Source organism: Pseudomonas sp. PARCl1 (assembly GCF_947311875.1).
Classification (GTDB): domain Bacteria; phylum Pseudomonadota; class Gammaproteobacteria; order Pseudomonadales; family Pseudomonadaceae; genus Aquipseudomonas; species Aquipseudomonas juntendi.
In genome coordinates this window covers 1-105261 of the sequence record NZ_CAMZMX010000018.1, presented here as the reverse complement: position 1 = coordinate 105261, position 105261 = coordinate 1, and the positions used below count along the sequence as shown (strand labels likewise).

The 105261-nt window shown below is 62.4% G+C and carries 95 protein-coding genes, 2 tRNA genes, 1 pseudogene and 1 riboswitch; of the genes and pseudogenes, 48 read left to right on the top strand and 50 right to left on the bottom strand.

Going from position 1 to position 105261, the window contains the following annotated elements; all coding sequences use genetic code 11:
- Nucleotides 1-294: 294 nt before the first annotated feature.
- Nucleotides 295-1224, bottom strand: coding sequence for a hypothetical protein (locus tag QME24_RS12670; protein ID WP_280091825.1), 930 nt, complete (start codon nucleotides 1222-1224; stop codon nucleotides 295-297).
- 268 nt (nucleotides 1225-1492) lie between these two features.
- Between QME24_RS12670 and QME24_RS12665 the strand changes: the two genes are divergently transcribed.
- The 3 genes from QME24_RS12665 to QME24_RS12655 all read left to right on the top strand — a co-directional run bounded on the left by QME24_RS12665 (nucleotide 1493) and on the right by QME24_RS12655 (nucleotide 5066).
- Nucleotides 1493-3145: a Shedu anti-phage system protein SduA domain-containing protein gene (locus tag QME24_RS12665; protein WP_280091824.1), complete on the top strand. Its 1653-nt coding sequence runs from the start codon at nucleotides 1493-1495 to the stop codon at nucleotides 3143-3145.
- A 993-nt stretch (nucleotides 3146-4138) separates the two neighbouring features.
- A complete protein-coding gene (locus QME24_RS12660; RefSeq protein ID WP_192441643.1) occupies nucleotides 4139-4498 on the top strand; it encodes a hypothetical protein in 360 nt (119 codons plus the stop codon).
- A gap of 112 nt (nucleotides 4499-4610) precedes the next feature.
- Nucleotides 4611-5066, top strand: coding sequence for a GFA family protein (locus QME24_RS12655; RefSeq protein ID WP_280091823.1), 456 nt, complete (start codon nucleotides 4611-4613; stop codon nucleotides 5064-5066).
- Between the two features lie 294 nt (nucleotides 5067-5360).
- Here the strand turns inward: QME24_RS12655 and QME24_RS12650 are convergent, their stop codons facing one another.
- The gene (locus QME24_RS12650) at nucleotides 5361-6746 is read right to left on the bottom strand and encodes a gluconate:H+ symporter (RefSeq protein ID WP_280091822.1); all 1386 of its coding nucleotides are present in this window, start codon (nucleotides 6744-6746) and stop codon (nucleotides 5361-5363) included.
- A 238-nt stretch (nucleotides 6747-6984) separates the two neighbouring features.
- A complete protein-coding gene (locus QME24_RS12645; protein WP_280091821.1) occupies nucleotides 6985-8460 on the bottom strand; it encodes a PAS domain S-box protein in 1476 nt (491 codons plus the stop codon).
- Nucleotides 8461-8664: 204 nt separating this feature from the next.
- Between QME24_RS12645 and QME24_RS12640 the strand changes: the two genes are divergently transcribed.
- Together QME24_RS12640 and QME24_RS12635 are read left to right on the top strand one after the other, a co-directional pair.
- Nucleotides 8665-9651: a hypothetical protein gene (locus tag QME24_RS12640; protein ID WP_009686079.1), complete on the top strand. Its 987-nt coding sequence runs from the start codon at nucleotides 8665-8667 to the stop codon at nucleotides 9649-9651.
- Between the two features lie 76 nt (nucleotides 9652-9727).
- Complete coding sequence (locus tag QME24_RS12635) at nucleotides 9728-9907, top strand: CsbD family protein (protein ID WP_029884902.1); 180 nt, start codon at nucleotides 9728-9730, stop codon at nucleotides 9905-9907.
- Nucleotides 9908-9983: 76 nt separating this feature from the next.
- Here QME24_RS12635 and QME24_RS12630 read toward each other — a convergent pair whose 3' ends face one another.
- Together QME24_RS12630 and QME24_RS12625 are read right to left on the bottom strand one after the other, a co-directional pair.
- On the bottom strand, nucleotides 9984-10805 hold the full coding sequence (locus QME24_RS12630) for an amino acid ABC transporter permease (RefSeq protein ID WP_029884901.1): 822 nt from the start codon (nucleotides 10803-10805) through the stop codon (nucleotides 9984-9986).
- Nucleotides 10802-11623, bottom strand: coding sequence for an ABC transporter substrate-binding protein (locus tag QME24_RS12625; RefSeq protein WP_054903899.1), 822 nt, complete (start codon nucleotides 11621-11623; stop codon nucleotides 10802-10804). Before QME24_RS12625 ends, QME24_RS12630 begins: the two co-directional genes overlap by 4 nt.
- Before the next feature lie 118 nt (nucleotides 11624-11741).
- On the opposite strand from QME24_RS12625, the gene QME24_RS12620 reads away from it, so the two are divergent.
- Nucleotides 11742-12626 (top strand): homocysteine S-methyltransferase family protein, encoded by an 885-nt coding sequence (locus tag QME24_RS12620; protein WP_232892572.1) that lies wholly within the window; start codon nucleotides 11742-11744, stop codon nucleotides 12624-12626.
- A gap of 164 nt (nucleotides 12627-12790) precedes the next feature.
- Nucleotides 12791-14764, top strand: a complete 1974-nt coding sequence (gene betT / locus QME24_RS12615; RefSeq protein ID WP_280091820.1) for a choline BCCT transporter BetT — start codon at nucleotides 12791-12793, stop codon at nucleotides 14762-14764.
- Nucleotides 14765-14770: 6 nt separating this feature from the next.
- On the opposite strand, the gene QME24_RS12610 is transcribed toward betT, so the two are convergent.
- The 3 genes from QME24_RS12610 to QME24_RS12600 form a co-directional block, all read right to left on the bottom strand.
- Nucleotides 14771-15727 carry a bile acid:sodium symporter gene (locus QME24_RS12610; RefSeq protein ID WP_280091819.1) on the bottom strand — a complete coding sequence of 319 codons (957 nt, stop codon included), beginning with the start codon at nucleotides 15725-15727 and terminating at the stop codon, nucleotides 14771-14773.
- A gap of 321 nt (nucleotides 15728-16048) precedes the next feature.
- On the bottom strand, nucleotides 16049-17302 hold the full coding sequence (gene glyA / locus QME24_RS12605) for a serine hydroxymethyltransferase (protein WP_280091237.1): 1254 nt from the start codon (nucleotides 17300-17302) through the stop codon (nucleotides 16049-16051).
- Between the two features lie 368 nt (nucleotides 17303-17670).
- Nucleotides 17671-21501 (bottom strand): bifunctional diguanylate cyclase/phosphodiesterase, encoded by a 3831-nt coding sequence (locus QME24_RS12600; protein ID WP_192441652.1) that lies wholly within the window; start codon nucleotides 21499-21501, stop codon nucleotides 17671-17673.
- A 248-nt stretch (nucleotides 21502-21749) separates the two neighbouring features.
- Between QME24_RS12600 and QME24_RS12595 the strand changes: the two genes are divergently transcribed.
- The 3 genes from QME24_RS12595 to gdhA all read left to right on the top strand — a co-directional run bounded on the left by QME24_RS12595 (nucleotide 21750) and on the right by gdhA (nucleotide 25624).
- Nucleotides 21750-22148 (top strand): hypothetical protein, encoded by a 399-nt coding sequence (locus tag QME24_RS12595; RefSeq protein WP_029884888.1) that lies wholly within the window; start codon nucleotides 21750-21752, stop codon nucleotides 22146-22148.
- 237 nt (nucleotides 22149-22385) lie between these two features.
- Nucleotides 22386-24053 carry an energy-dependent translational throttle protein EttA gene (gene ettA / locus QME24_RS12590; protein ID WP_009686092.1) on the top strand — a complete coding sequence of 556 codons (1668 nt, stop codon included), beginning with the start codon at nucleotides 22386-22388 and terminating at the stop codon, nucleotides 24051-24053.
- 230 nt (nucleotides 24054-24283) lie between these two features.
- Nucleotides 24284-25624, top strand: coding sequence for an NADP-specific glutamate dehydrogenase (gene gdhA / locus QME24_RS12585; RefSeq protein WP_232892561.1), 1341 nt, complete (start codon nucleotides 24284-24286; stop codon nucleotides 25622-25624).
- A 49-nt stretch (nucleotides 25625-25673) separates the two neighbouring features.
- Here gdhA and QME24_RS12580 read toward each other — a convergent pair whose 3' ends face one another.
- The 4 genes from QME24_RS12580 to QME24_RS12565 form a co-directional block, all read right to left on the bottom strand.
- Nucleotides 25674-26171 (bottom strand): GreA/GreB family elongation factor, encoded by a 498-nt coding sequence (locus QME24_RS12580; RefSeq protein WP_029884886.1) that lies wholly within the window; start codon nucleotides 26169-26171, stop codon nucleotides 25674-25676.
- Between the two features lie 68 nt (nucleotides 26172-26239).
- Complete coding sequence (locus QME24_RS12575) at nucleotides 26240-26596, bottom strand: hypothetical protein (RefSeq protein ID WP_009686095.1); 357 nt, start codon at nucleotides 26594-26596, stop codon at nucleotides 26240-26242.
- 121 nt (nucleotides 26597-26717) lie between these two features.
- Complete coding sequence (locus QME24_RS12570; RefSeq protein WP_280091235.1) at nucleotides 26718-28571, bottom strand: DUF4105 domain-containing protein; 1854 nt, start codon at nucleotides 28569-28571, stop codon at nucleotides 26718-26720.
- 69 nt (nucleotides 28572-28640) lie between these two features.
- Nucleotides 28641-29129 (bottom strand): DUF3015 domain-containing protein, encoded by a 489-nt coding sequence (locus QME24_RS12565; RefSeq protein WP_009686097.1) that lies wholly within the window; start codon nucleotides 29127-29129, stop codon nucleotides 28641-28643.
- A 260-nt stretch (nucleotides 29130-29389) separates the two neighbouring features.
- Here QME24_RS12565 and QME24_RS12560 point away from each other — a divergent pair, with 260 nt between their 5' ends.
- The 4 genes from QME24_RS12560 to QME24_RS12545 all read left to right on the top strand — a co-directional run bounded on the left by QME24_RS12560 (nucleotide 29390) and on the right by QME24_RS12545 (nucleotide 33710).
- Complete coding sequence (locus QME24_RS12560) at nucleotides 29390-31828, top strand: ATP-binding protein (RefSeq protein ID WP_154211140.1); 2439 nt, start codon at nucleotides 29390-29392, stop codon at nucleotides 31826-31828.
- 162 nt (nucleotides 31829-31990) lie between these two features.
- Nucleotides 31991-32329, top strand: coding sequence for a hypothetical protein (locus tag QME24_RS12555; RefSeq protein ID WP_009686099.1), 339 nt, complete (start codon nucleotides 31991-31993; stop codon nucleotides 32327-32329).
- A gap of 147 nt (nucleotides 32330-32476) precedes the next feature.
- Nucleotides 32477-32965 carry a TIGR00645 family protein gene (locus QME24_RS12550; protein WP_003247486.1) on the top strand — a complete coding sequence of 163 codons (489 nt, stop codon included), beginning with the start codon at nucleotides 32477-32479 and terminating at the stop codon, nucleotides 32963-32965.
- A 127-nt stretch (nucleotides 32966-33092) separates the two neighbouring features.
- Nucleotides 33093-33710 carry an FKBP-type peptidyl-prolyl cis-trans isomerase gene (locus tag QME24_RS12545; protein WP_009686101.1) on the top strand — a complete coding sequence of 206 codons (618 nt, stop codon included), beginning with the start codon at nucleotides 33093-33095 and terminating at the stop codon, nucleotides 33708-33710.
- Between the two features lie 113 nt (nucleotides 33711-33823).
- On the opposite strand, the gene QME24_RS12540 is transcribed toward QME24_RS12545, so the two are convergent.
- The 3 genes from QME24_RS12540 to QME24_RS12530 all read right to left on the bottom strand — a co-directional run bounded on the left by QME24_RS12540 (nucleotide 33824) and on the right by QME24_RS12530 (nucleotide 35630).
- The gene (locus QME24_RS12540; protein ID WP_054903906.1) at nucleotides 33824-34069 is read right to left on the bottom strand and encodes a hypothetical protein; all 246 of its coding nucleotides are present in this window, start codon (nucleotides 34067-34069) and stop codon (nucleotides 33824-33826) included.
- A gap of 83 nt (nucleotides 34070-34152) precedes the next feature.
- Nucleotides 34153-34494 (bottom strand): zinc ribbon domain-containing protein YjdM, encoded by a 342-nt coding sequence (locus QME24_RS12535; RefSeq protein WP_009686103.1) that lies wholly within the window; start codon nucleotides 34492-34494, stop codon nucleotides 34153-34155.
- A gap of 167 nt (nucleotides 34495-34661) precedes the next feature.
- The gene (locus QME24_RS12530) at nucleotides 34662-35630 is read right to left on the bottom strand and encodes a polyprenyl synthetase family protein (RefSeq protein ID WP_029884883.1); all 969 of its coding nucleotides are present in this window, start codon (nucleotides 35628-35630) and stop codon (nucleotides 34662-34664) included.
- Between the two features lie 244 nt (nucleotides 35631-35874).
- Between QME24_RS12530 and rplU the strand changes: the two genes are divergently transcribed.
- From rplU to QME24_RS12505, 5 genes are all read left to right on the top strand, one after another.
- Nucleotides 35875-36189 (top strand): 50S ribosomal protein L21, encoded by a 315-nt coding sequence (rplU, locus tag QME24_RS12525; RefSeq protein WP_003247466.1) that lies wholly within the window; start codon nucleotides 35875-35877, stop codon nucleotides 36187-36189.
- A gap of 38 nt (nucleotides 36190-36227) precedes the next feature.
- Nucleotides 36228-36485: a 50S ribosomal protein L27 gene (gene rpmA / locus QME24_RS12520; RefSeq protein ID WP_003247464.1), complete on the top strand. Its 258-nt coding sequence runs from the start codon at nucleotides 36228-36230 to the stop codon at nucleotides 36483-36485.
- A gap of 188 nt (nucleotides 36486-36673) precedes the next feature.
- Nucleotides 36674-37900: an Obg family GTPase CgtA gene (gene cgtA, locus QME24_RS12515; protein ID WP_029884881.1), complete on the top strand. Its 1227-nt coding sequence runs from the start codon at nucleotides 36674-36676 to the stop codon at nucleotides 37898-37900.
- Nucleotides 37901-37985: 85 nt separating this feature from the next.
- Nucleotides 37986-39104 carry a glutamate 5-kinase gene (gene proB / locus QME24_RS12510; protein ID WP_009686107.1) on the top strand — a complete coding sequence of 373 codons (1119 nt, stop codon included), beginning with the start codon at nucleotides 37986-37988 and terminating at the stop codon, nucleotides 39102-39104.
- 22 nt (nucleotides 39105-39126) lie between these two features.
- Complete coding sequence (locus tag QME24_RS12505; protein ID WP_161892746.1) at nucleotides 39127-39570, top strand: CreA family protein; 444 nt, start codon at nucleotides 39127-39129, stop codon at nucleotides 39568-39570.
- A 134-nt stretch (nucleotides 39571-39704) separates the two neighbouring features.
- Here the strand turns inward: QME24_RS12505 and mksF are convergent, their stop codons facing one another.
- The 3 genes from mksF to mksB are packed head-to-tail and all read right to left on the bottom strand — an operon-like array spanning nucleotide 39705 to nucleotide 44519.
- Nucleotides 39705-42536: an Mks condensin complex protein MksF gene (gene mksF, locus QME24_RS12500; RefSeq protein ID WP_235768474.1), complete on the bottom strand. Its 2832-nt coding sequence runs from the start codon at nucleotides 42534-42536 to the stop codon at nucleotides 39705-39707.
- Complete coding sequence (gene mksE / locus QME24_RS12495; protein ID WP_280091234.1) at nucleotides 42533-43240, bottom strand: Mks condensin complex protein MksE; 708 nt, start codon at nucleotides 43238-43240, stop codon at nucleotides 42533-42535. The genes mksF and mksE overlap by 4 nt, the downstream gene beginning before the upstream one ends.
- Nucleotides 43230-44519 carry an Mks condensin complex protein MksB gene (mksB, locus tag QME24_RS12490; RefSeq protein WP_009686111.1) on the bottom strand — a complete coding sequence of 430 codons (1290 nt, stop codon included), beginning with the start codon at nucleotides 44517-44519 and terminating at the stop codon, nucleotides 43230-43232. Before mksB ends, mksE begins: the two co-directional genes overlap by 11 nt.
- Nucleotides 44520-44976: 457 nt before the next feature.
- Between mksB and QME24_RS12485 the strand changes: the two genes are divergently transcribed.
- Both QME24_RS12485 and rimI read left to right on the top strand, forming a co-directional pair.
- Nucleotides 44977-45762 (top strand): energy transducer TonB, encoded by a 786-nt coding sequence (locus tag QME24_RS12485; protein WP_280091233.1) that lies wholly within the window; start codon nucleotides 44977-44979, stop codon nucleotides 45760-45762.
- The gene (rimI, locus tag QME24_RS12480) at nucleotides 45759-46214 is read left to right on the top strand and encodes a ribosomal protein S18-alanine N-acetyltransferase (protein ID WP_029887538.1); all 456 of its coding nucleotides are present in this window, start codon (nucleotides 45759-45761) and stop codon (nucleotides 46212-46214) included. The genes QME24_RS12485 and rimI overlap by 4 nt, the downstream gene beginning before the upstream one ends.
- 27 nt (nucleotides 46215-46241) lie before the next feature.
- Here rimI and QME24_RS12475 read toward each other — a convergent pair whose 3' ends face one another.
- Nucleotides 46242-47159 carry a LysR substrate-binding domain-containing protein gene (locus tag QME24_RS12475; protein ID WP_281690856.1) on the bottom strand — a complete coding sequence of 306 codons (918 nt, stop codon included), beginning with the start codon at nucleotides 47157-47159 and terminating at the stop codon, nucleotides 46242-46244.
- A gap of 187 nt (nucleotides 47160-47346) precedes the next feature.
- On the opposite strand from QME24_RS12475, the gene QME24_RS12470 reads away from it, so the two are divergent.
- Complete coding sequence (locus QME24_RS12470) at nucleotides 47347-47961, top strand: LysE family transporter (RefSeq protein ID WP_110679461.1); 615 nt, start codon at nucleotides 47347-47349, stop codon at nucleotides 47959-47961.
- A 106-nt stretch (nucleotides 47962-48067) separates the two neighbouring features.
- On the opposite strand, the gene QME24_RS12465 is transcribed toward QME24_RS12470, so the two are convergent.
- Both QME24_RS12465 and QME24_RS12460 read right to left on the bottom strand, forming a co-directional pair.
- Nucleotides 48068-48144 (bottom strand) — tRNA-Met (locus QME24_RS12465).
- Nucleotides 48145-48239: 95 nt separating this feature from the next.
- Nucleotides 48240-49163 carry a FecR domain-containing protein gene (locus QME24_RS12460; RefSeq protein WP_280091238.1) on the bottom strand — a complete coding sequence of 308 codons (924 nt, stop codon included), beginning with the start codon at nucleotides 49161-49163 and terminating at the stop codon, nucleotides 48240-48242.
- 191 nt (nucleotides 49164-49354) lie between these two features.
- On the opposite strand from QME24_RS12460, the gene QME24_RS12455 reads away from it, so the two are divergent.
- From QME24_RS12455 to QME24_RS12445, 3 genes are all read left to right on the top strand, one after another.
- Nucleotides 49355-50569 (top strand): MFS transporter, encoded by a 1215-nt coding sequence (locus tag QME24_RS12455; RefSeq protein ID WP_235768480.1) that lies wholly within the window; start codon nucleotides 49355-49357, stop codon nucleotides 50567-50569.
- A 106-nt stretch (nucleotides 50570-50675) separates the two neighbouring features.
- Complete coding sequence (locus QME24_RS12450) at nucleotides 50676-50813, top strand: hypothetical protein (protein WP_165944152.1); 138 nt, start codon at nucleotides 50676-50678, stop codon at nucleotides 50811-50813.
- An 83-nt stretch (nucleotides 50814-50896) separates the two neighbouring features.
- Entirely contained in the window at nucleotides 50897-52054 is a 1158-nt protein-coding gene (locus QME24_RS12445) for an MFS transporter (protein WP_235768481.1), read from the top strand.
- Between the two features lie 73 nt (nucleotides 52055-52127).
- Here QME24_RS12445 and QME24_RS12440 read toward each other — a convergent pair whose 3' ends face one another.
- Nucleotides 52128-53078, bottom strand: a complete 951-nt coding sequence (locus QME24_RS12440) for a FecR family protein (RefSeq protein ID WP_235768482.1) — start codon at nucleotides 53076-53078, stop codon at nucleotides 52128-52130.
- Nucleotides 53071-53586, bottom strand: coding sequence for a sigma-70 family RNA polymerase sigma factor (locus tag QME24_RS12435; protein WP_225786174.1), 516 nt, complete (start codon nucleotides 53584-53586; stop codon nucleotides 53071-53073). The genes QME24_RS12440 and QME24_RS12435 overlap by 8 nt, the downstream gene beginning before the upstream one ends.
- Before the next feature lie 170 nt (nucleotides 53587-53756).
- Between QME24_RS12435 and QME24_RS12430 the strand changes: the two genes are divergently transcribed.
- From QME24_RS12430 to QME24_RS12420, 3 genes are read left to right on the top strand one after another with little or no spacing between them, the layout of a single operon-like run.
- Complete coding sequence (locus QME24_RS12430) at nucleotides 53757-54383, top strand: DNA-3-methyladenine glycosylase (RefSeq protein WP_235768483.1); 627 nt, start codon at nucleotides 53757-53759, stop codon at nucleotides 54381-54383.
- Nucleotides 54384-54437: 54 nt separating this feature from the next.
- Entirely contained in the window at nucleotides 54438-55496 is a 1059-nt protein-coding gene (gene ada / locus QME24_RS12425) for a bifunctional DNA-binding transcriptional regulator/O6-methylguanine-DNA methyltransferase Ada (RefSeq protein ID WP_235768484.1), read from the top strand.
- A 56-nt stretch (nucleotides 55497-55552) separates the two neighbouring features.
- Nucleotides 55553-57964 carry a DUF3772 domain-containing protein gene (locus tag QME24_RS12420; RefSeq protein ID WP_054903918.1) on the top strand — a complete coding sequence of 804 codons (2412 nt, stop codon included), beginning with the start codon at nucleotides 55553-55555 and terminating at the stop codon, nucleotides 57962-57964.
- 78 nt (nucleotides 57965-58042) lie between these two features.
- Here the strand turns inward: QME24_RS12420 and QME24_RS12415 are convergent, their stop codons facing one another.
- The 14 genes and pseudogenes from QME24_RS12415 to QME24_RS12350 form a co-directional block, all read right to left on the bottom strand.
- Complete coding sequence (locus QME24_RS12415) at nucleotides 58043-59473, bottom strand: aldehyde dehydrogenase family protein (RefSeq protein ID WP_281690855.1); 1431 nt, start codon at nucleotides 59471-59473, stop codon at nucleotides 58043-58045.
- Between the two features lie 12 nt (nucleotides 59474-59485).
- On the bottom strand, nucleotides 59486-60985 hold the full coding sequence (locus QME24_RS12410) for a cytosine permease (protein WP_009686127.1): 1500 nt from the start codon (nucleotides 60983-60985) through the stop codon (nucleotides 59486-59488).
- A 92-nt stretch (nucleotides 60986-61077) separates the two neighbouring features.
- Nucleotides 61078-61467 carry a nuclear transport factor 2 family protein gene (locus tag QME24_RS12405; RefSeq protein ID WP_029887927.1) on the bottom strand — a complete coding sequence of 130 codons (390 nt, stop codon included), beginning with the start codon at nucleotides 61465-61467 and terminating at the stop codon, nucleotides 61078-61080.
- A gap of 491 nt (nucleotides 61468-61958) precedes the next feature.
- A complete protein-coding gene (gene ychF / locus QME24_RS12400; RefSeq protein WP_009686182.1) occupies nucleotides 61959-63059 on the bottom strand; it encodes a redox-regulated ATPase YchF in 1101 nt (366 codons plus the stop codon).
- Nucleotides 63060-63083: 24 nt separating this feature from the next.
- A complete protein-coding gene (pth, locus tag QME24_RS12395; RefSeq protein ID WP_009686183.1) occupies nucleotides 63084-63668 on the bottom strand; it encodes an aminoacyl-tRNA hydrolase in 585 nt (194 codons plus the stop codon).
- Nucleotides 63669-63747: 79 nt separating this feature from the next.
- Nucleotides 63748-64347, bottom strand: coding sequence for a 50S ribosomal protein L25/general stress protein Ctc (locus QME24_RS12390; RefSeq protein WP_009686184.1), 600 nt, complete (start codon nucleotides 64345-64347; stop codon nucleotides 63748-63750).
- A 120-nt stretch (nucleotides 64348-64467) separates the two neighbouring features.
- Nucleotides 64468-65409: a ribose-phosphate pyrophosphokinase gene (locus QME24_RS12385; protein WP_003247410.1), complete on the bottom strand. Its 942-nt coding sequence runs from the start codon at nucleotides 65407-65409 to the stop codon at nucleotides 64468-64470.
- Nucleotides 65410-65457: 48 nt separating this feature from the next.
- Nucleotides 65458-65532: transfer RNA gene (locus QME24_RS12380), tRNA-Gln, on the bottom strand.
- 21 nt (nucleotides 65533-65553) lie between these two features.
- Nucleotides 65554-66414 carry a 4-(cytidine 5'-diphospho)-2-C-methyl-D-erythritol kinase gene (gene ispE, locus QME24_RS12375; protein ID WP_182337334.1) on the bottom strand — a complete coding sequence of 287 codons (861 nt, stop codon included), beginning with the start codon at nucleotides 66412-66414 and terminating at the stop codon, nucleotides 65554-65556.
- A 4-nt stretch (nucleotides 66415-66418) separates the two neighbouring features.
- Nucleotides 66419-67036: a lipoprotein insertase outer membrane protein LolB gene (lolB, locus tag QME24_RS12370; RefSeq protein ID WP_047149785.1), complete on the bottom strand. Its 618-nt coding sequence runs from the start codon at nucleotides 67034-67036 to the stop codon at nucleotides 66419-66421.
- Nucleotides 67037-67040: 4 nt separating this feature from the next.
- Complete coding sequence (locus QME24_RS12365; protein ID WP_054903921.1) at nucleotides 67041-68762, bottom strand: tetratricopeptide repeat protein; 1722 nt, start codon at nucleotides 68760-68762, stop codon at nucleotides 67041-67043.
- A 1080-nt stretch (nucleotides 68763-69842) separates the two neighbouring features.
- Nucleotides 69843-70142, bottom strand: coding sequence for a hypothetical protein (locus QME24_RS12360; RefSeq protein ID WP_281690854.1), 300 nt, complete (start codon nucleotides 70140-70142; stop codon nucleotides 69843-69845).
- Nucleotides 70143-70905: 763 nt separating this feature from the next.
- A complete protein-coding gene (locus QME24_RS12355; RefSeq protein ID WP_054903922.1) occupies nucleotides 70906-71883 on the bottom strand; it encodes a hypothetical protein in 978 nt (325 codons plus the stop codon).
- Between the two features lie 10 nt (nucleotides 71884-71893).
- A pseudogene (locus QME24_RS12350) lies at nucleotides 71894-72382 on the bottom strand (type VI secretion system tube protein Hcp).
- Between the two features lie 787 nt (nucleotides 72383-73169).
- Here QME24_RS12350 and hemA point away from each other — a divergent pair.
- The 6 genes from hemA to QME24_RS12320 all read left to right on the top strand — a co-directional run bounded on the left by hemA (nucleotide 73170) and on the right by QME24_RS12320 (nucleotide 78518).
- Nucleotides 73170-74447: a glutamyl-tRNA reductase gene (gene hemA / locus QME24_RS12345; protein WP_009682968.1), complete on the top strand. Its 1278-nt coding sequence runs from the start codon at nucleotides 73170-73172 to the stop codon at nucleotides 74445-74447.
- Complete coding sequence (gene prfA, locus QME24_RS12340) at nucleotides 74444-75526, top strand: peptide chain release factor 1 (protein WP_192441668.1); 1083 nt, start codon at nucleotides 74444-74446, stop codon at nucleotides 75524-75526. The genes hemA and prfA overlap by 4 nt, the downstream gene beginning before the upstream one ends.
- Nucleotides 75526-76356 (top strand): peptide chain release factor N(5)-glutamine methyltransferase, encoded by an 831-nt coding sequence (gene prmC / locus QME24_RS12335; RefSeq protein ID WP_054903924.1) that lies wholly within the window; start codon nucleotides 75526-75528, stop codon nucleotides 76354-76356. Before prfA ends, prmC begins: the two co-directional genes overlap by 1 nt.
- On the top strand, nucleotides 76350-77105 hold the full coding sequence (locus QME24_RS12330) for a molybdopterin-synthase adenylyltransferase MoeB (protein ID WP_029886863.1): 756 nt from the start codon (nucleotides 76350-76352) through the stop codon (nucleotides 77103-77105). The genes prmC and QME24_RS12330 overlap by 7 nt, the downstream gene beginning before the upstream one ends.
- Nucleotides 77098-77895 (top strand): glutamate racemase, encoded by a 798-nt coding sequence (gene murI, locus QME24_RS12325; protein WP_029886862.1) that lies wholly within the window; start codon nucleotides 77098-77100, stop codon nucleotides 77893-77895. Before QME24_RS12330 ends, murI begins: the two co-directional genes overlap by 8 nt.
- 104 nt (nucleotides 77896-77999) lie before the next feature.
- A complete protein-coding gene (locus QME24_RS12320; RefSeq protein ID WP_033744719.1) occupies nucleotides 78000-78518 on the top strand; it encodes an acyloxyacyl hydrolase in 519 nt (172 codons plus the stop codon).
- Between the two features lie 65 nt (nucleotides 78519-78583).
- On the opposite strand, the gene QME24_RS12315 is transcribed toward QME24_RS12320, so the two are convergent.
- From QME24_RS12315 to QME24_RS12295, 5 genes are all read right to left on the bottom strand, one after another.
- Entirely contained in the window at nucleotides 78584-79285 is a 702-nt protein-coding gene (locus QME24_RS12315; RefSeq protein WP_281690853.1) for an SDR family NAD(P)-dependent oxidoreductase, read from the bottom strand.
- Between the two features lie 19 nt (nucleotides 79286-79304).
- Nucleotides 79305-80726: a deoxyribodipyrimidine photo-lyase gene (gene phrB, locus QME24_RS12310; RefSeq protein WP_281690852.1), complete on the bottom strand. Its 1422-nt coding sequence runs from the start codon at nucleotides 80724-80726 to the stop codon at nucleotides 79305-79307.
- Nucleotides 80717-81616 (bottom strand): MerR family transcriptional regulator, encoded by a 900-nt coding sequence (locus tag QME24_RS12305; protein ID WP_281690851.1) that lies wholly within the window; start codon nucleotides 81614-81616, stop codon nucleotides 80717-80719. The genes phrB and QME24_RS12305 overlap by 10 nt, the downstream gene beginning before the upstream one ends.
- Nucleotides 81606-82574 carry a DUF523 and DUF1722 domain-containing protein gene (locus tag QME24_RS12300; protein ID WP_281690850.1) on the bottom strand — a complete coding sequence of 323 codons (969 nt, stop codon included), beginning with the start codon at nucleotides 82572-82574 and terminating at the stop codon, nucleotides 81606-81608. The genes QME24_RS12305 and QME24_RS12300 overlap by 11 nt, the downstream gene beginning before the upstream one ends.
- Before the next feature lie 99 nt (nucleotides 82575-82673).
- Complete coding sequence (locus tag QME24_RS12295; RefSeq protein WP_009682957.1) at nucleotides 82674-83660, bottom strand: NAD(P)/FAD-dependent oxidoreductase; 987 nt, start codon at nucleotides 83658-83660, stop codon at nucleotides 82674-82676.
- Between the two features lie 187 nt (nucleotides 83661-83847).
- Here QME24_RS12295 and QME24_RS12290 point away from each other — a divergent pair, with 187 nt between their 5' ends.
- Nucleotides 83848-84753, top strand: a complete 906-nt coding sequence (locus tag QME24_RS12290) for a TIGR01777 family oxidoreductase (protein WP_192441674.1) — start codon at nucleotides 83848-83850, stop codon at nucleotides 84751-84753.
- A 13-nt stretch (nucleotides 84754-84766) separates the two neighbouring features.
- Entirely contained in the window at nucleotides 84767-85789 is a 1023-nt protein-coding gene (hemH, locus tag QME24_RS12285; RefSeq protein ID WP_009682955.1) for a ferrochelatase, read from the top strand.
- Between the two features lie 78 nt (nucleotides 85790-85867).
- On the opposite strand, the gene QME24_RS12280 is transcribed toward hemH, so the two are convergent.
- Nucleotides 85868-87142, bottom strand: a complete 1275-nt coding sequence (locus tag QME24_RS12280; protein ID WP_009682954.1) for a uracil-xanthine permease family protein — start codon at nucleotides 87140-87142, stop codon at nucleotides 85868-85870.
- 2 nt (nucleotides 87143-87144) lie between these two features.
- Nucleotides 87145-87783 carry a uracil phosphoribosyltransferase gene (upp, locus tag QME24_RS12275; protein WP_009682953.1) on the bottom strand — a complete coding sequence of 213 codons (639 nt, stop codon included), beginning with the start codon at nucleotides 87781-87783 and terminating at the stop codon, nucleotides 87145-87147.
- A 158-nt stretch (nucleotides 87784-87941) separates the two neighbouring features.
- Here upp and QME24_RS12270 point away from each other — a divergent pair, with 158 nt between their 5' ends.
- The 3 genes from QME24_RS12270 to QME24_RS12260 all read left to right on the top strand — a co-directional run bounded on the left by QME24_RS12270 (nucleotide 87942) and on the right by QME24_RS12260 (nucleotide 89373).
- Nucleotides 87942-88499, top strand: a complete 558-nt coding sequence (locus QME24_RS12270; protein WP_009682952.1) for a hypoxanthine-guanine phosphoribosyltransferase — start codon at nucleotides 87942-87944, stop codon at nucleotides 88497-88499.
- A 44-nt stretch (nucleotides 88500-88543) separates the two neighbouring features.
- Nucleotides 88544-89014, top strand: coding sequence for a hypothetical protein (locus QME24_RS12265; RefSeq protein WP_054903932.1), 471 nt, complete (start codon nucleotides 88544-88546; stop codon nucleotides 89012-89014).
- A gap of 68 nt (nucleotides 89015-89082) precedes the next feature.
- Nucleotides 89083-89373, top strand: a complete 291-nt coding sequence (locus QME24_RS12260; RefSeq protein ID WP_009682950.1) for a PA4642 family protein — start codon at nucleotides 89083-89085, stop codon at nucleotides 89371-89373.
- Nucleotides 89374-89642: 269 nt separating this feature from the next.
- Here the strand turns inward: QME24_RS12260 and mqo are convergent, their stop codons facing one another.
- Nucleotides 89643-91151: a malate dehydrogenase (quinone) gene (gene mqo / locus QME24_RS12255; protein ID WP_064314333.1), complete on the bottom strand. Its 1509-nt coding sequence runs from the start codon at nucleotides 91149-91151 to the stop codon at nucleotides 89643-89645.
- Between the two features lie 765 nt (nucleotides 91152-91916).
- Here mqo and QME24_RS12250 point away from each other — a divergent pair.
- The gene (locus tag QME24_RS12250) at nucleotides 91917-92501 is read left to right on the top strand and encodes a YajG family lipoprotein (protein WP_029886852.1); all 585 of its coding nucleotides are present in this window, start codon (nucleotides 91917-91919) and stop codon (nucleotides 92499-92501) included.
- A gap of 95 nt (nucleotides 92502-92596) precedes the next feature.
- Here QME24_RS12250 and QME24_RS12245 read toward each other — a convergent pair whose 3' ends face one another.
- On the bottom strand, nucleotides 92597-92803 hold the full coding sequence (locus QME24_RS12245; RefSeq protein WP_009682946.1) for a hypothetical protein: 207 nt from the start codon (nucleotides 92801-92803) through the stop codon (nucleotides 92597-92599).
- A 160-nt stretch (nucleotides 92804-92963) separates the two neighbouring features.
- Here QME24_RS12245 and QME24_RS12240 point away from each other — a divergent pair, with 160 nt between their 5' ends.
- On the top strand, nucleotides 92964-93224 hold the full coding sequence (locus QME24_RS12240; RefSeq protein WP_054903934.1) for a hypothetical protein: 261 nt from the start codon (nucleotides 92964-92966) through the stop codon (nucleotides 93222-93224).
- Between the two features lie 33 nt (nucleotides 93225-93257).
- Here QME24_RS12240 and QME24_RS12235 read toward each other — a convergent pair whose 3' ends face one another.
- Nucleotides 93258-94424 (bottom strand): 1-acyl-sn-glycerol-3-phosphate acyltransferase, encoded by a 1167-nt coding sequence (locus QME24_RS12235; protein WP_232892991.1) that lies wholly within the window; start codon nucleotides 94422-94424, stop codon nucleotides 93258-93260.
- Nucleotides 94425-94548: 124 nt separating this feature from the next.
- On the opposite strand from QME24_RS12235, the gene QME24_RS12230 reads away from it, so the two are divergent.
- The 4 genes from QME24_RS12230 (at nucleotide 94549) to QME24_RS12215 (ending at nucleotide 96545) form a co-directional block, all read left to right on the top strand.
- Nucleotides 94549-94731, top strand: a complete 183-nt coding sequence (locus QME24_RS12230) for a CPXCG motif-containing cysteine-rich protein (protein ID WP_281690849.1) — start codon at nucleotides 94549-94551, stop codon at nucleotides 94729-94731.
- Nucleotides 94731-94991 (top strand): DUF2007 domain-containing protein, encoded by a 261-nt coding sequence (locus QME24_RS12225; protein WP_054903940.1) that lies wholly within the window; start codon nucleotides 94731-94733, stop codon nucleotides 94989-94991. The genes QME24_RS12230 and QME24_RS12225 overlap by 1 nt, the downstream gene beginning before the upstream one ends.
- 15 nt (nucleotides 94992-95006) lie before the next feature.
- Nucleotides 95007-95627, top strand: coding sequence for an SOS response-associated peptidase (locus QME24_RS12220; RefSeq protein ID WP_054903936.1), 621 nt, complete (start codon nucleotides 95007-95009; stop codon nucleotides 95625-95627).
- Between the two features lie 99 nt (nucleotides 95628-95726).
- Entirely contained in the window at nucleotides 95727-96545 is an 819-nt protein-coding gene (locus tag QME24_RS12215) for a M48 family metallopeptidase (protein WP_054903937.1), read from the top strand.
- Between the two features lie 43 nt (nucleotides 96546-96588).
- On the opposite strand, the gene QME24_RS12210 is transcribed toward QME24_RS12215, so the two are convergent.
- The 3 genes from QME24_RS12210 to QME24_RS12200 form a co-directional block, all read right to left on the bottom strand.
- Complete coding sequence (locus QME24_RS12210; RefSeq protein WP_009682938.1) at nucleotides 96589-97173, bottom strand: TMEM165/GDT1 family protein; 585 nt, start codon at nucleotides 97171-97173, stop codon at nucleotides 96589-96591.
- Between the two features lie 89 nt (nucleotides 97174-97262).
- Nucleotides 97263-97401: riboswitch (yybP-ykoY riboswitch) on the bottom strand.
- A gap of 39 nt (nucleotides 97402-97440) precedes the next feature.
- A complete protein-coding gene (locus QME24_RS12205) occupies nucleotides 97441-98439 on the bottom strand; it encodes a class I SAM-dependent methyltransferase (RefSeq protein WP_009682937.1) in 999 nt (332 codons plus the stop codon).
- 54 nt (nucleotides 98440-98493) lie between these two features.
- Nucleotides 98494-99459 carry a 2-hydroxyacid dehydrogenase gene (locus tag QME24_RS12200; protein ID WP_029887160.1) on the bottom strand — a complete coding sequence of 322 codons (966 nt, stop codon included), beginning with the start codon at nucleotides 99457-99459 and terminating at the stop codon, nucleotides 98494-98496.
- Nucleotides 99460-99669: 210 nt separating this feature from the next.
- On the opposite strand from QME24_RS12200, the gene QME24_RS12195 reads away from it, so the two are divergent.
- From QME24_RS12195 to QME24_RS12185, 3 genes are all read left to right on the top strand, one after another.
- On the top strand, nucleotides 99670-101352 hold the full coding sequence (locus QME24_RS12195; RefSeq protein ID WP_054881703.1) for a fatty acid--CoA ligase: 1683 nt from the start codon (nucleotides 99670-99672) through the stop codon (nucleotides 101350-101352).
- 331 nt (nucleotides 101353-101683) lie between these two features.
- On the top strand, nucleotides 101684-103570 hold the full coding sequence (locus tag QME24_RS12190; RefSeq protein WP_009682933.1) for a DUF1302 domain-containing protein: 1887 nt from the start codon (nucleotides 101684-101686) through the stop codon (nucleotides 103568-103570).
- A 25-nt stretch (nucleotides 103571-103595) separates the two neighbouring features.
- Nucleotides 103596-104960, top strand: coding sequence for a DUF1329 domain-containing protein (locus tag QME24_RS12185; RefSeq protein WP_054881702.1), 1365 nt, complete (start codon nucleotides 103596-103598; stop codon nucleotides 104958-104960).
- The last annotated feature ends 301 nt before the right edge of the window (nucleotides 104961-105261 follow it).

Below are 105261 nucleotides of genomic sequence, written 5' to 3'. Positions count from 1 at the left end.
CTGACGACTCATGGCACCTCCTATTTGGGCCTCATTATGAGGCTTGGAGGTGTCTACGAAACCAGGGGCGATTCAAAGAGAAGAGAAAGGTGCGGATCATTCAGTTATAGTCAAAAATCCAAAAAGGGGACTGATTTATTTTTCAGAAGATAAATCAGTCCCCTTTCCCACTCATCATTAGCGGGTGGAGAAGATGCACGTTAGGAGATGTATTCATCTGCGGGTGCTACGCTGCCTTAAGAGTAAAAAGGGAAGAATTAGTTACTGATAGATCTTTCCTTTTTGCCGCCAATTTTATACAGTCCCTAGCAGAAAATCCAATGAGCGATCTCTTGGCGGGATGCCGGGAATGCTTCTAATCAATGTGTCCATGGGGTTGTCCGGGTGCTCGTAACTCAGATGCTCATTGCGGGTAAATGCATCAATGAGTTTGGGCCGCTCTGATCGGTAGAACAGCGCCCTCTTCGAATAAACCTGAATCGCATGGTTACAGGCATCCACCTCATCGTCCGACAAAACTATGGTAGAGAGTCGAGGTTCGACCGTAAAGGAAGTAGGTTTGCTGATTATTACGCTGATCATTGGGGTGATAGGGGCAATAATTTTAGGGCTATGTGGAGGGTTTACGGTACCCGTTATATTATTGAAAAGGCCATCTCCATATATGAACTCCTTTCCCGATGAGAGCAGAACAGAAAATTTGGCGCCTGCCCCGATGTTATCCGAAATCATTCGCTGCGAATTCCGAATGTTTAAGCCAATTAGCGCATTTCTTTCAGGGGTTGGCAGTTCTCCCCTCAGATATTCTGCCACAGAAACAGCTGCCTCCCTGCTCTTGGGACTTCGGATAACTAGGGATACCACGCACTCAGTCAGAATCTTAAGCTGATCATCAGTGCATGGTTGGGGTAGAAAACGATCCCGTAACTGAAGATTGAGTAGTTTTTGACTTGTGAGAGTATTTAGCCAGGCAATTACCGATGGAAAATTGCCATCCGCTAGGTCAAATTCACGCTCGAAGCTCATATCCCAAGGTGAGCTATCTGCCGGGTTCCGACTGAGTTTTATGTGGTGTCCATTTCCAATCATAGCGAGTTGCGCAGGGGGGACACGCTTGCATGTCCCATCCGGAGTGATCCAATGCGCAAAGCCTTCAGTATCCGCCCAGTGTTTGGATACGCATCGCGGCCACCAGTGGTGACGCTCGGATTTCAATGTTTTCATTTGGATTCCACTGCTATCTTGATTTCACAGCCAGAAGTTACGCTTTCTATTAGAGTGTCCACTTCGCGTTAATGCTATGCCTTCATAGTCATAAAGAATTTCAGATTCCGTCAGTTTTGCATCTTCTGAGGGCATCCGTGTATTAATTATTTTGACTAGTTTTTGATAGTGATTATTTCTGGCTGGCGTACGTTGTACTTGATCCTTTTGGTACTGGTTGATACGTTAAGTGCTTAGTGCCGTGTGTTTAACATCTAAGGAACCCCGGATGCAAGAGCTGGAAGCACATTACATGGACTGTTCGTCAGCAACGGAAGCCCGGCTATCGCTGAGCGAGAACGAACTCCCACCTGGTACCGAGCCCATGCTACAGCACGTCCGCCAGGGTACCCTGCGTGAGATCGTGCAGGGCGAACAGCGTACACCAAGTAGCGATGAGGTCGTCAGCTGGGTGCGCAACTGTTATCGCGAGAATCCCCTTGTCGGCGACATTGCCCGTGCGATGTTCGTGATCAACGAAGACCTAGTGGTGGCCGACACCGAGTTGCCTATCCCCGACGAAGTACGGCTCGATCTTCAACGCCTGACGAAATTGAAGTTGGACCGCGATTTCTTTGTTTCCTCCACCTTCGAGGGGCAACCCTGTGGCGTACTCTTTAGGGGCTCGGAAATGGAAGAGGGCGGTGTTCTGTTTGAAATCACGGTTTTTGGGCGAGAAGGGCTAGCTGGTGAGGTGTGGCATTTGAACCTGCAGCTATCTAGTACTCGACCAGAACCCTTCATTTCCGTGTGTACGGGAGAGGGATGGATCCATTTTGAGCGAGAGAGCGCCCTGCAGGAGGCGCGTATCATGTTCCTGCTTCAATGTCTGTACCAGTACAAAAAATACCTATACCCAGTGCTGCCGGTGAAGTCGATAGTTGATGCCCGTAGTGACCGCCCCCGTGACAACTCGTATCTGGTGAAGCTCATCACCGAGGCGTACCGTGGGCAGGTCGCCTGTACGCGGGTACGGGTAGACCTGGCCTTGATGCATCCCAGGGACATCGATTACGCGCTACGTACCCCGGATGAGGAGATCAGCCGGTTCATCACCCATGCTAGAACCACCGACATCCTCTTGTACGAAGAGGACGGCGTGCTCGTCATGGATGACGACTATCTGGTCTACATGGCGTGCAGGACGCTCGGCCTCACGCGGGTGAACGCGGTGATCGTCGGCGCCTTTGATCAGCCCCTTGTCGAAGTACTAGAGGTAGGAGGGCGTGAGCTGATCCCGCCCGTGGGAGTCACGCGCCAGCAATATCGATCGCGCCGGGGCAGTGTTGACAAGCAGCACCTGCTGCAACGCAAGGTATCGGCGCTGCGCCCGAAGCTCTCTCAGTCGGCCAGGTTTCAGCGCAATTTCATTGAGCTGTGCCATCTACTGGGACGGGTCGGCACGCGTGAAAGAGATCTGCACAACTTTCTTAAGCGGCACACCCAAGTCCTGGATTCTCATGTGGCAGCGGTCCACAGCGAAGTTCGAATCGGCAAATATCGCGCGGACCTCGTGCTGAAATACCACCAGTCGGACAAGCGTGTGGTGCTGGTTGAACTCGAACCCCATAGCGCTCAGATCTTCACCAAGCGCAATAGCCTAAGGCACAAGGTGACCCACGCCGTGCAGCAGGTGCAGGACTGGATTAGGGAAATCCATAACAACGCAAGCAATCTACCTAAGTGGCTGGAGGGCAACTACACCGCGGAAGGGATGGTGGTGATCGGGCGGTCCAAGGACCTGACGCAGGAACAGAAAGATACCTTGATGATCCACAACGCCAAGTCCGACATCAAGATTCTCACCTACGACGACCTTCTGGAGCGTTTCCTGCGCTTGATCGAAGTGCTCGACAAACAGAGGGGTACAGCTTGTGAGTAAGTTTCCTAACCTCCCTACTGAGGCGCCGATCTAAAAAACTAAAAGCGACCATTTATAGCGGCAGCTACGGAGCGGTTGCTGCCGTTTTCGAATGGACAATCGGGAAAGGATAATCACTGTGCAGACTGCCCTCACAAAATTCCAGCTCATCAGGACCAGCCAAGCTTTCAGGGACAGATTCCAGATTCGATTCCATTGAAAGCCATAACTAGCTGATTTATTTATAGACACCTTATGAGGTACGGCAAAAAATCCACCAAATTCCAGCCCCTCGTGAACCGAAGCTTCACGGCGAAATACCGTCTGTCTGTCTCCGCACCACATCCAGCTCCACTGCATTGCGCTGAATGCTTTGGAAGCCCTCTAAACCGGCCTTATGGCTAATGCCAGTCAGTTAAGTAATTTGGGGCCGCTTTGCGACCCTTCGCGGGCACGCCCGCTGCCACAGGGATCGCGCATTTCTTGCGTTCACCGCCAAACGTGTGGGAGCGGGCGTGCCCGCGAAGGGCTGCAAAGCAGCCCCAGTAATTCTTAACTGACGGGCATTACCCTCCTGGCCGGTTTTTCGTCTCCAAGACCCTCCGTCGGGAACCAACTAAATCCCCAATAACCGGGGGTGTTTTTAGGGTTACAGCGTCTTTCCTGAATGGAGAGCGTACCCCAATGCCACGCCTAGCCACTCCGCTCAGCGACCTCAAATGCCGCACGGCCAAACCGAGTGATCGCGCCTACATTCAAAACCCGGCGCTCGATCTGGCCGGCTCGATTCAAGCGCCGCGCACCTTGCACCGTCCTGCACTCTCGCTGACCCGCCTTCCTGGGAGGTATGGCAGGGACCGGTATCTGTGCCTTTGTTCTGGGCGTCAGTACAGGCGGCCCTGGTGCGCTGGCTTGTGCTGTCGTCGGAGGCGCAGTGGGCGGTAAAGTCCTCGGAGATGGAGGGGGCAAGGCGGGCGAAATGTTTGGTGACTTTTTGTACGGCGAGGTATCGGAGTGAATGAAATTGAGCCTAGACTCATTGCGATTCTGATTCTTGCACCCATGATGCTTGCGATGGTCGTGCAGTGTTTCATCGCACATAAATACACTGAATACTACGAGTCGTTGCTAACGCGCTGTAGCTTCGTGACCGGTAATAAGACTACGTTTCAACATGCAGGTCTTTTGGGCAAGGTTATGCGTACGGGTTTGATCTCCATGGTGCTGGCCATACCTAGCATCTTCCTGCGCAGGGGGTTGATTGACTTCGATGAAGTCAAACGTTTCCCCTCAAGCATGAGGCGATTGTTGGTGAGCCTTTTGGTGATTCACATCCTCTTGGCCACCGCGCTGATTATTTTCACTTACACCTAGCCTGACCGCTTCTGCATGGGGCGCGGTACTGGCCAGCCCGATAGCGGTAGCCCCTGTGTTCGGGCATCTGCGGCCAGTCCGGCAAGCTGGCCTTTCAAACGGGAGAAACGCCATGACGAATAAAAACAACGATAACCGCCCTGTCTACCAAGCAGCGTGCCATTGCGGCACCGTGCGTTTCTCACTGCGGTTGACCGATGGCCTGGGCACGGCACGCAGGTGCAACTGCTCGCTGTGCCGTATGCGCGGGGCGGTAGCGGTGTCGGTGAATCTGGGCGATATCACGGTCACCCAAGGTGAAGAGGCGCTGACGCTCTATCAGTTCCACACCCGGGAAGCCAAGCACTACTTCTGCTCGAAATGCGGCATCTACACCTTCCACCAGCGGCGTTCCTCGCCAGACCAGTATGGGGTGAACGTTGCGTGTATCGAAGGGATGAGCCCGTTCGATTTTGCAGAGGTGGCGGTCAGTGAAGGGCGTGTTCATCCCAAGGATCGGGTGGGGGGTGGCGCGGAGGTTGCGGGGTGGGTGCGGTATGCAGCTAACCCGGCGTGTGATCAGGGCTGAGGGCATCGCCCATGTTCGCGTGGGTCTTCGGGATCTGGCTTTCGCCAACGGGGTAGGTGTAGGCCTTAAACCGCCACAGCCCAGCCCGTGCAGGCCAGCTCGAAAGGCACCAGACTGACGCCATAGCGGGTAATGAACGGCGAGTCCGAGGCTGGCAGTGGGGCCGCTTTGCGGCCCATCGCGGTGGCCAGATCTACTACCCGCCCTTGGCAGAAAAGCTGAGGGAGCGCGGCTACTGACGCCAGGGCATGTGAGCCAGGATAACTGGCTCACCCGCTCACCCGCTCACCCGGCTCAGCCCACCGCAACCGCCGCATTCAGCACCAACACCACGATCAACCCCACCACCGCCACGATCGACTGCACCACCGAGATGGTCTTGGTCGCTTCCCCCATGGTCATGCCAAACGACTCTTTCACCATCCAGAAACCGGCATGGTTGGCATAGTTGAAGAACAGCGAACCACAGCCGATGGACAGGGCCAGCAAGGGCAGGTTCAGGCTGGGGTCGGCACCTGCCAAGGGGGCCAGCAGGCCGGCAGCGCCGACGATGCCAACGGTGGCCGAGCCGGTCGACACCGACAGCAGCATGGCGATCAGCCACCCCAGAATCAACGGCGGGAATGCCGATTGCTGGGTCAGGTGCACGATGGCATCGCCAACCTTGGCGCTGGTCAGCATCTCCTGGAAAGCGCCGCCGCCGGCAATGATCATGATGATCGAGGCAATCGGCTTCAGGCTTTTGCCCAGCGCATCGCGCAACTGCTCGGCGTTGCCACCGCGCGCCAGTACCAGGCTGAAGCCTGCGAACAGCACGCCCAGCAGCATGGCGATCAGTGGGTTGCCAAGGAAGCTGGCCAATTCCAGCAGCGCATTGCCCTTGGGCAGCAGCATTTCGGCAACGGCATGCACCAGCATCAGGATCGCCGGCAGCAGCGCGGCCAGCATGCCGATCAATACACCGGGGCGGGGTTGGCCGTCGGCCTGCTCAGCCAGGGTGAACTGGTCCAGCAGTGCCTGATCGGGGCGGTTGCTCATGCGCCGGGAAATGAACATGCCGTACAACGGGCCGCCCAGGATCATGGCAGGGATCGCGGCAAGGAAGCCGTAAAGCATGGTCGGCCCAACCGAGGTCTTGAGCACGGCAATGGCGGTCAGTGGGCCAGGGTGCGGAGGGACCATGCCATGCATGGCCGCCAAGGCGGAAATCACTGGCACTCCCACGTACACATAGGCAGAGCCCTTGAAGCGCGCCTTGCCCTCCAGCTTGCGTGCCACGCTGAAAATCAACGGCAGCATGATCACCAGGCCCACCTCGAAGAACATCGGGATGCCGATGACGAAGGCCACCATCATCATCGCCCAGGGGATCAGCCGGTCGGGGGTGCGTTTGAGGATCACATCGGCGACCTGTTCGGTAACGCCAGCATCCGCCAGGATCTTGCCCAGCATGGCGCCAAGGGCAATCACCACCCCGACCGCACCCAGTGTCTTGCCAGCACCGGTGAGCAGGTGCGAAACGATACTGCCGGGTTGCATATGGGTCGCGAAGCCCACGCCAATGGACACCACCAGCAGGGCCAGAAGCGGGTGCATCTTCAGGCGCGATACGATCAGCGCCACCAGCACCAGAACACTGACCAGGGCGGTCAGCAACAGCTGAATATCTAAGGGAGTCATGCAAGGAGTCTCGGTTGGGCAGGCGCGTCAGCGGCAAACAGAAGGTGCAGGCAGGGCAATCAAATGTGCGGGCTGGCCAGCATGCAAAGGCATCGGGACGAGGAGTGCGATCATGGAACGATTCACCTTGTTATTTGGTCATCTATATGAATCTGGCCAGAGTATTTGCGGTCAACCGGGATACTGTCAAGGGTAGGCCCTGGCAGCGGCAGCGCCAGGCCCAGCCGCGAACAACCCATCAGGTACTGAACAAACGCCGTTCCCGCGCCCACACGATCGCTTCACTGCGGCTGTGCACATCGAGTTTGGAATAAACCGTTGCCACGTGGTTGCGCACCGTGTTCAGCGCCAGGTTCAGGCGCGCCGCAATCTCCTTGTCGGCCAGCCCTTCGCAGATAAGCGCCAGCACATCCCGCTCGCGGCGGGTAAGGTCGGTGAACGAGGCGTCGGGCAACCGGCCGGTGTTGATACGTTTGGCATTGGCCAGCTTCTCGATCAAGGTCTGGCTGAACCACGATGCATCCTGCATGACGGTCTCGATCGCCTCGACCAGTTCCAGCTCCGAGCGCTTGCGCTCGGTGATGTCCATCAGCACCAGCAGGTAGCACGGGGTGTCCAGCAGGCTCACGGTGTCGGCTTGCAGCATGCAGTCGAGCGGGTCGTCACCTTTCTTGCGCAGCTTCACATCCAGCGCCTCGATACGCCCGCTCTTTTCCAGCGCATCGAACACCTGCGCTGCCACCGCGCGGTCGGCAAAGAAGTCGATTTCGGCCACGGTTTTCCCGATCAGCTCCTGGGCGGTGTAGCCCAGGCTGTCGAGGAACGCTTCGTTGGCATCGATCAGTTGCTGCTTGTCGGCGCTGCACAGCAAGGTCGGCACCGGGCTCAGGCGAAACGCCTTGGCAAAGCGCTCTTCGCTCTGGCGCAGGGCGTTCTCCGCCTTGCGCCGGGGCTCCAGGTCGGTGAACGAAAACAGCATGCAATCCTCTTCGTGCATGTCCAGCGGCTGCCCGGCCACGATCACCAGCTTGGTGCCACCTTCTGGCAAGCGCAGCTCGGCCTGCATCTGCGGGATGGTCGCGCCTTCTATCAGGCGCTCGATCGCCAGCTCCTTGCGCTCGGCGTTTTCCAGCACGTCCACTTCATACACCGAGCGGCCAATGACGTTTTCCCGCACATGCCCGGTCATTTCCAGAAAGCCCTGGTTCACCTTGATGAAGCGCAAGTCGCTGAGGCGGCAGATAACGGCGGGGGCAGGGTTGGCGTTGAAGGTTTTTTCAAAGCGCTGCTCTGCGCTGGCCCACTCGGTAGCGTCGGCCAGTATCAGCACCAACGACTCGGCCTCGCCCTTGCTGTCTTCCAGCACCATGCTGCGCACCCGGTGTACCCGGCTGCGCGCCTCCTCATCGCCAACCGGCGAAACCTCGACCACGACATCGCTGAACACCTGCCCCGCCGCCACGCGGGCAATGGGGTACTGGTCGGCTTCCAGTGGATGGTTGTTGCGGTAGCGCAGGGCAAAGCGCTGGCGATAACCCTCGGCGTCACCGCCCAGCTGTTCCAGGCTGTCGACCCCGTGCATGCGCAGGGCGGCTTCGTTCGCCCAGATGATCGTCTGGTCCACTTCCAGCAGCATCACGCCATCCGAAAGCCCGGCAATTATCTGCTGCAGCTGGCGGCGGTTGGTTTCACGGGCAAGCACGGCGTCGCTCATGGGCGTCCCCCGGTCGGTAATGGCTGGTGTGGTGACTGGCGTTGAGCATAAACGCAGCAGGCACCGGCAGATTGGTGCCAATGCACTAGTGCGGGTGGGGCAGATGCATCAATACACCCTTGCATGGGACCCGCAAACTGGCCATGACGTTGCATCAGGCACCCGTGGCCGGTGCAGCCAGTTCCCATTGACGAGGATGCATAGATGACTGAAGCCTATGTAAGCACCCCGGCAAATGCCGTGAGCCCGCTGCGGGTGTCGTGGAGTGCAGTTTTCGCCGGGGGGGCCATTGCCTTGGCTACCTACCTGGTACTCAGTGTGCTGGGCACCGCCATCGGGGCCGGGGCCGTTGACGCGATGGCCGATGGCAACCCGCTGCGTGGTTTTGGCACCGGTGCGGGGGTGTGGTTGTTCGTCAGCACCCTGGTTTCGGTCGCCGCCGGTGCCTGGGTTGCCGGCCGCACGGCGCCGGGCCGCGGTGGCCTGCATGGCCTGTTGAGCTGGACGGTGACCACATTGCTGGCGACCTGGCTGCTGGCTTCGCTGGCCGGGGGCGTGGTCGGCACTGCCGGCAATATTGCCGGTAAAGGCCTGTCGCTTGCCGCGGATGGTGTGGCTGCCGCCGCACCGGCAGTCGGCCAAGGCATCAAAGAGCGCCTGGGTAAGCAGGGCATTTCGCTCGACTGGGACAGCCTGGAAGCGGAGCTGAACAAGACCCTGCAGCAGTCCGGCAAGGCCGAACTGAACCCGTCGAACCTGGAGCAGCAGGCCGATCAGGCGCAGGCGCAGGGTGAGTCGGCGGGCCGTATTGCCGCCGAGGACCCGACCCAGGCCGTTGACCAGCTCAAGCAATGGTTCGACCGGGTACGCAAGGCCGGTGAGCCTGCGCTGAGCGCGGCAGACAAGCAGGCCCTGGTCAACATCGTGGCGGCGCGCACGGGCAAGAGCCAGCAGGAGGCCCAGCAGATCGTGGATAACTATGCCCGTGCCTACCAGCAAGCCGCCGAGCAGGTGCAAGTGCTGAAAGACCAGGCAGAGCAACAGGCGCGTGAAGCTGCCCAGGTAGCGGCCAGCAACGTGTCCAAAGCCGCCTGGGGCACGCTGGTAACCCTGCTGCTTGGCGCTGCCTTGAGCGTTGTGGCAGGCCGCTTCGCCCTGTCGTCACGCAAGACCCGGGTCGTGAATGTGTGATCACCCGCCCAGGTCTGCCCGTTTCACTGGTGTAACCCCAACCCACATGTACGGATGTCGTTGAAGGAGAAAAACCATGAGCAGCACGTCTGACAAAGTCAAAGGCATGGCCAACGAAGTGGTTGGCAAGGTCAAGCAAGCCGTCGGTAAAGCGACTGGCAATACCGAGCTGGAGGTAAAGGGCAAGGTGCAGGAGAAAAAGGGTGAAGCCCAACAAGTGGTGGGCGATGTGAAGGACGCCGTCAGCAAGGACTAGCCGACTGTCGCCCCACCCACCAGCGGTCGCCTTCGGGCGACCGTTCTTGCATGTGCCCGCTGCGCCCAGGCACTGCTCAGCGCTGGTACGCCTTGCCGAAGTGCCGTTCCAGGCGCGCTTGCACCAGCTCCAGCAGAATCGACAGTACCCAGTAGATGATTGCCGCGGTGGTCAGCATTTCCAGGTAACGGTAGCTGGAGCGCCCGTACGACTGGGCCAGGAACATCACTTCCCACACCCCCATCACCGAAATCAGCGATGAATCCTTCAGCATCGAGATGAACTGGTTGGCCGTGGGCGGAATGATCACCCGCATGGCCTGGGGCAGCACGATGTAGCAGAACGTCTGCGGCGGGCGCATGCCCAGCGCCAGCGCCGCTTCGCGCTGGCCGCGCGCCACGCCGAGAATGCCGGCGCGGAAGATTTCACTGAGGTAGGCGCCGTAGTTCAGCGACAACGCAATGATGCCTGCGCTGATTGCGCCGGGCACTAGGCCGACCTGTGGCAGGCCCAGGTAAATCAGCAGAATCTGGATAAGCAGCGGCGTACCGCGGAAGAACGACGTGTAGAAACTGGCGATACCGACCAGCACCGCACTGCCGGACAAGCGCGCCAGGGCTGCGGCAAAGCCCAGCAGCACCGAGACCACCATCGAGCACAGGCACAGGAACAGGGTCAGCGCTGCGCCTTGCAAAAAGCCGTTAGGGCCCAGTTTGAAGCCGGCGAGGTTGGGGAACTTCTCCACAATGATCGCAAACTTCAGGTCGAAGCTGAGGAAGAACGCCACGAACAGACCGAACAGCGCCAGCCAGGTCAGCAGCAGCCGGGTGCGAAAGCCGAACAGGCTGGCGCCCGTGGCTTTGGCCGCGGGCTTGGGGGAAGAAGGGAAGGTGCTCATTTGCTGATGTCGGCGCCAATCCATTTCTGCGACAGCTTGGCCAGCGTGCCATCGGCTTTCAGTTCGGCAAACACCTGGCGCACCTTGGCATCCCATTCAGGGTCGCCTTTTTCGATGGCCACCGAGTTGGGCTCTTCATACAGTGGGGCACCGGCCAGCTTGAAGCGCTTGTCCTGGGTCAGGCGCGGCTGCGCGGTCACCAGGTTGGTAAGAATGGCATCCAGACGCACGCCCGCGCCCAGGCCCAGGTCCTGGAAAGCGACGTTGTCGGTGTCGTAAGGCGCAATCTGCACAAAGTCGAAGGGGTAGTCGATCTTCTGGTCTTCCTTGCCTTCGATCACCAGGTTCTTGTTCAGGTAGCTCTCGTAGCTGGAGGCGCTGGTCAAGCCTACCTTGCGTCCATCCAGGTCCTTGGCCCCATGAATGCGCTCATCCTTGGCATTGACCACGATCACCGCCGGCGATGCGTAGTATTCCACCGGGAAGTCGAACACTTCGGCGCGGGCTTTGCTGGGCGTCATCGAGCAGATGCAGATGTCGTAGCGGCCGCTCCAGCGGCCGGCGGCGATCACGTCCCACGACGGGGTTTCCAGGCGCAGCTTCACGCCAAGCTTGTCGGCCACAGCCTTGGCCACATCCACGTCGAAGCCGTCGAGTTGGTTCTGATCATTGAGGAAGGAGAACGGCGGGTAGCTCTCCATCAACACGTTGACCATTTCCTTGCGCGATTCAACCCGCTCCAGCGTGGTGCCTGCCAGGGCCTGGGACGCAGTGGCGAGGAACACGAGGCCCGCGCCGAGCACAGTAGAAAAGCGCATGTACATACCTGAAAAGTTTGCCAAAAAAGAGAAAGTGTATTTAATAGTTATAAACCTTTCTCTCATAATGAATTTTATTCATAAATACCTTCAGAGTAGTTATATGACACAGCGCGCGATGGTTATTCTCGACGGGGGCATGGGCCGTGAACTGCAGCGCAGCGGCGCACCGTTTCGTCAGCCCGAATGGTCGGCGCTGGCGCTGACCGAGGCGCCCGAGGCCGTGGTGGGTGTGCATGCGGCGTTCATTGCCGCGGGTGCCCAGGTCATTACCAGCAACAGCTATGCGGTCGTGCCGTTCCACATTGGCGAGCAACGTTTTGCTACAGAAGGCCAGCAACTGGCCAATACCGCCGGCCAGCTGGCGCGTCATGCCGCCGATAACGCTGCACACCCGGTCAAGGTAGCGGGTTCGCTGCCACCGCTGTTCGGCTCTTACCGCCCTGACCTGTTCCAGCCTGAGCGGGTCGAAGAAGTATTGAAGCCGCTGCTCGCCGGCCTGGCGCCACACGTTGATCTGTGGCTGGCCGAAACCCAGAGCGCCATCGCCGAAGTACGAGCCATCCATGCGCACCTGCCCGAAGACGGCCGCCCGTTCTGGGTGTCGTTCACTTTGCAGGACGAGGACGTGGATACGGTGCCGCGCCTGCGTTCCGGTGAGCCGGTGGCTGATGCCGTGCAAGCGGTAGTCGGGCTGGGCGCCGCAGCGGTGCTGTTCAACTGCAGCCAGCCGGAAGTAATCGGCGCGGCCATTGACGTCGCCCGTGCCGTTATCGACAAGCAAGGGGCAGGGGTGGCCATCGGTGCCTACGCCAACGCCTTCCCCCCGCAGCCCAAAGAGGCTACCGCCAACGACGGGTTGGACGAGCTGCGGGAAGACCTGGACCCACCGGGCTACCTCGCCTGGGCCAAGGACTGGCGTGAACGCGGCGCCAGCATGGTGGGCGGCTGCTGCGGCATTGGCCCCGAGCACATTGCCGAGCTGAAGCGTCACCTCGGCTGACAGGTTCAAAGCCTTCTGTACGGCAAGCGAAGCGGCTGAGTTTTGGAATTGCTGGAACTGACGGTAAGGTTTCAGCATCTTCCATGCATCATGCGCCACGGGCAGTCGTGTTCGGACTGCCCAATGATGGAGCGCAGCGCTGAACGCCCGAAGGAGTAACGCCTATGCCTGAAAACCAGAAACGCAGGAGCACCATCAACCCACCTGTCTTTTTCACCAGTGCAGTACTGGTGCTGTTACTGGTGTTGTACGCCACAGTGTTCCAGGCGCATGCCCAAAGCGTCTTCGAGCATGTTCAGCAGTGGATCGTTACCAATGCAGCCTGGTTCTACATCCTCACCGTCGCACTGGTGCTGATCAGCGTCGTCTTCCTGGCCGTAAGCCGCTATGGCGACATCAAGCTGGGCCCGGACCATAGCGAGCCCGACTACCCCAATAAAAGCTGGTTCGCCATGCTGTTCTCTGCCGGTATGGGCATCGGCCTGATGTTCTTCGGTGTGGCCGAACCGGTGATGCACTTCATCAACCCGCCCGTGGGTGACCCCAACACGGTGGCCGCCGCCCGCGAAGCCATGAACATCACCTTTTTCCACTGGGGGCTGCATGCCTGGGCGATCTACGCCATCGTGGCGTTGATCCTGGCCTACTTCAGTTTCCGCAACGGGCTGCCGCTTACCCTGCGCTCGGCGCTGTACCCCTTGATCGGCGAGCGTATCTACGGCCCTATCGGCCATGCAGTGGACATCTTCGCCATCCTGGGCACGGTATTTGGCGTCGCCACCTCGCTGGGCTACGGCGTGCTGCAGATCAACAGCGGGCTGAACCAGTTGTTCGGCCTTCCGATCAGCACCTCGGTGCAGGTCATTCTGATTGCGGTTACCTGTGCACTGGCCACGCTGTCGGTGGCCAGCGGCCTGGACAAGGGCATCCGTATCCTGTCGGAGCTCAACCTGGGCCTCGCGGTGGTCCTGATGCTTTTCGTGCTGGCGGTAGGCCCTACGGTATTCCTGCTGCAGGCCTATGTGCAGAACACAGGGGCCTACCTGTCCGATATCGTCAACAAGACGTTCAACCTGTTTGCCTACGAACCCACCGACTGGATTGGCGGCTGGACCTTGCTCTACTGGGGCTGGTGGTTGTCCTGGTCGCCCTTCGTGGGGCTGTTCATTGCGCGCATTTCCCGTGGGCGCACCATTCGCGAGTTCGTTTGCGGCGTGTTGTTCGTGCCGGCCGGTTTCACTTTGCTGTGGATGACGGTGTTTGGCGATTCGGCCATTCACATGATCCTGCACGGCGGCATCAAGGACCTGGCCGCGGTGGTCGACCAGGACAGCTCGCTGGCGTTGTTCGCGTTCCTTGAGCACTTCCCCTGGTCGACAGCCATTTCGATGGTGGCGGTGCTGATGGTCGTGGTGTTTTTCGTCACCTCGGCCGACTCGGGCGCCTTGGTGGTGGATATGCTGGCTTCGTCCGGCAGGGGCCATTCACCACTCTGGCAGCGCGTGTTCTGGTCCGTCAGCATGGGCGCGGTGGCCATTGCCCTGCTGCTGGCCAACGGCCTGAAAGCACTGCAAGCGGCCACGATTGCCAGCGCGTTGCCGTTCGCGATCATCCTGCTGTTCTCCATCTGGGGGTTGTTCAAGGCCCTGGGGCTCGACGCCACACGGCGTGGGCTGCGCACCCAGGCATTGCCAGGCCAGCGGCAGGGCCGTCAGAACCACGGCGGCTGGCAGCGCCGCTTGCGCAACATCGCCATGATGCCGCGCAGGGCGCACGTTACCCGCTTCATCGCCGATGTGGTCAAGCCCGCGTGCGAAGAAGTGGCGCAGGAACTGCGCAAACAAGGCTATGAGGTGACCGTGGATGAGCGTGAAGACGGCCGCATCACGCTCGAGCTTTCCCATGCCGGTGAAGGGCGCTTCAAGTACGAGGTACGCCCCCGGGCATTCAATACGCCGAGCTTCGTCATGCGCGACGCCGATGACAACAGCGATGCGCGCAAATACTTCCGGGCAGAGGTGTACCTGCGCGAAGGCGGGCAGGACTACGATGTGATGGGCTGGAGCCGTGAGGATGTGATCGGCGACATCCTCGACCAGTACGAGCGCCACCTGCATTACCTGCACGTGGTGAGCTGATGCCGTTTACGTGCGGGCGATCGCCGGAATCGCCCGCACGTAGACCAGCTCGCAGACCAGCTCGACCAATGTCTGGGTAATCACCGCCGCTGCCGCCAGCGTGCGCCACTGCTCTGGCAAGGCGAGCGCCAGCGGCAACACCACCAGCGAGTTGCGCGTCGCCGCACTGAACATCACGGCGCGCTTCTGCTGTGCCGGCAAGCCCAGCAGCCTCGCTGTTGCCCAGCCGATGGCCGGTGCCACCAGCGCAAAGCCCAGGTAAACCGGCACTACGGGCAGCAGTTGCGGCAGGTCGTGCAACACGATCCGGATCTGTGAAGCGATCACCACGAACAGCACCAGTGCCATCGCCGGTACGGGCATCCAGGCCCAGGCATCGTTCCATCGGCTCACCCCCCGCCACTTGCCGACCAGGGCACTGGTCCACACGGCCAAGGCCAACGGCACGACGATCATCGCCACGAACGCCTGCACGAAGGGCCCTATCGCCAGGTTCAACGGCTGGCCATCGTCGAGCATGAGCGCCAGGTAAAACGGCAACAGCAGCAGTTGCAGCAGCAACAGCACGGGGGTGGCGGCCAGCATGAGCCGCGCATCGCCTTTGCCCATGTGTGTGAACACCACCACGTAGTCGATGCAGGGTGCCAGCAGTACCAGCAAGGCGCCTGCCAACAATGCCGGCTGGCCCGTCAGCCCGCGGGTCAGGGCCCACACCAGCAAGGGCACCAGCACGAAATTGGCCAACAGCAAGGCAACCATGAACCGTCGATTGGCCAGGCTCGCGCGCAGGTCCAGAAAGGGTATCTGCAAGAACATGGCGTACATCAGCACGGCGATGGCGGGTGTGATCAGCACTTCCAGCACTGAAGCACCCGCACCGGCGAAAAGGCCGAAAGCGCAGGCCGCCAGCACGGTGGCGAAGTAGATGAGCGTTTGCCGGGTTTCGAGTTGGTCTCTGGTCAAGGCGCTACCTGCTGAAAAAAAAATGGCAGCGCCGGTCTTGCAATGCGGCGAAGCGCGAACGTGCTGCGCCGCAAGCCATATGTAAATCCGGCGCGCAAAAAAACCCGGCATTGAGCCTAATGCCTGTCAGTTAAGCGTTACTGGGGCTGCTTTGCAGCCCTTCGCGGGCACGCCCGCTCCCACACGTTTGGCGCTGAACTCAAGAGATGCGCGATCCCTTGTGGGAGCGGGCGTGCCCGCGAAGGGTCGCAAAGCGGCCCCAAATTACTTAACTGACTGGCATTAGGCCTCGAGCCGGGCTTTTCCTCTGGCGATCAGCGATCAGTTGCCGTAAACCGGCAGCTTCTTGCAGATGGCCTTGACCTTTTCACGCACGGCATTGATCACCGCTTCGTTGTTCAGGTCAGCCAGGATGTCGCAGATCCAGCCAGCCAGTTCCTTGCACTCGGCTTCCTTGAAGCCACGGGTGGTGACGGCTGGGGTGCCGAAACGCAGGCCCGAGGTGACGAACGGCGAACGTGGGTCGTTGGGTACCGAGTTCTTGTTGACGGTGATGTAGGCTTTGCCCAGGGCAGCGTCCGCATCTTTACCGGAGATTTCCTGCTTGATCAGCGACAGCAGGAACAGGTGGTTCTGGGTACCGCCGGATACCACGTCGAAACCTCGCTCGATGAACACTTCGGCCATGGCCTGGGCGTTTTTCACGACCTGCTGCTGGTAAGCCTTGAACTCAGGCTGCAGGGCTTCCTTGAAGCAGATGGCCTTGGCGGCGATGACGTGCTCCAGCGGGCCGCCCTGGGCGCCAGGGAACACGGCGGAGTTCAGCTTCTTCTCGATTTCTTCGTTCTTGCGCGCCAGGATCAGGCCGCCGCGTGGGCCGCGCAGGGTCTTGTGCGTGGTGGTGGTGACCACGTCGGCGAACGGTACCGGGTTCGGGTACACGCCAGCGGCAACCAGGCCGGCAACGTGAGCCATGTCGACGAACAGGTAGGCACCCACCTTGTCGGCGATAACACGGAAGCGGGCGAAGTCCAGCACTTGCGAGTAGGCGGAGAAGCCGGCAACGATCATCTTCGGCTTGTGCTCGACAGCCAGGCGCTCAACTTCGTCGTAGTCGATCAGGCCGTTGCCGTCGATGCCGTACTGGATGGCATTGTACAGTTTGCCCGAGGAGCTTACCGAAGCACCGTGGGTCAGGTGGCCACCGTGGGCCAGGCTCATGCCCAGGATGGTGTCACCGGCCGACAGCAGGGCCAGGTAGACAGCAGCGTTGGCCTGGGAGCCGGCGTGCGGCTGAACGTTGGCGTAATCGGCACCGAACAGCTCTTTGGCACGGTCGATGGCCAGTTGCTCGACGACGTCGACGTACTCGCAACCACCGTAGTAGCGCTTGCCTGGGTAGCCTTCGGCGTACTTGTTGGTCAGCACCGAGCCCTGGGCTTCCATGACAGCCGGGCTGGTGTAGTTTTCCGAGGCGATCAGCTCGATATGCTCTTCCTGGCGCAGGGCTTCTTGCTGCATGGCTTCGAAGAGCTCGGCGTCGTACTTGGCAATGGTCAAATCACGGCTGAACATGGCGGTCCTCAAGGATCGGGGTAGTTTGGGGGGGCATTCTAACCGATTGATTCGCGGCTGGCATATGAAGTGGCGTCAAGTCGCGGACCAATGGGTCTCATGTTGCATCCCGCGCCGTGTCTGGGCTGGGCTGGGATTGGAGTTGACTCTGAAGTCCGGTTTCTGGGGGCGTTGCGCCCCATCGCCGGCAAGCCGGCTCCCACAAGTTTGCACATGGCCGGAAGTTAATGCGGTCGGTGTGGGAGCGGGCCCGCCCGCGAAGAACCCGGCGCGGTGGCTGGCACCGGCTACGCCGGTGTTCGCGGGCACGCCCGCTCCCACAAGGTCCTCCTGAATCAATAGTTGCGATGAGGCCAGTGCAGGCAGCGTCAATGGAACATGAACAACGTCTCGTTGGCGAACTGTGCCTCGAACTGATGCGCCGGCATCGGGCGCCCGAACAGGTAGCCCTGCACTTCGTCGCACCCGTGCTCGCGCAGGAACTCCAGTTGCTCGTGGGTTTCCACGCCCTCGGCGATGACCGCCAGGTTCAGGCTGTGGGCCATGGCGATGATCGCCCGGGCAATCTGCGCGTCCTGCTCGCCTTCGGGCAGGCCGTCGACGAAGGTTCGGTCGATCTTCAGCACGTCGATAGGGAACTGCTTGAGGTAGTTCAGCGACGAGTAGCCGGTGCCGAAGTCATCCACCGCAATGCTCAGGCCAAGGTTCTTCAGGCTGGCCAGTATCTGCAGCGCCTCGTTCACCTCACGCATCAGGATACTCTCGGTCAGTTCCAGCTCCAGGCACGCCGGCGGTAGCCCGCATTCCTCGAGGATGGTGGCAATCCGGGTGCCCAGCTGGCCATCGGAGAACTGCCGCGCCGAGATGTTCACCGAGACCTTCGGCACCCGCACCTTGGCCTTGTGCCAGGCCTTGAGCTGGCGGCTGGCCTCGCGCAGCACCCAGTCGCCCACATCCACCACCAGGCCCAGTTCCTCGATCACCGGGATGAAGTCGCCGGGCGGCACCAGGCCGCGGGTCGGGTGCCGCCAGCGCAGCAGCGCCTCGGCACCGGTCAGGCGTTTGCCATCGCCACTGAACTGCGGCTGGTAGTACAGGATGAACTCGTTCTGCTCCATGGCGTGGCGCAAGTCGCTTTCCAGCTCCAGGCGCTCCAGGGCGCTGGCGTTCATCTCGGCTTGGTAGAACTGGAAGTTGTTCTTGCCGCGTTCCTTGGCGTGGTACATGGCGGTGTCGGCGTTTTTCATCAGCTGGCTCAGCTCGCTGCCATCCTGCGGGCTGAGGGCGATGCCGATACTGGCGGTGACGAAGAACTCGCGGTTTTCCAGCACGAACGGCCGCACCAGGCTGGCAAGGATGTTCTCGGCCACATGGATGGCGCGGTTCAAGGCCATTTCCCGGGTCGCGCGCGGTTGCAGCAGCAAGGTGAATTCGTCGCCGCCCATGCGCGCCACGGTGTCGTCGTCGTCCACGCAGGCCAGCAGGCGCAAGGCCATGTCCTTGAGCATGCGGTCGCCGGCGGCATGGCCAAGCGAGTCGTTGATCGGCTTGAAGCGGTCGAGGTCGAGGAACATCAGCACCACCCAGGCCTTTTGCCGCTCGGCCTGTTGCAGGGCGTTGTACAAACGGTCCTGGAACAGCGTGCGGTTGGGCAGGTGGGTGAGGGCGTCGTAGTAGGCCAGGCGGTGAATGCGTTGCTCGCTGGCCTTGCGCTCGCTGATGTCGGTAAAGAAACACACGTAGCTGGCCAGGTCGCCCTCATCGTCCAGCACTGCGGTGATGCCGACCCAGGCCGGGTAGTGGTCGCCGTCACGGCGCTTGAGCCACACCTCGCCCTCCCAGCTGCCGCGCTGGTGCAGTTGCTTGACCACGTAGCGCAGGTGGCTTTCCTGCTGTTCGTCGACCGTGAGCATGCTGGGCAACTGGTCGAGCACGTCGCTGACGGCGTAGCCGCTGACCCGGCTGAACGCTTCGTTGGCCTGGACGATATAGCCGGCCGGGTCGGTGATGAGAATCGCCGAGGTCGAGTGCTCGAATACCGTCGCGGCCATGCGCAGGTCTTTTTCTGCGCGGCGCTGCTGGCTGATGTCGCGGCCGACCCCCAGCACACCTTCGAAGCGCTGGTCGTCGTCCCACACCAGCACCAGGCGCAGTTCGATCGGGATCTTGCGGCCATCGGCGCGCAGGCAGTCGAACAGGAACAGCTGGGTCGGCAGCTGGCTGCGCAGCTGGGCCAGCTGCTCGGCGTCGCCCATGGCCTTGCTGACCCGTTCCATCAGGCTGTAGATGCCGGTGAGCTGGGCCGGGTTGGCGATGATCGACTGCCAGCCGTTGGTGAAGATCCACTCGGCCTGGTAACCCAGCACGCTCTGCACCGACGGGCTGACGTAGTTGAGCTGGAGCAGGCTGTCGGTGGAGAAGATCACGTCGCTGATGCTTTCGGCCAGCATGCGGTAGCGCTGCTCGCTGTCACGCAGCGACTGGCTGGCCTCGATCTGTACGGTGACATCCTTGCCAACGCCGATGATGCGCGTTACCAGACCTTCGGCGTTGCGGGTCAGTACCTGCTCACGGATGTCGTAGCAGCGCCAACTGCCGTCCCGGTGGCGGAAGCGCAACTGACAGTGCAATTGCTGGTCGTGGCCATTGTTCCGCTGTTGCTGGCGCAAGGCCTGGTAGTGCGCGGCGTCTTCGGGGTGCAGCAGCAGTTCCCAGAAGCGCTCGCCCATGTGTGCCAGCTCGGTACGGTCGTAGCCCAGTGTCTGGCCGAGGTGGCGGTTGCTGAAGATCATCCGCTGGCTGAGCACATCCTGCACATACAGCTGGTCGGGTACGGTGCGCACCACGTCGGACCAGAAGCTTTCGCGCTCCAGCAGCGACAGTTCGACCTGCTTGCGGCTGGTGATGTCGCTGATGCTCAGGATCACCGCCTGGTAGTCACGCCGTTGTTGCGGCAGGCGCGCCATCAACCACAGGTGCAACTCGCCACCCAGCGGTGACGGCAGGCGTACTTCCAGCTCCAGCACCTGGCGCTGTTCGATCAGCGCGTCGATCAGTTGCATGCCGATGCTGTCGCGGCCATCGCCGGTGCCGTCGATCAACCGCTGCCAGGCGCCTTCATGGCAGTCGATGTTCAGTAACTGGCGGGCCACCTGGTTGACTTCGGTGATCTTCAGTTCCAGCAGCAGGGACCGGCGCAGGCCTGGATCCAGGGCCAGGCTGTGCTTGAGTGCGGCGCGGTTGCGCAGGTGGTAGCGGTCCAGCTGGCCCGGCAGGCTCGACAAGTCGAGCACGCACAGGGCCACGCCGGTGCCTTCGAAAATTTCCTGGTAGCGCCGGCGGTCTTCCTGCAGCGCACGCTGGCGCCGGCGCATGTTGATCAGGGCCAGCACCGGCAGCAGGGCGCAAAACAGCACCAGCAGGCATTTGCCGATCAGCGCCGGCAGCAGCTTCTGTTGCATCAGCTTGGCGTCGAACAGGCCGCGCAGTTGCCAGGTGCTGTTGTCGATGAAGGCCAGCATCACGCTTTGCAGCGGGTCATCGCTGGTAGCGGTGGGGGCATGGCGCTGCAGCACTTCGCCAGTGCGGCTGTTTTCCAGCAGCCATAACGGATGGGTGCCGCTGTCCAGGTGCAGGGTGAGCTCGCGGTAGTAGTCTGGCGACAGGCGCAGCAGCCAGTAGCCGCGTTCCTGCTCGGTGGCCTGGCGCAGCAGCATGTACAGCGTGTGGTTGTCGGGCGAATTGGTGAAGAAGTACGCACGCCCCTGGTTCAGCGCCAGCAACTCGTCCAGCCACTGCCGGTCCGGGCTGCCGGCCAGGCTGTCGGCGCGCAGCTGCCCGGTGCTGTCCAGCCAGGCCAGGCTTTGCAGGTCGGGCAGGCGCTGGCGCAGGGTATCCACCAGGCTGGGCATGGCTGCGGGCGTCGGCGGGTTGATGTAGGGCTGTACCACATTCAGCGCCTGCTGGGCCTTGAACGCCATGTTCAGGTTCAGGTGGTCGGCCATTTCCACGCTGGCATCCAGGCTCTGCGCGCGCAGGTCGGCCTGGGTGTGGTTGAACTGGGCGAACAGTTGCCACAGCAGCAGGCCCAGCAGGATCAGGGCCAGCAGCGCCAACGTGCCCTTGATCGACCCGCGCAGGGTAGAGGCGGATGCTTCAGGCGCGGAACGCAGTGACGACGGGTGAGTAAGATTGATCAAGCGCTGATCCTGCGATTGGGCTGGCGATGGCAGGGACGAAACGTGCACGGCATGTACCGGTGTCCGGCAGTCACACCGTGGTGGCGCACTATAAGGCCGGACAGCCGAAACCGGCTAGCATGCCTACGATTATGGCAAAGTGCCAGCCATCTGGACCGATGGCGACTGCCCGCCGGTTCGGCAAGCCCCTGCAACCTGTGCGAGAATGCCGCCCGCTTTACATGACAACGCATCGGAGATGTTCGCTTTTGGTTACTCACTTTTCCTCCAATGGCCTCGATTCCGCCTGTGGGCGTAGCAGTCAGACCCTTGTCAGCACTGCCGTGACCGAGGACGTATCCTGCAAGTCTTGCCAGCGTTCGCTGAGCAAACCTGAAGCGGCCAGTTCGGCCAAGCCCAAGGCCCCGTCGCTGGCTGAACTGCGCAAGACCGCCAAGGCGGCAGCGCCGGCAGTGGCTGCGGCCCACAAGCCTGCAGCCAAGGTGGTCAGCACTGCCCCTGCGGCCGCCAAACCCGCGAATGTTGCCGAGCAGCAGCCTGCCCGCAGCAGTGGCTTCAGCGTGAAGTCTGCCTGGGCCGCGCGCCTGGCCGAGCAGGGTGACCGTTGCCGGTTGCCGCGTGGCAAGGCCCGGCAGCGTCACGTCTGAGCCATCTCGGCAGCGGTGCCGCCCCTTTCGCGGCTAAAGTCATGAAAGGGCCGCCACAGGCAACACATTTCCCCATAGATCACACCGTTCCCTGCCCACCATCGCCCCGCCTATGAAACGCCGTGCGATGGCGTAGAATGGTCGCCTTTGTTCAATTACACCCAAACACACATCTCCCTGGTCAGCGCGCCAGGGCGATCGTCGATGTCTTTACTTACCTGATTAGAGGGCTTGGTTTTGGCTCAATACGTCTACACCATGCATCGGCTGAGCAAGGTCGTGCCGCCGAAGCGGGAAATTCTCAAGAACATTTCCCTGTCATTCTTCCCAGGCGCCAAGATTGGCGTGCTCGGCCTGAACGGCGCCGGTAAGTCGACCCTGCTGCGGATCATGGCGGGCGTCGACAAGGAATTCGACGGCGAAGCCCGTCCGATGCCCGACATCAACGTGGGCTACCTGCCCCAGGAACCGCAACTGGACCCGAGCAAGACGGTCCGCGAAGTGGTCGAAGAAGCGGTCAGCGTGATCAAGGACGCCCAGGCCCGCCTGGACGAGGTGTACGCTGCCTACGCCGAACCAGATGCCGACTTCGACAAGCTGGCCGCCGAACAGGCCAAGTTGGAAGCCATCCTGCAGGCCGCCGATGGCCACAACCTGGAGCGCCAGCTGGACGTCGCTGCCGACGCCCTGCGCCTGCCGGCCTGGGACGCCCGCATCGAGCACCTGTCCGGTGGTGAGAAGCGCCGTGTGGCCCTTTGCCGCCTGCTGCTGTCGGCCCCCGACATGCTGCTGCTCGACGAACCAACCAACCACCTGGACGCCGACTCGGTGGCCTGGCTGGAGCGCTTCCTGCACGACTTCCCGGGCACGGTGGTGGCGATTACCCACGACCGTTACTTCCTCGACAACGTCGCTGGCTGGATCCTGGAACTGGACCGTGGCGCCGGCATCCCGTACGAAGGCAACTACTCGGGCTGGCTGGAAGCCAAGTCCGAGCGCCTGGCGCAGGAGTCCAAGCAGCAAAGCGCCCATGAAAAGGCCATGAAAGAGGAACTGGAATGGGTGCGCAAAGGCGCCAAGGCCCGCCAGTCCAAGTCCAAGGCCCGCCTGCAGCGCTTCGAAGAAATGCAGTCGCAGGAATTCCAGAAGCGTAGCGAAACCAACGAGATCTACATCCCGGCCGGCCCACGCCTGGGTGACAAGGTCATCGAGTTCAAGAACGTCACCAAGGGCTATGGCGACCGCGTACTGATCGACAACCTGTCGTTCGCCATGCCAAAAGGCGCGATCGTCGGCGTGATCGGTGGTAACGGTGCTGGTAAGTCCACCCTGTTCCGCATGCTGATGGGCAAGGAACAGCCGGATTCGGGCAGCATCGAAATCGGCGAAACCGTGCAACTGGCTTGCGTCGACCAAAGCCGCGAAGACCTGGACGGCAGCAAGACCGTGTTCCAGCAGGTGTCCGACGGTTCCGACATGATCAAGATCGGCAACTACGAGATCCCGTCGCGCACTTACGTTGGCCGTTTCAACTTCAAAGGCGGCGACCAGCAGAAGTTCGTCAAGGACCTGTCCGGTGGTGAGCGGGGTCGCCTGCACCTGGCGTTGACGCTGAAGGAGGGCGGTAACGTCCTGCTGCTCGACGAACCGTCCAACGACCTGGACGTGGAAACCCTGCGTTCGCTGGAAGAAGCCCTGCTGGACTTCCCGGGCGCCGCGATCGTGATTTCCCACGACCGTTGGTTCCTGGACCGTGTGGCGACCCACATCCTGGCGTACGAAGACGACTCGAACGTGGTGTTCTTCGAGGGTAACTACACCGAGTACGAAGCCGACCGCAAAAAGCGTCTGGGTGACGCTGCTGCCCAGCCGCACCGGGTACGGCACAAGAAACTGGCCCAGTAAGCCAGTGTCTTGATGCACAGGAATGGGGCCCTTGGTGGCCCCATTTTTGTGCCTGACGTTTACGGGTGTGGCTGTTTGAAGGCCAGGATTGCGGCTTTTTTTGTATACACTTATATAAAACGCACCAAATAAATTCAGAAAAACGACATGTCGCCCTGTTCCGGTGCGATTGCTTCTTGGTACATTCCCGAAAAACCAATAAGTCCAAAATCTTCGGTGAGATGTCTACCATGTTCGAATCTGTCGACAGTTTCCTCGCGCGCCTGCAACAGCGCGACCCAGGCCAGCCCGAGTTCCACCAGGCAGTGGAAGAAGTGCTGCGCACGCTATGGCCTTTCCTTGAGGCCAACCCTCATTACCTGCAGTCCGGCATCCTGGAGCGTATGGTCGAGCCGGAGCGTGCGGTGCTGTTCCGCGTGTCGTGGGTCGATGACCAGGGCAAAGTGCAGGTCAACCGCGGCTACCGTATCCAGATGAGCAGCGCCATCGGCCCGTACAAGGGCGGCTTGCGCTTCCACCCCTCGGTCAACCTCAGCGTGCTGAAATTCCTGGCCTTCGAGCAGGTCTTCAAGAACTCCCTGACTTCGCTGCCCATGGGCGGTGGCAAGGGCGGGTCGGACTTCGACCCCAAAGGCAAGAGCGACGCCGAAGTGATGCGCTTCTGCCAGGCGTTCATGAGCGAGCTGTACCGCCACATCGGCGCCGACTGCGACGTGCCGGCCGGTGACATCGGCGTGGGTGCCCGCGAAATCGGCTTCATGTTTGGCCAGTACAAGCGGCTTGCCAACCAGTTCACGTCGGTACTGACCGGCAAGGGGATGACCTACGGTGGCAGCCTGATTCGCCCCGAAGCCACCGGCTACGGTTGCGTGTATTTCGCCGAGGAAATGCTCAAGCGCCAGGACAAGCGCATCGACGGCCGTCGCGTGGCGGTGTCGGGCTCGGGCAACGTTGCCCAGTATGCCGCGCGCAAGGTCATGGACCTGGGCGGCAAAGTGATCTCCATGTCGGACTCCGAAGGCACGCTGTATGCCGAAGCCGGCCTGACCGATGCCCAGTGGGAAGCACTGATGGCGCTGAAGAACGTCAAGCGGGGCCGTATCAGCGAGCTAGCCGAGCAGTTCGGCCTGGAGTTCCGCAAGGGCCAGACCCCTTGGAGCCTGGCATGCGACATTGCCTTGCCGTGCGCCACGCAGAATGAACTGGGCGCCGAAGACGCCCGTACCTTGCTGGCCAACGGCTGTATCTGCGTGGCCGAAGGCGCCAACATGCCGACCACCCTGGAAGCGGTGGATATCTTCCTGGAAGCCGGCATCCTCTATGCCCCGGGCAAAGCATCCAACGCCGGCGGTGTGGCCGTGTCTGGCCTGGAGATGTCGCAGAATGCCATGCGCCTGCTGTGGACTGCCGGCGAAGTGGACAGCAAGCTGCACAACATCATGCAATCGATCCACCATGCTTGCGTGCATTATGGTGAAGAGGCGGATGGCCGGGTCAATTACGTGAAAGGTGCGAACATCGCCGGCTTTGTCAAAGTGGCGGATGCGATGTTGGCTCAGGGCGTGGTTTGATCCGGGATCGCAGGGGGCCGCTTTGCGGCCCGTCGCGATACAAAGCACCTCACCCTTCAGCGATCACGTCAGTCACTTCGATCAGCAATTCCCCAACCGGCCGCTGCCACACCACCTCATCCCCCGGCCCCGCCCCCAGCAAGGCCCGCCCCAACGGCGACCCCCAGTTGATCAGGCCGCGCCCGGCATCCGCCTCATCCTCGCCCACCAGCCGTACCTCATGCGCCTGGTCTTGCGCGTCGACAAAGCGTACCCGGCTGCCAATCTGCACCTTGCTGTGCGACGTCGCGGGCGGTACCACCTGGGCGCTCTGCACCCGCGCGCTGAAGTACCGCAGGTCGCGCTCGGTATCGGCCAGCCGCTGCTTGTCCACACGCTCGCCCTGCGCCTGCAGGTCGCTGCGCAAGGCATTCAACTCGGCCACACGTTCCTGCAACTGGCGCAGGCCGCTGGCGGTCACATAGTTGGGTTGCTCACTGACGCGCCGCTCTACCGGTTGATCGGCCTGGGCGGCGGCCTGGTCCTCATTGACGAATGCTCGGCTCATGCAAGGCCTCCTTGTGCAGAAGACCATCATGGCAGGCCGCGGGTTTAAAGAAATGTCCGTTAACGACCTCAGTCGTGGCGATAGGCCTTGGCGGCGCCACGGTCCTTTTCCTGCTGCCACTCGCGGTCGCGCTGGTCCCAGAAGCGCTCGTGGTACTGGCGCTGCTCTTCAGTGTTCTGCATGGCCTGGCACTGGCGAAAGCCATCGTCCCAGCCGGTTTCGTACTGGCGCTCGTGCAGGTAGCGGGGTACGTCCTTGCGAAAGTCGCCGGCCATGGTGCCGGCGGCCTGGTGGCCACTGCTGCAACCGTCCTGAAAGCCATCGGCATAGGCAGGGGGATAGCCGTTGGCGAGCATTTGCTCGTGGGTGGTTTCACAACCTGACAGCAACAACGCAATGCACACGCCGAACCAGTACCGTGACATAACCACCTGACCCTCCCGTCGATAGGGGCAAGTCTAGGTGGCGATTGGTCGGGTTGGTGTCAAAACAGTGTCAAAGCGTTGGTTGGGCCACACTGTTGCCTGTGCAGGCAACCCGCAATCTTCAATAGTGGTACCACTTCAGCTCCAGCATCACCTCATTCTGCGCAGTGGCCAGGTGGCTGAACTCACGCGAAGCACTCAACCTCACCCCTAGGTTCTGGCTGATTTCCCATTGCTGGTTCAGGCTCAGGCTGCGTCGTACTTCGCCATTGGTGAAGTAATCACCTTTGGCCTCCAGGGTCATGTTGCCCAGCCCGTTGCGCCACAGCAGCCCGCCATTGAACCCCGCGGCCGGGGCAATGAATTCGGCGAAGTCGTTGTGGTGTTCGACCCGCACCGTGCCCAGGGCAAAACCGAGCAAGCCATCGGCCAGTTGCCAGGTGCCGCCGGCGCCACCATTCACATGGCTTACCAGCACCTCGTCATCATGCTTGCCGGGTACCCGCTCCAGGCCGCCAGCCACTTGCCATGACCAAGGCTTGAGCAAGGCGTTGCGTGGGGTCAGCGAGCGGATGGTGGCCAAGTCCAGGCGTTGTACCTGCCAGTCGTTGCCTTCGTACTGGCGCACCTTCAATTGCAGGATTTCGATCTGGGCGCCCAGCGGGAAGCCATAGGCGTTGTCGTTCAGGTCGTGGTAGGCCATGCGCAGGCCATACTCGGCGTAGGCACGGTCCTCGCGGGTGCCCACCCCCAGTTGCCAGGTCCGTGAGTCATGGCCGTCTTCGGGCAGGCCGGGGCGCTCTACCTGCAGCGGCGGGGGCGGGTTGCCGTTGATCGCCCGCAGCAGTTCGAAGCTGCGCTTGGCTTGGCCCGTGTCACGTTCCTGACCGTTGGCACGGTAGCGCTCGAGGCGATAGGCGGCGTCCTGCACCAGCGCCTGGCGCTCGCGGGGCAGCGCCTTGAACGCAGGGCTCTGCAGTTGCGCGGTGTCGGCGCTGACCGCCAGCACCTGTTGCTTTTCGTTGTGGTCCAGCGGCTCGGCGCGGGCCAGCAGCTCACGTTCGCGCGAAGGGCGGTAGGTTTCGCTGGCGACCAGGCCGGACTGCTTCACGGCCTTGACCGTGTCGGTGGGTATAGCGGTCAGCGGAAACTGCGATGTCAGGTCCAGGCTTGGGCGGGCCACCTGCAGCAGTTCCAGCAGGCGGTACGAGCAGTTTTCGTCGAAGAAGAAGTAATCGAACTGAATCTGCTTCAGTTCCCACACATGCTCGACCATGCGCCCGGTTTCCTGTGGGGTCAGGTCCAGCTGGTATTCCCACAGGTCGCGGTTTTCCAGGCTGCGGTATTCGGAGAGCTTCTCTTGGTAGGGCATCAGCGCGAACAGCCCCGGGTAGCCGCCCATCAGGCCTTTCCAGGCATACAGGATGCTGTTGTCGCTGCCTTCGATGTAGGCGCCGAAGTTGATCGCGTAGCTCAGCAGCGTGGTGTCGTCGCTGCGGGTAGTGGACTGGTCGATGCGCAGCAGGGTGTGGCCGAACATCGACGAGGGGCTGTTCAGGTAGGCCGCCGGGAAAATCAGCGCGGCGCTGTGCGGGTCGACCGATTTGTACCAGGTGTTGAACGCCTGGCAGTCCGGTTGTGGCAAGCCTTGCAAATTCAGCTGCTCACGCAGCCAGCGGGTGCGTGCGGGGAATACGCACTGGGCATGTTTGTCGCCGAGGCTGGTCGGGGCGTACAGGGCTTGCACCGTGGCTTGCAGCTCCTGGTCGGGGTGGTGCGCACCGTCTTTGGCCAGGAAGAACGCGTCATCGTCCACATAGCTGCGCCAGCCGCCGAGCTTGGCGGTTTCGTAATGACCCAAGGCAATCCAGTAGGGGGTATTGGCCAGTTGCTGGAGGCGGCCTTGATCCAGCACAGGGGCGGCGTGAACAGGGGCGCAGACACACAGCGCGAGGGCAGCGAAGCGTTTGAGCATATCGGGCAACTACTTCTGAACGATGCCGAAAAAGGCGAAACCCGCCCCCGAAGGGGCGGGAGCTGCAGCTTAGGCCTCGGTAGCGTATTTGGCCAGGCGTGGGTCGCCCTTCAGTACAGCGAGGGTGTTGCTGTGGACAGTTTCAGCGGTGACGTCGGCGCTGCTGAAGATCTGGTTGAAGTGCTGGTGGGTGACCGAGTTGAAGTAGCCACGGTCTTCCGGGGCCACGCCGAGTACCACGGCATAGGTGGTCAGTGCTTCACCTTGGCCCATGGCCATGTCTTCGGAAAGCTCGTTCATCATGCCGTTCATGGCGAACCAGGACTTGCCGCCGTAGGTCAGCGAAGCCTTGGTCGAGCAGCCGTTGGTGCCGGAGGTCATACCGAAGGTGGCGTTACCAGAGGTGCCGTTGGTGGTGGAAGCCAGGAAGTGAGCCGGCGTGCCGCGCTGGCCCTCGAACAGCATGTTGCCCCAGCCGCAGTTCGGGCCGCCTGGCGCTTCTGCCATGGCGTTGAGCGAGACCACGGTGAACAGAGTACCCAGAAGAATCCGTTTCATAGCTTTTTTCTCTTTGTCATAACCAAGGGTCAGGGTTTCTGGCAACTCGGTTGCCAGGTCGGGAAAGCATTTCACCCACCCGCGCAGCTTGGAGTTTAGGCACGATCTAAAGGTTGCGTTGTTGATTGCGAAAAATTTGCTGTTCGAATACCTGCTCTGGCGGTGAGGTGCGGCGATATAAAGTCCCCTGGAGCCTTGCAAGGCGCGCGCGGGCAGCGCCAGAATGCTGCGTATCTGCCCCGCCGAAGTAAGGAAACCCAATGCCCGATCCTGTCGCTGCGCGCCTGCGTCTTGCGCCTGAAGCCCTGACCCGGCGTTTCTCACCCGAGCAGTTTGCCTTTACCAATACCGACGATCTGGAGCCGTTTCGCGGAGTCCTGGGCCAGGAACGTGCTGTCGAGGCCCTGCAGTTCGGCGTGGCCATGCCACGCCCTGGTTACAACGTGTACGTGATGGGCGAGCCCGGCACCGGGCGTTTCTCGTTCGTCAAACGCTACCTCAAGGCCGAAGGCAAACGCCAGCAGACCCCGGCCGACTGGGTATACGTCAACCACTTCGACGACACCCGCGAGCCGCGGGCACTGGAGCTGCCGTCCGGCACCGCCACCGAGTTCATCGCCGACATGGGCGGGCTGATCGACAACCTGCTGGCCACCTTCCCGGCGGTGTTCGAGCACCCGTCGTACCAGCAGAAGAAGGGCGCCATCGACCGCGCCTTCAACCAGCGCTATGACCGTGCCCTGGATGTGATCGAGCGGGCGTCGCTGGAGAAGGACGTGGCCTTGTACCGCGACTCCAGCAACGTCGCCTTTACCCCCATGGCCGATGGCAAGGCGCTGGACGAAGCGGAATTCGCCCAGTTGCCGGAAGAGGTGCGCGAGCAGTTCCACGAAGACATCGCCCAGCTCGAGGAGCAGCTGAACGAGGAGTTGGCCAGCCTGCCGCAGTGGAAGCGCGAGTCGAACAACCAGTTGCGCCAGCTGAACGAAGAAACCATCACCCTGGCCTTGCAACCGCTGCTGGCGCCGCTTTCGGAAAAGTACGCCGAGAACGCCGCGGTCTGCGCCTACCTGCAATCGGTGCAATTGAACCTGCTGCGCACCGTGGTCGAGCAACTGGTCGATGACAGCAAGACCGACGCCGTTGCCCGCAAGCTGCTGGAAGAGCAATACGCGCCAAGCCTGGTCGTGGGCCACTACGCCAACGGTGGCGCACCGGTGGTGTTCGAGCCGCATCCGACCTACGACAACCTGTTTGGCCGCATCGAATACAGCACCGACCAGGGCGCGCTGTATACCTCGTATCGCCAGTTGCGCCCGGGGGCGCTGCACCGGGCCAATGGCGGCTTCCTGATCCTCGAAGCCGAGAAGATGCTGGGTGAGCCGTTCGTGTGGGACGCGCTCAAGCGTGCGCTGCAATCGCGCAAGCTGAAAATGGAATCGCCGATCGGTGAGCTGGGCCGGGTGGCTACTGTCAGCCTGCAGCCGCAGATGATCCCGCTCAATGTCAAGCTGGTGATCATCGGCTCGCGGCAGCTGTACTACGCACTGCAGGACCACGACTCTGACTTCCAGGAGATGTTCCGCGTGCTGGTCGACTTCGACGAAGACATGCCCATGGTCGACGAGAACCTGGAGCAATTCGCCCAGCTGTTGCGCACCCGCACCAACGAAGAAGGCATGGCGCCGCTGACCAGCGATGCGGTGGCGCGCCTGGCCACGTTCAGCGCACGCCTGGCGGAGAACCAGTCGCGCTTGTCGGCCCGTATCGGCGACCTGTTCCAGCTGGTCAGCGAAGCCGACTTCATCCGCCAGCTGGCCGGTGACGAAATGACTGACGCCGGCCATATCGAGCGGGCGCTCAAGGCCAAGGCCACTCGTACCGGCCGGGTATCGCAGCGGGTACTGGACGACATGCTTGCCGGCATCATCCTGATCGACACTGAGGGTGCGGCGATTGGCAAGTGCAACGGGCTGACGGTGCTGGAAGTCGGCGATTCGGCGTTCGGCATGCCGGCACGTATTTCGGCCACGGTATACCCGGGCGGCAGCGGTATCGTCGACATCGAGCGAGAGGTCAACCTGGGCCAGCCGATCCACTCCAAGGGGGTGATGATCCTCACCGGTTACCTGGGCAGCCGCTACGCCCAGGAATTCCCGTTGGCGATTTCCGCGAGTATCGCCCTGGAGCAGTCCTACGGCTATGTCGACGGTGACAGCGCCTCGCTTGGCGAGGCGTGCACGCTGATCTCGGCCTTGTCGCGTACACCGCTCAAGCAGTGCTTCGCCATTACTGGCTCGATCAACCAGTTTGGTGAAGTGCAGGCCGTGGGTGGGGTGAACGAGAAAATCGAGGGCTTCTTCCGCCTGTGCGAAGCGCGTGGCCTGACGGGCGAGCAGGGGGTCATCATCCCGCGTGCCAACGTGGCTACCCTGATGCTGGACGAGCGTGTGTTGCAGGCTGTGGAAAACGGTATGTTCCACGTCTACGCCGTCAGCCAGGCCGACGAGGCGCTCAGCCTGCTGGTAGGTGAAGAGGCCGGGGTGCTGGATGACAAGGGCCAGTTCACCGAGGGCAGTGTCAACGCCCGGGTGGTGGAACGCCTGCGGGAAATCGCCGAGATGATCAGTGAGGAGGAGATCGAAAGGGCGGAAAAGGAGCGCCTTGAGGAAGTCATCGCCCAGGCCAAGCCCGCCTGAGTCAATAAACCGGCGCTGGCGGCCATGTGCTACCGTTCAGCGCCGGTTTTCCAACTTTCTGTTTTCCTCTTCTATGCTGGAACTTAAGGAAGGAACAGCGTTCAGGATGGAAACAGCCTGAGGGTTTCAGGCTGAACAAGGCTCATTGGAGGGGACGCGGCCATGCGCAACCTCAGCCTCACACGCCAGTGCCTGGGCCTGGTGACCCGCATCGAATGCAGCATCCGCCCATTGGCCGGCGACACCGGCATGTGGACCTTGCTGTTCGCCGCCGGCATGGCCGGTGAACAACCCTCTGCAATCAAGGCCCAGGGGCCGTTCCATGGGCCAATGGTGGCCGAGTCGGTGCTGCACGCCATCGTCGACAGCCTGACCCTGCACGGGTACCAAGTGGCAGAAGACCCGCAGATCTGGTGTTTGCACCTGCAGGCGCAGCTGCGCCGGATCAACGGCGAGCGCTGCCGGAACCTGGGGGACTACCAGTTCCATCCGGAGACCTGAGCGAGCGCTAGGGCCGCTTTGCGGGCCGATCGCGACGCAAGGCCGCCCTACAGGGGGTCGTGGTCGCCTGGATCGGGCTTTTGCTGCAACAGGTGGCTGGCTATACTCGCCGTCGCTTTTTTAGTCACCTGATGAGTCCCGAACTTCATGGAACGTATCCTCGAAAACGCGATGTATGCCTCGCGCTGGCTGCTCGCCCCGATCTACTTCGGCCTGTCACTCGGCCTGCTGGCCCTGGCGCTGAAATTTTTCCAGGAAGTGGTCCACGTCCTGCCCAACGTCTTCGCCCTCAGTGAAGCCGACCTGATCCTGGTGATCCTGTCGCTGATCGACATGTCGCTGGTGGGCGGCCTGCTGGTGATGGTGATGATTTCGGGCTACGAGAACTTCGTTTCGCAACTGGACATCGACGAAAGCAAGGAAAAGCTCAACTGGCTGGGCAAAATGGACTCTTCGTCGCTGAAGATGAAGGTGGCCGCATCGATCGTGGCCATTTCGTCCATTCACCTGCTGCGCGTGTTCATGGACGCACAGAACATCTCCACCGACTACCTGATGTGGTACGTGATCATTCACATGACCTTCGTGGTTTCGGCGTTCTGCATGGGCTACCTGGACAAGCTGACCAAGCACTGAGTCGTACAGGGCTGTTCGCGCGCGCAGCCTTTGGCCTGGTAGCTGCTCGCGGCGGCCCAGTGTGCTAGGCTGCTCGCCCTTTTCATCAAGGGCGCGGCTGCACTGCGCCCTGCAGTGGAGCACGACAATGTCCGAACTCAACCTGTCCACCGACGAAACCCGCGTCAGCTACGGCATTGGCCGTCAGCTGGGCGGCCAGCTGCGCGACAACCCACCACCAGGCGTCAGCCTGGAAGCGATCCTGGCCGGCCTGACCGACGCTTTCAACGGCGCCGACAGCCGCGTCAGCGAAGCCGACCTGTCGGCCAGCTTCAAGGTCATCCGCGAAGTGATGCAAGCCGAAGCGGCGGCCAAGGCCGAAGCCGCTGCTGCCGCGGGCAAGGAATTCCTGGTCGAGAACGCCAAGCGTGACGGCATCACTACCCTGGCTTCCGGTCTGCAGTTCGAAGTGCTGACTGCCGGCGACGGCGCCAAGCCAAGCCGTGAAGACAACGTGCGCACGCACTACCACGGCACCCTGATCGACGGCACTGTGTTCGACAGCTCCTACGAGCGTGGCCAGCCGGCTGAATTCCCGGTCGGCGGCGTGATCGCTGGCTGGACCGAAGCCCTGCAGCTGATGAACGCAGGCAGCAAATGGCGCCTGTACGTGCCGAGCGAGCTGGCTTACGGCGCCCAAGGCGTGGGCAGCATCCCGCCGCACAGCGTGCTGGTGTTCGACGTCGAGCTGCTCGACGTTCTGTAAGATCGCCGGGGCCGCTTTGCGGCCCATTCGCGGGCTCGCCCGCTCCCACAGGTGTCGCGTTAGCAGTACTTGTGGGAGCTGGCTTGCCAGCGATGAGGCCGGCGCTGCCAACCTCAATTCCAATCCGTTCCCGTAGGGCGCAACGCCCGCGCATAGCAGAACAGAAACAGATTGCGCACCAGCTCCTTCAATACCCCCGGTTCACTCGAATTCAACCCGCTCATGTCCAGGTCGCCCTGGTCACGCAGTTCGTCGAGGGCTTCTGCTTCGAGTACCGCGCACACCTCGCCGGTTTCCCGATGAAGAATGCGCAGGTAGGGGTGAGGGCGGTCCAGCCAGGCGTCGATCAGATAAGTCATGGCTACTCTCCTTGGAAATCGATTCCAATGAGAATAATTCTTATTATCAGAATAGCAAGCGCCAATTGGCGGAATTCATGTAATCAGACTTTGCGAACGAACTCGGACTTCAGCTTCATGGCGCCGATGCCGTCGATCTTGCAGTCGATGTCGTGGTCGCCATCGCACAGGCGGATGTTCTTGACCTTGGTGCCGACCTTGACCACCAGGGATGAACCCTTGACCTTCAGGTCCTTGATCACGGTGACGGTGTCGCCATCCTGCAGGATGTTGCCGACCGAATCCTTTTTCACCACCTCGTCGCTGGCAGCCTCGGCATCGCCGCTGGCCGACCACTCGTGGGCGCATTCAGGGCAGATCAGCTGAGTGCCATCCTCATAGGTGTATTCGGAATTGCATTTCGGGCAGGGTGGCAGAGTGCTCACTTCGGTTCCTCAAACAAACAGACGGGCGGTAGAAAGCCCGCATTGTAAAAGGTATTTTTCCAGAAGGGATTATGTCCGGACAAAAGCAACCGCGGGCTTGCCCGCTCCCACAGTGTTGGTATCAACCTGTGGAAGCGGGCAAGCCCGCGAAGAAGCGGCTCGGTGTGTCAGTGCGTGCGCGCGACTGCAAACTCGCTCAGCTCAACCAGCGCATCGCGGTACTCGCTGGCTGGCAGCACCTCAAGGCATGCAATGGCGCGCTTCACGTAATCACGAGCCAGCTCTGCGGTGTACTGCAGCGCACCCGATTCCTCGACTGCCACGCGAATCTGCTCGAGGTCTTCCAGGCCGCCCTTCTGAATGGCCTGGCGCACCAGCGCCGCCTGTTCGGCGGTGCCTTCGCGCATGGTGTAGATCAGCGGCAGGGTAGGCTTGCCTTCGGCCAGGTCGTCGCCAACGTTCTTGCCCAGCGTCTGCGAGTCGCCCTTGTAGTCCAGCAGGTCGTCGACCAGCTGGAAGGCCACGCCCAGGTGGTCGCCGAAGGTTCGCAGGGCTTCGCGCTGCGCGTCCGTGGCTTCGGCCAGCGCCGCGGCGCTGTGGGTGGAGGCTTCGAACAGCATGGCCGTCTTGCCCCGGATGACCTCCATGTAGACTTCCTCGGTGGTGCTGGCGTCGCGTACCCGCGACAGCTGCAGCACCTCACCCTCGGCGATCACCCGGGTGGCCTTGGACAGGATCTGCATGACCGGCATCGAGCCCAGCTCGACCATCATTTCGAACGAGCGCGAATAAAGGAAGTCACCCACCAGCACGCTCGGCGCGTTACCCCACAGGGCATTGGCGGTGGAACGGCCGCGGCGCATGCCGGACATGTCGACCACATCGTCGTGCAGCAGGGTGGCGGTGTGCAGGAACTCGATGGTGGCAGCCAGCAGGCGCAGGTCGTCGCCTTCACGGCCCAGGGCCTTGCCACACAGCAGGACCAGCAGGGGGCGCAGGCGCTTGCCGCCGGCGGACGTGATATAGTCGCCGATCTTCGATACCAGCGGCACGCGCGAGGTCAGCTGCTTCTTGATGATCTCGTCGACGGCGCTGAAATCATCAGCTACCGCGCGGTAGAAGGTTTGGGGTTGCATCGGCTGCTCCAGTGAGGTTGCGCGGCATGCTAGGTCGCAGGTCCCGGTGTGTCAAGGCGCGGTGCCAGCTGGCCGGGGGCGGCACTTGCAAGCAAAACCGTGGTTGCGTACAATCGCGCACCCTAACTTCCTGGGCAGCACCTGCCTTACGCAATTGCGCCGGGCCGTTCCAGCCCTGTGCAGCCATGCCAGCCAATACTCATCATATAAAGCGCTGGGTGAGCAGGATTATCGGAGAAATACCATGTCTTACGCAGTAATCGTTACCGGCGGCAAGCAGTACAAAGTCGCTGAAGGTGAATTCCTCAAGATCGAAAAACTGGAAGTCGCCACTGGCGAATCCGTGACTTTCGATCGCGTCCTGCTGGTCGCCAACGGTGAAGAAGTCACCATCGGTGCTCCAGTTGTTGCTGGCGCTAAAGTAGTGGCCGAAGTCGTTTCGCAAGGCCGCCACGACAAGGTTCGCATCATCAAGTTCCGTCGTCGTAAGCACCACATGAAGCGTATGGGCCACCGCCAGTGGTTCACCGAGATCAAAATCACCGGTATCCAGGCTTAATCCCCTAGATCCCCTGAATTTATTTGGAGAATTGAACCATGGCTCACAAGAAGGCTGGTGGTAGTACTCGTAACGGTCGCGACTCAGAATCGAAACGCCTTGGCGTGAAGATGTATGGCGGCCAGGTTATCAAGCCAGGCAACATCATCGTCCGTCAGCGCGGCACCGAATTCCACGCTGGCTACGGCGTTGGCATGGGCAAGGACCACACCTTGTTCGCCAAGATCGAAGGCGTGATCAAGTTCGAGAAGAAAGGCGAGTTCATGCGCCGTTACGTGAGCATCGTCGCCGCTTAATCGCGACGTCGCTCCAGAAGCCCCGTCATGCGACGGGGCTTTTTCGTTTGTGGTGAGCCTCTTGCAAAGCTGTTTGTCTGGGTTGCCGGCGTTGGTTTCTACGGTCGTACGGGGCCGCCGCGCTCATTTTTGCAAGAGCCTCATGTTTTTGAGTCATTCAGCTCGTCTGCCGACGAGAGGCGGTTTTAATGAAGTTTGTTGACGAAGTATCTATTCGGGTCAAGGCCGGTGACGGCGGCAACGGTTGCATGAGCTTCCGTCGCGAGAAGTTCATCGAGAACGGTGGCCCCAATGGCGGGGATGGCGGGGACGGCGGCTCGGTGTACATGGTTGCCGACGAAAACCTGAACACCCTGGTCGACTACCGCTACACCCGTCACCACGAAGCCCAGCGCGGCGCCAACGGCGGCAGCACCGACTGCACCGGCAAGAAGGGTGAAGACCTATTCCTGCGTGTGCCGGTCGGTACTACCGTGATCGATGCTTCCACCCAGGAAGTGATCGGTGACCTGGTTACCCCGGGGCAGAAACTGATGGTCGCCCAAGGCGGCTGGCACGGCCTGGGGAACACGCGCTTCAAGTCCAGTACCAACCGGGCACCGCGCCAGACCACCCCAGGCAAGCCGGGTGAGCAGCGTGACCTGAAGATGGAAATGAAGGTGTTGGCCGACGTGGGCCTGCTGGGCCTGCCAAACGCCGGCAAAAGCACCTTCATTCGCTCGGTTTCGGCCGCCAAGCCGAAAGTGGCCGATTACCCGTTCACCACCCTGGTGCCGAACCTGGGTGTGGTCAGCGTCGACCGCTGGAAGAGCTTCGTCATCGCCGACATCCCCGGCCTGATCGAAGGTGCTTCCGATGGCGCCGGCCTGGGTATCCGCTTCCTCAAGCACCTGGCCCGCACCCGCGTGCTGCTGCACCTGGTGGACATCGCGCCGCTGGACGAGAGCAGCCCTGCCGACGCAGCCGAAGTGATCGTCAACGAGCTGACCCGCTTCAGCCCGTCGCTGGCCGAGCGTGAGCGCTGGCTGGTGCTGAACAAGGCCGACATGGTCATGGACGACGAGCGCGACGCACGCGTGCAGGAAGTGGTCGAGCGCCTGCAGTGGGACGGTCCGGTCTACGTGATTTCGGCCATCTCCAAGCAGGGCACTGAAAAGCTCAGCCACGACCTGATGCGCTACCTCGAAGACCGCGCCGACCGCCTGGCCAACGACCCGGCCTACGCCGAAGAGCTGGCCGACCTCGACCAGCGCATCGAAGACGAAGCCCGTGCCCAGCTGCAGGCCCTGGACGACGCCCGCACCCTGCGTCGCACCGGCGTCAAGAGCGTGCACGACATCGGCGACGATGACGGTTGGGACGATGACTTCGAGGACGACGAAGACGGCCCGGAAATCATTTACGTGCGCGACTGACCGGTTGCAGTACACTAAACGCCGCTCTCTGGAGCGGCGTTTTTGTATCCACGGTATCTACAGATTCGACATAGGTTGGAAGAAGATGCGAAGCAAGGTGACGGGCGCCAAGCGCTGGGTCGTGAAGATTGGCAGTGCTCTGCTGACCGCCGATGGCAAGGGCCTCGACCGCGGGGCCATGGCCGTTTGGGTCGAGCAGATGGTCGCGCTGCGTGAGGCGGGCGTGGAGTTGGTACTGGTGTCCTCCGGGGCCGTTGCTGCCGGCATGAGCCAGCTGGGCTGGACCTCGCGACCGAGCGCGATGAACGAGCTGCAGGCCGCTGCGTCGATCGGCCAGATGCGCCTGGTGCAGGCCTGGGAGTCGAGCTTCGGCGAGCACGGCAAGCACACCGCGCAGATCCTGCTGACCCATGACGACCTGTCCGACCGCAAGCGTTACCTGAACGCCCGCAGCACCCTGCGTACCCTGGTCGACCTGGGTGTGGTGCCCGTCATCAACGAAAACGACACCGTGGTCACCGACGAAATCCGTTTCGGCGACAACGATACCCTGGCGGCGCTGGTGGCCAACCTGGTCGAGGCCGACCTGTTGGTGATCCTTACCGACCGTGATGGCATGTTCGACGCCGACCCGCGCAACAACCCCGAGGCCCAGCTGATCTACGAAGCCCGTGCCGACGACCCGGCGCTGGATGCCGTGGCCGGCGGCACCGGTGGCGCGCTGGGCCGTGGCGGCATGCAGACCAAGCTGCGCGCCGCGCGCCTGGCGGCCCGCTCGGGTGCCCACACCATCATCATCGGTGGCCGCATCGAGCGCGTGCTCGACCGCCTGAAGGCTGGCGAGCGTCTGGGGACCTTGCTGTCACCCGAGCGCGGCATGCTCGCGGCGCGCAAGCAGTGGCTGGCTGGGCACTTGCAAACCCGTGGCACCCTGGTGCTGGATGCCGGTGCCGTGCAGGCGCTGCGCCAGGCCAACAAGAGCCTGCTGCCGGTGGGCGTGAAAACCGTGCAGGGCAGTTTCCGCCGTGGCGAGATGGTGGTGTGCGTCGGCCCGGACGGTGCAGAGGTCGCCCGTGGCCTGGCCAACTACAGCGCCCTGGAGGCGCAGAAGATCATTGGCCAGCCTTCGGATGCCATCGAGAGCACCTTGGGCTACATTGCGGAGCCAGAACTGGTGCACCGCGACAACTTGGTTCTGGTCTGAGGGTTTGGCTGTGCTGAGAAGGATGATTGCCGTTGCCGCGTTGGCTTTGCCGATGCTGGCCGGGGCTGAGGAAATCGGCCAGGTGTCCACCGTGTTCAAGTTCCTTGGGCCGAACGACCGCATCGTGGTGGAAGCCTTCGACGACCCCAAGGTCGAAGGTGTGACTTGCTACCTGTCGCGGGCCAAGACGGGCGGGGTGAAAGGCGGGCTGGGCCTTGCCGAAGATCGGGCGGAGGCCTCCATCGCCTGCCGCCAGGTCGGGCCGATCAGCTTCAAGGGTGAGCTCAAGGATGGCGAGGAGGTGTTCAAGGAGCGCACCTCGCTGGTGTTCAAGACCATGCAGGTGGTGCGCTTCCTCGACAAGAAGCGCAATACCCTGGTGTACCTGGTGTACAGCGACCGCATCGTCGAGGGCAGCCCACAGAATGCGGTGACGGCGATTCCGATCTTGCCTTGGGCGCAGTGATCGCCTGATAGATGGCCGGGAGGCCTTTGGCCTCCATCGCGACGCAAGGCCGCTCCCGCAAAGGTCCTGCATATGCCGGTCAATGTGGGAGCGGCCTTGTGTCGCGAAAGGGCCGCAAAGCGGCCCCAGGTTCCTCAGGCCAACTCTTCGGCCTGATCCTCACGCACAACCGCTTTCACCTCATCCAAGCGGCTGATGAACTTCCAGTCCGCCTCGTCGATGTAGATGCCATTCGGCCCGCTGCCACCTTCCAGGTCGATCGCCACACGTGCCGATACCTGGGGCTTCACGCTCGCCAGAATCGGCACGAAGCCCAGCTGCAGGCTGGTTTCCAGCAGTGCCGCCTGGTTGCGCTCGTCGATGTCGGCCGCTTCGTCCAGGTAGTACGGCAGGCGAATACGGCCGGCCAGGTCGCGGTCCATCAGGTGCAGCAACAGGTACATGTTGGTCAACGCCTTGATGGTCATGGTGGTGCCGTTGGACGCCGCACCATCGATGTCGGCATGGATGACCGGCTGGCCGTTGACCTTGGTGATCTCGAACGCCAGCTCGAACAGGTCCTTCAAACCCAGTTGGTTGTGGTTGGCCGCCACCAGGCGCGCCAGGTACTCCTTGGCCTCTTCGTTCTTGTTGTCCTGCTCGGCGCTCTGGGTCAGGTCGAATACCGACAGGGTTTCGCCTTCCTCGTACTGGCCGGCGCTGTGGATGATCTGGTCGATATGCTTGAGCGCTTCCTTGTTCGGCGCCAGCACCACGCGGAAGCTTTCCAGGTTGGATACCTGGCGCTTGTTGATCTCGCGGTTGAACAGCGCCAGCTGGTGCTCGAGGCTGTCGTAGTCGCTGCGGATGTTGCGCAGGGTGCGGGCGATGTCGGTCACCGCCGCGCGGCGCGCCTTGGCCAGGGTCAGGGCTTCATCGGTGCGGTGCGCATAGGCGTTCACCAGCAATTGCAGGCGGCGCTCCATGTCGTCTTCACTGTCGAACTTGGCCACGCCTTTCAGGCGCACCTGGGCATACAGTGCCTCGATCTGGTTATCGACGCGCTGCAGGCTCTGCCAGCTGTCCTGGTAGTCGTTGAGCAGCGGCAGCAGGTTGTCCATCGAATCGTCGATGGCTTCCATGAAAGGCGTACCGTAGGGCAGGTCGGCCGGCAGCAGTTGGCGGCGGCGCAGGGCGTCTTCCAGGGTGCGCTGCTTGGACTCGAGGTCGCCGAGCTGGCGGCCGACCAGTTGCAGCTTGGCCGACAGTTGCTGGACGCGTTCGGTGAACGCGTCGCTGGAGCGCTTGAGCTCGTCCTGGGCGGCTTCCAGTTGCGACAGTTGCTCGAGTTTTTCCGGCTCTTCGGCCGCGAGGGTCTGGCTGCGGCGGTAGTCTTCCAGGGCCTTCTGGGCGTCCAGCACTTCCTGATACAGGGTTTCGGTCTGGGCTTTGGAGGCCGAGCGGTCGGCGGCTACGGCCTGCTGGGTCTTGAGCTGTTTCAGCTCTTTCTCCAGGCGCTCTTTCTGGTCGCGCAGGGCGGCGCGGTCGGCCAGGGCCTGCAGGGCCGGCGGGTCGATGTTGGTCAGGTCGATGGCCAGGCCCGGCGCCTCGAAGCGCTCGCCCTTGAAGCCGTCGAGCACCGCTTCCAGCGATTTTACCCACAGGTCGCTGTCGTCCAGCTCGATGCCGCGCTCGCCCAGTGGCAGGCTGAACAGCGCACCGTTGAACAGGCGCATCAGGCGGTCGACGTCCTGCTGCGAGAACTCTTCGCGCAGGCGTGCATAGCTGTTGTTGTCGGCATGGTCGAGCTGCTGCTTGACCTGCTTCAGGCGCTTTTCCAGGTCGCGCACACGCTCGTCGAGGTCTTCGGCGCTGAACTGCCGCGACTGGGCCAGGGCACCGGCCAGTTCGTCGTGCGCGTCCTTGGCTGCCAGCAGTTGCTGCTCCAGCACCTTCACGTCCTCGACCAGCGCAAAGCGGTGCTTGAGGACCGACAGCTCACCCAGCCAGCGCTGGATACCGGTGATTTCGCGCTCCAGGCGCATCAGCTCCTGGGTGCCGCCGCGCTGGTCGTTCTGCAGGCGGTCCTGCTCGCCACGGTAGTGCTCGGCCTGGATCACCAGCTCTTCCTTGCGCGCCATGGCGTATTCCTGCCAGGTGCCCAGCAAGGTGTCGAGCACCGGGGAAATGCGGTGCAGCTTGCCGCGCAGGATGTCACGCTGGGCCACGCCGCCCGCCAGCGCCTCGACCAGCGGGCCGGCCGCGACCAGGGCGTTGTAGTCCTGTTCCATGCGGCGTACGTCGCGGAAGGCCTCTTCGCAGGCGGCGATGTAGTCGACACTGCCCGAGCGCAGGCTGTGCTCGAAGGCATCGAGGAACAGTTGCTTGAGCTTGGCCGCAGTGATTTCGCGCATGTGCAGCAGGTTGATGAACAGTGCGCGGAAGGTTTTCAGGCTTTGCTCGCTGGTGGAGCGCAGCGGGATCATGGTCAGGTCCAGCGGCACCGACGTGTGGCCGCCGACCAGCAGCCGGCGCAGCTCGTCGGGCTTGACCTCGTAAGCCTTTATGCCCAGGCGCTCGAGGTTGGTGAAGAGCTCTTTCTGGCGCAGGCAGGTGTCGTTCTTCTGGTAGTGGGCCAGGTCCAGTTCGCCCTTGTAGGCGAAGAACTGGTGACCGAAACCACCGCCCGGCCCGCGGCCGACCACGCCAATCACGTGGGGGCCATGGGGCAGGCTCAGTTCGCAGAGAATGTACGAGGTGTCGCTGGCAAAGTAGAAGCGGCGCGACTGCTCGAGGCTGTACTTGCCGAAGCTCATGTCTGACATGCGTGCCAGGATCGGGAACTGCAGCGCGTTGATCGACGCCGATTTGCCCAGGTTGTTGGCGCCGTAGACCGACAGCGGGTGCTCCAGCGGGAACAGGCCAAGGCTGTAGCCTGCAGTGTTGAGCAGTGCGAAGCGGCGGATGCCGTAGCGTTCCTGGCTCATGCGTCAATCTCCTGTTGCTCTTCGCGGATGGCCCGGGCCAGGGCGTCCTCTTCGCTTTCCTCGTCCTCGAACGGCGTGAGGTCCAGCGGGTCGTCGGTGCGGTTGAGTTCTTCGGGGCTTTCTTCCTCGACCAATACCGGGGTCGGCAGCGGCAGGTCGCTGTGCAGCGTGGCGGCCAGGTCGCGGTCCTGCTGCACCGACAGGCACACGTCGAGGAAACGGTGCATGGGCGGCAGGAAGCGGTAGATGCCGCCTTCTTCGTGGGCGAAGCCCAGCTGGGTCATGCGCCGCAGGATCTTCTCTTCAAGCTCGTCGACGGTCTGCACCTCGGCCTGCAGGAACAGGTCGCGGTACTTGTCCAGCAACGAGGGCAGCTCGTCGCGGCCGATACTGCCGCCGTCCAGCACTGCCATGGGGTCGCGGCCCTGGTCCGCCAGGTGCTCGACCAGGATGAAGGTGAACAGCGACAGGCGTTGCGCGGTCTTGTTGACCTGCGCGGCGGTCATGTCCGGCACGAAGTAGTAGAAACCACGGGTGTCGCACACCAGCTCGAAGCCCAGGGCCTTGAACAGGGTGCGGTATTGGTCCTGGAAGTTCGACAGCTGAGCGTACAGCTCGGGGTCGCGACGGCTGATGTGGAAGCCTTTGAACAGCTCGCGGAAGATCGGCGCGAGCTGGGACAGTTCGGAAAGATCAAGATGCATGGGCTGGGCTCGCGTTGGGGTCGGTAGGCGCGCTGTTGGCGTCTTCGCGGCTGGAGGTCAGGGCGAACGAGCGCAGGCTGACCAAGTGTTCCTGGGTGGTGTACTCGCGCCGGTCCAGGCGTTCGCGCTTGAAGCGCTTTTCCCGCGACAGGCGCGAGAACCAGTACAGCAACTCGTCGGTGGCGCCTTCGGGCTCCTGCTCCAGCAGCCACACCATCAGGTCGGGCAGGGGCAGCGCCTGTTCGCAACGTTCGGCCATTTCCTTGACCGTGCGCGGGGCGCGGGGCAGGGCACCGGACTGCGTCTTGTGGGCCTTGGGGAAGCGCGCCGGCTTGGGCTCGAAGCGGGCCAGGGCGTACACGTAGGCTTCGACCTGGCTGGCACTGCCGAGGAAGGTGCTTTGCGGGCGGGTGAACATCGGCATGGCCGCTTGCGGCACGGCATCCAGGCCCTTGCGCCGGATCACCGACAGGGCCAGTGCGGCGCCACGGGTCACGGCGTTGTGCCGACGGGCTTCTTCGCGCAGCGGCAACAGCAGTTCGCGGGCGTGGCGCAGGGTGAGCTGAGCGTTGGTCTGCATCTCCAGGATGCGCGCATGGGTGCGCAGCAGCATGTCGTCATCGACCAAGTGGCCCAGGCGCGCCTGTTCGCCCAGCAGCTTGAGCAGCACGGTCTCGACCTTGCGCACGCCCTGCTCGAAGGCGCCGTCGGCGTTGACCAGCTGGATCATCGGCTCGACGTACTCGTCCCAGGTGGCCAGGACCTCGGCATAGCGCTGGCGCAGCGGGATCTGGCGGTTGCTGGTCTTGGCCCGTTCGGCCACGGCCACCAGCGCCTGCTCGTCGTTGTCGAGCTTTTTGAGCACATCGCGCACGCGCATGTCGAGCAGGCGCAGCTGGCGCGCCAGGTCGTCGCTGTCGCGGTTGTCGAAGGCGTCCTGGATGTGCCCGGCAAGGCGTTCCAGGTGGCGCAGGTAGGCTTCGATCTCCAGGCACAGGCCCAGCCGGTGCTCGCGGCGCAGGTAGGCGAGAAAGTCGTGTATCTGCGCGTTGAGCTCGAAACGGTTCGGGCTTTTTGCCACCGGGACCAGGATGTCCAGGCGGATCCACACGTCGAGCAGCTGGGTGATGTCCTGCGGGGTGCTTTCTACTTGCTGGCGGGCCACATGCTGGCGCAGCTCGACCAGGCTCAGGGTGCCCTGGTCGAAACGCTCGCACAGCGGCTCGATCAGGGCCCAGTGTTCGGCTAGGGCGCGCAGGACGCGCTTGGGTTCGATCATTGGCTTCGACTCGTTGCCAAGAAAAAGGGGCGATTGTACTGCATCCGGGGGGCAGGGTTTCACCCCTTGGTCTGTAATGGGGGATAACCTCATGTCATATGGGTGTATGGCGTGGTTTTTGTGGTGGCAGTGAGATCGAGCGCCGCCCGCGCGGCGCATCGCGACGCAAGGCCGCTCCTACATCTGTTTCGGGCCAATTACTCCTGAGTCCTTGGCGCGCGCACCCTGGGTGTATGACTGGAAACTGTAGAAAAGCAGCAGCGCCCCCTTCGATATCGAAGGGGGCAAGCAAGGCGGGCAGCGATGACTTCACAGGAGCGACTGGCCCGAAACAGATATGGGAGCGGCCTTGCGTCGCGATGCGCCGCGCGGGCGGCGCTCGGTCTGATAGACGCTGCAAAAACCAAGGCGTACACGTTAGAATGCCCAACTGCCTCCCCCCCTCGGACCCTGCCCCTTGCTCACCGAACCCCGCCGCCGCGCCTTCCTTTCCGCCATGCAAGTGGTGCCCTGGCTGCCGCGCGCCGAACTGCCGTTCGCTGCGCCGTCGCGCCCCGAGTTGCTGCTGCCGGTGGCCCCGGTCGAGGACCTCGACTTCGATGTGCTGCCGCCAGCCTCTGGCAACGAAAAGCCGATCGCGCCCCAGGCGCGCTCCGCCGAGAGGCCCAAAATCGAGATCCCGCGGCCCGGCAGTGGGCCCAAGCCGGCGGTCAAGGCGGTCGAGGCCGAGGCGCAACCCGCACCACCAAGGCCGGCGCCGGTGCCGCCGCCACGTTTCGCGCTGCAGTTGCTGCGCGCCGGCAGTTGCCTGCTGCTGGTCGAGCTGGCCACCGGCCAGCCGTTCCAGAGCCGCGACCCTTCCTACCTGCTGCTCAAGGACATGCTGCGCGCCGCCGGGCTACCCGATGCACCGCAGATCATCGGCGAGCCGGTGCGCTGGCCGTTGCTGGTACGCGGCAACATGGACCAGGGCCCGGAGGCGGCACGTGATTTTGTCCAGGGCTTTGTCCAGGCGCGCCTGGAAGACGCGCCGTGCACCTGCCTCTGGCTGGTGGGCCTGCCAGCGGTGCGCTTTGCCGCCAACGCCGACGCCCAGGCCTATTACCAAACCCTGAAGCTCGACGGCCTGGGCGATGCCTGGGTCTTGCCGGGCCTTGAACTGTTGATGGACGAGCCGCAGCGCAAGGCGGACGTCTGGAAAGCCATGCGCCAGCTGATGGCGCGCTGGAAGAGCGTTGAATGAGTGACTCGATCAGTTTTCGCCCGATGACCGAGGCGGATCTGGATGCCGTACTTAAGATCGAATATGCCGCGTTCAGCCACCCCTGGACCCGAGGGATTTTCCAGGATGCGCTCAAATCCTACGAAGTCTGGCTGATGTTCGATGGCGAGCAGCAAGTGGGCCACGGGGTGATCAACGTGATCATCGACGAAGCGCACCTGCTCAACATTACCGTCAAACCTGAGAACCAAGGCTGCGGCCTGGGCCTGCGCCTGCTGGAGCACCTGATGGCCCGTGCCTACCAGCTCAATGGCCGCGAATGCTTCCTAGAAGTGCGCGCCAGCAACCAGTCGGCCTACCGCTTGTACGAGCGCTATGGCTTCAACGAAATCGGCCGTCGCCGTGACTATTACCCAGTGGCGGGTGGCCGTGAAGATGCCCTGGTGATGGCTTGTACCCTGCTTGAAGACTGACCCTGCGTGCTGCCTGGTTAACATCGCCTAGCGCGGCTGCCCCGGCACCGGTGGTGCTGGGGCGTCAGGCTGCAACAAGCCCAAATGAGCCAGACAGGCATGGCACTCTTCCATGACCCAGCCTGTGAAGCGCTGGCGCTTGCCACCATCGTTCAACGGCTGGGGGCTGAGCAGGTGGTAGGCCGAGCCATCGCGGATAAACCCAAACGGCGCCTGCAACTGCCCGCTGTCGAGTTCGTCGCGCACAATCAAGGCAGAGGCCATGGCCACGCCCAAACCGGCGCTGGCGGCCTGGATCGACAGATAGAAATGCTCGTAGTCGCTGCGTTCGCAGTGCCGCGCCCGTTGGCCGCTGAGGCGCAGCCAAGTGGGCCAGGCAGCGGGGCGGGTGGTGCTGTGCAGCAGGCGTTGGCCGTCGAGCCGGAACCCGGCGCTGGGGCGGCACACCGGGCCGACCCACTCATCGCAGACCTTCTGGTTGAACAACTGGTTACCCCAATGGAAGTCGTCACGGCGGATGGCCAGGTCGACGCCGCCGCGGGCGAAGTCCAGCGGACCGCCAGCGGCTACCAGGTGCAACTGCAGGTCGGGGTGGGCTGCATGGAAACGCGGCAGCCGCGGGATCAGCCAGCGCATGGCGATGGTCGGTTCGCAGGACAGCACCAGCACATTGTCGCGGGCCTGGTGTTGCAAGCGCTGCACGGCGCCTTCCAGTTGTTCGAAGATCGCCTGGGTGGTGCCGTGCAGCGCGCGGCCGGCGGCGGTGAGAAAAATGGCCCGGTTGCGGCGCTCGAACAGTTCTACGCCAAGGCTTTCTTCGAGCAAGCGCACTTGCCGGCTGACGGCGCCGTGGGTGACGTGCAGGTGTTCGGCGGCGCGCACGAAGCTTTCGCTTTGGGCGGCGATGTCGAAGTAGCGGAAGGCGTTGAGTGGGGGCAGTTTCATGGCAGCTCTCCAAGCCGGCACTGCAGCGTTGGCCAGCCTGCACAATCACACGCTGGCTGGAGCAGGCGCTAGCTATCTGTGACTGAAACTATCAGATTTGCACCACGATAAATCGATTTTTCCTGCACCGTAAGCTCCCGATAATCCTCGGTCTGTGCATTTTCATCGCCTATCGAGAGCTATCCCCATGACCGAACTCGTCGCCGTCGCCGTATTCACCCTGCTTGCCGTCATCAGCCCCGGTGCCGACTTCGCCATGGTGACCCGCAGCAGTTATGCACAAGGCCGCAAGGCCGGGCTGGCTGCCGCAGTGGGGATCGCCTTGGGGGTCCAGGTGCACGTGCTATACACGGTACTGGGCATTGCCGTGATCATCAGCCAGAGCCCGATGCTGTTCCTGGCCATGAAGGTGGTGGGCGCCGGGTATCTGATCTACCTGGGGTACAAGTCGGTCACCAATACCCGGCGCATCAGCCTTGAGGGTGGGGCGCCTAACAGTGCCTCGGTGCTGCAAGCCCTGCGCACGGGGTTTTTGACCAACGCGCTGAACCCCAAGACCATGTTGTTCGTGGTCAGTGCCTACACCCAGGTCGTGCAACCGGGCAGCTCGTTGCAGCTGGCATTTGCCTATGGTGCGTTCATGTCGTTCGCGCACTGGCTGTGGTTCAGCCTGGTCGCGGTGTTTTTTTCCAGCACTGCCTTGCGCAAGGCCATGATCGACCGCCAAGTGCTGGTGGACCGGGTGATCGGCCTGGCGCTGATCGGGCTCGGGTTGACCGTGGCAGTGAGCGGCATCCGCTGACGCCCAGGGGGCAAGAGGGGGTAGCAGCCCCGGGGCTGCTTTCGATGCGGCAGTTCTCGCAGGCAAAGAAAAAGGGCTTACCTTGCGGTAAGCCCTTCGTCTTGTTTGGTGGCTACACAGGGACTTGAACCCCGGACCCCAGCATTATGAATGCTATGCTCTAACCAACTGAGCTATGTAGCCGATGGCGCGCATTATTCTCTTGAACGCCCCCCCTGTCAACACTCATTTCAAAAAAAATTTGCACGCTTTCAAAAACTTAGCGGGCAGGGCCGGTTCTAGCGCACCACAAGCCAGTGCCCGAGCACGCCTTGTAGCTGCAGATGCTGGGCGGCGGCCAGGGATTGCAGGGTTTCCCCGGCGCGGTCGAGGTTGAAATCGCCGCTTACACGGCGATGGGTCAGTTGTTCATCCATAAGCCATACCCGCTGGCCCTGGTAGCTGGCCAGGCGCTCCAGCACCTGCCCCAGCGGCATGTCGCTGGCCTTCAGATAGCCGCTGCGCCAACTGTCTACGGTTTTCAGGTCCGCTGGGCGTACCGTGCCGATGCGCGTGTCATCGAAGGTTACCCGTTCACCCTTCGAGACCAGGCGCTGCTCACCCCCCTGCACGACCATGGCCTTGCCACTGATGACCACCAGTTCGTCATGGTTGGCATGGCGGGTGACTTGCAGGCGGGTGCCGAACACCTGGATGCGTGCGTTACCCACTGCCACCTCCAGGGCGCGCCCATCGAGCGCCACCTGCAGGTACACCTGGCCCTGTACCAGATGCAGCTGGCGGGTACGGCCGCGCAGGTCCACGTTCATCGCACTGGCGCTGTCCAGGCTCAAGGTCGTGCCATCGGCCAGGCGCGTGCTGCGCCGCTCGCCCACATCGGTGTGCAGCTCGCTGGCCAGGCGCTGCATCCACGGCCAGTAAAGATAGGTAGCGGCGGCCAGGCCCAGGAGAAAGCACAGCGCCACCCATTTGCCCAGGTGACTGCGGCGCTCGCTTGGCGGCCGTGGGCGAGGGCGGGCGGGTGAGGGCTGCACCTGCTGCCAGAATCGCTCCAGCTCGGCATAGGCCTGGGCGTTTTCAGCGGCTTGGCACCAGGCCGCGAAGGCCCGGCGCTGGGCGTCGTCACAGTTGGGGTGGCGCAACGCCGAGAACCACTCGAGCGCTTCCTGCTCGGGGTCGGGTTGCAGCGGTTTGGCGGGCATCGGGCTCATCGGTACGGTCTGCTCGCGAGTGGGGCCAGTGGGCCCAACGATGACAGGAGAAGTAGACAAGGATGCTAATTATATTGAGAACCATTTTCAAGAACGTCGCGACAGAGGGAAAAAAAGGTAGCTATGTATCTATTTGTTTCCCGATAATCGGATCCCAAACCTGAGGACGGAGATTTAGGCAAATGGCCACCAGTAGCGCCTCCACCGCATCCAGCCAGGCACCGGCCAACCAGGCCACGCCGCTGGTGATGCGCATCATCGGTTTCTGCGCGCTGGCGCACCTGATCAACGACCTGATCCAGTCGGTACTGCCGGCGATCTACCCGATGCTCAAGGCCAATTACAACCTGAGCTTCGCCCAGATCGGCATGATCACCCTGACGTTCCAGATCACCGCCTCGCTGTTGCAGCCCTGGGTCGGCTTTTTCACCGACCGTCGGCCGGCACCGAACCTGCTGCCGCTGGGCACCTTGTGCACCCTGGTGGGGATCGTGATGCTGGCCTTCGTCGGCAGCTTCCCGATGATCCTGCTGGCGTCGGCACTGGTAGGCATCGGTTCCTCCACCTTCCACCCCGAAACCTCGCGTATCGCGCGGCTGGCCTCCGGGGGGCGCTTCGGCCTGGCCCAGTCAACCTTTCAGGTGGGGGGCAACACCGGTTCGGCGCTGGGCCCGTTGCTGGCGGCGGCCATCGTCATTCCGTTCGGCCAGACCCACGTGGCCTGGTTCGGCCTGGCGGCGTTGTTCTTCCTTGGCGTAACCCTGATGCTGCGTGGCTGGTACAAGGAACACCTTAACCAGGCCAAAGCACGCAAGGCGGTGCAGGCCACCCATGGCATCTCCCGCCAGCGGGTGATCGTGGCGCTGATCGTGTTGGGCTTGCTGGTGTTCTCCAAGTACTTCTACATGGCCAGCTTCACCAGCTACTTCACCTTCTACCTGATCGAGAAATTCGCGGTATCGGTAGCCAGCTCGCAGTTGCACCTGTTCCTGTTCCTCGGGGCCGTGGCGGCGGGGACATTCTTCGGTGGGCCGATCGGTGACCGTATGGGGCGCAAGGCGGTGATCTGGTTCTCGATCCTGGGCGTGACCCCGTTCACCCTGGCGCTGCCCTATGCCGATCTGTTCTGGACCACGGTACTGAGCGTGGTGATCGGCTTCATTCTGGCTTCGGCGTTTTCCGCCATCGTGGTGTATGCGCAGGAGCTCGTGCCGGGCAGCGTGGGCATGATTGCCGGCATCTTCTTCGGCCTGATGTTCGGCTTTGGCGGCATCGGTGCGGCACTGCTGGGGTACGTCGCAGACTTGCGGGGCATCGAATACGTCTATGGCGTCTGTTCGTTCCTGCCGCTGTTCGGATTGCTGGCGGTGTTCCTGCCCAATACCGGCAAGCGCTGATTTCGTCGGGGCCGCTGCATGCGGCGGCCCCTGCCGATTGACGACCGGACTGTCCTTGGCCTAGAGTGCCGCCACTTTCCCCTCCCACCTGCGTAGTAGCCAAGCAATGCGCCGTACCCCGTCACTGCCCAGCGCCCGCCAGCCTGCCCTTCAGGGCTTGCGCCATGCGTGGCCGAGCGACACGGTACTCAAGCGCCGCCGCAGCGTGCTGTTTGCCTTCACCTTCTCGCCACACTTCGCCTGACCTGATCTGCGCGTTCGCGCCGCTGGCCACTTTGGCCTGCGCGCCTGTGTCTGCACGTTTTTCCGGTTTGCAAGGAGTGGTACATGAACATGCGTTTGCTGGCGGGCCTGTTGTTCGCCGTTTCGGTCGTGGGTTTCAGCCTGGGGGCGAGCCTGCCCCTGGTTTCGTTGCGCCTGCATGAAGCAGGGGCGGGCACCCTGGAAATCGGCATCATCTCGGCTATTCCTGCTGCCGGCATGATGCTTTCGGCGTTCCTAGTCGATGCCTGCTGCCGCCACCTCACCCGGCGCACCATCTACCTGCTGTGTTTCAGCCTGTGCACACTCAGCATCGCCCTGCTCGAAGCGGCCTTTGGCTCGCTGTGGCTGCTGGCGCTGCTGCGCCTTGGCCTGGGGCTGGGCATGGGTATCGCCATCATCCTGGGCGAGTCGTGGGTCAACGAACTGTGCCCGGAGCACAACCGCGGCAAGATCATGGCCCTGTATGCCACCAGCTTTACCGGCTTCCAGGTGCTCGGCCCGGCCATGCTGGCAGTACTGGGGGCGGACAGCCCATGGATCACTGGCGTGGTCACCGTTGGCTATGGCCTGGCCTTGCTGTGCATCGTGCTGACGGTGCCCAATGACCATGTGGCGCACGAAGAAGGCGAGAAAAGCTTTGGCCTGGCGGGGTTCTTCCGGGTGGCGCCGGCGTTGTGCATGGCGGTGCTGTTCTTCTCGTTCTTCGACGCCGTGGTGCTGTCGTTGCTGCCGGTATACGCCAGCAGCCATGGCTTCGCCGTGGGTGTGGCGGCGTTGATGGTGACGGTGGTGTTTGCCGGCGACATGTTGTTCCAGCTGCCGCTTGGCTGGCTGGCCGATCGGGTCGAGCGCACCGGGCTGCACCTGGTGTGCGGGCTGGTGGCGATGTCGATCGGTATAGGTTTGCCCTGGTTGCTGGACCTGACGTGGCTGTTGTGGCCGCTGCTGGTGGTGCTGGGGGCGGTGGCGGGGGGGATCTATACCTTGGCGTTGGTGCTGATCGGCCAGCGCTTCAAGGGCCAGGACCTGGTCACCGCCAATGCCAGCGTGGGCCTGCTGTGGGGCGTAGGCAGCCTGGTAGGGCCGTTGGTCAGTGGCGCCGCGATGGGCGTGGCGCCGCATGGCCTGCCAATGGCGCTGGCGCTGATGGCCGGGTTGTTCGTGTGCTTTGCCCGGCAGTCGTTTCGGGCTGCGGGCCGCCTGCCCGCGTTGGCGGACTGACGGCTTCGGGGTTGCTTCGATCATGAATGGCCGCGTTGCGGCCCATCGCGATACAAGGCCGCGCCCGCGCGCGTCAGGCGGCTGCGATGCTGACCCAATACCGGGTATGGTACTCGACCCGCACCGGCAGGCTACGGCTGAGCAGGTGCAGGATGGCGCCGGTGTCGCTCAACTGGAAGGTGCCAGACACCATCAGGCTGGCCACTTCCGGCGCACAGCGCAGCAGGCCCGGGCGATAACGGCCCAGTTCGGCGACAAACTCGCCAAGCGGCATCTGCTGCACGCTGAGTACGCCGTCAGTCCAGCCCCACGGGTCACTGTGCAACGTTACGGCCTGGACACGGCCGTCGCGCCACACCTGCAAGGTCTCGCCCGGCTGTACTTGCCTGCGCAGTGCCGAGGCGGGGAACAGCGTGACCTGGCCACGGCGCACCGCCAGCAGCAGGCCTTGGCGGTTTTCACGCAGCAGCAACTGGCCGTCCAGGGTGACCAGCCGCCCAACCGGCGTTTCGATCAGGAACGGCCGGTGGTCGTTGGCGTTGCTCTCCAGGCTCACTTCACCGCGTAGCAGCGCCAGCTGGCGCTGTTCAACGCTGTAGTCCAGGTCGATGGCGCTGGCAGTGTTCAACTGGATACGGCTGCCGTCGCGCCCCTGCACCTGGCGACGCTCGCCGACGGCGGTGCTGTTGTCGGCCAGCAGCTCAGGTAAACCCAGTGGTTCACGCGCCGCCAGGCCCAGGCTGCCGCCGACGGCCAGCAGCGCCAGCAGCTTGAGGTGGTTGCGTCGGCTGCTACGCTGCTGCTGGCTGCCTTCCAGGGTGCGCCGGCTCAGGTCCTTGGGCAGCCCTGCCAGTTCGTCGCTGAGCAGGCTTACGCGCTGCCAGGCCAGTGGGTGATGCGGGTGGCTGGCCAGCCATTGCTCAAACTGTTGCCGGGTACGCGGGCAGGGGCTGTCGAAGCGCAGCTTCACCAGCCAGTCGATGGCCTGGTCAACCTGGGCTTGGGTGGGGGTGGCATCAGGCATCGGCGTAGCGCAACCGGTAGCAGACGCCCAGGGCGCTGGCCAGGTCGCGCTCGATGGTCGCGCGCGACACGTGCAGCTGCCGGGCGATCTGGACAATGCTCAAACCGTCCAGCTGGGCCAGCAGGAAGGCCTGGCGCGCCCGCGGTTTGAGCTGATGCAGGGCGCGGTCCAGGCGCGCCAGGGTATCGAGGATGAGTAACCGGGCCTCTTCGCTGGGCGCTTCGGTTTCTGGCACCTGGGCCAGGCTCTGCTGGTAGGCCCGCTCCAGTGCGCGTCGGCGGAACTGGTCGATCATCAAGCCGCGGGCAATGCTGCTCAGGTAGGCGCGCGGTTCTTTCAACGGCGATGCCTGGCGCGCGCGCAATACCCTCACGAAGGTATCCTGGGCCAGATCGGCCGCATGTTCACTGCACCCCACGCGGCTGCGCAGCCAGCCACGCAGCCAGGCATGGTGGGACTGGTAGAGCAGAGCGACCTCGGCCGGTTTGAGCGTGTCGTTGATCTGCATCGTTGCCAAGGCCGGTCCCGTGAGGTGTGCGAATGTGAACAGTTCTCAATTCTATGCGCGGAGGATGGCGCGGGGCAATGGTGGGCCAGGAATTAGCCGCGCAAGAACCGGCGTTCCCCCGATGAACGGCTGCGCTAAGCTGCACCTGCACTCGACTTGATGGAGCCGCCATGATTCTGGCCGACCTTTCCCCTGCGGCTTACCGCCAAGCCGGCGAATACCTGGCGGCGCTCGACCCTGACTGGGCGCGACATGTCGCCGCGACCGGGCCATGCCTGCACCAGGCCACCCCTGGCCGGGAACCTTACGAGGCGCTGGTGCGCGCGATTGCCTACCAGCAGCTGCATGCCCGGGCGGCTGAGGCTATCCTGGGCCGGTTGCTGGCGTTGTTCCCGCAGCATGCGTTTCCGCCGCCCGAGCAGTTACTGGCCGCAAGCCCGCAAACCCTGCGCGCCTGCGGTTTTTCGGCGAGCAAGATGGCGACTATCCAGGGCATTGCCCAAGCCAGGCTGGACGGCCTGGTGCCGACCCGCGAAGCAGCACTGGCCATGAGTGACGACGCCCTGATCGAACGCCTGGTAGCGCTGCGCGGGATAGGGCGGTGGACGGTGGAAATGCTGCTGATCTATAGCCTGGAGCGGTCGGATATCCTGCCCGTCGACGATTTTGGCGTGCGCGAGGGGTATCGCCGCCTCAAGGGCCTGGACAAGGCGCCGACCCCGGCGCAGATGCGTTCGCTGGGCGGCGCCTGGCGGCCATACCGAACCGTGGCGGCCTGGTACCTGTGGCGCGCCTGAGGTTTTTACACCGCCAAGGCCGGAGCCGGCCGCACGAGTCTGGAAGTATACCCAATGACCGCCTACACCACCCCCGACCAACGCTGGCAAGCCGTCGAAGCCCGCGACCCCGCTGCGGTCGGGCACTTCGTCTATGCCGTGCGCACCACCGGCATCTATTGCCACCCCAACTGCAAGTCGCGGCTGGCCAAGCGCGGCAACGTCGAGTTCTTCGATACCCCTGCGTTAGCCGAAGCCGCTGGCTACCGTGCGTGCAAGCGCTGCACCGCTGGCGCCAAGCCCAGTGCGGCGCGCCATAGCCAGTTGGTCATCCGCGCCTGCCGCCTGATCGAAGCCAGCGACCCCAGCCCCAGCCTCGACCAGCTCGCTGCGCAACTGGCCGTCAGCCCGTACCACCTGCACCGGCTGTTCAAAGCCGAAACCGGCGTTACCCCCAAGGCCTACGCCACCGCTTTTCGCGCCCGGCGCCTGCGCGCACACCTGGAAGATGCTCGGTGCTCGGTCACCGATGCCATCTACGACGCCGGCTACACCTCCAACAGCCACTTTTATGCCAGCGCCGACCAGCGCCTGGGTATGCGCCCCCGGCAGTACCGCGCCGGGGGCGCAGGGGCCACCATTCATTTTGCCCTCGGCCAGTGCTACTTGGGCGCCATCCTGGTGGCCCAAAGCGACAAAGGCATTTGCGCGATTCTGCTGGGCGACGACCCTGAAACCCTGCTGCACGAACTTCAGGATCAGTTCCCCAAGGCCCGGTTGATCGGCGGTGACCGCGGTTATGAGCAACTGGTTGCCGAGGTGGTGGGGTTCGTCGAGGCCCCGGCGCTGGGCCTGGGCCTGCCGCTGGATGTACAAGGCACAGCGTTCCAGGAGCGCGTGTGGCAAGCCCTGCGCGAGGTGCCGGCTGGCAGCCGCATCAGCTACAGCGACCTTGCCGAACGCATTGGCGCGCCCAAGGCGGTGCGGGCGGTAGCCCTGGCGTGTGCGGCCAATCGCATCGCCGTGGCCATACCTTGTCACCGTGTGGTGCGCCGGGATGGCGACATCAGCGGCTACCGTTGGGGCGTGGCGCGCAAGCAGCTACTGCTGACGCGAGAAACGGCACTCTCCTGATGCCTTGAAGCCGCGTAGAATCCCCCGCCAAATCGGATTGTAAAGAGGAATATTCGATGAGGCGTCTGAGCCTTGTTCGTTTTTGCCCTGGCCTGATGGCCATGCTGGCGCTGCTGCTGGTGCTCACCGGCCCGGCCGCGGCGGCCCCTGCCACGCCGTTGTCCAACCCGGCCAATGCGGCAGCCCCGGCAGTGGATGAAAACGCCAGTATCGAGCAGTTGAGCGATAGCCTGGACCAGATTCGCCAAGGCGTCAGCAGTAACGCCAACGACGACCTGCTGTCGCAGTTGCGGCTGGCGGCCATGCAGGTTCAGCGCCAGGCTGATGCCTTGAGTGCGCAGCGCACCACCGATGTGGAAAAGCTCGACGACAAGCTCAAGGTGGTTGGCCCGGCCCAGCCCGACGAGCCTGCGGCCCTGACCCAGCAGCGCAAGGCCCTGGAGGCCGAGAAAAAGGCCTTGGTCGCCCAGCAGGACCAGGCCACCAAGCTGACTCAGTCGGCGCGCGACCTGTCCACGCAAATCGTCAACTTGCGCCGCAGCCAGTTCAACTCGCAGATCACCAGCCGCGCCGCCTCGCCGTTGAGCCCGGCATTCTGGCAGAGCATCATCCGCCCAACCCAGGATGACGTGGCGCGCCTGCGCGACCTGCGGGGCGAAGCAGCCGTTGCCATTGGCAGCGCGTTCAGCCCCGAGCACCGCTGGCCGTTCATGGCCAGCCTGGTAGCGGCCATCCTGGTCTGGACCCTGGTGCGCCTGTGGATAGAGCGGCTATTGGCCCGTGCCATGGTCCGCTGGTTGCCCGAAGGCCGGCTGCGCCGCAGTGCCCTGGCGCTGGGGGTCAGCCTGGCAACACTGGGCACCATCGCCGGTTCGGTTTCCCTGCTGCGCTGGGGGTTGGAGAGCAATGCCGAACTGGGCAGCGATATCGCCAGCCTGGTCAACCACATCCTGGCGCTGGTGGTGTTCAGCGCGTTCATCGCGGGCCTGGGCCGTGCCATGCTGATGCTGCAGCGCCCGTCCTGGCGCCTGCCGGCCATTAACGACGAAGTGGCCAGCGCGCTGGGCTGGTTCCCCAAGGTGCTGGCCCTGGCACTGATGGTCATGATGACCATGGAGCGCATCAACACCGTGATCGGTGCCAGCCTGGCGCTGACCGTGGCGGTGAACGGCCTGACCGCGCTGGTAGTGGCGATGATCTTCGCCGGCGCGTTGCAGCGCTACCGCCGCACCCTGCGCAAGCTTGAACTGGAACGCCCCACCGGCCTGGGCGGGTTGATCCCGTTCGTGATGGTCATCTGGCTGGGGGGGATCATGCTGGCCATGGTGACCGGCTACCTGACCCTTGCCTACTTCCTTACGGCCAAGCTGCTGTGGGTCAGCCTGGTGATCACGTGCGCCTACCTGTTGACCAGCTTCTTCGGTGACCTGTGCGAAACCCTGCTGTCGCCACGCCAGCCCGGCGGCCTGGCACTGGCGTCGACCCTGGGGCTGGCGCCACGTCACCAGGCCCAGGCCAGCACCATCCTGGCCGGTATCGGCCGCACCGTAGTGCTGTTCCTGGCGCTGCTGCTGGCGTTGATGCCGTCGGGCACCAGCCCCAGCGAACTGCTGCTCAGCCTGGGCGACTGGGACGGCACCGGTGGCAAATTGCTGGGCAACCTGAACATCGTGCCGCAGGACATTCTGCTGGCGATGGCGATTCTGCTCGGCGGCTTGTTCGCCATCCGGGTGGTCAAGCGCTGGCTCAGCGAACGGCTGTTGCCGGAAACCGACATGGATGCCGGCATGCGTGCCTCGCTGGTCACCCTGGTGGGCTACCTCGGGTTCATTTTCCTGGCCATGCTGGTGATGTCGACCCTGCGCATCAACCTGACCAGCCTGACCTGGGTGGTCAGTGCCTTGTCGGTCGGTATCGGTTTTGGCCTGCAGCAGATCGTGCAGAACTTCATCTCGGGCCTGATCCTGCTCACCGAACGCCCGGTGAAGGTCGGCGATTGGGTCAGCCTGGCCGGCGTCGAGGGCGACATTCGCCGCATCAACGTGCGCGCTACCGAAATCCAGATGTCCGACCGTTCCACGGTGATCGTACCCAACTCGCAGTTCATCTCGCAGAACGTGCGCAACGTGACCATGGGCAACGCCCTGGGGGTGGTCGGCATCACCTTGACCCTGCCGCTGGATACGGATGCCAACCGTGTACGTGAGTTGCTGCTGGCGGCCTACCATGAACACGAGGCAATTCTGGACGCGCCCGCCAGCTCGGTGTCGTTCAAGGACCTGACCAGCAATGGCATGGTGATCGCGGTCAGTGGCTATGTGGCCGGGCCGCGCCAGGTGTCGGGTACCCGCAGTGACCTGCTGTTCACCATCCTTGGGCGGCTGCGTGACGAGGGTATCGCCTTGTCTTCGCCGCAGAGCATGGTGCTGGTACAGGAAGCTGCGCGCCCGGCTGACGAAGCGCCGTGATGCGCTTCATGCCAGTGGCACGCGACTAGATGAATGGCAGAAGCTGTCGAAAGGGGCCGCCAAACGGCCCCGCACGGTTCAGCCCAGGCACCGCGTCACATGCTTGACCGACTGGTAGCCCGACAAGCCCCAAGGCCCCAGCTCACGGCCTATACCGCTGCCCTTGGTGCCACCCCATGAGGTCTCGACGAACACCGCCTGCACCGAGTTGATCCACACATGGCCCACCTCCAGCGCATCGGCCACCCGCTCTGCGCGCGCCAGGTCTGTGGTGCACACTGTCGCCACCAGGCCGAAGCGGCTGTCGTTGGCCTCGGCAATCGCCTGCTGTTCGCTGGCGAAGCGCCGTGCGCACAATACCGGACCAAAGATTTCTTCGTTCCACAGGCGGCTGCCTTCAGGCACATCGGCATACAGGGTAGGGCTGACGAACCAGCCGCCACGGTCCAGCACTTTGCCACCGACCAGGCACTGCAAGCCTTCCTCCCGCGCCGTGGCAAAGTAGCCGGCCACCTTCAGCCACTGGGCCTGGCTGGTCAGTGGGCCCATGTCGGCTTCTTCGCTCAGCGGGCTGCCCACCCGCAGGTTTTCCAGCGCTGCCTGCAGGCGTGGCAGCAGGGCGTCGGCGATGCCGTCCTGTACCAGCAGGCGTGATGTGGCCGAGCACATCTGGCCCGCATTCCAGCAGATGCCGGCAACGATCCATTGCACCGCCGCGTCGACGTCGCAGTCATCGAACACCAGGATCGCCGACTTGCCGCCCAACTCCAGCGTGACCGGCCGGCATTGTGCCGCTGCGCTGCGCATCACCTGGCTGCCAACGTTATTGCTGCCTGTGAACGACAGTTTGTCCAGGCCGTTGTGGTTGCTCAGCGCGGCACCCGTCTCGGCTTTGCCATTGACGATATTCAGCACCCCGGCCGGCAGGCCCAGGGTGTCGGCGATCTGGCCGTAGGCGAGTTCGCACAGCGGGGTCACTTCCGAGGGCTTGAGCACCACGGTGCAGCCAGCGGCCAGGGCCGGGGCAAGCTTCCAGGCGCTGGTCACCAGTGGGAAGTTCCAGGGTACGATCAGGCCGACCACGCCCACCGGCTCCAGGCGGGTGCGGGCGGTGAAGCCCGGGGCAGCCAGCGGTACGTCGCAGTTTTGCCCAGGCAGTTGTTCAGCCAGCTCGGCGTAATAGCCGAAGGTCGCGATGGCGTCGTCCAGGTCGACTTCTGCCTCGTGGCGCGGCTTGCCGTTGTTGCGCATCTGCAGGGCGACCAGCGCTTCGCGGCGTTGCCCAAGCTGTTCGGCGAAGCCGCGCAGATACGCTGCGCGCTCACTGGCGCTGGTGCATTTCCAGGCGGGCAGGGCTGCACGTGCGGCGGCCACGGCCTGGTCGACCTGCTCGGCACTGACAGCCATCAGTTCGGCAAATGGTTGGCCCAGCGCAGGGTCGTTGACGCTGATGCAGTCGCTGCCCTGGCCGTCGACCCAGCGGCCGGCAATGTAGTGGGATGTGGTCATGGTGGTTTCCAGTCAGGCCATTTCGGCAGTGGTTACAGGCGTGTGCGCAGCCTGTTTGCAACGCACCCAGCGTGGGCCCTGCGGGCCATACACGCCGGCAGGTTCGGGGAACAGGTTGAGCAGCAGCAGGTACAGCACCCCGGCCAGCCCCAGGGTGACCGGCAGGCTCAGGTCAATGCCACCGGCCAGGTCGCCCAACGGTCCGACGAATTGCCCCGGCAGGTTCACGAAGCACAGGCCGACCACTGCGCTGGGGACCCAAGCGCCCATGCCGCGCCAGTTCCAGCCGTGCAGGAACCAGTAGTGGCCACCCCGCTGGCCGCGGGTGAATACCTGCAGGTCATCGGCGTGGTAGAAACCGCGGCGGGTGACCAGGCCGAGGATCATGATCACCATCCACGGGCTGGTGCAGGTGATGATCAGCACGGCAAAGGTCGACACGCTCTGCACCAGGTTGAAGGTAAAGCGGCCGATGAAAATGAAACCGATCGCCAGCACCCCGATCAGCAGCGTGGCGCCGGCACGGCTGAGCAGGCGCGGGAACACGCTGGACATGTCCAGGCCTGTCCCATACAACGCCGTGGTGCCGGTGGACATACCGCCGATCACCGCAATCAGGCACACCGGCAGGAAGAACCAGCTGGGGGCGACAGCCAGCAGCCCGCCGACATAGTTGTTGGCGGCAATGTAGTCCGGTGCCTGGGTGGCCACCAGGGTGGCGGTGCACAGGCCGAACAGGAATGGAATCAGCGTGGCACCCTGGGCCGCTATCACCGCCAGCATGATGCGCGCCTTGGGGGTTTCGCGTGGAATGTAGCGCGACCAGTCACCGAGGAAGGCGCCGAATGACACCGGATTGCTCATGGCCAGGATCGCAGCGCCGACGAAAGCTGCCCAGAAGCCCGCCTGGCCCAGGTTGACGCTGCCTGCGTAGCCGGCGTCGAACGGCCCGGCAAAAGCAGCGATACCCAGCAGGAACAGCAGGCTCGACGCCCACACGGCAATCTTGTTGACCCACAGCATGAAGCGGAAGCCGAAGATGCAGACCACCAGTACCAGCACCGCGAACAGGCCGTAGGCCAGGCCCAGGGTCAGGTCGGTTTCCGGCAGGCCGACCAGGCGCTTGGCGCCGCCGACCAGGGCATCGCCCGAACTCCATACCGACAGCGAAAAGAATGCCACTGCCGTGAGCAGCGACAGGAACGAGCCGACGATGCGCCCGTGCACGCCGAAGTGCGCGCCCGAGGAGACCGCATTGTTGGTGCCGTTCAGCGCGCCGAACAGGCCCATCGGTGCCAGGATCAGCGCGCCAACGGCAACGCCGAGCACGATGGCCCACACCCCCGCCTGGAACGACAGCCCGAACAGCACCGGGAAACTGCCGAGCACGGCGGTGGCGAATGTGTTGGCGCCGCCGAAGATCAGGCGGAACAGGTCCAGCGGGGAGGCGTCGCGTTGATCGGCGGGGATCTGTTCTACGCCGTTGGTCTCGATACCGGTCGAGTGGCTCATGGTGATGCTCCAGCGCGGTTGTTGTGGGCCGGCGCAGTGCGCAAGCCTTCTTGTGGGTGCGATGGCAGGGCGGCAGGGCCGCAAAAAGGTGATCAGGCCGGCGATACGGCCGACAGGTGTTCGTGGCAGGCCAGCCACTGGTCAGCGTGGCGGCGGAACACGATGGTCTCGCGCTCGTTCAACTGGTGCTCGGCACCGCCGATGCGCAGATGCGTGGCCACATCATGCATGAAGATCGCCACGTCGCCTTGCAGGCTGACCTGGGCGTTGCTGGACGCGCAGGCGAGCACGGCAAACCCTTCGGCCTGCCACTGGGCCCAGACCTTCTCATAGGCCCGGCGTGACAGCAGGGGTTGCGCCAAGGTATGGAAAAGGAACGTGGCGTCTTCGCTGAAGCAGGCGAAGTAGCGGGCGGTGTCGTTGCTGGCGAAGGCGGCAACAAGGTCGGCGGCGGCTTGCCGTACCTGCAGGGTCTGGTCCACGGGGTGGCCTCACGGGTTTTTATGATTGTGGTGAAGCGATTCTGGTGGGGCTTGCCGGGGGGAAAAATCGCTGGCGACAAATAATCAGTTCAGGAATTTGTGAAGTGATGCGCTGGCAGCCCGGCGTTTAGCCATACCCGACTGGCGGAGCAGGTCGGAGCAACTGTCTTTCTCAAAATTCGCAAAGCCTGCGCGATTCATTGTGGGAGATTACCCAGCGCTACGGGCTGGGCTGTCACGCAGAGAACTCAATTCGTAAGCGCGACGCGGCCGGTGTGGGAGCGGGCGTGCCCGCGAAGCAGGCGACGCGGTGTCTGGCACCGGCTGCGCCGGTGTTCGCGGGCACGCCCGCTCCCACCAGGACCCTGTTAAATCAAAAAGTTATATAGAAGCCCCAGCCGCCTTAGCGATAAGGCCGGCACGGGCCACATAAAACAGAAACCCCTTGAGGCATAAGCCGCAAGGGGTTTCTGTTTACTGCAGGCTACCGCTTAGACGTTGAAGCGGAAGTGCATCACGTCGCCATCTTTGACGATGTAGTCCTTGCCTTCCAGGCGCCACTTACCGGCTTCCTTGGCGCCGCTTTCACCCTTGAACTGGATGAAGTCGTCATAGGCCACGACTTCAGCGCGGATGAAGCCTTTTTCGAAGTCGGTGTGGATAACCCCGGCCGCCTGGGGTGCGGTGGCGCCCACGCGTACGGTCCAGGCGCGAACTTCCTGCACGCCAGCAGTGAAGTAGGTCTGCAGGTTGAGCAGTTCGTAACCGGCGCGGATCACGCGGTTCAGGCCTGGCTCTTCCAGGCCCAGGGCCTCGAGGAACATGTCTTTCTCTTCGCCATCGTCGAGCTCGGCGATTTCTGCTTCGATCTTGTTGCACACCGGCACCACGACCGCGCCTTCTTCCTCGGCAATGGCCTTGACCACGTCCAGGTGCGGGTTGTTGTCGAAGCCGTCTTCGGCGACGTTGGCGATGTACATCACCGGCTTGCTGGTCAGCAGGTGGAAGCCGCGGATGACCGCCTTGTCTTCGGCGCCCATGTTCTTCATCAGGCTGCGTGCCGGCTTGCCTTCGGTGAAGTGCGGGATCAGCTGCTCGAGGATGGCCTTCTGTGCCAGCGCCTCTTTGTCACCGCCCTTGGCATTGCGCGCAACCTTCTGCAGTTGCTTCTCGCAGCTGTCCAGGTCAGCGAAGATCAGTTCGAGGTCGATGATCTCGATGTCACGCTTGGGGTCCACACTGTTGGAAACGTGGATCACGTTCTCGTCTTCGAAGCAGCGGACCACATGGGCAATGGCGTCGGTCTCGCGGATGTTGGCGAGGAACTTGTTGCCCAGGCCTTCGCCTTTCGATGCACCGGCCACCAGGCCGGCAATGTCGACGAACTCCATGGTGGTCGGCAGGATGCGGTTCGGCTTGACGATTTCAGCCAGCGCAGCCAGGCGCGCGTCGGGCATCGGCACGATGCCGCTGTTCGGCTCGATAGTGCAGAAAGGGAAGTTCTCCGCCGCGATGCCAGATTTGGTCAAGGCGTTGAACAGGGTGGACTTGCCGACGTTGGGCAGGCCGACGATGCCGCAATTGAAACCCATGGGTATTCCCCTCTCTAAAGGAAATCAGGCCTTCTGGCTGTGCAGTTCGCGCATCGCCTTGGCGAAATCGCCGGCAAGCACGTCCGGCAGCACGCCGAGGGCAAAATCGATGCTGGCGTCGAGCTTCTCCTGCTCGGCGCGCGGCGCGCGGCCCAGGACGAAGTTGGAGACCAGTTTGGCGTCGCCCGGGTGGCCGATGCCAAGCCGCAGGCGGTGGAAGTCGTTCTGGTTGCCGAGCTGCGCGATGATGTCGCGCAGGCCGTTGTGCCCCCCATGACCGCCGCCGCGCTTGAGCTTGGCAACGCCCGGGGGCAGGTCGAGTTCGTCGTGCGCCACCAGGATCGCTTCCGGCTTGATGCGGAAGAAATTGGCCAAGGCCGCCACGGCCTGGCCGCTACGGTTCATGTAGGTGGTGGGGATCAACAAACGAACGTCGTTGCCCTGATGGCTGAACTTAGCCGTCAGGCCGAAATATTTTTTGTCAGCGGTCAGCGAAACACGCTGGGCGCTGGCAATGCGTTCAACGAAAAGAGCCCCTGCGTTATGCCGGGTCTGTTCGTATTCGGGGCCGGGGTTACCCAGGCCGACGATCAACTGGATGGCGGTCACGTCAGGGGCTCTTCCTTGGAGTTGGTGGGCTACAGTGCGCGCGGCACTGTAACCCGATCAACGCCGGCGTGCGAGTGGATTACTCGGCAGCGCCTTCTTCAGCAGCTTCGGCGGAAACGCGCGGAGCGTGAACGTTGGCAACAGCTTTGTCATCACCGTGGGCCAGAGCGACGAACTCTACGCCTTTCGGAGCTTTCAGGTCCGACAGGTGGATGATGGTGCCGATTTCAGCGTTGGCCAGGTCGACTTCGATGAACTCTGGCAGGTCTTTGGCTTCGCAGGAAACTTCGATCTGCGATTCAACGTGCGAAACTTCGCCGCCTTTCTTGACCGGTGCTTCTTCGTTGATGAAGTGCACTGGAACAACAGCGGTCAGCTTCTGGCCAGCTACCACGCGAACGAAGTCAGCGTGCATGATGAAGCCTTTGGCTGGGTGACGCTGCATGGCCTTGACCACGACGTTCTGCTTGGCGCCGTCGACGTTCAGTTCGATAACGTGGCTGAAGGCAGCTTCGTTTTCGAACAGTTTGGCGATTTCCTTGGCCACGATGGTCAGGGACTGGGCTTCTTTATCGCCACCGTAAACTACGGCAGGGATGCTGGCGGAGTGACGCAGGCGGCGGCTCGCACCTTTCCCCAGGTCAGTACGCGCTTGGGCGTTCAGGATGAAATCGGTCATTTTACTTCTCCAAAATAGCCTCCCGAATGGCGTTTGCGACCAGCGCCAGACGGGGATGGCAAAAAAGCCCCGCCCCAACACAGGTTGGGGCGGGGCGCTTCATATCAACACGGGTTCCGCTTAGCGGAACATCGCGCTGATCGATTCTTCGTTGCTGATACGGCGTACCGCTTCAGCGACAACCGGTGCGATATCCAGCTGGCGGATACGGTCACAGGCTTGAGCAGCGGCGGACAGCGGTACGGTGTTGGTCACCACCAGCTCGTCCAGTACCGACTTCTCGATGTTCTCGATCGCGCGGCCCGACAGGACAGGGTGCGTGCAATAGGCATAAACCTTGGCAGCGCCGTGTTCTTTCAGGGCTTTGGCCGCGTGGCACAGGGTGCCGGCGGTGTCGACCATGTCGTCTACCAGGATGCAGGTGCGCCCTTCGACGTCGCCGATGATGTGCATGACCTCGGAGTGGTTAGCCTTTTCACGGCGTTTGTCGATGATACCCAGGTCGACACCCAGGGACTTGGCGACGGCGCGTGCGCGCACAACACCACCGATGTCCGGGGATACGATCATGAGGTTCTCGAAACGCTGGTCTTCGATGTCGTCTACCAGTACGGGCGAGCCGTAGATGTTGTCGACGGGAATATCGAAGAAGCCTTGGATCTGGTCAGCGTGCAGGTCGACAGTGAGTACACGGTCGATACCGACGACAGTGAGCATGTCAGCGACGACTTTGGCGCTGATGGCTACACGTGCCGAACGCGGACGGCGGTCCTGGCGGGCATATCCGAAGTAAGGAATCACGGCGGTGATTCGGGATGCTGAAGAGCGGCGGAAGGCGTCGGCCATCACTACCAGTTCCATCAGGTTATCGTTGGTCGGGGCACAGGTCGGCTGAATAATGAAAACGTCTTTACCGCGAACATTTTCATTGATCTCAGTGCTGATCTCGCCGTCGGAGAATTTACCGACAGAGACGTCACCGAGAGGGATATGCAGCTGACGTACTACACGCCGAGCCAGATCGGGGTTAGCGTTCCCCGTAAAGACCATCATCTTGGACACGCGCAGTACCTGGAGGCTGAGGGTATACCTGGATGAGTATAAGGAAAATGGCAGGGGCGGCTGGATTCGAACCAACGCATGGCAGGATCAAAACCTGCTGCCTTACCGCTTGGCGACGCCCCTGTATCTGTTGCTTGCGAACGCTTATGCGCCCGACTTCTTGACCAGACTTTGCAGCTTGCGATGCAACATCGAAACATTGCTTCCTTTCGCCACAAACCCTGTTTGGGTCGCTGAAAGAAGGGCCAGAACTTTATCAGCTTCGGCTTTGCTTGGGAAGGCCCCAAACACACAGCTTCCAGTGCCGGTTAATCGAGCTTCGGTGAATTTTCCCAATGAATTCAACGCATTGCGAACTTCTGGGTAATTCTGCTCTACCACCGGTTGGCAGTCATTTCGACTGTTTCCCTTGGGAACGGGGCGCATCTTAAGGGGCAGTGAATCACGTGTCAACTGCGGATGTGAAAAAATTTCTGCTGTGCTGACAGACACTTGCGGCACCAGCACGACATACCAGGGTTCTTCCGGGTCGACCGGGGTCAGCTGTTCGCCCACGCCCTGGGCGAAGGCTGCGTGGCCGCGCACGAATACCGGTACATCCGCCCCCAGGCTCAGGCCCAGGGCGGCCAGGCGGTCTTCGTCCCAATCCAGCTGCCACAGGTGGGCGAGGGCCAGCAGGGTGGTGGCAGCATCCGAACTGCCGCCGCCGATACCGCCACCCATGGGCAGGACCTTGGTCAGCCAGATGTCCGCACCCAATGGGGTACCTGATTGCGCTTGTAGCTTGCGTGCAGCACGCACGATCAGGTTGCTGTCGTGCGGTACTGCCTCGACAGGGGTATGCAACTGAATCACGCCGTCATCGCGCAGGGCGAAGTGCAGTTCGTCGCCGTGATCGAGAAACTGAAACACCGTTTCCAGCTCATGGTAGCCGTCGGCGCGGCGGCCAACGATGTGCAGCCACAGGTTGAGCTTGGCCGGTGCCGGCAGGGTCAGCGTGTGCATGGGCTCACTGCCCCAGCTGGCGCGGCTGCCAGTCTTTGATCACCAGGGTCACGTCCAGGTCCTGGCCATGCAGCTTCAGGCGCTCGGGCAACCAGTAGCCGTTCTGCTCGGTGTAGCTCAGGTACTGCACCTGCCAGCCATCCTGGTCGAGGGTGGCCAGGCGGCTGTCGCCGTCAAGGCTCAGTGTGCTCTTGCTGTCAGGGGCGGGCAGGCCGCGTACCCACCAGACCAAGTGCGAGACCGGCAATCGCCAGCCCAGTTGCTCTTCCAGCAGGGCTTCAGGGCTGGGGGCTTCGTAGCGGCCCTGGTTGGCCACTTCCAGCACCACGCCGCCGGGGCGACCGGTGAGGCGGGCGGCACCTCGGCCCAGCGGGCCGGCCAGGCGAATGTCGTAGTAATCCTGGCGTTGCAGCCAGAACAGCGTGCCGCTGCCCGAATCGCGCGGTGCGCGGATGCCGACCTTGCCGTTGATCTGCCAGCCGTCGAGGCTGCTCAGTTGCTCTTTATGGGCGCGCCACTGCTGTGGGTCGCCATGGCCCTGCAGGGCCTCGCGGCTTCCAAAGCCGGCGCAGCCGGCGAGCAGGGCGATCAGGGTGAAGGTAATGCAATGGCGCAGAAACATGGCGTTAAAGGGTCTCGGATCCGGTCAGGCGCAGAAGGGTCTTGCGCAGGAGGGGGCTGTCGGGCTGGGCATCGAAGCCCTTGGCCCAGACCTGGCGGGCTTCGCGGCGTTTGCCGTTGGCCCACAGCACTTCGCCCAGGTGGGCGGCCACTTCGTGGTCGGGGAAGTTGGCAAACGCCTGGCGCAGGTAGGTTTCAGCCACGTCGAGGTTGCCCAGGCGGTAATTCACCCAGCCCAGGCTGTCGAGCACTGCCGGGTCGTCGGGGGTCAGCTGGTGGGCCTTTTCGATCAGCGTCCGGGCCTCGGCGTAGCGGGTTGTGCGGTCGGCCAGGGTGTAGCCCAGGGCATTCAGGGCCATGGCGTTTTCCGGCTCGCGGGCGATGATCGCGCGCAGGTCTTGTTCCATCTGCGCCAGGTCGTCGCGTTTTTCGGCCAGCATGGCGCGGGTGTAAAGCAGGTTGAGGTCGTCCGGGTAGCGCTGTATGGCCTGTTGCAGCACCTGGTTGGCCTGGGCGTCCTTGTTGTTGTTGCTGTAGCTTTCCGATTCGATCAGGTACAGCTGGATGGCGTAGTCCGGCTGCGCTTCGCGGGCCTCGGCAAGCAGGCGCGAGGCCTCGCTGCCACGGCCGTTGGCGATCAGAATGTCGGCCTGGCGCAGTTGCGCCGGCAGGTAGTCGGGGCCCGGGCCGACCAGGGCGTATTCACGCAGGGCGCCTGCGGGGTCGTGGCGCTCTTCGCGGATACGGCCCAGGTTGAGGCGCGCGGCGTCGACGTTGCTGTCGCGCTCGACCAGTTCCTGCAGGTAGCCCTCGGCCTCGTCCCAGTCCTTGTTCTCCAGGCACACCAGGGCCAGGGAGTAGCGCAGTTCGTCGTCGTCGGGGTATTGCTGGACCAGGCTGAGGAATTCGCCCTTGGCATCGGCGATACGGTCCTGCTCGACCAGGGTGCGGGCGTAGGTCAAGCGCAGGCGTTTGTCGTCCGGGTTGTCGCGAATGGCCCCGCGCAGCAGGGGCAGGGCCTCGGGGCCGCGGTCCAGTGCCTGAAGCAGGCGGGCGCGCAGCAGGATCGGGGCAATTTCGCCGTTTTGCGGCGGGTGTGACTCGAGCAGTTCCAACGCCTCTTCGGGCTTGTTGTCCTGGTTCAGCAGCAGGGCCTTGCCGAACACCAGTTGGCTGTTGTCCGGGTACTTGACCAGCAGGCGGTCGAAGCTTTGCAGCAGGCCGTCGCGGGTGCTCTGGTCAGTCTCGGCTGCCGACAGGGCGAGGAAATCGAAGTGGGTGTCGCCTTGGCCCTGCAGCACCTTTTCCATGTACGTCATGGAATCGTCGTAGCGGCCGGCGCGGGCTAGTTGGATGGCGGCGGCGCGCTGGGCGTCGAGGTTCTGCGGGTCGTTGCGCGCCCAGACCAGTGCGTTGTCCAGGGCCGGCTCGTCGGCGCCGAGGTACTCGGCGATGCGATAGGCGCGTTCGGAAACCCCTGGGTCCTGGGTTTTCTCGGCCTGGTCGGTGTAGTTGGCCAGGGCGATGTCGAAGCGGTTGCGCTGGCCGGCCAGTTCCGCCACCAGCAGGCTGTAGAGCGTGTCTTGTTTGAACGATCCATACACCACGGGCTTCTCGGCCTCAGCCTTGGCGGCATCGGCAACGGGAGGCTCGGCCTTTTGCGGGGCCAGGCTCTGGCAGCCCTGGAGCAGGGCGAAGGCAAGCAGCAATGCGTATGGTTTGTTCATAGAAGGCTTAATAGGAGGACTCACCGGCGGTCGCAGCATGATGACACAAGCGCGGGGGCAAACCCACCTGTGTGGTGTCTGGTTAGCTGCGACCTTCGTGGTGGGAGAGGGTTCCGTGATGTAGTGGCTGTACCGGGTGTTTGGCTTTGGGTTTTTTGGCGGTTTATGAGATCGAGCGCAGAGGGTGTAAAGGCGGACACCCGCGAAGCGCACCACTGCGTGGCGTTTACCCCAGAGCAGATGGTAGACGCCCTGCTGTAGCTCTCCGGCTGACGTTATTCTCTCGCTACCAACTGCGGCTTGGGTCCAGGGTATGCAGCCAAATGCGGAATAGAATAAGTGCTCCGATAAGTGTTGGGTGCATAGCCCCTAAGACGATCAGGGTGCGCTTCATGCGTATAGGGAAGCTCGTGACCTCATCAAGGTCAACTAAGCCTTTCCGTGCATATATCTTTGGTACTGTTAGCAGTATTGATATTGAGAGTGTGCGCATTACCTTGCCAATAAGGCCTGCTTGTGAAAAGGTTTTCTTATTTCCGCATACGAATGCGCTATTCGGTAGTAGTGATTCGATCCTACCAAGATGATAGGTTGATATGTAGAGGGATGCGCAAAGCGTGATGATCATGGCGGCCAAAATTATAAATGCAACAATGCCCACAGCAGTGCTCATTGGGTGCCTACCTTTTCATACAGTACTTCGCCGAGCGCTTCCCCTACAGCACCGCCAAGCATGCTTCCTCCCGTGGCTCCCGCAGCCCCACCAATAACAGCGCAGAGGAGTGCGCCTGTACCGGCTGTTGGCACGCCAAGAGCGAGATACATACTAGTGGCAATAGCACCGCCGTAGCTTGCTGCTATCCCTCCCCCGGCGACACTGCCTGTCAAGGAAGATCCATGGACGTATTTAGCTCTTCTACACTCATTATCGCGGCCATCGGTACAGGTTTTTGTAGGAAATTTCCCCTCGTTACGTTGCCACGTCAGGTTTCGATTCGGGTCAAGTCGTATCGGCATGAAGTCATAGATAATGCGACAGCATCAAGGCAATGAACAAGGTGATGTGAATAATCCATAGGATTAACAAAATGCGCTTTTCGCGGAGGGGGAGTTTTTTACTTCCTCAATTTCAGCGTAACCCCTGTAAATGAAGATTTTGGGTATAGCCAACAGTGTTGCAATCTGGCCGGTTCTTATTGTTTTGCCCAAGAGTCCGGCGTGCTGGTAATTTTTGATGTTGTCAGATACGAGGCGAGAGGTGGGGAGGAAAGATTCAAAATGCTCGGTGTATTTGTGTGAAATAATAATTTGCGCGCTAGCGGCAATTAACATTGCTGTAATCAGGGTCAGTGCGATCAGTCCTGGCTCTATGTTAGTCATTTTGAGAACTCGTGATACAAAAAGTCACCTAATACCTCGCTTTTTTTCTGCGAAATCACCGGCTAACTTCGCCCCGGCAGTGCCACCGATGACCGCGCAGGTGAGTGCCCTAGTCCGGCAGTCCCTACTCCTAGTGCCGGATACTGCGGGTGCAACAATATTCCCTCCTAGATAACCGCCTACAGCGCTACCAGCCAGGCCTCCAGCTAATGATGCAGAGTTTACATATGCGGCTCGCTTCAAGCATGGCGAATTTATAGACCGGTTACTGCTATGTTAAGCATTATGCCAATATAGGTTCACGCATATGCTATTGGCGCTGTTATTAGCAATAACAACGGGAGCGTTTGCTCGAGCTTCAATACTGGTTTTCAAAGGGTTTGGTAGTGATCAGCAGCATATAGGCATGCCCTAAATAATAGCAGTGTGAGAAAAAGTGCTAAGCACATAATGACGAGCCTGCTAAGTAATTTTTTTATGCGGGCCGGTAGTTGGTTTACTTCATTAATGTCTATCAGGCCTTTACGTGCATAGGCTTTTGGGGAGACTAACATTAAAGATATTGTCCCGAATCGAAAAACTTTTCCGATAAAGCCAAGTTCAGCGTATGTTTTTCTGTTCTCACTGATCAGCTTGCAGTTGGGTAGCAGAGATTCAATGTGTTCAGTCAGGCGATGGGACAAATATAGCGTTATCGACATGGATATGAAGATCGCGGTGATAAGGAGGGCGAACACCGCTCCCAAAATTTCATGAGCTGTGGTCACTTTATCACCCGTTCGTAGAATAAATCTCCCATGAATTCTCCACCATCGCTTCCGAACATCCCGCCTAGCATCCCCCCAAAGGCTCCGCCCGCTACACCGCAAGCGATAGCTCCAGGCCCGCCCGATACGGTTCCGAGAACCACGCCGCAAGCTGCTACGCCAACTATGTTGCCTGCATATGCGCCAACTACGCCTCCACCTACGCCACCTGCCAATGAACTACTCTCCACAATTTTAGCTCTTCTGCACTCTTCCTCTCTCCCTTCCGTGCAGGCTTTATTGATTGATAGGCCTGTACTCGAAACTTCCAGTGCAATGCCTAAATAAGTTCCTTTTTTTATCAGGTTAGCAGCCTTGCTCACACCGGCAACCTTATCCGCATACCCTGCAATCTCACCCGTATGCAAATAGCTTTTCGTGGAAATGGCTAGCATTCTTTTGATGGAGCCATTGTTGCGCAAGCCTGAGCCGAACGCCGCCAACCTGCGCAACTGCTCATCCAGCTTCGTGAAAAGCCCCGCCCGCTTGGCGTAAAACTGCTCGCGGGCTTTGAGGGACCCTGAGCTCATGTGCTCTCTATGCAGCGTCTCGATTTCCAGCAAGGTGTCTTGAATCGCTTTGAGATACTTGCTCCAACTATCGCTTACCACGCCCGTGCCCATGGACGCATGGGCGAGCAGACTCTTCAACAGCTCGAAATTGTCTACGAAAAACTCATCGGCACCCTGGCCGCTATGCATCAACCCCATATGGGTCACGGTAGCCTTCGACATCAAATACGCCTCCTGACTGGTACAGGAAGGCGTTGACCAGTCACCGACGATCACCAGTTCGCCGCTTCTGACCACGCTGTTGCAAATGTGCGAATTCAGGATGTCGAACTTGCTGGCCGAATGCCCAGTCAGCGCAAGGCCGGCCTTGAGGGTGTGGTAGTTCTGCATCCTGGGGTTGATGAACGCACGGGCTTCAGACATGGCGACCCCCTCAGGCGTACTTCTTGTTTCCGATCCGGTCCCACCCGCCAGCGATGTTGCCGCCGCCGGAGCCGTCAATGCGTTTTTGCTGGGTATAGGTGGTTTTGATTCTCCCGTAATCGAGCTGCACCACCTCTATCGGTACTCCATCGGCGGCGCTTTGGGTGTAGTCGGCAATGATCACTTCTTCGAGAATGATTTAGTAATATTTGAGCTTGTCGCCGCCCGCGCGGCAGAGTGCGAGTTTAACTTCCTTGAGATGTTGGCCTGCGCAGCTGGCTTCCATCAATTTGCAACTGGCACTGTCGAGAAACTTGGTGAAGGTGAAATGGCTGACGGCCGTGCGGCCTGATGTGGCGCCACCGGCAGAGCTTGCGGTGGCTGAAGTGCTTTGGCTTACACCGAATTGGTAACCTGTGACTTCGATCCATTTGTTGTATTTTTCGTCCAAGGCCTCGCCTGGGATATCATCGATTTTTATATAAGCGTCAAAAGCCATGCTTACCTCTCTTTGGTAATCATTGTCAGGTTTTAATTTTCTGGTGAGGAACCAAATCCAGATCAGTGATGGGAAAGGCTAGGCATTGAAATTGGGTGAAGCAATAGCTGGATCCGCAATTCAGAAATGGACTACAAGTCGATGGAAAAAATCGATACAGATATGTCGAAAAAAGTAATTCACATAAGCTTTTGTAGGAAATATCCCCTCGTTACATTGTCACGTCGGGTTTCGATTCGGTCAGGTCAAGGCGTCTGTTATGTGCCGCTGCTTCAGTGGCGTAGCGGGCTTCGGTTTTGCTTCTAAGCACGCGGTAGTTCACGCGCCGCAGATTGCGACTTCAGGAGGCCGAGCGAAGGGCATGCGCAGGGAGGTGACGGGCATGGATGCCCGTCAAGCGCTGAGGCCCCATGGATGGGGCCTGCAGCGCGTACCCCCGGGAGCATGCCCGTAGCGAAGGGACCCCGGAGCGCAGCGTAGGGGCCGGATGATGGGAGCGGACGGCTTTGGTTGCTTTGGCCACGACCAAAGTAACCCGCCGGAAGGGCGCAAAGGTGACTCAGCGCCACCATCGCGAACGAATACCTACTCGGTGTGAATGCCCACATCTTGCTAAAGCTAAAATCCGAGCCAGATCAAAATCAGGATCCGGGGCTGGAATCACAGCTGGTGCGGGCGTGCAGCCGGCGATAGCCGCCGCGCTATCAGCGCAATAGCGAACGGTGGTTGTCCTGAAACCTGCGAAAGAGGACAATTATCGGCTTCCTGTCACAACCAGCGACTTCGCATGGCCTTTCTTGCACTCGGTATCAACCATAAGACTGCCTCGGTAGACGTACGCGAGCGCGTGGCGTTTACCCCAGAGCAGCTGGTAGACGCCCTGCAGCAGCTCTGCCGACTGACGTCCAGCCGCGAAGCGGCGATTCTGTCGACGTGCAACCGCAGTGAACTCTATATAGAGCAGGACCACCTGTCCGCCGACGCCGTACTCAAATGGCTGGCCGATTACCACCGCCTCAGCCTCGACGAACTGCGCGCCAGTGCCTACGTGCACGAAGAGCACGACGCCGTGAAGCACATGATGCGCGTGGCCTCGGGCCTCGACTCGCTGGTGCTCGGCGAGCCCCAGATCCTCGGCCAGATGAAGTCTGCCTACGCCGTGGCCCGCGAAGCCGGTACCGTCGGGCCGTTGCTCGGGCGCCTGTTCCAGGCCACCTTCAGTGCTGCCAAACAGGTGCGTACCGACACCGCCATTGGCGAGAACCCGGTGTCGGTGGCCTTTGCCGCCGTCAGCCTGGCCAAGCAGATCTTCGCCGACCTGGGGCGTAGCCAGGCCCTGCTGATCGGCGCCGGCGAAACCATCACCCTGGTCGCCCGCCACCTGCATGAGCAGGGCGTGCGCCGCATCGTGGTGGCCAACCGCACCCTGGAACGCGCCAGCATCCTGGCCGAACAGTTCGGTGCGCATGCCGTTCTGCTGGCCGACATCCCCCAGGAGCTGGCCAACAGCGACATCGTCATCAGCTCCACTGCCAGCCAGTTGCCGATCCTTGGCAAAGGCGCGGTCGAAAGTGCGCTGAAGCAGCGCCGGCACAAACCGATCTTCATGGTCGACATCGCCGTGCCCCGCGATATCGAAACCGAGGTCGGTGAGCTCGATGACGTCTACCTCTACACCGTCGATGACCTGCACGATGTGGTGGCGGAGAACCTCAAGAGCCGCCAAGGCGCTGCCCAGGCTGCCGAAGAACTGGTGACAGTCGGCGCCGAAGACTTCATGCTGCGCCTGCGTGAACTGGCTGCCGTGGATGTGCTCAAGGCCTATCGCCAGCAAAGCGAGCGCCTGCGCGACGAAGAACTGCAAAAGGCCCAGCGCCTGCTGGCCAACGGCGGCAACCCCGAGGACGTACTGGCCCAATTGGCCCGGGGCCTGACCAACAAACTCCTGCATGCGCCCAGCGTGCAGTTGAAAAAGCTCTCGGCCGAGGGGCGCGTCGATGCGCTGGCCATGGCCCAGGAACTCTTTGCCCTCAACGAGGGCTCGACGGACAAAACCCCGCAATGAAAGCGTCGCTGCTGAACAAACTGGAAATTCTCCAGGACCGCTTCGAAGAACTCACCGCCTTGCTCGGCGATGCCGAGGTCATTTCCGACCAGGCGCGCTTTCGCGCGTATTCCCGCGAGTACGCCGAGGTCGAGCCGGTCTATGCTGCCTATAAAGAGTGGCGCAAAGTCCAGGACGACCTCGAAGGTGCCCAGGCGCTGCTCAAGGACAGTGACCCGGACATGCGCGAAATGGCCGTGGAAGAAGTGCGTGAAGCCAAGGAGCAGTTGCTGACCCTGGAGGCGCAGCTGCAGCGCATGCTGCTGCCCAAGGACCCGAATGATGGCCGCAACGTGTTCCTCGAGATCCGCGCCGGCACCGGTGGCGACGAGGCCGCGATCTTCTCGGGTGACCTGTTCCGCATGTATTCGCGTTACGCCGAAAAGCGTGGCTGGCGCCTGGAGATTCTGTCCGAGAACGAAGGCGAACACGGCGGCTACAAAGAAATCATCGCCCGTGTCGAAGGTGAAAACGTCTACGGCAAGCTCAAGTTCGAGTCCGGCGCGCACCGCGTGCAGCGTGTGCCGGAGACCGAATCCCAAGGCCGCGTGCACACTTCCGCCTGCACCGTGGCGGTACTGCCCGAGCCAGACGAACAAGCGGCCATCGAAATCAACCCGGCTGACCTGCGCGTGGACACCTACCGCGCCTCCGGTGCCGGCGGCCAGCACGTCAACAAGACCGACTCGGCGATCCGCATCACCCACTTGCCCACCGGCATCGTGGTGGAGTGTCAGGAAGAGCGCTCGCAACACAAGAACCGCGCCCGCGCCATGTCCTGGCTGTCGGCGAAGCTCAACGACATGCAGACCAGCGCCGCCCAGAACGCCATTGCCAGCGAGCGCAAACTGCTGGTCGGGTCGGGTGACCGCTCGGAACGTATTCGTACCTACAATTACCCACAGGGGCGGGTGACCGATCACCGTATCAACCTGACCTTGTATTCGCTGGACGACATCCTCAGTGGTGGCGTGGACGCGGTGATCGAGCCGCTGCTGGCCGAATACCAGGCCGATCAACTGGCTGCCCTGGGGGACTGATGACCATCATCGCCAGCCTGCTGCGCAACGCACAGTTGCCAGAATCGCCTACCGAACGCCTGGATGCCGAACTGCTGCTGGCAGCGGCCATCGGCAAGTCGCGCAGTTATCTGCACACCTGGCCCGAGCGGATCGTCAGCAGCGAAGACGCGCAGACCTACGCCGGGTACCTGCAGCGCCGCCGCGGCGGTGAGCCGGTGGCGTATATCCTTGGCCAGCAAGGTTTCTGGAAGATCGACCTGGAAGTCGCGCCGCACACGCTCATCCCACGGCCGGATACCGAGCTGCTGGTCGAAACCGCCCTCGAACTGCAGCCCGCAGCCCCAGCCAGGGTTCTCGACCTGGGCACTGGCACGGGCGCCATCGCATTGGCTCTGGCCAGCGAGCGCCCCGCCTGGCAGGTCACGGCCGTAGACCGGGTGGCAGAGGCCGCTGCGCTTGCCGAGCGTAACCGGCAGCGCCTGGGCCTGAGCAATACCCAGGTGCGCCTCAGCCATTGGTTCGACAGCCTGGCCGGTGAGCGTTTCGACCTGATCGTCAGCAACCCGCCCTACATCGCCGCCGCAGACCCACACCTGGTGGCTGGCGACGTGCGTTTCGAGCCCAGCAGTGCGTTGGTGGCTGGTCCCGATGGCCTGGACGACCTGCGCGTGATCGTCACCCAGGCCCCTGGGCACCTGGTGCCGGGTGGCTGGTTGCTGCTGGAGCATGGCTATGATCAGGCCGCGGCAGTACGGGCCTTGCTGGTCGAACAGGGCTTCAACGAGGTGGCCAGCCGGACCGATCTGGGTGGCCATGAACGCATCAGTCTGGGGCGCCTGCCATGCTGAGTGATCTGGAACTGCTGCGCTACAGCCGCCAGGTGCTGCTGGCGCAGATCGACATCGACGGCCAGCTACGCCTCAAGCACAGCAAGGCATTGATTGTCGGGCTGGGTGGCCTGGGTTCGCCGGTCGCCCTGTACCTGGCAGCCGCGGGGGTTGGCGAACTGCACCTGGCGGACTTCGATACCGTCGACCTGACCAACCTGCAGCGCCAGGTGCTTCACGACAGCGACAGTGTCGGCATGAGCAAGGTCGACTCGGCGCTGCAGCGCCTGCAGGCCATCAACCCTGAAGTCACCCTGGTTGCCCACCGCCAGGCGCTGGATGACGACACCCTGGCAGCCGCGGTGGCGGCCGTCGACCTGGTACTGGACTGCTCCGATAATTTCTCCACGCGCGAGGCGGTCAACGCCGCCTGTTTCGCCGCCGGCAAACCCTTGGTCAGCGGTGCGGCAATCCGTTTGGAGGGGCAGCTGTCGGTGTTTGACCCGCGTCGCGACTACAGCCCTTGCTACCACTGCCTGTATGGGCATGGCAGTGAAGCCGAGCTGACCTGTAGCGAGGCGGGGGTGATCGGCCCACTGGTGGGCCTGGTCGGCAGCCTGCAGGCGCTGGAAGCGATGAAGCTGCTGGCAGGCTTCGGCGAGCCGCTGGTCGGCCGGCTGCTGTTGATCGACGCCCTCGGCACCCGTATTCGCGAACTGCGCGTCAAGCGCGACCCGGCGTGTGCCGTGTGCGGCAAGCGCGATGGCTGAGCGCTCGGCGCCGGTCGGCGTGATGGACTCAGGTGTTGGTGGCTTGTCGGTGCTCGCCGAGATCCAGCGCCTGTTGCCCAACGAGACACTGCTGTACGTGGCCGATTGCGGCCATGTGCCTTATGGTGAAAAATCCCCGGACTACATCCGTGAGCGCTGCCGGCGCATTGCCGGGTTCTTCCGCGAGCAAGGCGCCAAGGCCCTGGTGCTGGCCTGCAACACCGCCACGGTGGCGGCCGCAGCGGATCTGCGCGAGCTATACCCGAACTGGCCATTGGTGGGGATGGAGCCTGCAGTAAAGCCTGCCGCGGCTGCGACACGCTCAGGCGTGGTTGGCGTGCTGGCCACCACCGGCACGTTGCAAAGTGCCAAGTTCGCGGCTTTGCTCGACCGCTTCGCCAGCGACGTGCTGGTGATCACCCAGCCTTGCCCGGGGTTGGTCGAGCTGATCGAGACCGGCGACTTGTGCAGCCCCACGCTGCGCCAGATGCTGTGGGGCTATGTCGAGCCGCTGCTGGCCGCTGGTTGTGACACCTTGATCCTGGGCTGTACCCATTACCCCTTCCTGCGGCCGCTGCTGGCCGGCATGGTGCCGCCAGATGTGGCCATCATCGATACCGGTGCCGCCGTCGCCCGCCAGTTGCAGCGGCTGCTAGGCAACAATGGCCTGCTGGCCGCCGGACCGGCGCAGGCTACCCGCTTCTGGACCAGCGCCGATCCCTCTTCCCTGAAAAAAATCCTGCCTGTGCTGTGGCATAAGTCTGACGATGTGCAAAGCTTTGCCATGTGAAAAAAACGTGAAGAAAAGCTGAACTATCGTACCACTGCCGCTTTCTATGCCTTGCCTGAGATGAGGCGCTTATTAAAACAGCACTAGGATGAAGGATGTTTCTCATGAAGAAACTGCTGGGCTTGGCGGCGGCTGCCGTTTTCACCATGGGGCAGGCAGTATTGGCGCAGGCTGCTGATGTATCGGTTTCGGTAGGGCAGACCGGTGACTCGACGATGGTCTACCGGCTGGGGCTGCAGTCGAACTGGGATGCCAGCTGGTGGCAGACCAGCGTCGGCCGCGTGACCGGCTATTGGGACGGTGCCTACACCTATTGGGACGGCGACGACACGGCTAGCAACCACAGCCTGTCGTTCGCACCCGTGTTCGTGTACGAGTTTGCCGGCCAGTCGGTCAAGCCCTACATCGAGGCGGGCATCGGCGTGGCAGCTTTCTCCAGCACCGAGCTGGAAAGCAACGAACTGGGTTCGTCGTTCCAGTTCGAAGACCGCATCGGCTTCGGCCTGCGCTTCGCCGGTGGGCATGAAATTGGTGTGCGTGCGATTCACTACTCGAACGCCGGCATCAAAGAACCCAATGACGGGGTTGAAAGCTACAGCTTGCATTACCGCATGGCGCTCTGACCCGATCGGGTCAACCATCAACCGCCAAGCGCGACCCAGGTTCGCGCTTGGCGGGGAGCCTGCCGTCACCTTGGCGGCAGCGGCCATAGCCCACTGAGGTCAAGCGTCTCCAGTACCAACTCGGGCTCAGCCGCGGGCCAGCGCCGCAACAATTCCTGCGCGGCGCTTTGCGGCGTCCACTGCTCCGGATAGGCTTGCGCAGGCGTCACTGGCGTTTTCAGCGACTGCGGTCCTACCACGGTCAGCGATATCCCCAACGCCTGGAGCGCATCACGTTGCTCACGTACCCACTGCGGCAGGTGGTTCCAACCGGCGGTTACCTGGGTTGGCGCGTACAACTGCAGGGCCGAATAACGGTTGAAAATAGCCATCACCTGGGGTGAATCACCCTTTGCCAGCAAGGGCGTCACCGCTGTCAGGCAGTGCTTGCCCGCCAGCTGGTTGCTGGTGACGATGGCCTCGATCAATTCGCTGTCAGCCACATCGCCCGGCAGGTAATCGCTGGTGCCGGCATTGATGATCACGCCGTCCAGTGAGTGCCAGTGACGGGCGATCAACTGACAAGCGTCAGCGGCTTGCTGTGCATCGTGCAACTGCCAGGGCACTTGCAGGAATTGCTGGCCATAGCGTTCGCCCAGCGCTTCGAACGCAGGCGCATCCTTGCCACTCGCGGCCACCCGGTGGCCTTGGTCGAGCAGCCCTTGCAACAACGCCAAGCCAAGTCCATTGCTTGCGCCTGTAACCCAAAAACTGCGTGAGTTATTCAAGACGTTCTGCCCCCTGATGTTACCGTCGCGGCAGGCCTTTGAAGGCCTCCAATGCACGTTGGCGACTACTGCCCAGATCAACTATTGGATTGTGATACGAATTACCAGCGAAAAGATCCGTAGATTTCATCGGACCATGAATTGTTTTTTCATCGATATCGCGAAGCTCCGGCAGCCAGTGACGAATGAAACGCCCCTCAGGGTCGAACCGCTGCGATTGTGAGACCGGGTTGAAAATGCGGAAATAGGGCACCGAATCGGTGCCGGTAGAGGCGCTCCACTGCCAGCCGCCATTGTTGGCGGCCAGGTCACCATCGATGAGGTGGCGCATGAAGTGACGCTCGCCCTTGCGCCAGTCGATCAACAGGTTTTTGCTGAGGAACATGGCGACGATCATGCGCAGCCGGTTGTGCATCCAGCCCGTGTGCAGCAGCTGGCGCATGGCCGCGTCGATGATCGGGAAGCCGGTACGGCCCTGCTCCCAAGCCTCGAGATCGTCCGGCGCATCGCGCCAGGGCAGGGCTTCGGTATGGCTGCGGAAGGCGCGGTGCCGCGAGACCTGTGGGTAGCCGGTAAGGATATGCTTGTAGAATTCGCGCCACAGCAGTTCGTTGACCCAGGTCTGCACACCCGTGCTCCCGCTGTCGAACTCGCCCTTGTTGGCGGCAAGGGCCCCATGCAAGCACTGGCGCGGGGAAATTACCCCGGCGGCCAAATAAGGCGAAAGCTGGCTGGTCCCCGGCATTGCCGGCAGATCCCGGGTTTTAAGGTAATCGTCGATGGTTTCGTCCAGAAACTGCGACAGGCGCTGCTGTGCATGGGCCTCGCCCGCCGGCCAGTGCTCACGCAAGGCGCGCGGGGTTTTTTCGAAGCCGTCGATATGTTGCGGGATCGGGTCACTGTGGATCTTCAGCGCAGCCTGGCGCTTTACCCGCCGGGCCAGCGCAGGCAGGCTGCGGTGCAGGTGTTCAAGGCAGGTTTTCTTGAACTGGCTGAATACCTGAAAGTAATCGCCACTGCGGGTCAGGATGGTGCCTGGGCGAAACAGCAGTTGGTCGAGATAGCTGTGCGCCTGGACAGACGCTTTTTCCAGCAGCTTGCGCGTAGCAGCGTCCCGGCGCTGCTCGTTGATGCCGTATTCCTCGTTCCAGTGCACGCTTTGCACCTGGTGTTGCTGGCAAACATCGAGTACGGCCTGAGGCGCCTGGTCCCAGGTGTCGATCTTGCGGATCAGCAGCGGGATGTTCAGCTTTTCCAGCGCCTGGCGCAGGTCGCGCAGGTTGCGTAGCCAGAAATCGACTTTGCAGTCGGCGTCGTCGTGCGCACGCCATTGCCCGGGGCTTACCAGCCACAAGGCGATGGTCGGCCCGCGTTCGGTCGCAGCGCTCAGTGCGGTGTTGTCATCGATGCGCAGGTCACTACGCAGCCAGGTCAGGTGCATGGGGCATTGATCTCTACAGGCTGGCGGTCATGGGCTTGAAGCAGGCGCAAGGCCGCTTGCGGGGTATCGAACAGGAAAAGGTCAGACAGTTCGCTGTCTTTGAGGCGGGTTTCATGCAGTGCAACCATGCTGCCACCAAGCAACTTCGGCCCCGGCACCCCTTGCAGGGCACGCAGCAAGGCTTTGTCGTCCATGCGCGGGCCCAGGTGCAGCAGCACGGCCCGGGGTTGGAAGATGCTGACTGCGCTTTGCAGTTGCGCTGCGCTGACAGGCTGCTCGAGCACCTCAACGGGGATGCCATTGCTGGTGAACAACCAGGCGCACAGCCACAGCCCTGGGCTGAAGGCGCGCTCGCTGTCTTCGGCCAGAAGCACGGCGGGGCCGTGCAGCAACTGGTTGTCGTGGTAGACGCGGGCGCCCAGCTTGCTGCGTAGCCAGCCGTAGAAGAACACCTGCTCCAGCCGCGCGTTGAAGTAGCTGCCCCAGCGCAGGTCGAGCAGGTCGAGCAAGGGCAGCAGCAATTGTTCGCACAGGGTCAGAGCCGGATACAGCGCCATGGCCTGGTTAAGTTGCTGGTCCAGGTTACGTTGCGACAGGCCGGCGATGGCTTCGACCAGCTCGTACTGACGGGCTTGCCAGTCGCCTTTGGGCGCGCTGCTGGTTGGTTTGTCGAGCAACTCGCGCACTTGGCCAACAGAGGCACCCCGCTGCAACCAGGCCAGGATCGTTTCTACCCGTTCCACCTGGCTTTGTGGGTACAGACGGTGCCCCTTCGCTGTGCGTTGTGGTTTCAGCAGGCCATAACGGCGCTCCCAGGCGCGCAGCGTGACCGGGTTCACCCCGGTGCGGCGGGCCAACTCGCCTATTGGTAACAGCACCTCAGACCGCATTGCGTAAACCCAGGCTTTCAGGGTGGGGTTGCAGGTAGGTTTGCTGAAGCAGGTACGGGTCCGGGTGCTTGCGCAGGTGGTGTTTGAGCAGCGTCAGTGGCACCACCAGCGGCACGACGCCCTGCTGGTACTGGCTGATGATCGTCTGCAGCTCGGCTTTGTCCTGCTGGGTGAGGGTGTCCTTGAAATAGCCGCTGAGGTGCTGCAGCACATTGCAGTGGGTGCCACGGCTGGCACAGCGGCGCAGCGCCTGCATCAGCTGGCTGAAATACCGCTGGCCCACCTGTTGTGGGTCATCGTCCTTGCTCATGCTGCCGAGCAGGCGCCCGAGGGTGCGGTAGGCCTGAGGGTTGTTGGCCATCAACAGGTACTTGTAGCGCGAATGGAAGCTCACCAAGGCACCCCGGCTGAGGCCCTCGGCCAGCAGGCGTTGCCAGTCGGCATAGGCATAGACACGGCTTATGAAGTTCTCGCGCAGCACCGGGTCATGCAGCCGGCCTTCCTCTTCCACCGGCAGGTCGGGGCGTAGCGCGCAGAAGGCCTGGGCAAAGGCGCCGCGACCACTCTGCACCGCAGGGTGGCCGTTTGGCTGATAGACCTTGACCCGTTCCAAGCCGCAGGACGGCGATTTCTGCATGAAAATGTAGCCGCAGATGTCACCCAGCTCAGCGGCCATCTGTTCGCCATAGCTGCGTAGCGGCCCGGTCAGGTCCATGCCCGGGTTGCGGGTGCCGACCACTTCAGGGTTGTTCGGGTCGCCAACCAGGCGGATCGGATCGCGAGGCACGCCTAGCCCGATGGCTACCTCAGGGCAAACAGGCAGCCATTCGAAATGTTCTTCCAGTTGCTTGCGACACAGGTCGGAGGCCTTGTGGCCGCCGTTATAGCGCACGCTGTGCCCGGTGAGGCAGGCGCTGATGGCAATACGCGGCTTGCTGTGGGTGGGCGGGTTTTGCATGACTGCCTCCGAAAACCTGTACGTTTGTAAAAACTTGTACAGGTTTATTCCAGCACAGTGCGGAAGTTATGCAAACCAGTTTTTTTGTATAAGGTGAAATCAGTCCAAATGTTCGAGCAGTCGCCGTGCTGCTTCCTGGCCGCTAAGCCAGGCGCCTTCTACACGCCCCGACAAGCACCAGTCGCCGCATGCATACAAGCCCTGGTCGGCATCGGCCAGGGCGCCCCACTCATGGTTGCTGCTCGGGCGGGCATACAGCCAGCGGTGGGCCAGGGAGAACGCGGGCGCCGGCACCACGCAGCCGATCAGTTCGGCGAATTCGCCGTACAGATGCTCGATCACTGCCTCTCTGGGCAGGTCGATATGCTGCCGGCTCCAGTCTGCCGTTGCGTGCAATATCCAGGTATCGGGCTGCTCGTCGCGGCCAGGCTTGCTGCGGTTGCGTGCCAGCCAATCGAGGGCGCTGTCCTGCACGAAGCAGCCTTGCATCGGTGTATCCAGGGGGGCCTGGAATGCCAGGGCCACGGCCCAGGTGGGTTCCATCTGCACGCCGGCCGCCACGGCGGCCAACTTGGGCGTGGCGGCCAGCAGCGGTGTCGCCTGGGGCGCCGGCACGGCAATTACTACGCGGCTGAAGGGGCCGTGGCTGCAGCCGTCGGTATCCTGCAGGTGCCAGTACTGCTTGCCGCGAAACACCTCGGCAATGCGGCAGTCGAAATTCACCGTCACGTCCTTGAGCAGGCCGCGGGTGATCGCGCTCATGCGCGGCACGCCTACCCAGCGTGTCTGCTCGTCGGGGGAGGGGCTGAGGGTGCCGTCGCGGTAGTTGTACAGCTGGGGTTTCCACTGTTCTGCCCAGCCTGCGGCCACCCATTGCTGGACCTGCTCGACAAAGCGTCGGTCGCGGGCAGTGAAATACTGCGCGCCAAGGTCGAGGGCGCCGGCCTCGCTGCGCTTGCTGGCCATGCGCCCGCCGCTGCCCTTGCCTTTATCGAACAAGTGCACCGACTGCCCGGCCTTCTGCAAAGCCTGGGCGGCAGACAAGCCGGCGATACCGGCACCAATGATGGCAATAGGTACTGTCATGATGGCCTCTTCAAACCTTGCTATGAGCAGACTACGCTGTCAGGAAAACCTGTACAAAGCAAAAATATTGTATAAGGTAATTCCGCTTTGCCGGACAGGTTGGCCTATGTTTATCCGAGAGCGTCGGGTCAAAAAAGTGCCTTGATGTTAAAAATAGACCACCGCTGCAATCTGCGAGGACACAGGCATGCATATATTGCTGACAGGCGGTACCGGGTTGATTGGCAAGCACCTGTGCCAGTACTGGCTCAGCCAGGGTCACCGGCTGACAGTGTGGAGCCGGCGGCCACAGGAGGTGGCAAAACTCTGCGGCGCCGGGGTGCGGGGCATCGCCAGGCTTGAGCAACTGGAGGCAGACGATCAGCTCGATGCAGTGGTCAACCTGGCGGGGGCGCCGATTGCCGACCGGCCCTGGACGGCCGCCCGGCGCAACCTGTTGTGGGCTAGCCGCATTGCCCTGACCGAGCAGCTGCTGGCTTGGCTGGGTACCCGCGAACAGCGCCCTGAGGTGTTGCTGTCCGGGTCAGCGGTGGGCTGGTACGGAGACGGCGGTGAGCGCGAACTGACCGAGGCCTCGCCCCCGGTGCGGGAAGATTTCGCCAGCCAGTTGTGTATAGCCTGGGAAGAAACAGCCCAGCGCTCGCAGGCCCAGGGCATCCGTGTGGTGCTGGTGCGTACTGGGCTGGTGCTGGCCAGCGATGGCGGCTTTTTGTCGCGCTTGCGCATCCCTTTCAAGCTGGGGCTGGGTGGGCCGTTGGGCAACGGTCGGCAGTGGATGCCGTGGATCCATATAGACGACCAGGTCGCCCTGATTGATTTTCTCTTGCAGCATAAGGACGCCAGCGGTCCTTATAATGCCTGCGCTCCAGCGCCCGTGCGCAACCGCGAGTTCGCCAGGCGGCTGGGCCGTGCGCTGCATCGGCCGGCGCTATTGCCGGTGCCGGCACTGCTGCTCAAGGCCGGCTTGGGCGAGCTGTCGACCTTGCTGTTGGGCGGCCAGCGTGCGCGCCCGGTACGTTTGCTGGAGGCGGGCTTCGCCTTCCGCTTCAATGATCTGCAATCGGCCCTGGACGACCTGTCCAGCCGCCTCTGACATAGGACGCTGCATGACTGATCACGCCCTGCTGCTGGTCAACCTGGGTTCCCCGGCCTCCACTTCGGTGGCCGATGTACGCCGCTACCTCAACCAGTTTCTGATGGACCCGTACGTGGTGGACCTGCCTTGGCCACTGCGGCGGCTGCTGGTGTCGTTGATTTTGATCAAGCGACCGGAGCAGTCGGCCCATGCCTATGCGTCCATCTGGTGGGAAGAGGGCTCGCCATTGGTGGTGCTGACCCGCCGCCTGCAGGCTGCCATGGTCGAGCATTGGCCGCATGGGCCGGTTGAAATAGCCATGCGTTACGGCCAGCCGGCGCTGGAGGATGTGTTGGCGCGTCTGGCAGCGCAGGGCGTGCGCAGGGTTACCCTGGCGCCGTTGTATCCACAGTTCGCGGACAGTACGGTGACCACGGTTGTGGAGTTGGCGAAACAGACCATCCAAGAGCGCCAGTTGCCGTTGCAAATGCGGGTGCTGCAGCCGTTCTACGAGCACCCCGCGTATATCCAGGCACTGGCGGCCAGCGCCGAACCTTACCTGGCACAGGATTACGACCACCTGTTGCTGAGTTTTCATGGGCTACCGGAGCGGCACCTGAAAAAGCTGTACCCGCGCGGCACGCGCGGCAAGCATGATCTGCGTGCAGCCGACTGCTGCAAAGACGCCAGCGCCGAGGTGCGCGCGGTGTGTTACCGGGGTCAGTGCCTGGCGACCGCCAAAGCGTTTGCGGCGCAGTTGGGTATACCCGACGGCAAGTGGTCGGTGAGTTTCCAGTCGCGGCTGGGGCGTGACAAGTGGATCGAGCCGTACACCGAAACACGCCTGGACGAGCTGGCCAAGGCGGGGGTCAAGAAGTTGCTGGTGATGTGCCCGGCATTCGTGGCCGACTGCATCGAAACGCTGGAAGAAATCGGCATGCGCGGCAGTGAGCAGTTTGTCGAGGCCGGCGGGCGGGAGCTGGTGCTGGTGCCGTGCTTGAACGACCACCCGCAGTGGGTGAGGGTGTTGGCGGACATGTGTGAAAAGGCCTGAGTGAACCGGCCTTTTCGCGGGTGAACCCGCTCCCACAGGGTGTTTTGCTGCCCTGTGGGCGCTCAGGTCAAGGGTGGCTCAAGGCTGCTGATCCTCGAGCTTCTTGTGCTTCCAGCCGTCATTGCCAGGCAAGATCAGGTTCAGGGCAATCGCCACGATGGCACACAGTGCAATCCCCTTCAGGCCCCAGTCATCCGGGCCATCACCGCTGCCGATCAGTACCCCGCCAATACCGAACACCAGGGTCACCGACACGATCACCAGGTTGCGCGCTTCGGCCAGGTCGACCTTGTGGCGGATCATGGTGTTCAAGCCTACCGCGGCGATCGAGCCGAACAGCAGGCACAGGATGCCGCCCATCACCGGCACCGGAATACTCTGCAGCAGCGCGCCGAACTTGCCGATGAACGCCAGGGTAATGGCGAATACCGCCGCCCAGGTCATGATCTTCGGGTTGTAGTTCTTGGTCAGCATCACCGCACCGGTCACTTCGGCGTAGGTGGTGTTGGGCGGGCCGCCGAACAGGCCGGCGGCGGTGGTGGCCAGGCCGTCACCCAGCAGGGTGCGGTGCAGGCCGGGCTTCTTCAGGTAGTCACGGCCGGTTACGCTGCCAACCGCGATAACCCCGCCAATGTGCTCGATCGCAGGTGCCAGGGCTACTGGAACGATGAACAGAATGGCCTGCCAGTTGAACGCTGGCGCCGTGAAGTTGGGCATTTCCAGCCAGGGGGCAGCGGCAATTCTGGCCGTGTCGACCACGCCAAAGGCAAATGACAGGGCAAAACCCACCAGCACGCCAGCGATGATCGGCACCAGGCGGAAGATGCCTTTGCCAAACACAGCGACGATCAGTGTGGTCAGCAGCGCCGGCATGGAGATCAGCATGGCTGTCTTGTACGGCAGCAGCACGCTGCCGTCGCCAGCCTTGCCCATCGCCATGTTGGCGGCAATCGGCGCCATGGCCAGGCCGATGGAGATGATCACGGGCCCGATCACCACGGGCGGCAGCATGCGGTCGATGAAACCGGTGCCTTTGATTTTCACCATCAGGCCCATGAAGGTATACACGAAACCTGCGGCCATCACGCCGCCCATGGTCTCGGCCAGGCCGAATTGACCTTTGGCGAGAATGATCGGGGTGATGAAGGCGAAGCTGGAAGCCAGGAACACCGGGACCTGACGGCCGGTGACCAACTGGAACAGCAAGGTACCGATACCCGCGGTGAACAGCGCGACGTTCGGGTCCAGGCCGGTGATCAGTGGCATCAGTACCAGCGCACCGAATGCCACGAAGAGCATCTGCGCGCCCGAAACGACCTGGCGCCAGAGCGGGTCGTTGAAGCCGTCCTGCATGTTCAGGCGTCCTTTTGCTTGGTGCCGAAGATCTTGTCACCGGCATCGCCGAGGCCCGGCACGATATAGCCGTGCTCGTTCAGGCGCTGGTCGATCGAGGCGGTGTAGATCTGTACATCGGGGTGAGCTTTTTCCACCACGTCGATGCCTTCTGGTGCCGCGACCAGGACCATGGCGCGAATCTCTTTGCAGCCAGCCTTCTTCAACAGGTCGATGGTGGCAACCATCGAGCCGCCGGTCGCCAGCATGGGGTCGATGATCAATGCCAGGCGCTGGTTGATGTCCGGGGCGAGCTTTTCCAGGTAGGTGTGGGCTTCGAGGGTTTCTTCGTTGCGGGCAACACCGACCGCGCTCACCTTGGCACCCGGGATCAGGCTGAGTACGCCGTCGAGCATGCCGATGCCGGCACGCAGAATGGGCACTACGGTGATCTTCTTGCCGGCGATTTTCTCTACCGCGACTTTGCCACACCAGCCGTCGATCTCGTAGGTTTCGAGCGGCAGGTCCTGGGTGGCTTCATAAGTCAGAAGAGCGCCGACTTCCTGGGCGAGTTCGCGAAAATTCTTGGTGCTGATATCGGCACGGCGCATCAGGCCGAGCTTGTGGCGGATCAGCGGGTGGCGGATCTCACGAGTGGGCATAGGGGGGCTCCGAAAGGCGGGCAAAAAAACCGCGCTAGATTAATCTATTCAGCCTGCGCTGTCGTCTGGTCATTCTGCACGTTAGTCCATAAACGCTTGATCTGTGACGAGCGGATGCGTACCTTTGCCCGCTTTTCCAAAATCCCCCGGAGCGCGCCATGTCCGCCGATCTCGAGCATATCCGTCAAGTCATGCGTGAAGCTGACTGCCTGTACACCGAAGCCGAGGTCGAAGCGGCCATCGCCAAGGTGGGCGAGCAGATCTGCAAGGACCTGCACGACAAGAACCCTGTGGTGTTCTGCGTGATGAACGGTGGCCTGATCTTCTCCGGCAAACTGCTGACCCACCTGCAGTTCCCGCTGGAAGCTTCCTACCTGCACGCCACGCGCTACCGCAACCAGACCAGTGGCGGCGAGCTGTTCTGGAAGGCCAAGCCCGAGGTGTCGTTCATCGACCGCGACGTGCTGATCGTCGACGACATCCTCGATGAAGGCCATACCCTCAGTGCCATCATCGAGTTCTGCAAGCACGCCGGCGCGCGCTCGGTGTACACCGCCGTGCTGATCGACAAGGACCACGACCGCAAAGCCAGCCCGGACCTCAAGGCCAACTACGTGGGCCTGCCCTGCATTGACCGCTACATCTTCGGCTATGGCATGGACTACAAAGGGTACTGGCGCAACGCCAACGGCATCTTCGCCGTCAAGGGCCTGTAAAAACGTCCACGTGCTAGAGTGCGGCTTCATACAAGGAGCCTCACATGCGTGCGTTTCTCCCCCTTCTGGTGGCCATCAGCCTGCCGCTGGCCGCTGCACCGCTGCACAGCCAGTTCCTGCCCCCGGACGACCTGGCCCTGCGTCAGGAAGCACCCACCAGCCAGCAGTTGCTGCAAGTGACCGACTACTCGGTGGTAGTCGGTGCCCAGCGGCAGTCCGACCAGCAGCCGATCCCGATCACCTCGTCGCTGCAAGTGCGCCTGAAGGGCAAGCCGCTGAGCAAGGGGGCGACCATTGCCCAGGTGCTGCTGACATTCGACGGTGAGGCCGCCAAGAGCCTCAAGAAACCGGTGTACGACGACAAGACCCGCACCTTGAGCCTGAATTACCCCCTCAGCGACTACCGGGTGATCATGGACCTGCTGCGCAACGAAACGCTGTATGTGCAGTTCCTCACCTATGGCAACGGCCATATCTGGGCCGACCTGCACACGGGCACCGTACGTACGCGTTGAGGCGCGCGGCCTGCGGGGGGTAAACTGCCGGCCTTCGAAATTCCGTGATGGTCCAGATGGAGCCGGCAATGCGTAAAGACAAGAAACAGGTAATCGGTGACGAAATCAGCGACGACTACATCAAGTCGTTCCTTCAGTTCGAGCCGGCCGATGGCGTCACCTCACCCTCGCTGCACAAACTGGTGAAAGCCTACCGCGGCCTGCGTGTGGACGACTTCCAGCGTTTTGTCGGGTTCTTCGTCGAAGCCGGCCTGGACCTGGATGGCAAGGACGAACACGGCAAAACCTTCGTCGAGCAGATCGCCGACCAGCGCAATGCGCAGGAGTACATCGAGATCATCGCCCAGGCCCGTGGTTGATCGTTGGCCTGTGCCGCTTCCTCGCGGCCCAGGCTGACCAACACGCCGGCAAAAAAAACGCCCCGAAGGGCGATGCCTGTCCTTTAAGCGTTATTGGGGCTGCTTTGCAGCCCTTCGCGGGCGCGCCCGCTCCAACACGTTTGGCGCTGCACTCAAGAAATGCGCGACTCCTGTGGGAGCGGGCGTGCCCGCGAAGGGCCGCAAAGCGGCCCCCAATTACGTCACTGACTGGCATTACCCCGAAGGGCGTTGTTTCGTTACCGGGCCAATCAGGCGTAATGCTTGGCTGCCGGGCTGCTTTCCACCAGGTCCAGTGCCGCGTCGTTATCTGCACTGATCTTGCGGTACAGGGCCGCATCGGTCGCCAGGGTCTTCTCGCGTGCGGGGAAGATTTCCTTGAGTTTTTCGGCCCAGGCCCCTTTGGCCTGCTCAGGGAAGCAACGCTCGATCAGTTCCAGCATGATCGAAACGGTCACCGAAGCACCTGGCGAGGCGCCGAGCAGTGCAGCCAGGCTGCCGTCCTGCGCCGAGACCAGCTCGGTGCCGAATTGCAGCACGCCGCCTTTCTTCGGGTCTTTCTTGATGATCTGCACGCGCTGACCTGCGACTTCCAGGCGCCAGTCTTCGGCCTTGGCCTGCGGGTAGAAGCGCCGCAGGGCTTCCAGGCGCTGTTCCATCGACTGCATCACTTCGCTGACCAGGTACTTGGTCAGGTCCATGTTGTCGCGGGCCACGGCCAGCATCGGGCCGATATTGCCCATGCGCACCGACAGCGGCAGGTCCATCAGCGAACCGTGCTTCAGGAACTTGGTGGTAAAGCCGGCATAAGGGCCGAACAGCAGCGAAGTCTTGCCGTCTACAACCCGGGTGTCCAGGTGCGGTACCGACATCGGTGGCGCCCCCACGGCGGCCTGGCTGTAAACCTTGGCCTGGTGCTGCTTGACGATTTCCGGGTTGTCGCAGCGCAGCCACTGGCCGCTGACCGGGAAGCCGCCAAAACCTTTGCTCTCCGGGATGCCGGACATCTGCAGCAGCGGCAGGGCCGCGCCGCCGGCGCCCAGGAACACGAAGCGGGCGTCCACTTCACGGCTGCCGCCGCTGTTGACGTCCTTGATGCTGACGGTCCAGCCGCTGCCGTTACGGCGCAGGCCGACGACCTTCTTGCTGTATTTGACCTGCGCGTGCGGCGCGTCACCCAGCAGCTTCAGCAGCTTCAGGGTCAGGGCGCCGAAGTTGACGTCGGTGCCTTTGGCCACGCGGGTCGCGGCGATGTGCTGGTCGGCAGGGCGGCCAGGCATCATCAGCGGCATCCAGTCGTTCATCACGGCCTTGTCTTCGGTGTACTCCATCTCGGAGAAGGCATGGTGCTGCTTGAGCAGCTCGAAGCGTTTCTTGAGGAAGGCAACACCCTTGTCACCCTCGACGTAGCTCAGGTGCGGGACAGGGTTGATGAACGCACGCGCCGAGCCGAAGTTGTCCTTCTTGCTCAGGTAGGCCCAGAACTGGCGCGAAACCTCGAACTGGGTGTTGATGTGCACGGCCTTCTTGATGTCGATGCTGCCATCGGCGGCCTGCGGCGTGTAGTTCAGCTCGCACAGGCCGGCGTGGCCGGTGCCTGCGTTGTTCCAGGGGTTGGAGCTTTCCGCGGCTCCGGAGTCCATCGCCTCGACGACCTCAAGCTTCAGGGTCGGGTCAAGCTCCTTGAGCAGTACGGCCAGGGTGGCACTCATGATGCCCGCGCCTACCAGTACCACATCAACCGATTCGTTCTGCGCCATTTAACGCGTCTCCACAATCTACAGCTACCTAATTGACAGCATAGGACCTGGGGTTGCCAGGGTCGCCATGTCCGGCTTTTCGCAGTTCTTGCAACTTCCGCGGACACCGCCAACCAGTCTTCGGGTTCAGGTATTGAACGCCGTTTGCCAGGGCTGCGGCAATTCGACTTATGGTCAAGGTGTCGTGCGTGCGTTATGGAGCGGGTCAGGCACTCATGCAGGATGAGCGCATTTGCCGCCTGTTCAGGGCTGTTCGGGACACATCTGCCGCTTTTACACATGCCAGACTGTTCATTTGCTCGCCACACTCTTGTGAAGTTGTGAAAACCGTTTTTTCACGCTCTTTTGGAGACGTGAACCTCAAAAAGGGACTGCGCGATGGCAACCCGCAGGTTCATGCAGCGTGAAGGGCCGGAAAAGCAGGCACGACAGCCGATGCAAGACCTCAGTGGAAGGCTCTCTGTGGGCGAAGCGTTGAAGTTGCCGGGGTCAATCGGCGAGTGCGGGGCCCGATCAGGAGACGTCCTTATAATCGGGGGGAGATTATAACGATGTCGCGGGCAGAAATGTCGCCATTCGTGGTTTTTATTGCAGCGTTTGTCAGGCCAGGCGCATGCGCGGCTGCCAATGCCGGCTTGCACAGGCGCAAAGTACAGGCCCGGGCAGTGCATGAAAGCATTGTCACAAGCGGGCTGGGACCGATGACTGGCCGATGCGGGGCTGGGTATACTGTGCGCCTTAGCCGCATTTTCTGGAGAAACGCGCATGTTGCAACGTCTGTTGTTCGGTTTGCTTGCCGTGGCCAGCCTCAGCCTGGTCGGTTGTGCCCACAGCCCGCAACAACTCAACCCGCAACCCACGCTCAAGGCCCAGCTCGCGCCGGTCGGTCATGGCCAGCCGGTGGTGGTCCGGGTGGTTGACGGTCGCCCATCGCAGTCGCTGGGTACCCGTGGTGGCATGTACCCTGAAACCAGCACCATCAGCGTCAGTGGCAACGACGTGGTGCCCAAGCTGCAGGCCCAGGCTGAAGCGGCTGTGCGCCTGCTCGGCTTCACGCCTACGGCCAACGCCTACAACGCGCCGCAGTTGACCGTGACCCTGGCCGAGCTGAAGTACCAGTCGCCCAAAGACAACCTGTACGTGACCGAAGCCACGATCGGTGCCACCTTCCGTGCCGACGTGAAGAATGGCGGCCGCAGCTACAGCGGCCGCTACGGCGCGTCGCTCGACCAGCGCTTCGGCATGGCACCGAACCAGGACACCAACACCCAGTTGGTAGGCGACGTTCTGAGCGATGCGCTGACCCGTATGTTCAAAGACCCGAGCATTGGCCAGATCCTGGCCCAGTAAGCCCTCTGCGCTGCTGAAAACCCGCTGCCTGGTCGCCAGGCAGCGGGTTTTTTTGTGCCTCGCCAACGCTTGCCGGTGGGGTGGCCGGCGCAGGTTCACGCCGCCTCTATGTGGAAATCCAGCAGGCTGAAGCCAGTGCCGGCGTCCACCTCCGGCAGGTCTGCATGCACATGCCCGCCCAGCGCGCAGTAGACCAGCCACTGGCGGTCTTGCACATTGATGGCAAAACCATCGATCAGCGCCTGTTGCTCCTCGCTTTGGGCAACGAGGTAAAGGCGGTCCTGGTTTTCGGCGTGCAGCATGAAGTAGCTCCGGCTCATGGGAAGGTCGACAGGGTGGCCTGCTCAGATGACGAGCCGATGACAGATGAAATTAAATGACAGTTTGTCGCCAATGCCGGGCAGCGAAGGGCGAGTTGCGTAGAATGCGGGCCTTCGCCGTCGCTTACACCGAGGTTGCGTGATGTCCTTGCAAGTGCTTTGGGGGTTTCTGGCCGCCCATCCCACCAAGTTGATCAATGTGCTGGCGCTGCTGCTGACCTGCCCGGGCGGGTTGCTGCTGCAAAGCGCTAGGCGGCGCGCGGCCGAAACCCGCGAGAGCCTGGCGCTTGAGGAGGGGGTAGTGGATGCCTTCGACCTGCGGGTGCCCAAGTACTTCTACATTCTGGGCTTCGCTTGCCTGGCCATGGCGCTGCTGCTGTCCTGGTTCAGCACCTGGGTTTGAGATTGCGGGGCTGCAAGGCAGCCCCGCAATCGGTCAGGCAACCGGCGCCTGCTGCCTGACCTGGTACTGGTTGCGCACCGGTGTCGCATACTGCAATACCAGGTACGGCCGCTGCTCTTCAGGGCAGGCCGCCAGCCGACGTTGCCATTCTTCCTTGGCCTTGGCCAGTTCGTCGGCCGGGAACACCTGTTCGGCGCCAGGTACCTGCAGGGCTTCGTCCTTACCCTCCCACATTGCGTAGGCCAGGTAATGCACCGGGAACAACCGGTAGCCAGCCAGGATCTGGCGGTCGATCTCCGCGGCCAGCTGCTTGGTATCCTCGTAGTACTCGGTCACCGGTAACGCGAAGTTGATGTGCACCCGGCCCTTGTAGCCGGTGATGCCCTTGGCGATGCTGTTGTCGTCCTCCCCTGGGGCCTTCTGGTAGCTGCCAGTGGTAGCGCGGATATACAGCTCGCGGGCTTTGGCCTGGTCGCACGGGTCGTACTCGTAGCTGATCGACACCGGCGTCAGGTTCAGGCTCTGGATGACGGCGCCAAACGCCTCGTCCTTGCGGCTCATGTGGAACATCTTGAGGATCGCCGAGTCGGTGCGGTCGTCACCGTCCTTGGCGCGGCCCTCGGCCTGGGCGATCCAGATCGAGGTGGCGTCGTTGCGGATCGAGTGGTTGATGTAGGCCGAGAGCAGCTGATAAGCCGCCAGCTTTTCACGGCGCCCGCTGATCGAACGGTGCACGATGAAACTCTTGTTCAGGCGCATCATGTCGCTGACGAACGGCTTTTGCAGCAGGTTGTCGCCAATGGCGATGCGCGGCGTGGGCAGGCCGGCGTGGTACACCGCATAGTTGACGAAGGCCGGGTCCATCACGATGTCGCGGTGGTTGGCCAGGAACAGGTAGGCCGTACCTGCCTTCAACTGCTCCACACCGGAATAGGTGACGCCGTCGGTGGCGCGGTCGATGGTCTGGTCAACGTAGTACTCGACCTTGTCCTGCAGGGTGGAAACGCAGGTCACACCGGCGAATTCCTTGCGCAGGCGGCGGGCGATCAGCGGTTTGAGCAGCCAGCCGAAAGCCCCGGCTGCCCGCGGGAAGCGGAAGTGGGTGAGGATATCGAGGAATGCCGGGTCGCTGAGCAGGCGGGCCAGAACCGCAGGTACCTCAGCGTCGTCGTAGGGTCGGATGGCATCGAATTCGCCCATCATGCTCTCTTGTTGGAAACGGCTAGGGTAATAAACAGGGGCAGGCTCCGAAAAACGGCTCGGACGCACACGGGCCCCGTAAACAGACCGACAATTATACGCATAAGTCACCCCGGAGGCCGCGATGCTCGAAACTGCGTTCTACGATTACCCTTATTGCGGCGAAGAGGTCGAAACCACGGTGGACCTGTCCGGTGGCGATCAGGAGTACATCGAGGACTGCCAGGTGTGCTGCAGGCCGATTCGTTTCGTGCTGCAGGTGCATGGCGAGGAATGGATGCTGGATGTCTACGGCGAGAACGAATGATGCGGCGGATCTACGAACCGGAAAACCTGCTTGAAGCCGAAATGCTGTCCGGGATGCTCGCCAGTGAAGGCATCGCGGTGCAGGTGGTGGGCCGTGACCTGATCGGTGCAGTCGGCGAGCTGCCCATGCAAGGGTTGCTAGGGCTTGCGGTCGCCGATGAGCAGGCCGAGTACGCACGGCAGCTGATCGATGCGTACAATGAGGCCCAGCCACTGGTTGGCGACGAACCGGAGAGTATCCCCGGTACCTTGATCTGCTAGGTTCTGAATTCGCTCATGTGTGGACGTTACGCCCTGTTTCGCTGGCCCCAGGCCCTTGCCAGTCTGCCGGGGTTCCCCGCGGGCCAGCCGGCCCAATGGAATATTGCACCTGGGGCATCGGTGCTGATCCAGCGCCAGCTTGACGGCCAGCAGCAACTGGCCATGGCGCGTTGGGGGCTGACCCCGGCGTGGCTCACCGACCTGTCCCGCACCCCCGCCCATGCCCGCGCCGAAACCCTGGCCGAGCAACCGATGTTCCGCGAGGCGTTTCGCCAGCGCCGCTGCCTGATGCCGGCCAACGGCTTTTACGAGTGGCGGGGCACGGTACGCAAGCGCCCTTATTGGCTGACGCCGGGGGAGGGCGCCTCGTTGTACTTTGCGGCCATATGGGAAGCCTACCCCGTGCAGGACCAGGTGTGGCTGAGTTGCGCGGTGGTGACCCAGGCGGCCCTGAACCAGCGCCGGCCGCTGATCCTCGACGATGCGGGCCAGGCTGCCTGGCTCGATCCGGATACGCCGGTTACCCGCTTGCACGAACTGCTGGCCAGCCCGCCTGCGCCACTGCGCGAAAGGGCCTTGGCGAATTTCGTCAACGACCCGAAGCTGGATGCGCCGGAGTGTCTTACCCCGCTTTGATGGGTGGCCGGTGCTGGTGATGAAAATCTTCCCTGCGGCTATGGCGGCTACCGGCGAGTCGGCCTAGGATACGGCGCATGCAAAAAAGGGAGTGTTTTCATGCGTAAGTCTTTTGTCGTCAGCCTGTTGAGTGCTGGCATCGTGCTGGGCGGCTGCCAGGCGGTGAATACCACCAGTGGCGGTGCTGTCGGCGTCGAGCGCCAGCAGTACATGTTCAGCATGCTCTCCACCGATGAAGTCAACCAGATGTACGCCCAGTCGTACCAGCAGACCCTCGGTGAAGCCTCCAGCAAGGGGGTGCTCGACAAGTCCAGTGCCGATGCCAAGCGGGTGCAGGCCATCGCCAGCCGGCTGATTGCCCAGGCCCCCAAGTTCCGCCCGGATTCCGCGCAGTGGGACTGGCAAGTCAACGTGATCAAGAGCGACGAACTGAACGCCAACTGCGGCCCTGGCGGCAAGATCATCGTGTATACCGGCCTGATCGACCAGCTCAAGCTCACCGATGCGGAAATTGCCGCCGTTGTCGGTCACGAAATCGCCCACGCCCTGCGTGAGCACAGCCGCGAGGCGATGTCCAAGGCCTATGGTGTGGAAATGGCGCGCCAGGGGGCGGGTGCCATCTTTGGCCTGGGCCAGAACAGCATGGCCATTGCCGACACCGTGGTGAACTACGCCATGACCCTGCCCAACAGCCGGGCCAACGAAAACGAAGCCGACCTGATCGGCCTGGAGTTGTCGGCCCGTGCCGGCTACGACCCGAACGCCGCAATCACCTTGTGGAACAAGATGAGCAAGGCGTCCGAAGGCGCCCCGCCCGAGTTCATGAGCACTCACCCGGCATCCTCCAGCCGCATTGCCTCGCTGCAGGCGGCCATTCCCAAGGTGATGCCGCTGTATCAGGCCGCGGCCAAGCCATGATCGCTTGAAGCGTGGGGGCGCACGGCGCCCCCGTGTTTTCCGGTTACCCGACCCAGCCACTGGCCTTCATCGCCGAGTACACGGCCACGATCGCCAGTACGAAGAACGCCGCGGCCGCCAGGCGACGGATCAGCGTCAGCGGCAGCTTGTCGGCTGCAAAGTTGCCCGCCAGCACCACGGGTACGTTGGCAATCAGCATGCCCAGCGTGGTGCCGATGATGACCATGATCAGGTGCGGGTATTGGGCCGCCAGCATTACGGTCGCGACCTGGGTCTTGTCACCGATTTCGGCGAGGAAGAACGCAATCAGCGTGGTCAGGAACGGGCCGAAGCGGCGCGCCGGGTTCTCGTCATCGTCCATTTTGTCCGGTACCAGGGTCCAGAGCGCCGTGGCGGTGAAGCTCGCGGCCAGGATCCAGTGCAGGGCCGAATCGCTGAAGAAGCTACCGACCCACGCCCCTACGGCACCGGCTGCGGCATGGTTGGCCAGGGTGGCGGCGATGATACCGGCAATGATCGGCCATGGCTTGCGGAAGCGCGCGGCGAGAATGAGTGCGAGCAGCTGCGTCTTGTCGCCGATTTCGGCGAGCGCAACGATGGCGGTGGGGACCAACAGAGATTCCAGCATCAGGATTCCTACGGGGGGCGGGTCGACACGGCTATGACACGTACAGCCTTCCCGCCCCGGGTAAGGTGTGCGTGTCATAGGTCTTGTCAAACCCCGGATCCGTCTATGCGGATCTCTCCATGCACGTGGGCATGGGGGTCGCACGCGCCATGGTCTGTGGACCAAGTATGTTGACGCGTACCGGGCGAGCGGTGGGCTCGCGGGAGACTACTCCCCTAGGACGGAGCGGATTCTGCCTTGGCAAAACGCTTTCGGCAAGCGCTGTTTTCAGCCATGCACGGCCTGGTAGATTCGGAAGCCTTCCGCCTCGTCGCGTATCTGGCAGTTGCCCAGCGCCCCTTCGATCAGCGGCTGGTAGCGCAGGAAGCTATTGGCAACCAAGCGCATTTCGCCCCCTTTTCGCAGATGAACCGCTAATTTTCTCAGCAAGTTTTCCGAGGCCTGGTAATTGGTGTGCACCCCGGTATGGAACGGCGGGTTGCTGAGAATCAGGCTCAGGTCGAGCGGTGCTGCATCAATGCCATCACCGCTGATCACCTCACCTTCCAGGCCGTTTGCAGCCAGGGTCAGACGGCTGGCAGCCACGGCGAAGGCATCCACGTCCAGCAACGTCACCCGGTTGTGCGGGTAACGGCGCTTGACCGTGGCCCCCAGCACCCCGGCACCGCAACCGAAGTCCAGCATGTGGCCGCTGGGCAGGTTGTCCAGGTGCTTGAGCAGCAGCGCAGTGCCGCGGTCCAGGCGGCCGTGGCTGAACACACCGGGCAGGCTGACCACTTGCAGCGGGCCGTCTTCCAGGGCCAGTTCGAAGCGCTGGGCCAGGCTCTGCAGCGGTGTCGCCTGCGGGGCCTGGTCGACCGTCACCTGCCACAGCTGGCAATGCCGCGCGCTGTCAAGCTTGCGCGGCTTGCCGAAAGCCTGCAACAGCTTGGCCGCGCCCTCGATGCCACCGCGTTTTTCACCGACCAGGTACAGCGCGCGACCCGCCAGGCGGGAAGCCAGGGCGTTGAGCAGGTAGGCGGCCAATTCGCGGGATTTGGGCAGGAACAGCACGGCGCTGTCGAACGCGCCCGCCGGGGGCTCTACGCCATACTGGCTGCGGCCCGCAAAGCGGCCTTCGAGCACGGCCTGGTCGCCGGCGTGCCACGACCAGGCGCGGGCTTCGGGCAACTGCCCGAGCAAGCCGTCGGCGGGGGCGCCTGCGAGCAGCAGCGGGCCCTGGAACAGCTCCGCCTGGCGGAGCAATACTTCACTGCGCGGGTCCATGAACGACGCCTCCTGGAAAAAAGTGGCGCAGTGTAGCAGAGCCCGGCGCCTGGCTCAGCTGACCACGCGGCGTGGCTGCCCGGCGAAAAAGGCCTGGGCGTTCTCGCTGAGCTGGCCGACGATACGCTGGCGCGCCTCCACCGCGCCCCAGGCGCTGTGTGGGGTGATGATCAGGCGCGGGATACCGGCTTCGAGCAGCGGGTTGCCGTTGACTGGCGGCTCCACGCTCAATACGTCGGTGGCAGCGCCGCCCAGGTGGCCACTGCGCAGCGCATCGGCCAGGGCCTGCTCATCGATCAGGCCGCCGCGCGCGGTGTTCACCACCAGCGCCCCAGGCTTGAGCAGGGCCAGCTCGCGCGCCCCCAGCATGTGCCGGGTGTGCTCATTCAAGGGGCAGTGCAGGGTCAGCGCGTCAACCTGCGGCAACAACGCCTCCAGCGGCAGCCGGTCGGCGCGCTGCGGGCGGCCGGGGATCAGCCCGCTCAGTACGCGCATGCCGAACGCTTCGGCCAGCCGCGCCACCGCGCCGCCCAACTCACCGTGGCCAAGCAGGCCAAGGGTTTTGCCCTGCAGTTCGACAATCGGGAAATCCAGCAGGCAGAACTGGTTGGCCTTGGCCCATTGCCCCTCTGCCACCGCCTGGTGGTAGTCGCACAGCCGCGTGGCCAGCGCCAGCAGCAGCGCGAGGGTGTGCTGGGCGACAGACGGCGTGCCGTAGCCCTGGCAGTTGCACACCGTGATGCCCTGGGCGCGGGCGGCGGCCAGGTCGACGTTGTTGGTGCCGGTGGCGGCCACCAGAATCAGCTTCAATTGCGGATTGGCGGCCAGCACGGCGGCGTCGAGCACAACCTTGTTGCTGACCACCGCTACCGCGCCCTGCAGGCGCTCGGCGACCTGTTCCGGGGCGGTGGCGGCGAACAGCTCGAACTGGTCGAACTGCTGCTGCAGGGGCGACAGATCCAGGTCGCCGAGGTCCAGGGACTGGTGGTCGAGAAACACGGCGCGACGCGGGCTGGGCATGAACATCTCCTGGGCAGGGGCGGGTTTGTGGTGGGCTCCCGGCGCAGTGTCCAGCTCAACCTCGCCGCCCGTCAACGCCTTGCGGCTCATACCTTGGCCAGGCAAATCATTCCTTCGGCTGATTTGGCCGTCACATTGGCGAACTACAGTAACTCCCCAGATCAGCTCCCCACCGACTTTTCCGGCCCGCTTCCAAGAAAAGGGATATCCATGTTGCAGACCCGCATCATCAAGCCCGCCGAGGGCGCCTATGCCTATCCATTACTGATCAAGCGCCTGCTGATGTCTGGCAGCCGCTACGAGAAGACCCGCGAAATCGTCTACCGCGACCAGATGCGGCTGACCTACCCACAGCTCAACGAGCGTATCGCCCGGCTGGCCAACGTGCTGACCGAGGCCGGGGTCAAGGCCGGTGACACCGTGGCGGTCATGGACTGGGACAGCCACCGCTACCTGGAATGCATGTTTGCCATCCCGATGATCGGCGCCGTGGTGCATACCATCAACGTGCGCCTGTCACCCGAGCAGATCCTCTACACCATGAACCACGCCGAAGACCGGGTGGTGCTGGTCAACAGTGACTTTGTCGGCCTGTACCAGGCCATCGCCGGGCAGTTGACCACTGTCGACAAGACCGTGCTGCTGACCGATGGCCCGGCCCAGGCCGCCGAACTGCCCGGGCTGGTGGGTGAGTACGAACAACTGCTCGCCGCTGCCAGCCCGAGCTACGACTTCCCCGACTTCGACGAGAACTCGGTGGCGACCACGTTCTACACCACTGGCACCACCGGCAACCCCAAGGGCGTGTACTTCACCCATCGGCAGCTGGTGCTGCACACCCTGGCCGAGGCTTCGGTCACCGGCAGTATCGACAGCGTGCGCCTGCTGGGCAGCGATGACGTCTACATGCCGATCACGCCGATGTTCCACGTGCATGCCTGGGGCATTCCCTACGCGGCCACCATGCTCGGCATGAAGCAGGTGTATCCCGGTCGTTACGAGCCCGAGATGCTGATCAGGCTGTGGCGTGAAGAGAACGTCACCTTCTCCCACTGTGTGCCGACCATCCTGCAGATGCTGCTCAATTGCCCGACTGCCCAAGGCCAGGACTTCGGCGGCTGGAAAATCATCATCGGCGGCAGCTCGCTGAACCGGTCGCTGTACCAGGCGGCGCTGGCCCGCGGCATCCAGCTGACCGCAGCGTACGGCATGTCCGAGACCTGCCCGCTGATATCCGCCGCGCACCTGAACGACGAGTTGCAGGCCGGCAGTGAGGATGAGCGCGTCACCTACCGTATCAAGGCCGGGGTGCCGGTACCGTTGGTGGAGGCGGCGATTGTCGACGGCGACGGCAACTTCCTGCCCGCCGATGGCGAAACCCAGGGCGAGCTGGTGCTGCGTGCACCGTGGCTGACCCAGGGTTATTTCAAGGAGCCGGAAAAGAGCGAAGAGCTGTGGCTGGGCGGCTGGCTGCACACCGGCGACGTCGCCACCCTCGACAACATGGGTTACATCGACATACGCGACCGTATCAAGGATGTGATCAAGACCGGTGGCGAGTGGGTGTCGTCACTCGACCTGGAAGACCTGGTCAGCCGCCACCCGGCCGTGCGCGAAGTCGCGGTGGTGGGGGTGGCCGACCCGCAGTGGGGCGAGCGCCCGTTTGCCCTGCTGGTGGTGCGCGAGGGCATGGCGATCGATGCGAAAGCGCTGAAGGACCACCTCAAGCCGTTCGTCGAGCAAGGCCATATCAACAAATGGGCGATTCCCAGCCAGATCGCCGTTGTTACTGAAATTCCCAAGACCAGTGTCGGCAAGCTGGACAAGAAGCGCATACGCCAGGACATCGTGCAGTGGCAGGCCAGCAACAGCGCCTTCCTGTCCACCCTGTAAACCTGGGGCGGGTCGCGTGCGACAGAACGCGACCCGCGTTCTAGAGCGGCTGGCGCCTTGCCAAATGGTAAAAATGCGCCATCCTTGAGCACTGCCAGCACGCGATCAAGGAAAAAACCCAACGAGTGGTTGGCACGGAGCGCAAATCACACTTTAGAGGGATCAAGCGCCTGTGCCTTGCTGGCTATAGTCGGGGCCAGGGGATTTTCAGGAATGGGGGAGGGCGTCACGCGCTAGCCGTGCCGCCGCAGGCGCAAGCCTGCAAACCGGTCACTCGGCCGTTCTTGAAAGGACTCACTGCCATAACAATAAAGTACATGGAGTAGCGTCGATGAAATCTGCAAATCCGTTCTGGCGCCGGGCCAAGCTGCCCTTGGCCGTCAGCATCGCTTCCACGCTCGCAAGTCCTGCTTTCGCTGTCAGTTTCAACATCGGTGAAATCGAAGGCCAGTTCGACTCGTCGCTCTCCATTGGCGCCAGCTGGTCGACCGCCAACCCCAACCGGAACCTGATCGGGGTGAACAACGGCGGCAAGGGCCTGTCGCAGACCTCCGACGACGGTCACCTGAACTTCAAGAAGGGCGAAACCTTCTCCAAGATCTTCAAGGGTATCCACGACCTGGAGCTCAAGTACGGTGATACCGGCGTATTCGTGCGCGGCAAGTACTGGTATGACTTCGAGCTGAAGGACGAAGGTCGCGAATTCAAGGACATCAGCGATTCCAACCGCAAGGAAGGGGCCAAGTCGTCCGGCGCCGAACTGCTCGACGCCTTCGTCTACCACAACTACTCGATCGGTGATCAGCCGGGCTCGGTTCGCCTCGGCAAGCAGGTGGTCAGCTGGGGCGAAAGTACCTTCATCGGTGGCGGCATCAACGCGATCAACCCCATCGACGTGTCGGCGTTCCGCCGCCCGGGTGCCGAGATCAAGGAAGGCCTGATTCCGGTCAACATGTTCTACATCTCCCAGAGCCTGACCGACAACCTGTCGGCCGAGGCCTTCTATCAGCTGGAGTGGGACCAGACGGTCGTCGACAACTGCGGCACGTTCTTCTCGCAACCCGACATCATCGCCGATGGCTGTACCGACAACCTGCGCGTGCTCAACAGCAGCCGCACGGTACCGGGCGCCGCCCAGCAGTTTCTTGCCACGCGCGGCGTGAACATCAACGAAGAGGGCGTGATGGTGCGCCGTGGTGCCGACCGCGATGCGCGTGACAGCGGGCAGTTCGGTGTGGCCATGCGCTACATGTTCGAGCCGCTGGACACCGAGTTCGGTGCCTACTTCATGAACTACCACAGCCGTGCGCCAATCTTCAGCGCCACAGGGGCCGCACCTTCGGTATTTGCAGGGCTCAGCGCGCTGCCTGCGCAACTGCGGGCGCTGGCGCCGCTGATCGTGGCCGGCAATTCCGAGTACTTCGTCGAATACCCGGAAGACATTCGCCTGTATGGCTTGAGCTTCTCCACCACATTGCCCACTGGCACCGCCTGGAGCGGCGAAATCAGCTACCGGCCCAACGCACCGGTGCAGCTCAATACCACGGACATCCTGTTTGCCGGGGTTCGCCCGATTGGTGGCGCATTGAGCAACGCCTCGCTGCTGACAGGCACCCCTGGCCAGGACCTGCATGGCTACCGTCGCAAGGAGATCACTCAGTTCCAGACGACCCTCACGCACTTCTTCGACCAGGTGATGGGCGCCAGCCGCATGACCGTAGTCGGCGAGCTGGGTGTGACCCACGTCGGTGGCCTGGAGAACGCGCACGATACCCGTTACGGCCGTGACCCGGTATTCGGCCCAGGCCCGCTGCCCGCCACCGGCGGCGCAGATACCTGCCAGGCACTCAACAGCAGCACCATCGCCGGCGCGGGTGCGGGTGCCTCCACCGCCAACCTGAACCGCAAGTGCGAGAACGACGGCTACACCACCAGCACTTCGTGGGGCTACCGCGCCCGCGTGATCTGGGACTACAACGACGTGTTCGCCGGGGTCAACCTGAAACCGAGCGTGGCCTGGTCGCACGACGTGTCGGGCTATTCGCCAGGCCCTGGCGGCAACTTCGAGGAAGGCCGCAAGGCAGTCAGCCTGGGCCTGGACGCGGAGTACCAGAACACCTACACGGCGAGTCTGTCGTACACCAACTTCTTCGACGGCAAGTACAGCACCGTGGATGACCGCGACTTCGTCGCCCTCAGCTTCGGCGTGAATTTCTAAGCCCACAGATCCAGGACAACACGACATGAACAAGACCAGAAGTCTGCTGCAAGCCGGTGTGCTGGGCCTGTCCCTGCTGGCGACCAGCGTCATGGCTGCGGTATCCGCCGACGAGGCGGCCAAGCTGGGTAGCACGCTGACCCCGATGGGCGCCGAAAAGGCCGGTAACGCCGATGGTTCGATCGGCCCATGGCAGCCCTTGTCGAAAACCGCAGGCAGCGTCGATGGCAAAGGCTTCCTGTCCGACCCGTACGGCAGTGAGAAGCCACTGTTCACCATCACTGCGCAAAACGCCGAGCAGTACAAGGACAAGCTCTCGCCAGGCCAGATGGCCATGCTCAAGCGTTACCCGGACACCTTCAAGATCCCGGTATTCAAGACCCACCGCGGTTCCACCGTGCCTGCCGACGTGTTCGCCGCCATCAAGGAGAACGCCACCAAGACTACCCTTGTGGAAGGCGGCAACGGCCTGAGCAACTTCCGCACCGCGATACCGTTCCCCATTCCGAAAAACGGCCTGGAGGTGATCTGGAACCACATCACCCGCTACCGGGGTGGCAGCGTCAGCCGCCTGGTTACCCAGGCCACGCCGCAACAGAACGGCTCCTTCAACCCCGTGTACTTTTCTGACCAGTTCGTCTTCCGCGACAAGATGAAGGATTACGACCCGAACAACCCGGGCAACATCCTGTTCTACTTCAAGCAGGAAGTTACCGCCCCGGCGCGTCTGGCCGGTACCGTACTGCTGGTGCACGAAACCCTCGACCAGGTCAAGGATCCGCGCAAGGCCTGGATCTACAACGCCGGCCAGCGCCGAGTGCGCCAGGCGCCACAGGTGTCGTACGACGGCCCGGGTACCGCCGCCGATGGCCTGCGCACGTCGGACAACCTGGACATGTACAACGGCGCGCCAGACCGCTATGACTGGAAGCTGGAGGGCAAGAAGGAGCTGTACATCGCCTCCAACGCCTTCAAGCTCGATGACCCCAAGCTCAAGTACACCGACATCATCAAGGCCGGGCACATCAACCAGGACCTGACCCGTTATGAGCTGCGCCGTGTCTGGCATGTGGTCGCCACACTGAAGCCGGGGCAGCGGCATATCTACGCCAAGCGTGACTTCTACATCGACGAAGACACCTGGCAGGCCGCAGTGATCGACCAGTACGATGGCCGTGGCCAGCTGTGGCGCGTGTCCGAGGCGCACGCCCAGCCTTACTACAATGTCGAGGTACCGTGGTACACCCTGGAGGCCATCTACGACCTGCAGTCTGGTCGTTACCTGGCGCTAGGTATGAAGAACGAAGAGAAGCGTGCTTATGACTTCGGCTTCAGTGCCAGCAAGGCCGACTTCCAACCGGCGGCGCTGCGTCAGTCCGGCATTCGCTGAGCAGAACGCATTCAAGCGTCGGTTTACCGTAATGTTGTTCACTTGTGTGTGATGTCACACTGATTGGGGCTGCTGCGCAGCCCATCGCGACACGAGGCCGCTCCTACCAGGACCGTGCAGTTCTTGAGGCCTGCGCTGTACCTGTGGGAGATTCTATGGTTCCTGGCAAGGGTAGCCGGAGCATCTTCAGCGCCTGTGAGATCGAGCGCCGCCCGCGCGGCGCAATCGCGAGCTGCGCTCGCTCCTACGTTTGTTTCGGGCCAGTAACCCCTGTGCCAGATGCGCGCGACCGCCTTGTTCG

Bases quoted from the DNA above. Each gene is read 5' to 3' on its own strand.
- QME24_RS12300 (WP_281690850.1), bottom strand. From the start codon at position 82,574: ATGCAAAACCCGCCCACCCACAGCAAGCCGCGTATTGCCATCAGCGCC.
- ispE (WP_182337334.1), bottom strand. From the start codon at position 66,414: ATGCACACGCTGACCCTGCCGGCACCGGCCAAGCTCAACCTGTGGCTG.
- prfA (WP_192441668.1), top strand. From the start codon at position 74,444: ATGAAAGCGTCGCTGCTGAACAAACTGGAAATTCTCCAGGACCGCTTC.
- upp (WP_009682953.1), bottom strand. From the start codon at position 87,783: ATGCCCACTCGTGAGATCCGCCACCCGCTGATCCGCCACAAGCTCGGC.
- QME24_RS12460 (WP_280091238.1), bottom strand. From the start codon at position 49,163: ATGCCCGCCAAACCGCTGCAACCCGACCCCGAGCAGGAAGCGCTCGAG.
- QME24_RS12290 (WP_192441674.1), top strand. From the start codon at position 83,848: ATGCATATATTGCTGACAGGCGGTACCGGGTTGATTGGCAAGCACCTG.
- ychF (WP_009686182.1), bottom strand. From the start codon at position 63,059: ATGGGTTTCAATTGCGGCATCGTCGGCCTGCCCAACGTCGGCAAGTCC.
- QME24_RS12410 (WP_009686127.1), bottom strand. From the start codon at position 60,985: ATGAGCCACTCGACCGGTATCGAGACCAACGGCGTAGAACAGATCCCC.
- QME24_RS12235 (WP_232892991.1), bottom strand. From the start codon at position 94,424: ATGGGCGAATTCGATGCCATCCGACCCTACGACGACGCTGAGGTACCT.
- QME24_RS12295 (WP_009682957.1), bottom strand. From the start codon at position 83,660: ATGACAGTACCTATTGCCATCATTGGTGCCGGTATCGCCGGCTTGTCT.
- QME24_RS12530 (WP_029884883.1), bottom strand. From the start codon at position 35,630: ATGCAACCCCAAACCTTCTACCGCGCGGTAGCTGATGATTTCAGCGCC.
- QME24_RS12635 (WP_029884902.1), top strand. From the start codon at position 9,728: ATGAGCAGCACGTCTGACAAAGTCAAAGGCATGGCCAACGAAGTGGTT.
- QME24_RS12305 (WP_281690851.1), bottom strand. From the start codon at position 81,616: ATGCGGTCTGAGGTGCTGTTACCAATAGGCGAGTTGGCCCGCCGCACC.
- QME24_RS12560 (WP_154211140.1), top strand. From the start codon at position 29,390: ATGCCCGATCCTGTCGCTGCGCGCCTGCGTCTTGCGCCTGAAGCCCTG.
- rpmA (WP_003247464.1), top strand. From the start codon at position 36,228: ATGGCTCACAAGAAGGCTGGTGGTAGTACTCGTAACGGTCGCGACTCA.
- QME24_RS12230 (WP_281690849.1), top strand. From the start codon at position 94,549: ATGCTCGAAACTGCGTTCTACGATTACCCTTATTGCGGCGAAGAGGTC.
- hemH (WP_009682955.1), top strand. From the start codon at position 84,767: ATGACTGATCACGCCCTGCTGCTGGTCAACCTGGGTTCCCCGGCCTCC.
- QME24_RS12450 (WP_165944152.1), top strand. From the start codon at position 50,676: ATGCGCCGTACCCCGTCACTGCCCAGCGCCCGCCAGCCTGCCCTTCAG.
- gdhA (WP_232892561.1), top strand. From the start codon at position 24,284: ATGTTCGAATCTGTCGACAGTTTCCTCGCGCGCCTGCAACAGCGCGAC.
- rplU (WP_003247466.1), top strand. From the start codon at position 35,875: ATGTCTTACGCAGTAATCGTTACCGGCGGCAAGCAGTACAAAGTCGCT.
- QME24_RS12555 (WP_009686099.1), top strand. From the start codon at position 31,991: ATGCGCAACCTCAGCCTCACACGCCAGTGCCTGGGCCTGGTGACCCGC.
- glyA (WP_280091237.1), bottom strand. From the start codon at position 17,302: ATGTTCAGCCGTGATTTGACCATTGCCAAGTACGACGCCGAGCTCTTC.
- ada (WP_235768484.1), top strand. From the start codon at position 54,438: ATGACCGCCTACACCACCCCCGACCAACGCTGGCAAGCCGTCGAAGCC.
- QME24_RS12630 (WP_029884901.1), bottom strand. From the start codon at position 10,805: ATGAGCACCTTCCCTTCTTCCCCCAAGCCCGCGGCCAAAGCCACGGGC.
- QME24_RS12540 (WP_054903906.1), bottom strand. From the start codon at position 34,069: ATGACTTATCTGATCGACGCCTGGCTGGACCGCCCTCACCCCTACCTG.
- QME24_RS12250 (WP_029886852.1), top strand. From the start codon at position 91,917: ATGTTGCAACGTCTGTTGTTCGGTTTGCTTGCCGTGGCCAGCCTCAGC.
- QME24_RS12430 (WP_235768483.1), top strand. From the start codon at position 53,757: ATGATTCTGGCCGACCTTTCCCCTGCGGCTTACCGCCAAGCCGGCGAA.
- hemA (WP_009682968.1), top strand. From the start codon at position 73,170: ATGGCCTTTCTTGCACTCGGTATCAACCATAAGACTGCCTCGGTAGAC.
- QME24_RS12565 (WP_009686097.1), bottom strand. From the start codon at position 29,129: ATGAAACGGATTCTTCTGGGTACTCTGTTCACCGTGGTCTCGCTCAAC.
- QME24_RS12545 (WP_009686101.1), top strand. From the start codon at position 33,093: ATGTCCGAACTCAACCTGTCCACCGACGAAACCCGCGTCAGCTACGGC.
- QME24_RS12455 (WP_235768480.1), top strand. From the start codon at position 49,355: ATGGCCACCAGTAGCGCCTCCACCGCATCCAGCCAGGCACCGGCCAAC.
- QME24_RS12575 (WP_009686095.1), bottom strand. From the start codon at position 26,596: ATGTCACGGTACTGGTTCGGCGTGTGCATTGCGTTGTTGCTGTCAGGT.
- QME24_RS12215 (WP_054903937.1), top strand. From the start codon at position 95,727: ATGCGTAAGTCTTTTGTCGTCAGCCTGTTGAGTGCTGGCATCGTGCTG.
- QME24_RS12245 (WP_009682946.1), bottom strand. From the start codon at position 92,803: ATGCTGCACGCCGAAAACCAGGACCGCCTTTACCTCGTTGCCCAAAGC.
- QME24_RS12650 (WP_280091822.1), bottom strand. From the start codon at position 6,746: ATGACTCCCTTAGATATTCAGCTGTTGCTGACCGCCCTGGTCAGTGTT.
- QME24_RS12440 (WP_235768482.1), bottom strand. From the start codon at position 53,078: ATGCCTGATGCCACCCCCACCCAAGCCCAGGTTGACCAGGCCATCGAC.
- rimI (WP_029887538.1), top strand. From the start codon at position 45,759: ATGAGTGACTCGATCAGTTTTCGCCCGATGACCGAGGCGGATCTGGAT.
- QME24_RS12670 (WP_280091825.1), bottom strand. From the start codon at position 1,224: ATGAAAACATTGAAATCCGAGCGTCACCACTGGTGGCCGCGATGCGTA.
- QME24_RS12210 (WP_009682938.1), bottom strand. From the start codon at position 97,173: ATGCTGGAATCTCTGTTGGTCCCCACCGCCATCGTTGCGCTCGCCGAA.
- QME24_RS12655 (WP_280091823.1), top strand. From the start codon at position 4,611: ATGACGAATAAAAACAACGATAACCGCCCTGTCTACCAAGCAGCGTGC.
- murI (WP_029886862.1), top strand. From the start codon at position 77,098: ATGGCTGAGCGCTCGGCGCCGGTCGGCGTGATGGACTCAGGTGTTGGT.
- QME24_RS12640 (WP_009686079.1), top strand. From the start codon at position 8,665: ATGACTGAAGCCTATGTAAGCACCCCGGCAAATGCCGTGAGCCCGCTG.
- phrB (WP_281690852.1), bottom strand. From the start codon at position 80,726: ATGCACCTGACCTGGCTGCGTAGTGACCTGCGCATCGATGACAACACC.
- QME24_RS12200 (WP_029887160.1), bottom strand. From the start codon at position 99,459: ATGCCCAGCCCGCGTCGCGCCGTGTTTCTCGACCACCAGTCCCTGGAC.
- QME24_RS12355 (WP_054903922.1), bottom strand. From the start codon at position 71,883: ATGTCTGAAGCCCGTGCGTTCATCAACCCCAGGATGCAGAACTACCAC.
- QME24_RS12240 (WP_054903934.1), top strand. From the start codon at position 92,964: ATGTCCTTGCAAGTGCTTTGGGGGTTTCTGGCCGCCCATCCCACCAAG.
- QME24_RS12330 (WP_029886863.1), top strand. From the start codon at position 76,350: ATGCTGAGTGATCTGGAACTGCTGCGCTACAGCCGCCAGGTGCTGCTG.
- QME24_RS12625 (WP_054903899.1), bottom strand. From the start codon at position 11,623: ATGCGCTTTTCTACTGTGCTCGGCGCGGGCCTCGTGTTCCTCGCCACT.
- proB (WP_009686107.1), top strand. From the start codon at position 37,986: ATGCGAAGCAAGGTGACGGGCGCCAAGCGCTGGGTCGTGAAGATTGGC.
- QME24_RS12220 (WP_054903936.1), top strand. From the start codon at position 95,007: ATGTGTGGACGTTACGCCCTGTTTCGCTGGCCCCAGGCCCTTGCCAGT.
- prmC (WP_054903924.1), top strand. From the start codon at position 75,526: ATGACCATCATCGCCAGCCTGCTGCGCAACGCACAGTTGCCAGAATCG.
- QME24_RS12445 (WP_235768481.1), top strand. From the start codon at position 50,897: ATGAACATGCGTTTGCTGGCGGGCCTGTTGTTCGCCGTTTCGGTCGTG.
- QME24_RS12505 (WP_161892746.1), top strand. From the start codon at position 39,127: ATGATTGCCGTTGCCGCGTTGGCTTTGCCGATGCTGGCCGGGGCTGAG.
- mksB (WP_009686111.1), bottom strand. From the start codon at position 44,519: ATGATCGAACCCAAGCGCGTCCTGCGCGCCCTAGCCGAACACTGGGCC.
- QME24_RS12390 (WP_009686184.1), bottom strand. From the start codon at position 64,347: ATGACCGATTTCATCCTGAACGCCCAAGCGCGTACTGACCTGGGGAAA.
- QME24_RS12620 (WP_232892572.1), top strand. From the start codon at position 11,742: ATGGTTATTCTCGACGGGGGCATGGGCCGTGAACTGCAGCGCAGCGGC.
- QME24_RS12360 (WP_281690854.1), bottom strand. From the start codon at position 70,142: ATGACTAACATAGAGCCAGGACTGATCGCACTGACCCTGATTACAGCA.
- QME24_RS12205 (WP_009682937.1), bottom strand. From the start codon at position 98,439: ATGGACCCGCGCAGTGAAGTATTGCTCCGCCAGGCGGAGCTGTTCCAG.
- QME24_RS12260 (WP_009682950.1), top strand. From the start codon at position 89,083: ATGCGTAAAGACAAGAAACAGGTAATCGGTGACGAAATCAGCGACGAC.
- QME24_RS12420 (WP_054903918.1), top strand. From the start codon at position 55,553: ATGAGGCGTCTGAGCCTTGTTCGTTTTTGCCCTGGCCTGATGGCCATG.
- QME24_RS12470 (WP_110679461.1), top strand. From the start codon at position 47,347: ATGACCGAACTCGTCGCCGTCGCCGTATTCACCCTGCTTGCCGTCATC.
- QME24_RS12270 (WP_009682952.1), top strand. From the start codon at position 87,942: ATGTCCGCCGATCTCGAGCATATCCGTCAAGTCATGCGTGAAGCTGAC.
- lolB (WP_047149785.1), bottom strand. From the start codon at position 67,036: ATGTTTCTGCGCCATTGCATTACCTTCACCCTGATCGCCCTGCTCGCC.
- betT (WP_280091820.1), top strand. From the start codon at position 12,791: ATGCCTGAAAACCAGAAACGCAGGAGCACCATCAACCCACCTGTCTTT.
- QME24_RS12550 (WP_003247486.1), top strand. From the start codon at position 32,477: ATGGAACGTATCCTCGAAAACGCGATGTATGCCTCGCGCTGGCTGCTC.
- QME24_RS12475 (WP_281690856.1), bottom strand. From the start codon at position 47,159: ATGAAACTGCCCCCACTCAACGCCTTCCGCTACTTCGACATCGCCGCC.
- mksF (WP_235768474.1), bottom strand. From the start codon at position 42,536: ATGAGCCAGGAACGCTACGGCATCCGCCGCTTCGCACTGCTCAACACT.
- mqo (WP_064314333.1), bottom strand. From the start codon at position 91,151: ATGGCGCAGAACGAATCGGTTGATGTGGTACTGGTAGGCGCGGGCATC.
- QME24_RS12225 (WP_054903940.1), top strand. From the start codon at position 94,731: ATGCGGCGGATCTACGAACCGGAAAACCTGCTTGAAGCCGAAATGCTG.
- QME24_RS12415 (WP_281690855.1), bottom strand. From the start codon at position 59,473: ATGACCACATCCCACTACATTGCCGGCCGCTGGGTCGACGGCCAGGGC.
- QME24_RS12365 (WP_054903921.1), bottom strand. From the start codon at position 68,762: ATGAACAAACCATACGCATTGCTGCTTGCCTTCGCCCTGCTCCAGGGC.
- QME24_RS12570 (WP_280091235.1), bottom strand. From the start codon at position 28,571: ATGCTCAAACGCTTCGCTGCCCTCGCGCTGTGTGTCTGCGCCCCTGTT.
- QME24_RS12320 (WP_033744719.1), top strand. From the start codon at position 78,000: ATGAAGAAACTGCTGGGCTTGGCGGCGGCTGCCGTTTTCACCATGGGG.
- QME24_RS12435 (WP_225786174.1), bottom strand. From the start codon at position 53,586: ATGCAGATCAACGACACGCTCAAACCGGCCGAGGTCGCTCTGCTCTAC.
- QME24_RS12195 (WP_054881703.1), top strand. From the start codon at position 99,670: ATGTTGCAGACCCGCATCATCAAGCCCGCCGAGGGCGCCTATGCCTAT.
- QME24_RS12580 (WP_029884886.1), bottom strand. From the start codon at position 26,171: ATGAGCCGAGCATTCGTCAATGAGGACCAGGCCGCCGCCCAGGCCGAT.
- mksE (WP_280091234.1), bottom strand. From the start codon at position 43,240: ATGCATCTTGATCTTTCCGAACTGTCCCAGCTCGCGCCGATCTTCCGC.
- QME24_RS12190 (WP_009682933.1), top strand. From the start codon at position 101,684: ATGAAATCTGCAAATCCGTTCTGGCGCCGGGCCAAGCTGCCCTTGGCC.
- QME24_RS12265 (WP_054903932.1), top strand. From the start codon at position 88,544: ATGCGTGCGTTTCTCCCCCTTCTGGTGGCCATCAGCCTGCCGCTGGCC.
- QME24_RS12280 (WP_009682954.1), bottom strand. From the start codon at position 87,142: ATGCAGGACGGCTTCAACGACCCGCTCTGGCGCCAGGTCGTTTCGGGC.
- QME24_RS12185 (WP_054881702.1), top strand. From the start codon at position 103,596: ATGAACAAGACCAGAAGTCTGCTGCAAGCCGGTGTGCTGGGCCTGTCC.
- QME24_RS12665 (WP_280091824.1), top strand. From the start codon at position 1,493: ATGCAAGAGCTGGAAGCACATTACATGGACTGTTCGTCAGCAACGGAA.
- cgtA (WP_029884881.1), top strand. From the start codon at position 36,674: ATGAAGTTTGTTGACGAAGTATCTATTCGGGTCAAGGCCGGTGACGGC.
- QME24_RS12645 (WP_280091821.1), bottom strand. From the start codon at position 8,460: ATGAGCGACGCCGTGCTTGCCCGTGAAACCAACCGCCGCCAGCTGCAG.